Source organism: Paenibacillus hodogayensis, assembly GCF_039536325.1.
Taxonomy (GTDB): domain Bacteria; phylum Bacillota; class Bacilli; order Paenibacillales; family NBRC-103111; genus Paenibacillus_AB; species Paenibacillus_AB hodogayensis.
This window is the reverse complement of sequence record NZ_BAAAYO010000010.1, coordinates 57,672-173,014: the sequence shown is the minus strand read 5'-3', so window position 1 is coordinate 173,014 and position 115,343 is coordinate 57,672. Positions and strand designations below refer to the sequence as shown.

Genomic DNA, 115,343 nt, shown 5'->3' with positions numbered 1-115,343 from the left:
AGGTTCCGCCACGGGTTGAATATTCGCTGACCGAATACGGCTACAGTCTGCAGCCGACGCTCCAGTCCCTCCAAGAATGGGGGAGCAACCACGCGGAGCATATGCGGTCGAAGCGCGAGCGCCAGTCATCGACGAAGTTTCCCGACGATCAGCCTGCTGTATCGGTGGAATGAAGCGGATAAACGAGGCGAACCGGAGAAGCGGCGACTTGTTGCCACACGCAAACTAACTTTATTGGGGCGGATCCATGTTTGAGGTTCAAAAGCGGGGAAACAGCTTGGGAATTCGAATCCCGAAGTCCCTTGCCGTGAAGGTCGGTCTTGAGGTAGGCTCTGAGGTCGATCTCGACGTGGAAGATGGTCACTTTGTAATAAAGCCAAAATCGGCAAATCTGGATGAACTCCTTTCCAGGGTAACGCCGGAAAATCTTCATAGGAAGGTATTTTGGTTTATTCCATCATTCTTGAAAATTAGCGATAACCACAAAAAAATCGCCGAAACCCAGACAGGAGAAGGCCTCTGGACTTTGCGGTAACCAGAGATAGGATAGGTCGACTACTGCTTAATCAAAACTCACGTCACATAGACATGAGTTTTTTCTTTGCTCCAAAATCTCCCTCTTGAAAACCCTTTCATTTAAAGGTTTCGTAAACCTGCACCCGATACTGAAAGATGTTGGAAATGTGGTTTGACACGCGAATTCACCTCGGATAATCTGAGGTAAAATGAGCATTATTGTGCATGAATAAGCAAGTAGCTTGATCACTACAAACATGTGGCGGGTTTGTCGCATGTTTTTATTGCATTTTACCAGCTTTCAGGAGGGATGCCCGTGAGAAGCCTGCTTCAGCCGTTGTCCATCAAGAAAAATTTACTCATTTTCTTTGTCGTGCTGTTCATTGTCCCGTTCCTGGCCGTTTGTCTGATTTGGTACGCTAAATCGGCGGAGATGATCGAGGAGAGCGGGATTTACTACAATGAGCAAATGGTGCAGCGGGTCAAGTTGCAGCTGGACGAATATTTCGCGGGCATCCGGGTGGATACGATGGCGCTTCCAGGCCATCCGCTCATCCAGGAATTTATCAAGGCCGATCCCGGCAATTCCTATGAGATGTTCCGCCTGAAAGGGAGGTTCCCCTCCGAGCTGGAATCGAATCTACGTAAAGACATAACCGGCTTCACCATCCTGACCGCCAAAGGCGGCGCCTACGGCAGCCCGATCAAGTTGCCGGACACGTTCGAACCCTTCGGCTCGCGCCCGCCGGAGGACAGCTTCCAAATTGTCGGGATGTCGGTGAAAGACGGTACACCGCTTCTCGCGTTGTTCCGCAAGGTGATCGACAATGTAACATATGAACATGCCGGAACGCTCATCATGGCGCTCTCCATCGATCAATTGGTCAAGATCGCGGATATTAAGCCTTACGGCCCGAACGGAACCTTCGCCATCGCCGAAGAGAATGGTCGCATCCTTTACCATACGGATCGTCAAAAATGGGGAACACTCCTGCCTGATTTCGACCAAATGAACGAGGACAGCGGACGGCTCGAGCAGGATGGTCCGGACGGCAAAAAAATGATGGTGTATCAGATTTCCAAACAAACGAAGTTCAGGATCGTCTCCGAAACATACAAATACGAGCTGCTCGGCGGCCTGATCCGGCTTCAGCTGTTGACTTTGTTGGTCGGGGCTTTCATTCTCGTACTGGCGTTCATCGTTTTCTCGCGGATGTTCTGGGAGATTAAGAAACTGTTGGGCGAGATCCACATGAACCGGCTGTGGGAAAAGGAGCTGGAGCTGAAGCACCGGGATTCTTTGCTTTCGGCGCTGCAATCCCGCATCAATCCGCATTTTTTGTACAATGCCTTGGAAATCATCAACGCGTACGCGATTGTGACCGAAGTGAGACCGATCAGCCGCATGACGCTGCATTTGTCGAATTTGTTCCGATACAGCGTGAGCAATCCCGATCAGGTGGTCAGTCTTCGCGAGGAGTTGAACCATCTCCAAAACTATATGCAAATCCAGGAGCAGCGCTACGAGAGCTTGCAATTCGAGATGAACGTAGATTCCGAACTGCTGGACAACGTGTATATGTTCCGCCTCATCGTCCAACCGCTGGTCGAGAATGCATTCCAGCACGCCTACGAGCAGCATGGCATCACGCCAAGCCAGATTGCGATCACCGGCGTGGAGGAGCAGAACTCGTTCTCGCTCTATATCGAGGACAAAGGCAAAGGAATGCCCCCTGAGCTGGTAAACAAGTATAATGATGCTTTCGAGAAGATTACGGAGAGCCAGATGCTGCAATCGGGCTTCAACCCTTTCCGGCGAATCGGCCTCTGGAACGTTCATACCCGGCTCCGGCTTGCCTTTGGAGCGCCGTTCGGAATCCAAATCCACCGGTCTAACGGGGAAGGCACGGTTGTTCGCGTCATCCTCCCCTACTTGACCGGCGTACTCAAAGACCGGAATACCGGAAGGAGCGCATAACAATGACGATGCATAAGATACTGCTTGCCGACGATGAGCGGATGGTCCGGCTCAGCCTGAGAACGATGATCGAGCGGGACTCCGCCGGATTCACGGTCGTGGGCGAGGCCCATGACGGGGAGCAGGCGCTGGAGCTGGCCTCCGAGCTGAAGCCGGATCTGCTCATAACGGATATCCGGATGCCGGGATTGGATGGACTGGAGCTCATTCGCAGCCTGTCGGACGGCGGCGCTTCGACGGAAGTCATCGTCGTCTCCGGCTTCGGCGACTTCGAGTACGCCCAGAGCGCGCTCCGTTATGGCGTCGCCGACTATTTGCTCAAGCCGATCGATCCGGATTATTTGATGTCCGCTCTCCGCAAGATGGGGAGCAGGATTGAACGGAAAAGCGGGAATTCGACCTCCAAGCAATGGATGTGGACATGGAAGCTGGATGCGGAGCGTATGGCGAAGTGGGTGTGGCAGCTCGATGATCATGAAATCCGGGTGGAACTGGAGCGCCTACGCTCATTGCTGCTGACGTCCGACGGTCCCGCCTCCGCGCAGCTTCACGAGAAGCTGGCGTATTACGCGGTAGTCCTGAACGGAGAGCTGGAGCAGATGGCCCGAGGGTCGGCTGCCCTCCCCGCTATAGAAATGCCTGCGAGTCCACGCGGCAATGCAGTTCTGTTTGCAGTTCTGTTTGAGGCGTTTATTGCCAGTATCACGGGCGTGATCGATCATATTCGGAATTCCCGGAATTGGTGGAGCTATAACCGCATGCTCAAAAACGTATCGGCCTACATCGAAGAAAATTACATGAAATCCGAATTGACCGTGAAGGAGGTCGCTGCGCATTTTGAGATTTCGTCGAATTATTTTGGGATCCTGTTCAAACGGGAGGCCGGCATGTCCTTAAATCAGTATGTAACCCGTCTTCGAATCGAGAAAGCGATGGAGTATTTGAAGAATCCGACTGTCAAAGTATACGAAGCGGGAGAACGGGTAGGCTTCGAGGATTATGCTTATTTTTCCAAAATGTTCAAAAAATATACAGGAGTCTCGCCCTCGGAATACCGCAAATACGATTATGCGGCAAGCATCCGAGTCGATGCGGATATGTACTAGTTTTCGTTGATTATTCCATAGTGCCTCGGACAACCGATCTTCTATAATCAAATCGTGAACTACAACATGCCTTATCACAAAGATTATCGGAGGGATTACCGTGTCGTCCAAAGTTAACAAATCCGTTCTTGCAGGAGCCACAGCGGTCCTGCTGGCCACCACGGTACTGACCGCCTGTAGCGGCAGCCCGGACAAAGCGGCAGCCGTGGACAGCGAGCCGACCGCCAAGCCGTTGAAGAAGGACATCAAGGTGCTGTTGTCGCACAACAATTCGGGTTTCGCCTCGAAGGGACCGGAGGACAAAAAGGCCAAGTATTACGCCGAGCTAAGTCGTCTATCCGGTTACAACCTCAGCTATGAATTCCTCGGACACGACATCGATTACCGCTAGCAGCTGGCCCTACGCTTCACCTCTGGGGAACTCGCAGACCTCGTCCGGACGAGCAGCATTGACTGGGAGGTGCATCAGGGAGCCGTGGACCGCGGCGTTTTCATGGAGCTCGGTCCTCTCATCGATAAGTACGCCCCGAACCTGAAGAAGAAAATTCCAGAGGTCGCCTGGAAGAGCCCGAAGGTGTCGAAGAACGGCAAAATCTATGGCATCCCCGTATTGGACGGAGCGGTGGCCGATCGGGTCATCTTCTATCGTCAGGATTACCTGGACAAGCTGAACATGTCCGTTCCGAAGACGCTGGACGAGTTCCTGAAGTTTGCCGAAGGGGTTAAGAATAACGATATGAACGGCGACGGCAACCCGAACAACGAATGGGTCATTTCGCTCACCGACAACATGTCCTGGAACGATATTTTCACCGGCTCGTTCGGGGTCAGACCGGGTACGTGGCATGTGAGAAACGGCAACCTGGAGCCGGACATTATCCAGCCTCAGATGAAGGAAGCAATTGCGTTCTACAAGAAGCTGTATGACAACGGCTATATTGAGAAAGATTTTATTACGAAGAAGCAGGGCGACCGGGGGGCAGATATCAACAAAGGGCTCGTGGCCGCTTGGGGCGCCGCTACTTACCAATATGCCGCCGTCGCCGCACAAGAATACCCTGACCAGCCGAAAGCCGCGATTACGATGGCCGTTCCTCCCAAAGGACCGCGTGGGGAAAACTTCTTCCAGGCCGGGTCGGATCAAGTTTACTTCGTCTGGACCATTCCGAGCGGAACAAAAAATCCGGAAGAAATTATTAAGTTTCTGGAGTGGGCCTGGACGTCGCCGGAAGCCGACAAATTTTTCGCCTACGGTATCAAGGATTCCAATTACACGGAAGAAAACGGCCAGATCAAATACGATCCGAAGGGGCCGAGCAACTCCGAGCTGAATGAGAAGGAATTTTACCAGCTCTCCATCAACGTTCGCGAGAATGGTCTGAACAACCCGTTGGCGCTCAAAGTGCAGCCCAACAGCGATAAAATTCTGAAGGGGTATGATGACGCCAAATCCGTCGTGATGGCCAACGATGCCGTGTACATGTCGCAGCTCAAGGCGATGGACGGACGTCCCGAACTGAACCCGGGCTTCGTAGCCGGCAGCCTGTTCTACGATTGGTTCGTGAAGCTCGTCGTCGGCAAGGAAGACTTGGACAAGGGCTTCGACACCTTCGTCTCCGAGTGGAAAAAGCGCGGCGGAGACGCGGCCATCAAGGAAGCGACCGACTGGTACAACGCCTACATGAAGAAGTAGCGCTACAACCAAAATGCAGGAAAGGCCCTCTGGAGCTAGTAACTGGAGGGCCCTTTCCTTGGAAGGGAGATGATTCAATTGTTTCGAAAAGCCAAGTCGATCGACGCTTTGGCGTTGACGCTTCTAGCGCTGCCGGCCCTGGCCCATTTTGTGATATTCAAGTACATTCCGCTCTTCGGCAACGTGATTGCCTTCCAGGACTACAACATTTTCTCCGGGATGTTTCATAGCAAGTGGGTCGGGTTCAAGCATTTCGCGTTCATGTTCCAGTATGCGGAATTCATGATGGTGCTCCGCAACTCGCTGAAGTTCGGCCTCTACTCGATCCTCTTCGGATTCCCGGCTCCCTTGCTGCTCGCTCTGTTCTTGAACGAGATCCGGCTCAGCTGGTTCAAGCGGACGGTCCAGACGCTGCTCTACCTCCCTCACTTCCTGTCCTGGGTCATCGTGGGCGGCATTTTCACGGAGCTGCTGGCCCGCACGGGGCTGATCAATCAAGCGCTCGCGAGCTTCGGATTCGAGCCCGTCTCCTTCCTGACCGAACCCCGTCACTTCATGGGCATCGTCATCAGCCTCGGGGTCTGGAAGGAGGTCGGCTGGTCGATGATCATCTATTTGGCGGCCATCTCCGGCATTAACCCGAATTTGTACGAGGCTGCCATGGTCGACGGCGCGGGGCGCTTCCAGCGTGCCTGGCACATCACCCTTCCCTCGCTCATGCCGGCGATCGTCGTCCTCCTGCTGCTTCAGATCGGCCATATTCTGGATGCGAACGTGGAGCAGGTGCTGTTCTTCCTCAATCCGCTCGTGCGTGAAGTCGGCGATGTGTTCGATACGTATGTATACCGAGTCGGCCTGATGGGCGGGCAGTACAGCTATACGACGGCGATCGGGCTGTTCAAGGCGCTTGTAGGCGTCCTGCTCGTCGTCGGATTGAATACGCTGAGCCGCAGGACGACCGGGGAAAGCATCTATTAGGAGGAGTCGTACTATGAAGACGTACCGCACGGAGCAGACGTTTCAGTGGGTGAACGCCATCTTCTTCGTCATCCTATGCTTCACCATGATCTCCCCGATGATCCACCTGCTCGCTGTCTCGCTCAGCGATCCGCTCTATGCGAACAACAAGCTGGTCGTCCTGTGGCCCAAAGGCTTCCAGACGAGCATCTACGAATCCCTTCTGCGCATGAAGGACATGTGGAGAGCCATGGGCGTCAGCGTCTATATTACTCTGATGGGGACGTTCCTTTGCCTGCTGCTCACATCCGCGCTCGCTTATGCGCTCATCCGGCCCGCGATGCCGGGTCGGAAGCTGCTCCTGAAGCTCATCCTCTTAACGTTCATTTTCCCAGTGCCGCTCATCCCGAGTTATCTGATCGTGAAGGAGCTGGGCATGATCAATTCGCTCTGGGCGCTCATCGTTCCCGGAGCGGTCGGCGCGTACAATGTTTTCATCATGAAGACGTTTTTCCAAAGCGTGTCCTCCGAGCTTGTAGATGCGATGAAAATCGATGGAAGCGGAGAATTCGGCGTCTACGCCCGGCTCGTCTTGCCGCTCTCGGGACCCGTGCTCGCCACCATCGCGCTCTTCCACTCGGTCGGCACATGGAACGCTTACTTCGGAGCCATGATTTACATTCGTTCCAAAGATTTGTTCCCGCTCCAGCTGAAGCTCAAAAATATGGTGGCATCCAGTGCGACCGATTCGGGGCTCGACCATATCGCCATCGATTCCGGAGTGCTGTCCAGTCCCGAGACGATTAAAGCAGCTGCGATCCTGTTCACCACGCTGCCGATCCTGATCGTCTATCCGTTTCTGCAGAAGTACTTTGTTAAGGGCGCCATGCTCGGGTCCTTGAAAGAATAAGGAGGGCTTGCTCATGGAAAAGAGTGAGAGCGTGAACTGGAGTGGCCGTGTCATGGTAGAATCGCCTGAATCGCCGCTTACGTTCCTTGTTTCGGCCCCGATGAAGTGGCTCTATAGCTGGGGCCGATTCGATCTTCGGGATGCGCTCGGTAAGCTGGTTTGCTTCACGAACCCGATCTCATCGGGACAGAAGAAGCCCGCTGTCCGAACATGGGGAGAGCTGCTGGATAAGGAGGGCATCAAGCTGGATTAAGCTTGGGGCCAGTACAAAGTCAGACCTTGAACGGTACCCTTGGAAATAGACTGAATGCGGCCGACCAAGGCAACTACGCTCGCTGGATCTGGGCGGTGTATGTGTTCGGCCTATGGCAAGCGACGTACATGCAAGGTGTGGCTGCGCCGGGACTTGGCCTGGAGCGGCGCTTTAAGTCGACCGGGAGTTAGAGAGCTAGAGAAACGGAGAGAGGATGGAGAGGATAACATATGGGACGCTACAAATTGCTTGCGATCGACATGGACGGCACGTTACTGAATGAGGAATCGCTCATCTCCGACGACAACTGCATTTGGATTCACAAAGCGCTGGAGGGGAGTTTCCCTCATCCTGTCGACCGGACGCGGGGTGCACGAAGTATATCCGTATACGGATGAGATCGGCTCAAGACCCCGATCGTTTCCGTGAACGGCAGTGAGGTGTGGAAGGAGCCCCGCGTGCTGCTGACTCGGCATCTGATGAAACCCGAATGGATTCGGCGCTTGCACGAAATGGCGGTTGAGCACGACACCTGGTTCTGGGCTTATTCGGTCGAGGGCGTGTACAACCGGAACAACTGGGTGCAGGAGGAGCTGGAGACGCTCATGAATGTCGAGAAGCACAGCGGAGAGGAAATTGAATATATAATTGTGAGATGTGACGATGGGAGTAAAATCATGGTACGCTGCTTAAATACAACGAACTATTTCATGGTTTATGAAATGACTGAAAAAAGGGTAGTGAGTCGCCATTAACATTCTATTAATATATATAGTAGTAGCTATCCATTTGGAAGAAGTAAGTCCTGCGGTTCGTTTGGAGAATCGCAGGACTTTTTCTTTTTCCCTATACTATTACTCCAGTATAAAGCCTTTAAAATCCAATCTGGCCGCTTCACCCGAATAGGTTTCCAGCTTATAGAGCCCGAATTCCAGCTGCCCGAGTACCGTTTCAGCTTCGTTCAGCGTCTGGCGCAACCCGTTTATGCGGACGTAAGTGTCCGAAGGGCCCGTTTTGTAAGCTTTTAACGTCAGCTTCCGGTTGGCGCACACGAATACCCATGCGGACAAGAGCGGCATGTCGGTCCTGTCGGGTTTCTCGTAATCGACCCAAACGTCGAATTCGTCCGACGGCACTTCCGGCATCGTCAGCCAATCCTCGGGCACGCAGTCAAAAACGCGTTGACTGGAGTAGCCGATTTTCATATAGCCGTCCGCTACAATCGTTCTCGGACAAAGCCGGGAGAACAGAAACTCCGCCTCCGCCTTGTGGCCGGCATCGCCGAAATGCAGCCTGTCGGAGATCAGGGTACGCGCTGGGATGGAGGAGTACATGAGCAGCATTTCGGTAAATCGGTTCATGTCGATGAAGGGCAAGCCGTATTGCTGCGCCAACTCCCGCTTCACTTCGTTGGCGACGGAAATATGCTCGCTCGTTCTCATCGGATACGTGCCGGCGTACTCCGTTTGAACGCCGGGTCCGACGATGGCTTGAGTCGTCAACAGGAACGGTTGAATGCCCCTATCCCAGAACCAGCCGGCGATTTGCCGAATCGATTGCTTAAAGCCGTCCCGATAAGCCTTCTCGTTAGGGAAACCGAGCCGGTCGTTAATGCCGAAGCCGATGCCGATCATGCGGACATCGCTGTAGGCGGATGCTTCGCCGAATTCTTGGTCCAGCATCGTAACTCCCCAGCTCGCCGTTTGTCCGCTGAAGCCGGCGTTGTAAATGCGCAGCTCCGCGTTGTTCGCAGCTTGTCGCAACAAGCGCTCCAGCACGGATGAAAATGCGTGGGGCGGCACATGATCCGTTCCCGGCGTATTGCGCGTCCAGTCCGTCGTATTGGCTCCGTCCACCGTGCTGTCGCCGAAGAAGGCGATCGGGAACTTGCTTCCGGCAAGCCACTCGGTCCAGGCATCGTTAAACGTATAGATCGGTTCGCGTAGTCGTATATCGTCCGTATGTATCATTCGCTCCTTGTTCACTAGAGGCACCTCCGCGATGAATCTTGTCTTGTCCAAAGCCAAATGTTACATCATTTTTGCAGGAAAAGCTATAACGAGAAACAAGCCAAAACCAGACTTAGGTCCGGCCGGACCTCCGGACATTCGGACTGCGAGAATTATGTTCATTTTTGCTAAAGTAGGGAAGGAAAGCCGATCGGATGCTCCAGCAACGATGGCCACTATTTGGTCAGGAGGGAACGTATCATGCTGGACATACGGCATGTCAGCAAGAAATACAGCCAACACTTAGGGACTGCAAGAGATCGATCTGCGCATCGAGCGGGGCATTCTCGGGCTACTTGGCCCAAACGGGCGCGGGAAAATCGACGCTGATGCGCCTATTGGCCACCCTCTCGACGCCGACGAACGGAACGATTTACTGGACGGCGTCGATATCGTCAAGCACCCTGAACAGCTCCGCAGCGTACTCGGCTATTTGCCGCAAGATTTCGGCGTGTATCTAGCGTTTGGCGACCTCTTTTATGAAGCGGCATACTTTTTCCGGCGTACAGGCACTTGTGGGCGGATACCTACATAAACTGTGAGTATCTCTTCATAAGGGGTGACACATGTGCTCGGAATCGTCTCGAGTATCGGGTTATTCATTAAGCAATTGCTGCTTCTCGTCTCATACGTCAAGAACAACGCCTTCCCCCAGCCTCTTACGGAAGAGGAAGAAATGAAGCATCTGAAGCTGATGGCCGGAGGGAGCGAGGTATCCCGGAACATCCTGATCGAACATAACTTGCGACTTGTGGCACATATCGTCAAAAAGTTCGACAACACGGGAGAGGACCTCGAGGATTTGATCTCCATCGGCACGATCGGTCTAATCAAGGCGATCGAATCGTTTTCGCCCGATAAAGGGACGAAGCTCGCTACGTTCGCGGCGAGATGTATCGAGAACGAAATTTTGATGCACTTGCGTTCCTTGAAGAAAACCCGCAAGGACGTTTCCCTCCACGATCCGATCGGAACGGATAAAGAGGGCAACGAAATTACGCTGATCGACATTTTGGGTACGGAAGCCGACGATGTCGTGGATAAAGTGCAGCTGAAAATCGAGAAATCGAAAATTTACAAAAACCTGGACATTCTCGACGACCGCGAAAAGGAAGTGGTGGTCGGCCGCTTCGGCCTGGAGCATGGCGGAGAAGAGCGCACGCAGCGGGAAATCGCCAAAGAGCTCGGCATCAGCCGCTCGTATGTGTCGCGGATCGAGAAGCGGGCGCTCATGAAGCTTTATCATGAGTTTTATAAGGCGAAGCGGTGATTAACTAAAAAAGCATGATCGATTAGTACATTCAGATCGATCATGCTTTTTAGTATGTGTCAGCAAGAAGTCGCGTAGGAATCCTTGTAGATCCTTCGATAGTTTGGGCTGGGACAAGAATTCAGACGGTAAAAGTAGGCTTTTAACACAGCAGGGATGGGGTCATCTGACTCCATCTTTTTTTTGTTGCAAGGTTTTGGGGAGCGAAACATTTATAAGTTGATTACAAAATGAATGTTAAGAAAGTACATTTTATTATTTTTTTGCAAAAGTATAATTATTGGCATAGGAGGTCTTAAAAGATTGGCAGCCAAAAATGCTGAAGAGGGATGATAAAAGTGAAAGCGGTTTTAGACAACGTTGGCGGCAACTACAAAATAAAGAAAAAGGGCAGTTTCGTGCGCAGCATAAAAAGAGATGTTCTGTTATATGTACTCTTACTTCTGCCAATAGCTTACATCGCCATCTTTAAATATGCTCCAATTTACGGCGTATTAATGGCTTTCCAAGATTATAACATGTTCCAGGGAATCAGCGGGAGCGAGTGGGTTGGGCTCGACGTCTTCAACTTCATTTTTCATCAAAATAGTTTTTATCGCGCTCTTGCCAATACGCTCGTTTTAAACTTTCTGGATTTGGTAGCGGGTTTCCCGGCCCCGATTATACTGGCCATTTTATTGAATGAACTCCGGCATGTAAGATTCAAAAAAGTGACTCAAACGATCTTGTATTTACCGCACTTTTTATCTTGGGTCATTATTGGAGGTATGGTATACCTGATGTTTTCTTCAGGCGGCATGGCGAACAGCGTCTTGTCCAGCCTGGGCTTCGGCAAGATTGAGTTTCTTTCTCAAAAAACGAACTGGCTGATCATGTATATAGCTGTCGGGGTATGGCAAAGTGTAGGCTGGGGGACAATCCTCTATTTAGCATCCATCGTCGGGATCAATAAGGAGCTGTATGAGGCTTCCGATATCGACGGGTGCAGCAGGCTTCGTAAAATATGGCATATTACTTTGCCTGGAATGAAGTCTACGATTATGGTTTTGCTTATTTTGCAAATCGGCAGGATGGTCTCGATCGGATTCGATCGTCCGTTTGTTATGGGGAATTCCTTGGTCAGCGAATACTCCGATGTGATCAGCACCTATGTGTACAGAATCGGCATCGGGTCTGGAGACTTCTCGCAGGCCACGGCAGTTGGATTATTTCAATCCGTTGCAGGGTTACTATTTTTAGTGTCAGCAAATTTCGTTGCCAAAAAAATTGGCGAGCAGGGCATTTGGTAAGGAGTGTGGCTTCGATGAACAGCAGAAAAAGAATGAATTGGGCCGATCTAGTCATCATCCTATTTATAACTGGGGTAGCGCTTACTTGCCTTGTTCCGTTTTTGTATATGATTGCGCTTTCTTTGAGCTCCAATAACGCGATTATTTCGCAGAAGGTATCTCTTTGGCCGGTAGGGTTCACCTTTGAAACGTACAAAACGATCTTAAGCGATGTTGAAATGATTTATACGCTCGGGTATACGATTGTACTTACGATTGTATATACCGTTTTGTGCATGTTTTTGACCGTATGTGCTGCGTATCCGTTGACAAAGAAAAGATTAAAGGGAAGAAACTTTTTATTAACGGTTATGGTCATCACGATGTATTTTAGCGGAGGTTTGATACCAAACTATCTTTTGGTAAAAAACCTGGATTTGATGAATACGGCCTGGAGCTTGGTTTTGCCCGGCGCTATGAGCGTTTTCAATGTCATCATCCTAAAAACCTTTTTTGCATCGCTTCCGGAAAGCTTGGAAGAATCGGCCTCAATAGATGGTTGTAGCGACCTAGGAATCCTTGTACGGATTGTACTGCCGCTATCGTTGCCTTCTATTGCGACGTTAAGCCTCTTTTATGCGGTTGACAGATGGAACGGTTTTCAGGACGCCCTCTTTTATATCACGAATAAAAACTTGTATCCGATGCAATTGAAACTGTATCAAATCATCACGGCCAATCAACAATTGGATGTCCAGCAAGGTGAAGGCAGCGTCGGCGCCTATATCGTTCCCGAGTCATTGAAAGCTGCGAGCGTGATGTTTGCGACCGTTCCTATTTTAGTCGTCTACCCCAAGCTTCAAAAATATTTTGTCGACGGTGTAATGACGGGGGCCATAAAGGGATGATACATGAGGCTTGAAGGAGGTGGTGATGGTATCGATCGGGCGGAGTGGCATGATAGGCAGCGGGTATAAGGCTTCGTAATGACTATTGGTAAAGGTGGGGTTAACATGAAAATGCAAAAAATGGCGGTTTTATTGCCGGTCTTGACGCTATTAACAAGCGCTTTGGCAGGGTGCAGCAGCAGCGATAAGCCAAAAGAAAGCCAGCCAACATCCAAAGAAGCTGCAGCGCCTTCAGGTCAGCCGGTTACTTTAACGGTCGAAGTATTTGACAGAGGCGTACAGGGACAGCCGGATTTGAACAATAATACGTGGACCAGGTATATCAACGATAACTTTGGAAAGCAGAACAATGCCATTGTAAAATTTGTTCCGGTGCCCCGGTCACAAGAAATCGATAAGCTCAATGTGTTGATGGCGGCAGGCGAGGCGCCTGATATATCCTTTACTTACGACAGTGCAACCGTATCGAGATACTCGAAAATAAACGGGATTATGCAATTGAATGATCTATTGGCCAAGGATGGGAAGGAATTAACGAAATATCTGGGAAAAACGGTTCTTACCTATGGGCAGTTTGATGGGAAGCAAATGGCGATTCCGGCGAAACGAACTTCGCTGGCATGGAACGGCATGTTTATTCGCAAAGATTGGCTGGACAAATTGGGCTTGCCGCTTCCAACGACCCGAGATGAATTATATAAAACCTTGGTTGCGTTCCGGGATAAAAATCCGGGTGGCGTAGACGGTGTGATTCCGTGGGGATTGGCAGCAACCGGCATGAATTATTCGTATGGCAATTTAGGCGAGTCCTTCTGGGGGAAACAGTCGGAAGAAGAATTCGTTACAACTCCGAACTGGCTAAAACCCGGAAACAAGGATGCGCTCAAGTTCCTCAACAAGCTGTATAATGAAAAATTAATCAGCCCCGATTTCGCCTTGGACAAAACCGTAAAGCAGGCGAACGCTGACTTGACAAACGGGAAAATCGGATTTTTCATTGCTAACTGGGATTATCCGTTACGGCAAAATATTAGTGAGCCTTTGAAAGCAAATGTGCCTACCGCCAACTTTGTGCCCATTGACACGTTCAAGAACGATGAAGGAAAATACAAAAAAATTGCTTACAATGAAAACGGCGTAAATGTCATTATCCCGAAGAGCAGTAAAAATGCAGAGCTGGCCATTAAATACTTGAACTGGATGTCCGACCCCAAAGTACTATTTTTCCTGCAATTCGGGCAGGAAGGGGTCAATCACAAGATGGTGAATGGTCTTCCACAGGTTATCAATCAAACCGGCGACAATATGCAAACCAGTTATCTGAATCTGGATTATACGTTGGTTGTAAATGGCGTGGAACTTGGCGACCAGCAGAAGAATATTAAGGCTCTGGCTGCATCGGCTCCGGGATACGAGGCGCTTGCAGAACAATCGTACAAAATCAATACGACGGACACGTACACAGCCTTCTTTTTCGATACGCCCAATGAGTCCAATATTAAGTTCGGTAAAACACTTGGGGATATGAATAATCAAATGACGGATAAGCTGATCGTCAGTAAGCCTGCGGAATTCGACAGCTTGTACGATAAGCTGGTTGCGGAATATATGGCAGCAGGCGGGAAGGCCGTTATGGATGAAAACGTGAAAATCTATAAGGCCATGCAAGCGAATAAAAAGTAAACATAAACAGGAACGTTGTTGCGTAAAAAAGCCTATGGACATGCGGCGTTATATCCATAGGCTTTTGTCATAGAACGACTGAGCGTCTTGTTATCTTCTTGGCTGAGAGTTAAACTTTTAACCAATAGGGCAGAATCCTCTATGAAGGAGGTACTTATGTATAGCGTTATTATTATAGATGATGAACCGTGGGCGATAAAAGGAATACGGAATGCATTTAACTGGCATAAATACGGATTCGAAATAACGGGCCAATTTACAAGCGTCCATAAGGCATTGGAGTTTATAAGTGAGGAATGTCCGGATCTTGTTTTTACAGATATAAGAATGCCTGATATTTCCGGCCTTGACCTGATCAAGATCATCAAAGAAAAGGGATTGGATATTGAAGTTGTTATTGTAAGCGGTTTCGCGGAGTTTGCTTATGCGCAGGAGGCATTGAGGTACGGGGCGCTGGATTATTGCTTAAAGCCCCTCGATATAGAGATGGCCGATCCATTAATAGAAAAGCTCGCCTTGCATTTTTCCAAAAAGAGAAGCATGAAAAATAACTTGATCCTGGAGGCGCTAACGTCAGCCGATAAAACGGAATTGAATCGTTTAACGCCATTTTTTGATCATGCATCGGCCTCCTTTTTTCGTGTGCTTATCCTGTATTCAAACAGCGAGCACAAGGAGGATAAAGACTTCACGTTTTTCGACCGCAAACAAATATTGGAAGTGAAATGGGGATCCAAAAAGACGCTGTACATTCTCAAAAGCGACAGGAGATCCGATTTAGAGGATCGACTGGATTATGCAGCTTTCACGGGGTGGGACATAAAAGCGATAGGCATCAGCAGCATTTCCACGAACTATGACCCTATTGCCAAGTTGATCAAGGAAGCGGATCTCGCAGCTTCAAAAATCTTTTTGCATGAAGAAAAAGGCGTATTTGAATACGAGCACAAGCTTGCTGTGGTTAAGCCGTTTATTGATGGAATTTCATCCATGATTCAAGACAGTAAGTTTGAAGACATGCATGACATGCTTGAAAAACTCGTGTATTTCTTCAAGCAAAATCATTTGGGGATGGGAGAGGTGGTTTATTTATGGAATCAAGTGGTCGGCGTGTTAGTGGCTGCCTATTACGAAGAACTGAAAGACCTGGAGCTTGATTTCCTTAATTACTCCGAACTGAAGGAGCGGTTTGAAAACTTCGAGTCCTTATGCAGTTTTTTGTACGACATTTTCCTATACGTCAAGCAGCTGAACAGCCAATCCATCCAGGAAGGCGATATCCTTTCTTATTTTACCCAGATGGTAAAATACATCGACCATCATTATCAGAACAAGCTGTACTTGAAAGATTTATCCGTCCAATTTTTTATTAACCAAGTGTATTGCTGCCAGCTGTTCAAGAAACATTTGGGTAAAACCTTTTCGGAATATGTCACGGAATTAAGGATCAAAAAAGCGTGTGAGCTATTGAAGTATACCGATTTATCCATTGAGGAAGTTGCCACAAAAGTAGGCTATGTCGATTACTATTATTTCAATAAAGTGTTTAAGAAGCAAAGCGGGATAACGCCTTCGAAGTTCAGAAAAAGTTGATGGTTTAGGATCGGAGTGGGGAATGTGCAGATTAGCAGACTGAAACTAAAACATCAGATCCTCCTTATTTTTTTATTTTCGGTCATCATCTTTACATCCATGGAGTTTTATTTTTATTACAGTTTTTATCATTTGACGCATAAAAGAGCTGCCAATTATGGAGATACAATCATTGAACAAACACGCCAAAAGATCGACTCCGTTTTTAAAGATATAAAGGTGAGCACAAGCATAGCCGTGAACAATAAAAAGATACAAGAATTTACGATCGCAGATGATGAATACAAGCGGGATATTGATATCGGCTCTTATGTCATGGATCTAATGGAATATATGAGATCCTTTAATTCTTATGTGAATGGCATTGTTATAAATGACAGGCAAGGAAGACGAATTTACAGTTTGCCTACTGCAAACGGCGATATTTTTTTTGAAAATCAATATGAGGCCTTTATCCATACGTATAAAAACGACAGTCCGTCCGCTGAAAAAGGACAGTTCACCAACCTATTAAAATACGAAAAAACAGGAAGCGACTATTTCTTTTATATAGCGCCTATTATCGAAGCGATTGGCGGGGTTCATTTTTCGCAAAAAACGGGCTATTGTTCCGTTATGGTTGACATGGAAAAGATGCAGGAGCTTGTGGAAAATACGGATTTAACGCCTAACTCCGCTTTGTATATTTTAAACAGCCGAGATGAGGTCATCGCATCCAATCATGCCAATTACCGTGGCATTTTATTCAAGGATATACTGGCAGCAAATCGGAATCATTTTACCAATGGGGTGAAGACCAAAATAGACGGGGAAGACGTCATCGTTCAGGAAAAAGGGTTGGAGCAGGCGGACGGATGGCGGATCGTAAGCATTATTCCGCTGCACGAATTGACGGCGGACATGAACGCGATTAAAAACATCAGTATTATAGCCGGAATCGGCATCGTTCTGAGCATGATGCTTCTCGGTTACTTTTTCTTGAATAATTTGACGCGGCCGGTCATGGGGCTTGTAGCGGATATGAGGAAAATCGGCAATCGGAATATGGGCTTTCGGATCAAGGTGCGCTCGACCAATGAAGTTGGCGTCTTGGCCTATTCGATCAATAACATGATTGACAATATGGAAGAGATGGCAAGCAATATATGGAATACGCAAGCAAGATTATACGAGTCGGAGCTCAGCAAAAAGCAGGCTGAATTTTCGGCTCTGCAAAGTCAAATCAACCCTCATTTCCTTTATAATACATTAAATTGCATCAGCAGTATCGGCTTGGAATACGGCAGCAAGGAAATCGCGCAGATCACTTCATGCATGTCGAAGATCTTTCGATATAGCATTAAAGAAGATGAGCTTGTTTTGATTCACGAAGAAATTCAATGCATTAAAGCCTATCTCCAAATTATTTCCATTCGTTATGAGAACAAATTCTCTATGGAAATCCATGTTGATGAGAAGCTATTGGACATGAAAACGCCTAAAATGATTTTGCAGCCTATCGTGGAAAACTCCGTCTATCACGGGCTTGAAAGTATGGACGCAGGAGGACAGCTTCGTGTGAGCGGTCATATCGATGCTAACGGAGATGTATGCTTTCAAGTAACCGATTCGGGCAAAGGGATCGGCAAAGACGAGCTTGAGAGCTTGAAAGGGAAGCTGGACAAGGACTATTCGGAGATTGCGAAAAACAGTCCGGATGGGAGAAGTATCGGTCTTTTCAATATCAATAACAGGATCAAGCTGCTGTTTGGAGAGGGCTACGGGGTTGAAATCGAAAGTGAGATCGGTTGGGGAACGACCGTAATCGTCAAGATCCCCAACATTTGAACAGCGCGATTCATACCTCTTCATGAATTTCGATCCGTTCTACTCCATGACTTGACTTTTACAGTGAAAATGCTCAATACGACGGACAGGATCACGTAGGTCCAGAAACCGTGAATCTCAAATCCCGGTAAATATCGATCAAGCAGCCATAATTTGATTGGAGTCAGCACAAGAGAAGCCAAGATTAATAAAGGCGTAGTTAAGCAGCCGATGCCCACTACAATGGAAACGAATGAAACGGTAAGCAATAATCCGTAAAGAAAACTGATCACGAACATAAGGATGGTTGCAAGGATCAAGGTTTTGGTATCCGATATGGCTATGTACTCATGAAAGTATTCATTCCCAAGCCAAAAAACAAGAAGTGTAACCAGTAAATGAAGCAGATTTCTCAAGGTTAGCCCCCCTAACTTCATCAATGGGTCAAGATAGGCGGCTTTCATATGAAAGCCCTTGCGCGGCGAGAATACTCTTATCATACAGGTTGAAAAGAAGATTGCCAATACCGCGGCGATCTGTCTTGTTCTATCCATGTAGACGGACACGCTGCCATAATCGCCCTTGTGCCAGTGATCTTCACCCTCTTCTCGACAAAGATATTCTAATACAGTAGAATATAACTATTCATTCTACTATAGTAGAATTCGTGGAGAAATGAGGTGCTTTCCTATGAGTATGAAGCTGTTCGACAGCGAGCTGCATATTATGGAAATTTTGTGGAGAGAGGGTGAAACTACGGCAAAGAGGATTGCAGAAATGACGAAGGAAAAGATAGGGTGGAGCAAGACAACAACCTATACGATCATCAAGAGGTGCCTTGATAAAGGGGCGATTGAACGGCAAGAGCCCAATTTCGTGTGCCGTGCGCTTGTTACGCGGGAGCAGGCGCAGGAACATGAAACAACAGAACTTATCAATAAGATGTATAATGGCGCTCCGGACAGGCTGATGGCTTCGCTTTTGGGAAGGAAGCAGCTGACGACCGAGGAAATTAACCGCTTGAAACAACTGATTGAGAGTTTGGAATGATGTGGGGCATATCATTGCTTGATATGAGTGTATCAGCTTCCCTCTATATTTTTGCGGTCGTATGCTTTCGTTTCCTGCTCTTACATAAGGTTCTGAAAATGACCTTTACCTTTCTTTGGGTTGTTGCGTTACTTCGGCTGCTTGTTCCTGTTTCCGTTCATTCGCCATTTAGTTTTTTTACGGCAGTCAATCATGTAGGCAGGTTGTTTACGGTACAAGAGAGCATAGCCTTAACGCAAAGCTCCCCCATTTCAAATGGCGGTACGGTTACCGTGCCCCCCATAGCAGATAGTATGACACCATTACCCGCAGCACTGGAGCTGACTTCATCGCTATCGCCTTTTGTGCTGGCATGGCTTATTGGTTTTACGTTATGCGCTTTGTTTTTCATCATCCCGCATTTGCGGTGTCGTCCTCATTACAGCATGTCGTTGCCGATTGAAAAGGAGTTCATCCAACAATGGCAGAAGTCGAATCCTTTATGGCGAAAGGTGCAAATCCGGCAGTCGGATACCATTTTGACTCCGCTCACGTATGGTATTTTTCAGCCTGTCGTACTTTTGCCGAAACATATCGATTATACCGATGAAAAACAACTCGAGCTTATCCTCACCCACGAATATATTCACATCAAGCGATTTGACACACTCAAAAAATGGTTGCTTGCCGCTGCCGTGTGTGTCCATTGGTTCAATCCTTTCGTGTGGGTCATGTACATCGTTGCGAACCGGGACATCGAGCTATCCTGTGATGAAAGGGTCATATGGACATTTGGGGAAAGCATGAAGCCTGTTTATGCGATGGCACTTGTTCATTTGGAAGAAAAGAAAAGCGGACTGTCCCCCAGCGTTAGTCATTTTGCCAAAAACTCGGTTGAAGAAAGGATTATATCGATTATGAAAACCAAGAAAATCACAACAGCGAAGATGCTGCTCGGTATTGTGATTGTGGCCGGAACCGTTTCGGTTTTTGCGACTTCTGCGCGGGACGAAACGGAAGCGGCTCCGGGTGTCGAGAAGCTTGCGGCCGAAAGCGGACCCGCCTTATATCAAGGCGAATCCTCGACAGCGTTAATGCCGATAGATTTAACCTTTACCAAAACGGACGTGCCGCAGTTGATGGACCGGCTTACCGCTTCAAAGTACAGGGCGGTTTATGTGGACAACGAGATGGTTCTGCGCGTAACGAATGATAACTCCGTATGGATTAGCAAGGACAACGGGGCCGCTTGGGAAAAATATGATACTGACCGTGTCGACGCCAAAGTGTTTGCCGACTGGCTTCTAAGAAATGATCCGAATCCGGGCTATTCCATGAAAGAAATCCAGAGTCGGTTGGCAAACGGAGCAGAGGTACAACATATCAAGTTTGAGAACGGAAAGGAAATGTATGTTGTCGTAGACGGAAGCGGCTTACAGATTGAGCTTGTTCAGCCTGAAAAAATAGCTTCTGTCCTGATTGACGGACAAAGAATGATGATCACTTCCGAGAGATTCCCCATGCTTATATCCGCGCAGCTGCTGAAGTCATTTTATGACTTGTTAGCTTCCAACAATATATTGACGGAAAAGGAAGCCAAACAAGATTATTCGGAAAGAATAAAGCATTTTAAAGAAAATGATACGTTCTTTACGGTAACGAATTAAATATGATGCAGGTACAGCCAAAACCAGCAAAGACGTTTCTCTGCACGATCGGATCGGAATGGATAAAGAAGGCAACGAAATTACGCTAATCGATATTTTGGGTACGGAATCTACCCTTCGGGCCTAATCTACCTAGCGGCCATATTCCGCTTCCTATGCAAGACGCAATAAATAAGCACAGATAGAGACCCAGGAAGGAACCCAGGGCGATCAGCATCTTATGAACAAGGAGTATTCGGCTCGGTATGAACGAGTAGAAGACTCGGTTCATGCTTGTGGATCGGCCCGCCCTCTACTCGTCGCGAAGCAGCAGCTCCGCAGCCTGAAGCTGCCGGAATTGTCCCGGCGTATGCCCCATGCGCGACTTGAAGAGCTTGCTGAAGTAGCTGACGTTGGAATAGCCGATTTCCCGGCAAATGTCCTCCAGCGAATATTTCGGCTGCAGCAGCAGCTCGCACGCCCGTTTAATCCGCAGGTGGATCAAATAATCGTTGATCGTCGTGCCGGTCGCCTCCTTGAAGATGCGGCTCAAAAACGACGTGCTTCGCTGCACATGCTCGGCTACGGTGTTGATCGTAATGTTGTTGTTGTAGTTCCGGTCCATAAACTCGGTGGCCAGTTGCAGCGTCACATCGTTCAGCTTCAGCCGCTTCTCCCGGTTGTGTTCGACGATCTGCGCACACATCTCCAGCACGCAATGCTCCATATCGCGAAGCGTCTGCGCCCGCGACAGCGGGAACGGCTGGTCGCCGAAGACGGCGGACGGGTCGCCGCCGGTCTGCATCAACGTTTTGACGATCTCCCCGCCAAGCTGGAAGAACAGCTGCTGCACGTTCGCTTTGCCCAGCTTGCGCGTCGCGACCTCCCGCGTAATCTGCCTGACGATCGTCTCGCATTCTTCCTCATTCAACTGCAGCAGCGCTTGCAGCAGCTTCGTCTCAAGCTCGTACGGGTAATAATACGCTTGTTCGTCCTGCTTCCAGCTGCTGACGATCGCATAAGGCACAATTTCGCCTTGGCCGACATACATCTTCAGATTCAACGCCTCGATCGATTCCTCGTAAGCGTTCCGCACCGACGGTATGCCGGAATAAATGCGGCTGATGCCGATCGTTGCGGTCAGGCCGTACCGCTCGCCCAAATCGCGCTGCAGCTTTCCCGCAAGCTCGTACGGAACGTTGTCCGCGCCGACGGGTACCGTCGCCAAAATGACCATCCGCTCATCGTCTCGGACGAAAATTTCCCCGTCCAGCTCCGCTCCGAGTTCCTCCATTAACCCGTACTGAAACAGGTGAAAGTGAAGCTTGTCGTCCGTAGCCCCGAGCAGCTTCGGCTCCTCCAGCTCCAAGGTCAGCACGGCGAAGCGGGCAAAATCCAGCTTCAGCCCGAGCAGCTCCGCCGCGTCGTCGCGCAATCCCGCGGTGCTAGACTCCCGTCCGCTCGTCTTCGGAGCAGCTTCGGCCGCCTCCGTTGTGCGCCGTTCCTGCCCGCGCCTGCTTAAGCCGCCATCGGGCCCCGCCATGTCGTCCAACATTCCGCTGTCCGGCGCGTCCGGCTGCGAAGACGCCGCCGCCAAGCGCCCGGCATCGCCGCTCGGCAGGCCGTCCCCAATGGACGAGGCTTCCGTATGCTTGGCCTCATGCTCGCGCGAGGAAAGCGCTCCCCCCTTGAGCAGATTGCTCAGGTACTTCTCCTTGATCGCCGAGCGATTGTCGCTCAGCAGCGTCTCCACCCGCCGCTTCTCGCTTAGAATCGTCTCTCGGCTGTGGCTCAGCCGCTCGAACGACTGACGGATGAAGCTCGCTTCGTCGGCAGCGGCCAACGGCTCCGTGTGGCCGGGACTGTCCCCGGCGGAGACGGCGGACGCGGCATTGGAGCCGCCAATGTAGGCCATGACAGCTTTGAGCGGACGGTACAGCCTCCGGGAAATATAGAAGGAGAGGCCGATCGCGAGGGCAGCGTAGAAGACGGATACGGCGATCACGATCGTTTTGATCCGGCTCAAGCCTTGCAGCATGGCGGCCTGACTCGTAATGTTGACGAACTTCCAGCCGGTCAGTTCGGACGTCGTATAGGTCACGATTTGCCGGTGGTCGTCGATATAGGAGCCGCTGCCCGCCGCCGAGAAGGCGCCCGTATCCAGCCCGGACACGAGGCTCGATGCCGCTCCGCTCTCGGAGTAGAGCAGCTCGTCGTTCGGTCCGAGCACGAGCGTCGTTCCTTTTTTATGATGGTAATGGCTGAGGAAATCCGTAAACAACAGATCCAGCTTGACATTGACCACGATAGCGCCGTCGAGCTGGCCGATCAGCGGCATTTTCTGCATAAAGCTGGTGGCCCGCGCCCCCTGAGTCAAGCCGTTGGCCCGCCCGGTCAGCCAGACGGTGCGGCTTCCAGCCTCGCGGTCGAACTCCGGCAGCCACGAGCGGTCGGCGAACGTGGACAAGGGAGACATCTTGATGTCCGGGCGGGACGTGATGACGAGATCGAGTTTCTTGTAGACCAAATAAATCGACTCGAGGTACGGACTCAGCTTCTGCTGCTCTTCGAGATGACGGGTCAGGTCGATGAGGGAGCCGACGCTCAGTCTGTTGTCGATCGTGTGGTACAAGTACGTTTGCGTCATCGTCATGCTCGCGGCGATGTTCTTGATGGCGTACAATTCTTTATGGATCAAATCCCGCTGCTGCTGCAAAACCGACTGGTTGTATTCGATCGCGTTCTGCGTGCTCGTATTGGCGGAAATCGTATAGGTGACGGAGGAGATGAGGAGGACGGTGACAATGACGACGGCCGTCATGAACAGCAAGAGCTTCACGAACAACGAACGGTTTCGAATCATCTGACGACCGGACATCGGGATACCTCCTTATTGTGAACGTTTTCAAAACCGTGCGATATGGGATCGCACAACACCGAAATTATAGCACAGATTGCAAAACGATACAGACAAAGCGCGAAAAACATACGAAAAACCAAATAACATAATGGGCGAAAACGGGCCGAAAAGCTTAAAAACATAACGAAAAGCGAATGAAACGATTGTGCGAAAGCCGGCCGCCCGATATTGTAAAGGATGTAACCGTTCCCAAGAACCCGGCCGGGTAAGCGCTTAAAGGGGGCGCCGTTCAAACGAGGGGAGATCGAGTTTGCACATGAAAAGAAAAACGATCGTAATCGCAGTTGCCACCAGTTTGGCTGCAGGCCTGCTGTCCGGATGTGGCGCAGAGAACAACAGCGGCTCCGCCAAGTCGGGGCAGACGGGAGACGCCGCAAAGCCTGTCGAGCTGACATGGGGTATCCACTTCCAAGCGCCGGCAGTCGTGCCCGACACGCAGGTGCAGAAATGGCTGGAACAAAAGTTCAATGTCCGTATCAAACCAATCAAGGTGACCGACGCCAGCATCGCCTCCGGAGAGGTGCCGGACCTGTTCATCCTCGGCGATCCCGCCAACGTTTCCGCTTACCAGGCGCAAGGGGTGCTAATGAGCATCGACCGGAACATGCTGAAGGAGAAAATGCCGGAGTATTACAAGGACGTCGAGAAATCGAGCGAGCTGTTCCAGACGGTCACATTCGGCGACAAGCTGTGGGCGGTTCCGATGTTCATCGATCTGAAGCCTTACGACTTCAATATGCTGTGGCGCAAAGATTGGCTCGATAAGCTCGGGATCGCCAAAATTCCCGAAACGCTCGACGAGTTCGAGCAGGCGGCGTACGCGATTGCCAAAAAAGACCCGGATGGCAACGGCAAGAACGATACGTACGGCTTGACGGGAACCGCCACGTCGACGTGGGGCTCCGGCTTCTATTCGATCTTCGGCGCTTACGGCGTTCAGCCGACGATGTGGCAGCTGAAGGACGGGCAAGTCGTCAACGGCTCCGTCCGTCCCGAAACTAAGGACGCTTTGGCGAAGCTGCGGCAATGGTACGCGGACGGCGTCATCGACCCGGAATTTATTACCGATACGCAGGATTCGTACCGCAAGAAGCTGTATAACGGACGGATCGGCGTCATCGAGGAGCAAATCGGCAGAGGGGCGCTGGAAGACGGCGCGACGATTGTCGGCATGAAGGCGATCAACCCGAACGCGAAGCTCGCCATGGGCAAAAACCCGAAGGGGCCTGGCGGAGACGGAAGCTGGGACTGGGGAATCAAGAGCAATTTCGTCGTCCTCGGCAACAAAGTCAAGGACAATCCGGAGAAGCTGAACAAAATATTCGAAATTTTGCGTGCGGAAAGCAGCGACGAAGAAACGATCAACATCACGAGTCTCGGGGTCAAAGGGACGCAATGGGATTTCGCGGACAGCGGAGCGACTTCGGGCGCGACCAAGTTTCTACCCGGGTTTGAAAAGCAGGAGCAGCGCGATGCGATCGGCGCACGGCTGTTCTCGCTCGGCAACATTACGACGCGCAACTACCGGGACAAATACTCGAATCCGAAGCTGAACGAAGCGGTCCGCGCCTACACGTCCGCACCTCGCTGGACGGACGCGCTTCTGTTCGCGGCACTGCCGTCGGACGGCAAGTATAAGAAAGATTTGACGGCGCTCATGCAAAAGTATTTCGCCCAAATCATCAGCGGAGAAATCCCGCTTTCCGATTTCGATAAATTCGTAACGGAATGGAAGGCGAAGGGCGGCGACGAGCAGACTAAGGAAGCGAACGAGATGTACCAGAAGCAATTCAAAAAATAACCGGCAAAATGACGGGTTCCGCTTCTCGCAAACCATTCGCCATCGGTTCCACCCGGCGGGCGGGAAGCGGGACCTGCTCCAGGGACGTGACTTCTAATGAAAACGATCATCAAGCATCGCGAGCTGTTTGCGCTCTATCTGTTTGCATTCGCCTTTTTCCTCGTATTCAAGTACGGACCGATATACGGCGTCGTCATCGCGTTCAAAGACTTTCGCATCGTCGACGGCATATGGGGCAGTCCGTGGGTCGGATTCAAGCATTTCGAGGCGTTGTTCCAGAACGCCGATTTTTACCGGCTGCTGCAAAATACGCTGCTGCTCAATCTATATTTGCTGTTGTTTGCGTTTCCTGCGCCGATCGTGCTGGCGCTTCTGTTGAACGAAATTCGTTCCCGGCTGTTTCAGCGGTTCGTGCAGATGACGATGTATTTGCCGCACTTTGTATCATGGGTCATCATGTCCGGTCTCGTCATCTACTTTTTGTCGCCGACGACAGGCATCGTGGCCCATATCGTCGAATGGTTTGGCGGGAAGCCGGTTTTCTATATGGGACGCAAAGAATATTTCCGCTCCATCATCGTCGGTTCGGCTATTCTGAAAGACATCGGCTGGGGCTCGATCATTTATTTCGCCGCCTTGTCGGGCATTCATCCGGAGCTGCAGGAATCGGCCACCATCGACGGAGCGAATCGCTGGCAGCGCATATGGCATATCAACATTCCTTCGATCATGCCGACGGTCGCGATTATGTTCATTCTCAGCCTCGGTGGTTTTTTGAGCGCGAACTTCGAACAAATCATCAACCTGCTCAATCCCGTTACGTACGAGACCGGGGATGTGATCGACACCTTCGTGTACCGCGTCGGTCTGCAGCAATTCCAGTACAGCTACACCACGGCGATCGGGTTGTTCAAATCGCTGGTCGGACTGTTGCTCATTCTGGGAGCGAACATGACGGTTCGCAGGCTGAGCCGCGGAGAGAACGGCTTATGGTAGGAGGACGCGCTTCATGAAAAACCAAACTTGGCAAGACAAAATCGGCGTCGGTATCATTTATATCGTACTCGCGGCGCTCGCGATTACGGTTGTATATCCGTTCATTCATGTACTGTCCGTATCGTTGAGCGGACGAGGTGAGGCGCTGCGGACCGGCTTCCATTGGTTTCCGCGCCAGATTACGCTGGAAGCGTACCGCGACGTGGTGAAGTATCCGTTTATCTGGACCGGTTACGGCAACACGCTGTTCCGTATGGCGGTCGGGACTTTTCTGACGCTGCTCGTGACGGTATGCGCGGCGTATCCGCTGTCCCGCACCGAGTTTCCGCTGAAGCGGCTGCTAGTCATGCTGCTTCTGTTTACGATGATTTTCGACGGCGGTATCGTGCCCCATTATTTGCTCCTGAAGGAGCTGCACCTGCTCAACACGCGATGGGTGTATGTGCTGCCGTCTGCGGCGAACGCCTTTCAGGTGCTGGTCATGATCTCGTTCTTCCGCTCAATCCCGGACGCGCTCGTCGAGGCGGCGCGGATCGACGGAGCGCGCGATCTGCGCATTCTCACGCGGATTATGCTTCCGCTGTCAATGCCGGCGCTCGTGACGATCGGCCTTTGGTCGCTCGTCCATCATATCAATGCGTTCATGGACAACCTGCTGTATGTAACCGACCAGAACAAATTTGTGCTGCAGCAGATCGTGCGGCAAATGCTGATCGAGAACCGGCTCGATCCGTTCACGTCGGCGATCAACGAAGTTCCGCCCGCGCCGGAAAGCCTGAAAATGGCGGCGGTTATCGTCTCTGTGCTTCCGGTGTTGGTGGTCTACCCGTTCCTGCTTCGCTACTTCGAGAAGGGGACGATGATTGGCTCGGTGAAAGGGTAGCGGAGCTTCGCTTCGCTGCCTCACCGGCAAGACCGGATACTATCCGTCGAAGGGATGGGGAAGTATGCTTGGTAAAAAAGCGATTCTTCTATTCGTAATCGGGATGCTGTTGAGTTTGGGCGCTATGCCTGCCGCATGGGCCGGGACCGGAATGCCGGGGACGGCCTTCTATGTGGCAACCAATGGAAGCGATTCCAATTCGGGTGCGATCGACGCTCCTTTCCGGACGCTCGAGAAGGCCCGGGATGCCATCCGGCAGCTGAAGGGCAGCGCCACCGGACTGCCGGACGGCGGGGTGACCGTATATCTAAGAGGCGGCACGCACGAAAGGCTGACGAGCTTTCAGCTGGAGGCGCAGGACTCCGGCACCGCGGATAAACCGATCGCCTACAAGGCGTATCCGGGCGAGAGCGTCAAGCTGTCCGGGGGCAAGCCGCTGCAGAAGAGCTGGTTCGCGCCGGTAACGGACACGGCGGTGCTGAACCGGATCATCGATGTTAATGCGCGCAGCAAGGTGCTGCAGGTTAATTTGTCGAGCCACGGCATTACGGATTTCGGCGTCATAAACCGGCACGGCTATTACAAGGCGAACGACGTCAGTCAGGTCCCGCCAATGGAGCTGTACGTGAATGGCCAAGGCATGACGCTGGCGCGCTGGCCCAATGCAGGAACCGTGCAGATGGGCGATATTATCGACCCGGGCCCTACTCGCAAGGACGCCGATTTGCAGGACCGGGGAGGGACGTTCGGCTACACGTACGATCGCCCGCAATATTGGACGCAAGCCGACGATATATGGCTGGACGGCATTTTCGGCTACAGCTGGGAATGGTCGTACAACAAGATCGAATCGATCGATACGCTCAATAAACGGATTACGCTGCGCTACGGCGAGATGAGCGGCCTGTTCAAAAACTGGTACCCGGATTTTCATTTCGCGCAAAATCTGCTCGAGGAAATCGATATGCCCGGCGAATACTACATCGACCGCGCACAGGGCATGCTGTATGTCCTGCCTACGGCCGAGTTTGCGGCAGCCAGTCCCGAACTCGTCGTCACGATGCTGAAGACGCCGATGATTAACGCGGTTAACGCCTCGTACATCACGTTCGAGGATTTGACTATGGAGTACGGGCGCGACTCGGCCGTCGTCATTATGGGCGGCAGCGACGTGCGGATCGTGCATTGCGACATTCGCAACTTCACGAACGGCGGCGTCCTGATCAATACGCCGAGCCGCTGGCTGTACAACGATTTCGCTCCTGCAACGGGCGTGAACCACGGCGTCTCGAGCAGCCGCATTTCCCATGTTGGCGGAACGGCGGTCACCTTGAACGGAGGCAATAAGAGCACGCTTGCGCCGGGCAACAACTTCGTCGAAAACTCCCACCTTCACGACTTCGCTTACTACCATAAAGCATACAATCCGGCGGTCATCTTGACCGGTGTCGGCAACCGGGCGTCGCATAACGAAATTCACGACGCGCCCCATCCCGGTCTGCTCGTATTCGGCAACGATCAGCTCGTGGAATACAACAATATTTACGACGTCTGCAAAATGTTCTCCGATCTCGGCGCCATCTATATGAATTTGGGCGCTACGCCGCAGCAGCGGGGCTCGGTGATCAAGCGCAACTATTTCCACCATATCGGCCAGGGCAAGGCGGGCGTGGAAGGCGTATATCCGGATAACTTCACGATGGGGCTGACGATTGAGGAGAACATCTTCTACAAGATGAGCAACTCCGCGGTCAAAAATAACGGCGGGGCGCATGTGGTCACGCGCAACAATCTGTTCATCGACAGCAAGGTGCCTTACGATTATGCCGATATATATATCGGCGACGGCCCGAACAAGCCGATCACCAATGATTACATGCCGAAGTGGCAGGCGCTGTTCGCGGCGAACAACAACTTTGTCGGCACGCCGTATTTGACGAAATACCCGGAGCTGACCGATTTCTTCACCGAGAACCGGTATTATCCGACGACCAATACGTTCGTAAGCAATGTCGTCTATAACCCGACGGTGACGCGGAGCACCACGACGAACGCCCAGGGGGCATACGACAAATACAATCTGGTGCAGTATGCGAACAACTGGGTGGCGGACCGCGACCCCGGCTTCGTCAACCTGGCTGCCGGCGATCTGAACTTGACAAGCAACGCCGAGGTGTTCCAGCGTATTCCGGGCTTCCAGGCGATTCCGTTCAGCGACATCGGGATTGTCGGGAAGGCGGGGCCGATTTTGGCGCCGGATTCGATTCCGCCTCAAGGCGTCCAGCTATACGAGCGCAACGTTAACGTGGCGATCGGCAAAACGTTCGATTTACAAGCCGCCGTGCTCCCCTGGAACGCAAGCAACCCCCAGGTGCATTACGTCTCCAGCGATCCGAGCGTGGTGCAGGTGGATAGTAAAGGGAAAATTCGCGGGATGAACGTCGGGCAGGCGGTGGTGACGGTAAGCTCGGACGAAAATCCGCTGCTCCGCGACCAGGCGAACATTACCGTGGAGCTGGGCGACGGCATCTATGAATATACCGATTTCGAGACGGGACGGGGCAGCTGGCCGGTAGACCCGAACCGGGCCATCGTCGAGGAGAACGGCAACCGTTGGTACAAAGTGGTGAAAGGGGCGACGGCGCTTTCTCCGTATGACTATCGCGACTATGAGCTGACGTTCAAGATGAAGACGCCGGCCGTCATTCCGAACGTCGCCACCTTGTATATTTTCGACCGGCTTGTAGGGGGCAACGGCGACCGGATCGGCTACCGGAAGACGGCGGAAGGCGTGTCCCAGTGGGTGCTGTACAACAAATCGTGGGCAACGGTTAAGGCGTCCAATCTGACATACGAGGACTTGGCGCCGAATACGGAATACCAGGTCAAGCTGCTCGTCAAGGGCGCGGATATTAGCTTGTACGTGGACGGTGCGCTGAAATTGAAAGCGAACGATCCCGGACACAATTTATCCGGTCAAGTGGGCTTTTACACGGGGGGCTTCGACTACTTGCTGTTCGACGACATCAAGATATCGGTTCCGACTACCCGCGTCGCTGGACTTCTGCTCGATAAGAGCACGTACCGTCTCGGGGCGGACGAAACCGTGCAGCTGCAGGTAACGTTCGATCCTTCCGATTCGGTCAATCGGTCCGTCTACTGGTCGTCGAGCAATCCGGCGGCCGCGATCGTCGATGCGACCGGCCGGGTGACTGCGGTCGGGCCCGGAGAGACGGTCATTACCGTCAGGTCGGACGAAAATCCGCAAGCATCGGCATCGTGCGTCATCGTCGTCTCGAACATCTTGCTCTATACCGACTTCGAGTCGGGCGGGGGAGGGTGGCCGGTCGATCCGAACCGCAGCATCGTCACGGTGGACGGGAACCGCATGTACCGTCTGCTGAACGGAGCGTCCGCGAATTCCCCGCGCACGTTCACCAATTACGAGCTGACGTTCAAGATGAAGACGCCGCCGACCATTCCGAGCTCGGCCACGCTCTATTTGTTCGACCGGATCGTATCGGGCAGCGGCGACCGGATCGGCTATCGGAAGACGACGGACGGCGCCTCCAAATGGGTGCTCTATAACAAGGCATGGGCGACCGTCAAGGAAACCAATCTTGCCTACGAGGATTTGGCGCCGAATACGGTGTATACGGTAAAACTCATAGCCAACCGCGGGGAGATCAAACTGTATGTGGATGGAACGCTGAAGCTGCAAGCGACCGCTCCCGATCATAACCCGTCCGGCACGGTCGGTTTCTATGCGGGCGGCTTCGAGTACTTGCTGTTCGACGATATCGAATTTTCGCAGCTTCGGGTGCCGCCGACGGAGTAACGACCGGAGCAGCGAGCTGATGCATGCCGGCCGGCGCAGGCGTCAGGCCGAATCCCGCGAAGGATAGAACGGCTCTCGTTCGAAAAGACAAAGCCTCCCAACGGCCTATTCGGCGGTTGGGAGGCTTTTATTGGAGGCGAGCGCTTTTCACGGCCGCTTCTTTCTATGCTGCTACGGAAAGTTTAGCTTCGCTAAAGCGGGGCTTTACTTTCCGTTCTTATTTTTTTAGCATATGAAACACTTGCTCTACGTCCTTGTCGCCGCGTCCCGACAAGTTAATGATCAAGATCTGCTCCGGGCTCATCGACGGCGCGATTTTTTTCGCGTGGGCGACCGCATGGGCGCTTTCCAGCGCGGGAATGATGCCTTCGGTACGGGACAGCTCCTGAAACGCGGCGAGCACCTCTTCGTTCGAGACGGTGACATACTCGGCGCGGCCGCTTGTTTTCAGATGGCTGTGCTCCGGCCCGATCCCCGGGTAATCAAGCCCTGCGGCGATCGAATAGGTCGGCTTCGGATTGCCCTCCTCATCAAGCAGGACGAGACAGCGAAAGCCGTGAATGATGCCCGGTACGCCCTCCGTCATTGTGGGCGCAAGCTCCGGCTCGACGCCGATCAAACGAACCGACGGCTCGTCGATGTAGTGGGCGAAGGCGCCGATCGCGTTGCTGCCGCCTCCGACACAGGCGAGAATCGCATCCGGCAGACGGCCCTCCTTCTCCAAAATTTGTTTTTTGGATTCCTTGCTGACGACCGATTGAAAATGCTTGACCATCGTCGGGAACGGGTGAGGTCCGACGGCGGAGCCGAGCAAATAGAACGTGTTCTTATAGTTTTCCACGAGATCGTTCAACGCTTCGTCCACGGCGTCCTTCAGCCGGGCTTGTCCTTTAGTGACCGGCACGACCTTGGCTCCGAGCAGCTCCATCCGGAACACGTTAAGCGCTTGCCGGCGCGTATCCTCCGCGCCCATATAAATGACGCACTCCATATCGAACATGGCGCAAGCCGTGGCTGTGGCGACGCCGTGTTGACCGGCGCCGGTTTCGGCAATGACGCGCTTGGCGCCCATGCGCTTGGCGAGCAAAATTTGCCCGACGACATTGTTGATTTTATGGGCTCCCGTATGGTTCAGGTCTTCGCGCTTCAAATAAATCTTGGCCCCGCCCCAGGAGCGGGTCAACTGCTCGGCATAGGTCAGCGGGTTTTCGCGGCCGACGTATTCCTTCAAATAATAATCCAATTCCCGGTTGAATTCCGGATCGTCCTTGAATGTATAAAACTGCTTGCTCAAATAATCCATGGCTTCCTGCAGCATAGGGGGAATGAAGCTGCCCCCGAATTCGCCGAAATAGCCGTCTCGGGTTTGGTCTGCGCTCATTGCGATCTGCCTCCATAAGAATGGTATGATGTATGATCGGCTCCGGAAGGAGTCCCTAAGGTCATCATATCATACAGGCCGGGCATCGCGCATAAAAACCCCTTTCCCAACGAACGATAATCGAGAAATATTTTTCCAATCTATTCGTGTCGGGAGAGGGCCGCTTGCAGTCGTCCAGAAAAATATCCGTCCTTCAAATGTACATGGTGCTTATGCTGTCGATCGGCATATCCAACCACGTGCTGCTCATTCCGATCCTGCTGGAAGCAGCCAAGCGCGATGCCTGGGTCGGAGCATTGGCCTCGATCGTCCCGGTTGCGCTATGGGGATTCATCTTGTACGTCGTTTCCCGCAAAACGCGCCAGATGGCAATAGCCGATTGGCTGGAAAAGCATTATGGCAAAGTCACGCGCAGGCTGCTGGAGGCGGTCATCGTCATCTATCTGTTCGTCGCGGCGTACGTCTCGCTTAGCGATACGGTCACATGGACAAACGTCTCCTATTTGCCGCGTACACCCAAGCTCGTCATCGTGCTGTTTTTTATTCTTCTTTGCTGCTTTGCCGCTCTTGCGGGCATGAGGGCGATTGCCATAACGGCGGGACTGCTGCTGCCGGCGGTTGTCCTGCTGGGCGATTTTGTCGCCTTGGCGAACACGCAGTACAAAGATTACGCCCTGCTGACGCCTTTGTTCACCCATGGGTACGAGCCGTCCTTGCGAGCGTTGGGGTACGCATGCTGCGGCTTGTTCGAGCTGGTGCTGATCGTACTGATGCAGCACCATGTGTCGTCGCAAATCCGCTTCCGGGGCGTCATGATCATGACGCTTATCCTTGTCGGTTTGACGACCGGTCCGTTGACCGGCTCCATCGCCTTGTTCGGTCCGTTCGAAGCAGCGGAGCAGCGGTACCCCGCATTCGAGCAGTGGCGCATGGTGACGCTTGGCAAATTCATTTCGCATCTTGATTTTCTTTCCATTTATCAATGGATTTCCGGGTCGTTTATCCGGGTTTCGCTAATGCTGTTTCTGATACCCGACGTAACCGGCATAAAGTCGCGAAAGCGGCGCAGCTATACGCTGATCGGACTGTCGGTCGTGCTGCTTGTGCTTGCTTTGCTCCCCTTCAGCGACGCCAAAATGCTCCAGTTTTTATCCGCCTTGTATTTCCCGGGCATCTTCGTCCTGAATGCAGGCTTCGGTTTGCTGCTGTTTGCCTTGACTTTGCTCCCTGCCGCCAAACGCCGGGGAAAGGAGAATGCCGATTGAACGAGATATTACGGAGCGAGCTGAATGAACAACGGCTGAAGGACATGTTCCGGCTGTCCCAGGACGTCCGGATCGAATCGGTACGGCTCGGCCCGGCGGGGCGGGAGCACAAGGTCGTGCTCTTGTACTGCCAAGGGATGGCACAGCACGATCAGATCAACCTGCTGGCGCTGCCGAATCTGCAGGCTATGCTGCAAAAGGCGGACAAGATCGATCCGGTCCAGCTGGAGACGAATGCGACGCTGCTGCTCAGGAGGGTAAGCGGGGACGATTGGCAGGAACGGTTTACGTATTATTTGTATTCAGGCGAGCTCATGCTGTTCTTCGAATCGGCCGGCCTGCTGTACGCCTTGAACATCGCCAAGCCGCCTAACCGGACTCCGGAGGAATCCAGTACGGAAGTGTCCATTAAAGGACCGCGCGACGCATTTACCGAGGATATGGCTACGAACGTGGCACTCGTGCGAAAAAGACTGCTGACGCAGTCGCTATGCTGCGAGGTGATTCATGTGGGAAGACGGAGCCACACGTCGGTGGCGCTGCTGTACATTGGGGATGTGGCCAACCCGGAGCTTGTGCAGCAAATGCGGAGCAATCTCGGCAAAATCGATGTCGATGGGCTGATCAGCAGCGGACAGCTGGAGGAGAGCTTGGCCGGCTCGGGCTTCTCGCTGCTGCCGCTTCTCGAGTATATCGGGCGTCCGGATTATGTGGCGGACAGTCTGCTGCGCGGCCGGATCAGTCTCATTGTGGACGGCTCTCCGATGGCGTTGATCGCTCCGGCCAGCCTGACGCTCATTCTGAAGTCTCCCGAGGATGTGCATTTTCCGAGCTATTACGTGCTGATCGAACGTATGCTGCGGGCGGTCGGGTTGATCGTAGCGGTATTTTTCCCCGGCTTTTACATTGCCGTCACGGCATTCAATTTCGATCAAATTCCGTTTCCGCTGCTCGCTACGATCGCGTCGGTACGACTCGGGCTGCCGACCTCCGGTCCGATGGATTTTTTCATTATGCTCGGCTTGTTCGAGCTGTTCCGGGAGGCCGGCGTTCGGCTGCCGAAGGCCGTCGGGCAGACGGTTGCTGTCGTGGGGGGGCTTATCGTCGGAGATGCTTCGATCCGCGCCGGCATCACCGGACCGGCCACACTCGTGGCGGTGGCGATCTCGACGATGGCGATGTTTACGCTGGTCAACCAGTCGCTGGCCGGTTCGGTGACCTTGCTGCGCATTATCATCCTCATGATGTCCGCTTTTCTCGGTATGTTCGGTTTTATGATATCGGTCGTAGCGCTGATTCTATATTTGTCTACGCTGGAATCGTTCGGAGTGCCGTACATGATCCCCTTCTCCCCGCCCAAGCTTCGGGATATGTACTATATGTTCAAATACAAATCGATCAAGGTGGCCCGGCACCGTCCGTCCTTCCTGAAGACGACCGACGATACGAGGGAAGGCGGCGAACACTCTTGAGAAGAGCGATTTCCCTGTTGGTTCCGCTGCTGTTCGCGGCTCTGCTAAGCGGCTGCTGGGATATTAAAGTGATTCAGGATACCGATTATATAACCGCCGTCGGCTTCGATTACAAGGATGGGCAATTCGTCATCCATGCCCAGATGGTCGACTTTGCGAACGTGGCGAAGCCGGAAAGCGGCAAAAAAACCGGACCGGTATCGGTATGGGCGGGCAAGTCGCAGGGAGGGACGGTCGTGGAGGCGATGAACCAGCTGTATGCGACCGCCCAGCAGCGGATGTTCTGGGGGCACGTCTCGTCTATCGTATTTTCCGAGCGGGCGCTGCGCCACGGAATCGACGATTTTAAAGACGGGCTGATCCGGTTTCGCGAAGTTCGCTATACGCAATGGGTGTACGCTACAAGGGAGCAAATCGACGACGTTTTCGTGACGCTGCCATTCTTCCATCAGTCGCCGCTCGGCTCGATCTTGTTCCAGCCCGAGGACAGCTACCGCCAGCGTTCGTTCATCCGGCCGCTGCGGCTGCAGAAAGTGGTGGCGAATTACCGCGAACCGGGATCGAGCCTCCTTCTTCCTTGCATAGCGATTGCCAAGGGGGTTTGGAAAGAAGGGGGGAGGGATGATCCGAAGCTGATGGTCGATGGGATGTTCGTCCTGTCGCCGCAAAAACCGGCGGTCTGGATGGGCGATGCCGAGCTGCTTGGCCTGCGCTGGGTCGAGGAGGATACGAAACGAAGCAACGTGATGCTGAAAAGGGAAGGAAAGACGGTCGCATCGGTTTCGGTCGACCGTCCGAAGGTGAAGATTACGCCAATAAACGAAAGGCAGTATGCCTTATCCGTCAAGGGGAAGCTGGTCATTTCGGAGCTGTTGGCCGAGCTGAGCGAAGGCGAGCTGACCCGGCTGGCCGAGAGCGCCGTAGCCGATGAGATCAGACATACGTTCGCGATCGGGCGGAAGCGGGGGCTCGATATTTATCAATTCAATCATACGCTGTATCATGATCGTTTCCGGCTCTGGAGTAGGGCGACGCAGAACGGCGCCAAACCGCTGGACGATTTGGCGCTCGGCTCGATCGACGTCGATCTGCATCTGACTCATTCGGGCATGTACCGGCTCGGAGACAGCCATGACGATTATTAACCGGTAGGACTGCCCCAGTCAGTCTTGGCGGGGCTTGCCGGTCCTCGAGGGACCGGGAGATCAGCGGAAATACAACGTTTCCGTCGCCGGCGCGGTCTCATTCAGATAAAGCGTCGTTCTCCAGCCATCCGGCGACGTTTCCAGCTCGATCATTTGCAGATCGGCCCAGCCTGCGGAACCGCGGTGCGGCGCGTGAGTCAGCACTTGGGTCAGCCGGTCGAGCAGCAGCTCGACAGCAGCTTCCGAATAAGAGTTATCCGGCAAATTGACCGGAATCCAGCGGTTATCGAAAAAAATGCGGACAAGCATGCGTTCAAACTTCCTTTCCCTCGGAACATCATCGAGCGATTCGTTCTTCTTGGGAGCGGGTCGTTTTGTCGTTTTCGGCCCCTTTGAAGGTTCGCTCGCTTGCGTTACGATACGGCAGCTCCAGTATGTGGTGAATCCGTATCGTTTCCTTCGAGTGTATCCATTCAAACTATACGAAACCTATACAACCGGGCCGGCCCCAATCGCGATCATTTCAGGATGTGGAACGTCACCCTCGTCCCTTTGCCCGGTACGCTCGAAATGTCCAGCCCTTTGCCGTAAAGCTGCTTCAGCCTGCGGTCGGTATTGCGCAATCCGATGCCGGAACGATTGTCCGACTTGGGGTCGAGCAGGCTTTTTTGCGTTTCTCCGTCCATACCGATGCCGTCGTCGATGACGGCGATTTCCGCGTAGCTGTCATGATCGCGGATGCGGATGCTCAGCTTGCCCCCTCTGGGGCGGGCAAGAATGCCGTGCTTGACCGCATTCTCCACCAGCGGCTGGATCGACAGCGGCGGCAGACTCAGCGGCAGATGCTCGTCGATCTCCCATTCCACCTCCAGCCGTTCCTCGAACCGTTCCTTCTCGATAAACAAATAGGAGCGGACGAGCCCAAGCTCATGGGATAGTGGCACCAGACGCTCCGAATTCCGAAAGTCGAAGCTCGCCCGCAGGTAATGGCCGAATTTGCCAAGCAGCGCGCGCATCCGGGTCGTGTCGATTTCACTCAGGGCCGCAATCGAGTTGAGCGTATTGAACAGAAAATGCGGCTGAATTTGCGCTTGCAGACAGGCCGCTTCGATTCGCAACTGCTCGCGAACCGATCGCCTCATCTCCGTCAAAGCCCGGACCCGCGCGCGCAGCTCGTGCGCATCCACCGGCTTCGTCACATAGTCGTTGGCTCCGGCCAGGAAACCGGCCTCGACGTCTTCGGGCCTGCTGCGCGCCGTCAGCAGCAGCACCGGCAGCTCCGCGAGCGAGAACCGTTCCCGGATCCGCTTCGTCAAGGCGTAGCCGGACATTTGCGGCATCATGATGTCGGCGACGATCAGATCCCACTCTCCCGTATCGAGCAGCGAGAGCGCCTCGCTTCCGCTCTTTGCCGTTACGACCCGGTACGAACCGGTCGACAGCATGTCGCTCAAAATGCTCAAATTGATCGGATCGTCGTCGACGGCCAAAATGCGCGACTTGTCGGTATCCGTCCAGGCGTTGTCCGCTACCTCGCCGCCGTCGGCCGCTACTTGCGCCGCTGCGTCGACGGATTCCGCTGCCGCCAAAGCGCCAGTCCCCGTATCCTCCGCTTCCGCTGCGCCAGTCCGCCCGCTCGCCTGTGCCTGTATCGCCTCGACCCGCTCCGCAAGAGGTAACGTGAAGGTGAACACGGAGCCTTGACCCGGAACCGAAGCGACAGTGAGCGTCCCTCCATGCAGTTCCACCAGTTGGCTGCAAATGCCGAGCCCGAGCCCGAGTCCCCCGCCTCCGCTGGCCGCAAGACCGGCCTCGGCTTGCTCGTAAGGCTGGAAGACGCGGCGCTGAGTCTCCTCGTCCATGCCGATGCCCGTATCGGCGACCCGGATGACGGCGATGTTCCGCTGCACGGCTGCATCGATCGTAATGCTGCCTTCGTTCGTAAATTTGACCGCATTGTGCAGCAAATTAAACATAATCTGCACAAGCCGGTTTTCATCCGCCAGCACGGGCGGAAACGATTCCGGTATGCGGCTTACGAGCTTGATCGGCTTGCCCTCGGTCATGAAGCGGAGCATGTCGAGCACACCGGAAGCGACGGCTTGCAGATGCACGCCGCCGACATGAAGCCGGATGCCGCTGTCCTGCAGCCGGTTCAGGTCGAGTAGATCGTTCAGCATGAACGACATGCGCCGTCCGATCGAGACGAGCAGCTCGAGGTCGTCGGCCCCTTTTTTCCCAAGTATGATTTTATAGCGCTCTTGAATGGATTGAGCAATATTCATCATCCCGTGCAGCGGATTGCGCAGCTCGTGGGACGTGTTCGCCAGAAAGTCGTCCTTGCGTTTATTGGCCTCCTGCAGCTTGCCGGCAAACAGCTCCGTCTGTCTGGCAGTCCGGAAATACCGTTTGAACCAGAACGCCGCGAATGCGAGGAAGCAAATGAGCAGATCGAACGGGTAGTAGCCGATGTAAGGGAGCCAGAAAGATTTGACAATACCCCAGACGGCACTGTTCGCAACGGCGATCGTACCGAGCGCCAAGTACAGGGCGTCTTCCTCTCCGTGCAGGCTGGCGCGCAGCGTAATCCACGGGGACAGCAAGAAAGGAGTCCACACGAGCAAGACCAGCGCCGGACTGAAGCTTTCCAGCAACCCGAGCGGCACTGTCAGGGCGAACAACAAGGCGGCGGCCAGCAGCGAGATGAGCGAGCGGTACAAGCGCTTGCCTACATATTTGGGCAGCAGCATCCGGAAGAACGTAATCATCAGCATCGGCACCGTTACGATCATGGCGAACAGCAGCCGGACGCTCCAGACGTGGCTGATGGGCAGCCAGACGAGCAGCAGCTTGTCGTCGTCGACAAGCGTCAGGAGAACCGAAGACAGCCCGAGCAGGGCGAAGACCAGCAGCGAGTTCAGCCGTGCGCCCACCCCGTAAAGCAAGGCGGCGTATATGGCGTGCAAGAGCAGCACCATGACCACGATCAACTGCATCAGGTTGGAAAGCTGCTCTTCCCGATAAACCGGCTCGGCGCCGCCGAATTTGATCGAGCTTACGATGCCGCCATGCACGTCATCGAAGTTGGCCATCTCGAGCACGATCTCGATTTCGCTGCCGTCTGCGGAAAAGAGCGTGCTATACGGGACATTTCGCGCCGTATAGTCCGCTTTGTCGGCTGCAGGCTGTCCGGATGCGACACGCAGCTTGCCGTTGACGTAAAGCCTCGAGGAGGCGGGCAAATTCTGCATGCGGATGCCGAAGCCTTGGCCGGGCGCCGGATCGATCGCGATGCGCAGCCGGTACGTGCCGAAGCCGTAAGGAGGCGAAGGTATGGCCGTATTCCAGTTGCCGGGGACGGCAAGGAAAACCTTGCGGTCGGAAAAGTCCGGAGAGGGAGGCATCGTAGACCCGTTAAGAAAAATACCGGGGTAAAATTCCCATTCTCCGTCCAGCGTAATCGGCTTCTGCGTCTGGAACGCCCAGCCGCGAAGATCGAGCGTCCCCCGGGTGGCGGCGGGATGATCCGGGATTTTATGCGCATAGACCCATACGATTCGGATCGCCGTAAGCGATGCGATAAATAGTAGACAGACAGCCAGAAGGTTTCGTTTCGTCATCATAGAGGGGATAGATTCGACAGGAACGGGCATTTTCCTTCTGTGCGGCAAAGACTGCTTTCTCAGCCGGATTGGGCTTTTGGTCCTAAGCCGTATGTATAGTTTTGGTATAGTACATTTTGCTATTTTGTAAAGCGGATGTTCAGGTTTATTTTTACGACAGGGAAGGGAGCAATGCGCAATGGGTCGTCGGCGGTCCTTGACGCCGAAGCGGTGCGAGATCGAGCGTTGTGGCGAAAGGCATTATGCCAAAGGGTTTTGCAGAAAGCATTACCAATATAACAGACGCGTTCAGTCGGTTGCGGAGGAGGCGGTGTCCGGGGAAATGGCGGGCATCGCGAACCCAGCGGATAGGTTGGCGGAGCCTGTTCCGCTTTACAAGAGCACGTAAAATAGAGGATTTCGACCCGAGTCCGTCTGCCGGGCGGCTTTTCCCCGGCGTGGAGGCGAGAGAAGCAGCCGCGCCGGACGGGCAATCGCCCCTCAGGACCGTATATGTTTTGTATAGGCGGGGTTGCTATACTCGGGTTTGGAATAATGGGAGTTGATTTTTACGGAATTTGTCATTTTCAAGGGGAGGGGGCGTGCCGGTGAAGTGCTGAAGATCGGAAAGGAATTGATTAAAAAGAAAAACGGTTGAGAAAGATCGATATGGGTACAGGAGGATGAAACAATGGCATTGCAAGGCATGGCGAGCGGTTGGAAAAAACGACTTTCGTCGCTGCTGGTCGGCACGATGGCGATCGGCCTTGTCTCCAACGCCGTGACGCCGATACCGGCTTCGGCTGCTCCCGGGGGTGGAGCCGTATGGGCTGGCGACGCCGAATTTTGGCTGAAGGCGGACGCCGGGGTGACCACCGCGACGTACGACGCCGGTCTGGGCTTGGAGAAATGGGAAAATCAGGCGGGGACGGTTCGTTTCGACGTATACGGCGGTCCGGGCTACAACGTGTCCGGGCTGAATTTCAATCCGGTCGTGACGTTTGCCAATACAGGCAACAATACGGCAGGCTTGAAGCAATATTTGCGCGGTGACGGATCGGTTACCTATGCGGACGCTTATGCGGTAGTGAAGAACAGCAATGGAGCTTTGATCGGATCGACGACGATCGGAGGCACCGGTAACAGCTACGGGGCAGCGTTGTTTGCCACCCACAATACCAGTATATACGTAGGCGATAACGATGGGGGCGGCGTATACAAAGGCGTTCCGTACAGTGCCGACGACCGCTCGCGCTTCCGGCTTGTCTCGTTCGATATCGGTCAAAATCCAGATAAAGCTTTCGTGAACGGAAGCGAGAAGACGACGTTTTCGGGCAGCAATTACCCGCCGTTCTCGTTTCAACCGATGATCGGTGGAACGGTGGCCGGATCAGGGGCCAACTGGAACAACTTCCAGGGTGAGCTGGCGGAGGTGATCGTCTTTTCCTCCAGCAAGGAAGTTTACCGCGAACGGATTCAATCGTATTTGGCGCTGAAATACGGCCTTACGCTGAATGCGGGCCAGTCGGACTACCTGGACAGCGCAGGCAGCGTCATCTGGTCGAAGACGGCCAATGCAGGCTTCGCCAACCGCATTACCGGCATCGGCAAAGATTCCGGCAGCGACCTCGAGCAGAAGCAGTCCAAGTCCCAGGAAGCGGGGGCGCAGGTCACGGTGGCCGTCGGCGGCGCGATTGCAGCGTCGAATCAAGCGGTCGCCCAGCCGATTCCGAATGACCGTTCGTTCTTGGCGTTCAGCGACAACGGCGGAACTGTAACGTATGACGTATCCGCAGCCAATGGGTGGAAGCGGATGAACCGGGTGTTCAAAGTAACGAAAACGAACTGGGCGGATCAGTCGATCACCATTCAACTGGACGGGGCGACGGCCAAAACCAATCTGCTGGTAGGCAGCGACCCAGCATTCGCGGGAACCGTGAACCATGTCGCGCTTACCGGGGGCAAGGTCACACTGAACAGCGCCGATCTGGCCGACGGCAGCTACTTCACGTTTGCCGAGGAAGATGAAGTGAAGGGACCGGGCGGCATAACGAACGGACTCCAGCTATGGCTTCATCCGAGTGAAGGGATCGCTGTCGGGAACAATCAGCCAGTGAACGAATGGAAGGACCAAAGTCCAAGCGGCAATCATGCGATTGTGTCGGGAACCGGCAAAAAGCCGATGTATGAAGACAACACGGTGAACAACGTGAACTTCAACCCGGTTGTCGAATTTGACGGTGCAACCTATCTGGATTTGCAAGTAGCAAAACTTCCGACAGGCACAGGGCCTAGGACGATTATAGGCATCGGGCAGCCTAACGACATAGCAGGCAATCGTTATATCGTTTCATGGGGTTCCGCAGGGGACGGTACCGGGATGGGCATTGCCAACTTATCCGGAATAGGCGCGTTTGTCGGATGGAACGGCAACGACCTGTATACGAATAACAACAATTTCTGGAAAGTGGGAATACCGGACGAGATTTTTGTCACCTACGATGCGGCCCACAAGGCAGCCTTGTACAGCAAGATGACAAAAATACAAGGGCCCGAAACCAAAAACTGGAATACAGGCACTACGGCTGCGAAGCTCGGCAGCAGTTTGGCGGGCGGGGAGTTCTGGGAAGGCGCAATCGGAGATGTTATTGTGTATAATCGCGCACTTACCGATGAAGAGCGTCTGAATGTCAGCACCTACTTGGCTATCAAGTACGGTTATTCGTTAGACAGCAATTATGTGAATTCGGCGAATGACGTCGTTTGGACCAAAGACACGGCGTATGCCCATAATATCGCCGGCGTTGCCTACGATAAGAAAGGCTTGCTGACTCAAAAGCAGAGCCAAAGCCGCAGCAAAAACGACGGCAAACAGATTACGGTAGGGTTGGGCGCCATTCAGGAAACCAACTCTCTCAATACGACGTCGTTCACAAACGCCGACAGCCAGTATCTGATCTGGGGCGACAACGGTAAGGAATTGACGACATTCGGCTCCCCGGTCGCAATCGCCGACAGCACGACCTGGAAGCCGGCAGAGCGAGTCTGGAAAGTACAGAACACCAATAATGTCGGCACGGTAGAACTGAGTATCCCGAAAAGCGCCTTTGCAGCCGGTACCAAGGCGAGCGATATCAAGCTGCTCGTTGGCAACGACGCGAGTTTTGCAGGCGCTGCGTCATTCGGAGTTCAAGAAAACGGTAATGTGTTCAGGGTTCAAAACCTGGCATTGCCAACCGGCTACTTTACGTTCGCTATACAAGAACAAGCGCCTGCGAAAGCCCCAGGCGGCGTAAGCGGAGCAACTCTGTGGCTGAAAGCCGATAAAGACGCTGCGTCAAACGCTGCAGGACAGCTTTCCGGCTGGACGGATCAAACGGGTACGAATCAATTTACGGTTAACGGTACTCCTGGCTTTAAGGCCGATGCTGCCAATTTCAATCCGGCTGTAGCGTTCGAGAATACGACAAAACCGACTCAAAATCCGAACCAGTACCTTATGGGCGACAAGCCGATTACGTATCAGGACGGATATGCCGTATTCAAGCAGAAAGACGGAACGATCATCGGCTCGGCCGTCCCGCGTGCGGGCGGTTACGGAGTCGGCATCTTTTCAAAGTGGGGCAAATTGTATGTGGGCAACGGCGCGAACAGCACGTATCGCGGCTTCTCCTTCAACGATGCTTCCCGCTATTATTTGGCTAGCTTCGATGCCGGAGCTTCGTTGGACGCTCAAGGCCGATTGAACGGAACGCCTCAAACGGTTACGGGAAACAATTCCTTTACCAAAATTGACTTTACTCCGGTCATTGGAGGCACTTTTGGCGGAGGGAACTCCAACAATTGGTCTCATTACAAAGGCGAGCTTGCCGAAGTGATTCTTTATCCGGCGAGTCATACCCCGCTTGAAAAACAGCGGATTGAAAGTTATTTGGCTTTGAAATACGGGGTGACCCTGAACGGCGGCAAAACGGATTATGTAGCCAGCAACGGCATCGAGAAGATGTGGACGGCAAGCGACAATGACGGCTACGGGCAACGGATTACCGGCGTCGGCCGGGATGACGGCAGCGATTTGCTGCAGAAGCAGTCCAAGTCGCAGGAAGCCGGCGCGCTCGTCACGATCGCCGCAGGAACCATCGAAGCGAGCAATGCGGCCAACGCCACCGCGATCGGCAACCTGTCCTTCTTCACCTTCAGCGATGACGGCGCCGCCGCCCGTTTTACCGGCAGTACGCCAGAAACGGCCGGTCACGATCTGAAGCTGCTGGAGCGCAAGTTCAAGGTGCAAAGAACGAATTGGCCGGAAGAAGCGGCGATTACGCTGCAGCTGGACGCGGCAGACCCGTCTGCGCTTCATTACCTCGTCGTATTCGGTCAAAACGGGGAAGCGAAGATCAGCAAGCTGAATAACGGCAAAGTTACGGTTGCTGCAAGCGAGCTGCCGAACGGCGCGGTATTTACGTTTGCCAAGGTACACAAGGAAGAGCTGCAAGCCAAAATCAGCGGCGCGAAAGCGTTGAAAGCCGGCAGCTACACGTCGGCAAGCTGGAATGCGCTGCAGGACAAAATCGCCGCCGCAGAAGCGGTTCTGAACAACCCGAACGCGTCCCAGCTTGAAGTGGACAATGCGTTGTCCGCACTCCAAGCGGCGCTGGAAGGACTGAGCAGCCAAGCGGAGCAGGTGAGGGCCGCCGTTCAACAGACGGAAACCGAGCTCTCGGACATTCCGGCGGGCAAATATACGGCAGGCAGCATCGGGGCGCTCCAAACGGCGCTGGCTGAGGCCAAAACGCTGCTGAACGCAGGCAGCACAACGCCGCAGCAGCTTGGACAAGCCTTGACCAAGATTGAACTGGCCAAAGCGGCATTGGTCGATATCGGGCCGCTGCAGGCAGCCAAAAACGGCATCGACGCCGAACAACTGGTCGCGGGCAATTACACGGTGGAAAGCTGGCAAGCGCTGCAAACCACCCTCGTCAACGCAGTGGCTGTGCTTGGCAACCCGAATGCGACCCAGGCCGAGGTGGACGCGGCCAAGACGGCTTTGGAAGCGGCAAGAGCGGCGCTCGTGCCGGTCAACAAAACGCCGCTGCAGCAGGAAGCCGCAGAGGCGGAAGCTCTGACTCAAGCCAATTACACCCGGGCAAGCTGGGATGCACTGCAGAACGCACTGGAAAACGCCAAAAACGTTCTGGCCAACCCGAATGCCACGCAGGCGGAAATCGATACGGCGCTTGCAGCGCTGAAAGCAGCCCGAGCGAATCTGGTTGCGGAAGGACCTGTGCTTACGGCTTTGGAAGCATCGCCGGAGCTGGGCTTGACGCCGGAATTTGATGGCAGCCGCAATTTGAATTACGAAGGTGTCGTCGCCAATGCGGTTCATACGGTCCGTCTGCAGCCGCTCGCCGACGCCTCCAACGAAGTGAAGCTTTTCCTGAACGGCAAGGAAGTCGCCAACCAGGCGGATTGGGCAAGCCTGCCGCTGGCCGAAGGCATCAACGAAGTTCGTGTTGAGGTCAAAGGACCGGATGGCAAAGTCAATCCGTATACCGTTCGGATCGTCCGGGCAACCGGCAAGCTTTCATCGCTGACGCCGTCGGCCGGAGCGCTCGTTCCGGCGTTCGATCCGGAGCAGAAAGCTTACTCGACGCGCGTGTCGAATGATATAAACGTCCAAAGCTGGACGCCGGTCGCGCTCGATCCGGAAGCAACGATCGAAATCAAAGTCAATAACGGTCCGTTCAGCCGGGTGCCAAACGGGCAACCGAGTGCGAACTTGCCGCTTGTAGTCGGGGAGAACAAGATTGTGGTACGGGTTACCGACCGTAAAGGCGAAGTAACCGAATATATCATGACCGTCTACCGCGATGATGAAGAGAGCGGTACGGGCGGCGGAACCGGAGGTACTGGGGGCACAGGAGGTACGGGCGGAAATTCCGGAGCTCCGGGAGGCACGGGCACTCCTTCTGCATCGGACGGCCTTAACACGACCGTGAACGGCGCGAAGCAGCCGTTTGCCACCGGAACGACAACCCAAGAAGGCGATCGTACGCAAACAGCCGTACAGATCGACAAAGACAAGCTGAACGGCGTTCTGGCAGGAGGCAACGGTCAGAAGCTCGCGGTTACCGTGCCGGACCGGAGCGACGTATCGGTTAACGGCTTGACGGCGGAGACGTTGAAACGGATCGCGGATGCGGGCTCCACGCTCGACATCGGCAGCGGGCTGGCGATCTATCCGGTTCCGGGCAAGCAGTTGGACTTCGCGGCCATTGCGAAAAGCTTGGATGACACCGGTCTTGGCGATATCGATGTGCGTGTGGGCATCAAGCGCGCGCCTGAATCGCAAGTCGGGGCTGCCCGCAGCAAAGCGGCGGCTGGCGGTTACGAGCTGCTGGTCGATCCGGTCGAGCTGCAACTGAGCTTCAACCATGGGGGACGGGCGATCGATGCAGGTCAATTGAACAGCTATGCGGCCAAATATATCGCCCTTCCCGAAGGAATCGACCCTAACCGCATTACGACAGGGGTAATCGTCAACCCGGACGGTACGGTATTCCACGTCCCTACGGTCGTTACGAAAATCAATGACCGCTATTATGCGCTGATCAACGACTTGCGCGGCAGCGGCACTTACTCCGTCATCTGGAATCCGCAAGATTTCGACGATGTGAAGAAGCATTGGGCTCGCGCGGACGTGAACGATATCGCAGCCCGGTTGAGTTTGCAAGGAACGGGGAACAACACGTTCTCGCCTGACCGGGAGATCAACCGTTCGGAATTTGCCGCAATCGTTGCGTCCGGCATGGGGCTGCTTCGTCAGAACGTACCGGCCAGTCCTTTCGCCGATGTCACGAAGACGAATTGGTATCACGATTCGGTCACGATCGCGAACGAGTTCGCCATCGTGCTTGGCTTCGATGACGGCTTGTTCCACGGCAGTCTGAACATTACGCGGGAGCAAGGCATCGCGATGATCGCCCGCGCCTTCAGTCTGATCGATCCGAAAGGACTGCTCGGAGCGGCGGAGGTAGACTCGACGCTGCATAATTACGGCGACGGGGAAACGGTCTCGGGCTGGGCTCGGGAAACGGTTGGCCGGATGATTGCCGCGGGGATCGTAGAAGGCAAGGACGGTCACCTGTTGAAGCCGCAGGACAACATGACGCGCGCGGAAGCGGCGGCGTTGATGAGAAGATTGCTGCAAAAAACCGGCTTGATCGATTAATAGGCAAAACTTTAGTTTAGCGTTTCGTAGAGAGAAGGGCGGGAGCCACTGCCGGCAGCTTGATGCCGGCGGTGGCTGTTTGCTTCGATACCGGCCTTACAGGGCATCGGAACATTCCGGCAAAGCAGCGCTGCTTCGAGGTGTACACTCCATTTTTGCAGGATATGTCCGCCGCCTGACAAGGTACCCGCGTCCGGCGTCGATACGATAAAGACCCGACCGGTGCGGAGGCATGGTATAATGTTCGCGGTGGCGACCAAGCGAGGGAGGCGCGCCGCGCTAAGGTGGAGATCATGACAATGCGTGCCATATTGGTGGATGACGAACGTCTTGCATTAAAGCAATTGAAACACATACTGGAGCAGCATGCCGGCGACGTCGAAATTGTAGGCATGTTTTCCGATCCGACGGAGGTGATGTCTGCGGTAAAGGAGCTGGAGCCGGACATTGCATTTCTGGATATCCATATGCCGGCGTTGAACGGTTTGCAATTGGGAGAGCGGCTGCAGGAAAGCATGCCGTCCGTGGAGCTCATATTCGTGACCGGATACGATCAATATGCGGTCCATGCGTTCGAGCTGTATGCCCTTGATTACATCATGAAGCCGGTGCAGCCAGACCGGCTGATCAAAACCGTACAGCGAATAAGGACAAGAACAGAGAGGAGAATCAATCTTACGGGACAGAACGAACGGCAGCCTTCGTCCCCAGGACCGGCCGTGCTTAAGCCTCCGGCTACGGAGGAAGGTTCCGGGACGCTGGTCCTCTCCGCGACGGAGACCGCGACAGAAGCGGCAATCATCGCTTCATCGGATCGGCCCGACGCAAGCGGGCTACCATTAATCTGCTGCTTCAGCCAGCTTCGTTACCGGCTGCCGGGCTCGGACCCGCAACCGTTCAAGTGGCGGACGAGCAAAGCGCAGGAGTTGTTCGCGTATTTGCTGCACCACCGCGACCGGATGATTGACCGCGACACGCTGATTGACCTCCTGTGGCCCGATTTCGAACTGGCCCGGGCCGCCCAGCAGCTCTATACGACGGTGTACCACGTTCGTCAAACGTTGAAAAGCAGCGGGTTCGGCATGATATCGATCACAAGCGGGAATCTGGAAGCGGGCTACCGGTTGGTGACCGGAGGGGTGCGGATCGACAGCGAGGAATGGGAGCAGCGGGTTAAAGGTTTAAGCGTCCCGGACAGCGAACGGATTGGGGAGCATGAACAGGTGCTAGAGCAGTACGAGGGCAATTATTTTGCCGATTTCGAATATTTGTGGGCCGAGCACGAGCGCGAGCGGCTGCGTCGCTTATGGCTGCATCATGCGAAAACGTTGAGCGCCTTCCACGTGGAACAAGGACATAGGTCGGCGTCGTTCCGCCTGTACCGGCGCATCCAGCAGCTTTTTCCGTACGAAGAGGACAGCTATTTCGGTTTAATGAAGCTTCATGCCTCGGCCGGCGATACCGCCGGCGTGGAGGAGCAGTATTGGCTGCTGACGTCCAAGATCGGCCAGGAGCTGGAGTCGGCGTTGAGCGAGACGATTACTGACTGGTACGCGGCGTGGAGAGCAGGGCAATAGAGAGACAAGATCGAGCAGCAATAAAAAGACGCAAAAAGCCTTCATTTCCACAATTTGATGGATGCAAGGCTTTTTGCCGTCCGCACGGAAAGAGCGGAAACCCATCCGAACGCCACCAATCCGGCGCACCCCATAATAACGCCGATCCAACTATTCATGCTCATGCCCACGGCGATAAGCAAAGGAGAAATGACGCCTGTCGCTATGCAATAGGTCATCCAGCTGCGATCGCCCAGCGCGGCAAACAGGCGGGCAAAGACAAAACATGCCGCAACCAGGCAGATGAACGCCGTAAAGAAAGCTAAAGAATGGATAGCCGCAGAGCTGCTCATCGACGTCGGCACGCCCTCAGGGGCGCCGGGAGGAAAGCTGAGGCCAGGATCCGGACGGAACAGTCCGGCGGCTATCATGCCGATCCCGTAAATCCCGATGAGCAATGGTCCCCATGCACCTCCCTTGCAGCCCCGCAGCAAACTGCGAATTCCTATGGCCGCCAACACCGCGAGAAAGCCGGTGACGATAAAATCGGCACTCTGAATCCAGCCCAAATCGCCAAGCGTTAAGGTGCTGATGGCATGATGCCTAATATCGAATCCCGTACGCGTGAATGCTTGGACGATGGCTACGGTAAAAAACAACGGTGCGGAAACCGCCCCCCCGATGAGTAGCAGCTTATTCAAATTTAGATTGCTCTTTTGGGTCGTTGCATTTTGCATTGTGTTCTTCCTCTCCTATTTATTATCCCATAAAAAATGTCGCAAGCTCCGATGAGATGATCTTCGCATCAAGCTTCTTCGTGTGGCCGAGTCCCTTCTTGCTTTTCAGCTGCGAACGGGGGAGCGCCTTGACTAGCGCCTGAGCGGCACGACGCATCGAAGCTGGGCTCTCCGTGCCCTCGAGCACCAGCGTCGGCATTTGGACTGCGCTCCACGTATGTGCGGGTAAAGGCTTTCCGCCCCTAAATCCTTCGAGCAAAGCCGCATCATAAGGAAGCGTGTGCGCCACTGCCGTCAGGTTAGACCATACCCCCGGCATCAAGCGCATGATCCAGACAACGAAAGAAGGCGCGCCCATCCCTTTGGTCATGAAATATTTGATGGCTTCGGCACGGCGATTGTCCGCAATCAGCTCCGTCACTTGCTTGAAAAAATCTTTTGGCGGCTGGCGATCCTCAGCATCCACTATGAACGGAGGCTCATGCAGCGCCAATTTCGTAATATTGGCCCCGCTCGCAGCTGCCTGCAGGGCAAGAACCGCGCCGGACGAAAGTCCCCATACATAAGCCGAGCCGCCCGCCTCATCGATCAAAGCTTGAAGATCTTCGATCTCTCGTTCGATCGCATAGGGCTGCTTGTCTCCGCTTTCTCCGCGACCGCGGCGGTCATAATTGTAGACCGTGAAGCGCTCCGATAACAGGGAGGCCAACTTCACCGTTCCCGGGAATTTGCGGTAGCTGAACGCTCCTCCGACTAAGATAAGCGCTGGGCCTTGACCGGATTGGTCATAGGCAATCTGGGTGCCGTCTTTCGATGTTACCATGTACATGTAAATTCCCCTTTGCCGTTTATTTATCCGGGTCTCTATTAAAGCGACGAACCATCGCCCGAGGAATCGACACATCAGAAAAAAAATTTTTTTTAGATGAAAATAGGCCCGATTGGAGGGAGTCTGAAAAAAGAAACCGCCCAATGATGGGCGGCGTTCGTGTTATAGCGTACTGGAGGCTTGTTTTACCAAATCGGTTAGCATTGCGCCATCAATCTCTTGGCCGTTACGGAACTTGATCGTCTTCCGTTCCTGAGGGCCTTCGAACACCCCTTCGGGCAGCTCCAGCTCCGTCACGTTGAAGATCGTAAAGCTTACCGCGTCCTTCGAATTGGAGATCGCCGCAGCATATTTTTTGTTTTTTAGAAAATGAGGCTTGTTGTATTGGATGCGCTCCTGTACGTCTGGAATCGCGTTATGGACGACTTGGCGCAAATCATGGCACAGTCGGGCTTGCCACGGTTCTTTAACTTTCTCGATAAACTCGGTAACCTCTTGGCTCATTTGAATTTCTCCTATCGTATCCTTCTCTTATTCTGCGGCGCAATCGGAAGCGCGCCTCAAGAGCAACTCCCGTTCCTTTTCATTGCGCGACAGGGTTGCAGCACGTTTGAATTCCGAACACGCTTCTCGCTTGCGGCCCAGCTTCATGAGAAAGTCCCCTCGAACGCTGGGCAAAAGATGGTAGTTTTTCAAGGACGGTTCTTGCATTAACGCATCGACGACTTCTAGACCCACTTCCGGGCCGAACGCCATCGATAGCGCGACAGCACGATTTAGCTCGACGACGGGAGACGGTGCGACTTGGGAGAGAGCGTCGTAAAGCGCCGAGATCCGGACCCAGTCCGTCTCCGAAGCCGTGCGGGCACGGGCATGGTACGCCGCGATCGACGCTTGAATCAAGTAGGGACCGAACGCTATGCCGAGACGCTCGGCCCGTTCGATCGCGGCCAGCCCCCGGCGGATGAGCAGGTGATCCCATAATGCTCGGTTCTGATCCATGAGCAGAATCGGCTCTCCACTCGGGCTGATCCGCGCCCTGAATCTGGACGATTGAATTTCCATCAGTGCCACGAGTCCATGAACTTCCGGTTCGTCGGGCGCGATCTCAGCCAATATCCGTCCAAGCCGCAGCGCCTCACCGCAGAGCATAGGCCGAATCCAGCTTCCGCCAGAAGACGCGGCGTACCCCTCGTTGAACATGAGGTAGATGACTTCGAGCACAGACGACAACCGGGCCGGCAGCTCGGTCTTCGGCGGCAATTCGAAGGGGATGCGCGCAGCCGCGAGCGTGCGCTTCGCTCGAACGATCCGCTGTGCGACGGTCGGTTCCGGAACGAGGAACGCGCTTGCGATTTCTTCGGTCGTCAATCCCCCGAGCAGCCGGAGCGTGAGCGCCACCCGAGCATCAGCAGATAGAACAGGATGGCACGTTGTGAAGATGAGACGTAGGAGATCGTCGCCAACGGGATCATCGAGCGCCGCATCCCAATCCTGCTCTTGCTGCTGGTCGTTCTCCCAGCCTAGCTCCTCGTACTTGCGGTCGCGCAACTTGTTCCTGCGCAGGTGATCGATTGCCCGACGTTTCGCGGTTGTCATGAGCCAGGCTCCCGGTTTGTCGGGTATGCCCGTCTCCGGCCACCGTTCAAGCGCGATGATAAGCGCATCTTGCGCCATATCCTCGGCAAGCCCCACATCGCGTACCATACGAGCCAGACCGGCAATAATTCGGGCCGACTCGATTCTCCAGATTCCCTCGATAGTACGGTGGACGGCGGACTCCTTCACGACCTCGGTTTCCTCGTGACCTGTGCCCGCATTTCCATTTCCTTGGATAACGCTTCCGGGTCCTGAGTCAGTTCCGGCGCCTCGAATACTTGGCGCAGCTCGATCTCGCCTTCGCCGAAGCCGTGCGGATCGGGCATCCGCATCGCCCACTGGATCGCCTCTTCCCTCGATTTCACCTCGATCAACGTGAAGCCGGCGATCAGCTCCTTCGCTTCCGTGAAAGGTCCGTCCAACACCTTTGGCTTTCCGCCCGGTTCGGGATAAGAGATGCGAATGGCGCTCGAGCTTGGGTGGAGTCCTTCGGCGGCAACCAGCACGCCTGCCCTCGCCAGCTCCTCGTTGTACCTTGCCATGGCGTCAAAAAGCTCATGACTTGGCATTACGCCGGCCTCGGAATCTTTTGTTGCTTTGACAATCATCATGAATCTCATCGTGAATTTCCTCCTTGTTTATGATTACCTTCTATATTGGCAACGAACGGGAGACTCCGGAATCGACGGTTCGAAAAAAATTTCTAAATCTTTTTTCAACGCGTGACAAGGATTTCCCTTCCAGACCTGGTCCAAAGTGATAGCCATCTATGGCGGCTGCAGACCCGATCTGCTGCAAACGGTTATCCGCTTTGGCGAGCTGCTTAATCAAATCGTCCATTAAATTGGAGGGAGTGCGGAAAGCAAGGCTGGGAAGGAAATTCTGAGGGACCGGATTATAGGAAGGAGGGCTATAGGAGAAAGCTATAAACTTTATATGTATTATATATTTCATTAATGGCATTCCCCGTCCTACAATAAGACGAAACAGCACGATGATTGGAGAGAATGGACATGAATGCCTATTTGTCCCTGTTCGGAACGGTCAGCATGCCGATTGTAGTCGCCTGTCTGCTCGGGTACGTGTATCAAGCCTGGAAGTCGCCGGATGCGCGGGTGCTCGCCGATCTAAGTCTGTACGTGCTCGCACCGTGTCTGATCGTTAGCGCCTTGTCGTCGAGCCATCTGGAGGGGGGATCGTTCGCCCGTATCGCCATGTTCACGCTGATCCAGACCGCGCTATGCTGGGCGGCCTCGGTCGCCGTCGCCAAGGCGATGCGCTTCGATACCGCTTCCTCCCGGGCGATGGAGCTGACGACGATATTCGCCAATTCCAACAATTACGGACTGCCTTTGCTGCTGCTGGCTTTTGGAGCGCAGGGGTTTACGCTGGGGGTGACGAACGTCGTGCTGCATATCGTGCTGGTGAATACGCTCGGCTTGTATATCGCCTCGCGTTCTTCGTTCTCGCCCCGCCAAGCGCTGAAGAAGCTGGCGGCGACTCCGCTCGTCTATGCCGCCGTCTTGGGCGTGCTGCTGTACAGCCTGCACATTCCGCTACCGGCCAGCCTGCACGGCAGCCTGGAGCTGATCGGCGGCGCCTACGCGGCGATTGTGCTGCTGATGCTCGGCATGCAGCTGAGAAAAACGAACTGGCGCATCACCATGAGGCGAGAGCTGTGGATATCCGTGGCGATGCGAATCGTCATCGTCCCCCTTTTATCCTGGGTCACCATCCGTCTGCTCGGCTTGGAGGGGCTGGAAGCGTCCGTCCTGTTCGTGCAGTCCAGCATGCCGTCGGCGATCAATTCCTTGGTGCTTATGGAGAGATACGGGGGCGACAAAGAAATGGTCGCCGTGAACGTCGCCGTCACCACGGTGGCCAGTTTTCTTTATTTGCCGCTGATTATTCATTGGTCCGGCGGGCTGTGAGGCCGGTTACCGTCCAGCCTCCGCGTTTGTTTGACCCGCGCTATTACGGAGCATCCCCGCCCAGCAAGCCTTGCATTTTGCCAAGCAGCCGGTTCCAGTCGACCGGCTTGGTGTCGAAGTCGTCACAGCCGGCGTTCAGCGCCTTCTCCCGGTCGCTGGACATCGCATGAGCGGTCAGCGCGATAACGGGGATATGGCCCGTCACCGGGGATTCCTTGATCTGCCGCGTGGCTTCCCAGCCGTCGATCTCCGGCAAGCTCATATCCATCAGAATAAGATCGGGCAGCGTGTGCGCCGCCATGTCTACGCCCTGCCGCCCGTTCACCGCCTCCAGCACCTCGTAGCCTTTGCGACCGAGCCGGCGGCTCAGCATATCGCGGTTCATTTCATTGTCTTCGACAAGCAATATTTTAGGCATAAGCTTCCCTCGTTCGTTTATTTGCAGGCGCAGCCGGAAATGAGGGAGCCCACTTCCTGCAGCAGTTCCTGCTTGTTGAAAGATCCTTTTTGGATGATGGTCGTGACGTAGCCGTTCAGCCGCCTCCGGTCTTCCTCGGTAATGTGTTTGGCAGTCACGACGATTACTGGTATCGAGGACCATTGCTCATGGCTGCGCAGCCTTGCCACGAACTCGAAGCCGTCCATCTCGGGCATCATCAGATCAAGCAAAATAAGCTGGGGGACGATCGTTTCCATCAGCTCCAGGGCGATCCGCCCGTTGCCGGCGCTGTGGGACGTAAACCCTTCGCGGTCCAGCAGCTTCTTCATCATCTCGCCGGTCGTTTCATCGTCTTCGATCACGAGAATCGAGCCGTACTGCGGGTCGGGCACGTATTTACTCAATACCGGCAGGAGCCTTTCGCGCTGAATAGGCTTGGTCAAAAATTCGGAAGCGCCCAGCGCGTAGCCGAGGTTCTTGTCGTTCGTCATCGACAGCATCATGACTGGAATGTCCGCCAGCTCCGGATCGTTCTTGAGCGCGGTCAGCACCGACCAGCCGTCCATGCCCGGCATCAGCACATCGAGCGTAATCAGATGCGGGCGCAGCTCCTTGGCGAGCCGCAAGCCCTCCCGTCCGCCGGAAGCGACAGTCACGTGCCAGCGTTCTTTCCCGGCATATCGTTTCATCAAGTCCTGAACGGCAGGGTCGTCGTCGATGACCAGCAGGCGGCACGGCGAGTCACTTGGCACGGAGACGGTAGTTTCCGAAATCGGCATCCTGACGTCCTCCGCCGAATCGGTCTGCTTCGGAAACCAGACGGAGAAGGTGCTGCCTTTGCCGTACACGCTCTCTACCGTAATTTTGCCGCCCATCATCCGGCAAAACCGCTGGCTGATCGCCAAGCCGAGTCCGGTACCGCCGTATTTCCGCGTGGTCGAATTGTCTCCCTGCGTAAAAGCTTGGAACAACTGGTCGATCTGCTCCGAGGTCATGCCGATGCCGGTATCGCTGACGGAGATTAGAAAGCCTCGGCGGCCATCCTGCATATGACGGGCCACGTGGACATGAATCGTCCCTTCGGTCGTAAATTTGCTGGCGTTGCTTAGCAGGTTCAGCATAATTTGCCGCAGCTTGGTGACGTCGGTGTGCGCGACGATATCCGGGATGGCGTCAAACTCCAGCCGGTTTTTATTTTTGACGATCAGCGGATGAACGGTGGTCAGCACGTCCTGGATGACGCTCGACAAGTCGCACGGCTCAAGAAACATTTCCATCTTGCCGGCCTCGATTTTGGACAAGTCGAGAATATCGTTAATCAAGGCGAGCAGATGCTTGCCGGCCCCGTTGATTTTCTCCAGGTCGCCGGCGGTACGGCTGTCGCCTGCATCGGTGGCGTCTTCGATGAGCATTTCGCTGTAGCCGATGATCGCATTAAGCGGCGTGCGCAGCTCGTGGCTCATATTGGCCAGAAACTGGCTTTTGATGAGGCTGGCTTCGACCGCTTCATCGCGCGCTTTGGCCAGCTCCGACGTGCGTTCCCGGACAAGCTCCTCCAAAGAATCGTTGAATTTGCGCAGCTCCTCGTTCGCCAGGAATATTTCCCGCGTCTTCTGCTCGGCAATCTGCTCCGCTTCCTTGCGCGCGCGCGTCTCGCGTTCCAGCTTTCGCTTCAACACCTCGATGTCGGTCAATTCCGATTAATCCTCCTTCGTCAACGTGAATTTGGCGGCCGTGCCCCCGTCTGTTAAATCTTCACGCTCCATACGAATGTTTTCGCCGTAATGTCTGGCGCAGCCGATCAGCAGCCCTTCGGCCAGGTCGGCGAACGGACGCGAGGAGCGGTAAGTCAGGATCAAGGTGCCGGGGAGGGGCATTTCGTACTCGAAGCCGGGCAGCTCGGCGTCCGCATACAGCTTGCGGACCTCGACGTGAATATATTTGTCGACCGACTTCAGCATGTCGAATACGGTGGGAGCGGTTTTCAAAAACTCGGGATGCATCTCGACGAGCTGGCCGAACAAATACTCGCCGAACGTACGGACGAGGTCGGATACCGGGATGCCGGATTTCTCGCTGAGCCGGACGACAAGCTGGATAAGCTCGCCGTGACCGTACGTGCCTACCGTCGTATAGCTTCCGCCGGAGGGCAGGTCGCTTGTCTCGATCATGTAATCCACCATGCGCACGGAAAACTTCTCTTCCACCATCTCAAGGAACGTCGTAAAAACCATGCCTTTCATGAACAAGACACCTGCCTATGTATAATTTTGAGGAATGCGTCGACCACCTGCGGATCGAAATGGGAAGCCCGCTGCTTGCGGATTTCTTCCAGCGTCTCCGCCTCCGTCCAAGCTTTTTTGTAGGGCCGTTCGTGAGTCAGCGCGTCGTAAAAATCGGCGAGGGCCACAATCCGGCCCGCAAGCGGAATGTCCTCGCCGCATAAGCCGTACGGGTATCCGCTGCCATCCCAACGCTCATGGTGGGTCAGCGCGATCGTGCGGGCGACTTGCAGCACGGGGAACAGGCTGCCTTCGAGGATGTTGGCGCCTATGCCGGTATGCGTCTTCATCTGGTCGAATTCTTCCTCGGTGAACCGGCCGGGCTTTAGCAAGATGTGATCGGGAATGCCGATCTTGCCGATATCGTGCAGCGGGGCGGCGAGCCGGATCAGTTCGGCTTCGCTCTCCGGCACGCCCAGCTCCATGGCAATCTGGCCGGCCATTTGCCCGACGCGGCGCGTATGCTGCTCCGTCACGTCGTCGCGGTATTCCGAGGTTCGCCCGAGCAGCTCCAGAATTTCAAGCTGGGCGTGCTCCAACTCACGGGTCCGTTCTTTGACCCGGTTTTCCAGATCGGCATTATGGTTTTGCAGCTGCAAATGCAAATAACGGGTTTTCAATAGATTGGTGATGCGCAGAATGACCTCGGTCCGATCGAAGGGCTTGGTCAAAAAGTCGTTGGCGCCATCCAGCAGCGCCCGCTGCTTCGCTTCGTTCGATACGTCGGCGGTGAGGACGAGAATAGGCAAGTAGTGCTGGTCAGTAATTTTGCCGCGCAGCATCTTGAGCGCCGCGAAGCCGTCCATGACCGGCATATGCAGATCAAGCAGAACGATGTCCGGTTGAAGCTCGTTGTAGAGAGACTCCAGCCGAAGCGGGTCGTTCGTCGAGTGAAAACGGGTGAAGCCGGACCGCTGCAAAATGCGCTCCAGCAAGCTTACGTTGTATTCCTGATCGTCTACAATAAGAAATTGGGCGTTTCGAATCCAAGTGTCGTCCATACAGGTTGTACTCCTTACGCTCCGGCCCGCTTACCGTGCGGTCGTTCCGGGAAAATGAGATCGGTCATCATGCCAATGATGTCGGGAACGGTGTCGGATTGGGCCGAAAGGCTGTAAGACCCCTATCCTACTTTATCATCAACCATGTTATCCCATGGCAAATAAAGGAGTCAACCGGCGTGGGCGCTAGCGCACAGCGTCCTGCAACCGCCTAGCTTTTTGTGACGTGGTCAGGCTCTTTCGCTTGAAGGGTTTGAAAAAAACAGGAAGTTCGTCGCATTGTCGAAATGTGGCGGCGGGCAGGCGAGAGGGGGGCGTTGTACCTTTCCTACAGGCTGTACGTCGTTTTTGACTAACTTCCATGATCTCGGTTTTCATTCATGAAGTCGATTTGCTTTTCCAAAAGGAATTGAGCGTCAGCAAGTACCTTCCTTTGTTTGATAATTTCCTTCCGTTTTGTTTGATAGAGTTGCAATAATTCCTCGCAATATTCGCTTTTTTTGTCCATTCCAGGATTATCGGGATATTTGCAATACAATATGTCTTTTATCTGATCCGTTGTTAGCCCCAAACCAATATATAATTGAATCGTATGAATCAAGTCGACAACGGAATCATCAAACTCGCGATAATTATTGGCAAGACGAGAAACCTTTATGAGTCCTTTTTTCTCATAATGGCGTATGGATCGGATGCTTACACCGGTTATTTGGGCTAATTGACTAATCTTCAATGAAAATGTCTCCTTTGCGCTTGATCATTCGAGCTTTTACTAGAGTATGACATAAGCTTTAAGAGCACTACAATCAAAAGCACCCTCAACGTTAAAGAGTGCTTTTGATTTGATTCCGTTAGCTAAAGTCTTGAATATGAGCTGTAACCCATTGTGCGAAGGTTCGTGCTTGTTGACCGGTAACCTCCTTAACGGTTGGAACCACCGTGTAGGCTTCTGCAGGAAGATTCTCATGCCAATGGAGAACATACTCAATCACGTCTTCGGGAAGGTTCATTGTTTTCATTCGTTCGTGAGCTTGATCTTTCGAAAGTTCACTAAATCGAATATTCCGACCAAGCGCTTCTCCGATCATTCGTGCTTTATCGCGTGGTGTGAGGGCTTCAGGCCCCGTTAACACATAGGTTTTTCCGGCATGTCCGTCCTGCGTCAATACGGTTGCCGCTACCGCTGCGACATCAGCCTCGTGGATGACGGCATTGGGCGTGTCTCCGAATGGCTCCCGAACGACTCTTTCCGTACGAATGGATTCGGTCCACGCAAGCGTATTGGACATGAACTCGCAATAAGGATGAATATGGGTCCATTCAAGGTCGCTAGCCTCCGTTGCCCGTTCTACTGTTCCCTTCTCACCATTCCACAACATAACGATTCGACGAACCCCCGCCTTCACGGCAAGTTCAATAATTTCGCTTCCGGTCTGTAGCGGGGAACCGCCAGCACTACTCGTCAATAGGAAAATGCCCTCGATCCCTTTTAACACGGGCACGAGAGTTTCTGGCATAGTAAGGTCGCCGTATACAACTTCTACTTCTTCAGGCAGAATTGCTGCTTTCGGATTTCGCGACAACGCACGTACAGATCGTCCAGATTGAAAGAGTGTATGGACTACATGGCGGCCTACGTTCCCGGTTGCTCCTGTTACCAAAATGGTCATCGTTTGATTCCTCCATTAAATTGGTTTCAGCGTTAGTGTAAACGATGACATTAGTGATATAGTCAACCCGCAGGAGTATAACTCTCCATGACTCAAACCCCATTGTTTCGCTTCGAGCAGGCTCAGGAGTTCCCGAGTTAACTGCATTTTTGAATAATCGATTTACATTCGAGATTAATTAAAGAAAATAATTCCTCCCCTTGTATAAAAAATTTAAGTTAATATCAGTTTTGAGAAGGTGTACTAATGAATGGGGGATTCCATGACAGGGGTATTTAAAATAGGCTCCGAAGAAGATATAAAGAAAACAATCGTGCAGTTAAAGGGCGCGGCCTTGCGAGCATTACAAAACTATGACTTGGATTGGGAACAAATTCGGTTTAATCAACTATCTGATACTTGTACATTTATCATACGAACAAGTATAGAAGGGTCTTTTTTACTCCGTATCCATTCAGGAATGAATAACGATGAGATTACTTCCGAAATCGTTTGGCTGGATGCTTTAAATGAAAGAGTGAATACTCCTCTTCCTCGGGGAGTTTTGGATCGAAACGGATTCAGAACCGTAAGAATTGATCAAGAGAACGGTTCCCACGTTTACGCCTCACTGATGCGTTGGGTGGAGGGCGTTCACGAAAGTGAAGGATTTTCTGAAGACCAAATTTATAAAGAGGGAATCCTCTTGGCAAATCTCCATCAAGCCTCACAGCAATTCGAAATACCCTCTAACTTCACGCGCCCCGTTTGGGGGGAGCAAAGCTTTAGACAAGCGCTGGAGCGTCTGGCGCAACACTATGATAAATTTTTGACAGACGCAGAATATGCTTTATACGAATCAGCGGCTGAGAGGATCCTTCAGAGGATTATCAAACTGTGTAAGGATAGCGCGAGCTACGGATTAATTCACGGTGATCTGCACCAAGGCAACATTGTATTTTACAATGGCGAGCCTTGCCCGATCGATTTTGGAAGATGTGGATTTGGATATTTTCTTTATGATATTGCACATACCATCTTGAGGCTTTATCCCGCTCAAAGGGAGCTGGTCATTAAGGGCTACCAGAGCATTAGGAGACTGGGAGACGGCTGGCTTCCTGAATTGGAGACCTTTGCAGTGATGGTTATGATCGAAAATTACTGTCACCATGCTCCCGATTCACGAGAAACAGAAGGACTTATAGAAGAACAGCCCTATGCACAAGCCATAATAAAAAATTATTTAAGCGGAGCACCGTTTTTATTTCATGCAATAGAGATTTAAAAGATAGTCAGGAAGGAACTTTGGTCAGTTTCAAGAATATTTAAAAAATCCATAATTTCAAATAAATGGAGGTCCAATAGTAATGGTAACCACAAGAAATGGAAAAGAAATTAGTATTGATCCTACTTTCTTAGAGTCACTGTTACAGCGAATTGTACCATCTAAAATTTTTCAGTTGATATCATGGAACTGTAGTCCACTTGGAAAAAACAAGGAAGAAAGCTCAGTCTATAGAGTATCTTGTACAGTTTTAATAAAAGACGATGAAAGTCAAAATTATACTTTGATTATCAAAGTATTGAAGCCTGATTTTATGCGAAATCAAGTTAATCACTACTATTACTGGAAACGAGAAGCTTTGGTTTACGATTCTGGAATACTGAATCAGTTACCGCAAGATATACGTGCTCCCATATGTCATGCAGTAGAAGAGCATTCTGATGGATCGGTCTGGATCTGGCTTGATGATATAGCCATTGAACCTATCCAGAATGACTGGTCCTTAACGCATATGTGTAAAATATCCTACTTACTCGGAAAATATAATGGCGCCTACCTAACAGGAACTCCTCTCCCAACGGAGTCTTTCTTATGCCGTTCCTGGATGCGTTCGTGGGTAGAGGTCTGTACTGCTTATGCTAAACCTATTGAGGAGCAAAAAGCTATTTGGGAATCTTATTTGAAAGAGTTTGATGATAAGAATTATATGTGGGAGCTTTATATAAACAATAGGGTTCGTGTAAACAGTTTGCTGAAGACATTAGAACTACTGCCTCGTGTATTTGCCCATCAAGACGTACATTGGGATAACATTTTTTTAGAGAAATTGAATGACAGGGATTCATTAATAGCGATTGATTGGCAGTTTGCAAGCATCTCAGGTGTAGGAGAAGAGCTTGGTCGAATATTTGGATATGCATTATTAAAGAAGAAGATTTCAATTGACAAAGCATCAGACTACAAGGAAGAGTTATTTCTAAATTATCTCCAAGGACTTAGAGAGGTAGGTTGGGATGGAAATGCTAAGCTTGCTCGTTTTGGTTTTACTACTACTGCATCGCTTAGGTTTATCATGGTTATTGATAAGCTGCTTAGTAACTTGGAGCAGGACAATAGAAATAATGAGAAAGACAGATCGAGTCATCTGTTTTCAGTAGTTCGGGAACTTCTTAACATGGCAGAAGAGTCTTGGGATTTAAGTAGTGAAATCACATAGTACATACAAATCGGCCTTGTTATCGTTCCTTTAACGGAAATGCACAGGCGGTGATTCCAACTATGCCGACGACCGATCCCTTTGATCTTTGCTCCGGAATAGCGGAATCATGATTAGGAATGCTGCAAAAAAACAGAATCCGGCGACTTCTGCTCGAACAAAGCCATTCCGCAGCAGTCGAATGGATTCTGACATTTACGTTTGCCCCTTTCGTCATCTATTCGAATGTCATCTTAGGGCCTCCTGCAGGAGGAGAGTCAATACATATTCCGAAAAAGTGAGCGATATAGGCGATAGAGTATAGCTTTTTGGAGGAGGTTTGGAGGTGGAATTAATTTACGAAGATGATACGTTGGCAATAGCTGTTGTTAAAGCGATTCACTCTGGCGATATTCCATCGTTGAAGCGATTGCTCGTCGAGAATCCGGGGCTGGCAACGGCAAGGATGATTGGAAGGGACAATACCAACGAAGGTGAAAGGAGTAGGATATCTAGAACGCTTCTGCATGTGGTAACCGACTGGCCCGGTCACTTCCCAAACGGATCGGCCGCCGTGGGCGTATTAGTCGAGTGCGGCGCGGACGTGAACGCCCGTTACACGGGTCCGCACGCCGAGACACCGCTTCATTGGGCTGCGAGCTCCGATGATATTCAGGTGCTTGACGCGCTTCTTGATGCTGGCGCCGACATTGAAGCGCCAGGTGCGGTGATCGCCGGCGGCACGCCGCTGGACGATGCCGTAGCGTTCGCCCAATGGCGCGCCGCCCATAGATTGGTTGAACGCGGGGCGATGATGGCACTCTGGCATGCGGCTGCGCTTGGGCAGATGGACGAAATAAAGGCGTATTTCACCGGGAAAAAGCTTTCTGAGCGATATCCTTGGGGAGCGAATAGCTCATCTCCTCCGGGCGAGGTTACCGTCGCCTTCTGGTGCGCATGCCACGGAGGGCAGCTCCAACCTGCAGAATACCTTTTCGAACAAGGGGCCGAACTGAACTGGATTTCCGTTTGGGATGGACTCACTCCACTGGACGCAGCAAAACGCAGTTCCGCTGCCGAACTCGTTCAGTGGCTTGCCAGTCGAGGAGCTAAATCCGGAAGCGGACGGGGATGATACGTGCGAACAAGGCTTTTATCAAGGCTTTTGTACCACCACACAAACCATCGGCTAGGAGGCAGCCCCTATGAACGAGGAGCTAATGGAACGATTAAAGGCGTTCCTATTTCGCGAGGATAACTCTACTTTAGTTGGCAGTCCGGCAAGCCAAGAAGAAATCATTCAGGCGCAGGAACGGTTGAATGTACGTTTTCATGCAGACTACGTTCATTTTATACAGACATTTGGGGGAGCTTATGCAGGGGTGGAGGTCAAGGGGTTCTCTAACGGTTCCAGTCTCGGAAAAGAAACGGTGGTCAGTTTGACGCTGGGGTTTCGAGAGCAAGTAGAGGAGGGGGAGCCGGCTGAAGAGATTCTGCGCAGCAGCTACGTAATATCGATAGATGGCGCCGGCGATCCTATTATGATTAATCCCGAAGGTCAGGTGCTGATGTATTACCACGATACGGGAGAGCTTGAGACGTTGGCGGACTCCTTCGAGGCGTTGATTGAGGATTGTTTTTCCGAATGGTAGAAAGGGAATGGAAGCAAGCCGTTCTTCAAGGGGACGGGCTTGCCTCAGCGGCGCCGGCTGCGCAGAGAGCAGGCGGCATGGCCGCCCGCTGCCCAGCGCAGCTCGGGCTCGGAGAGCAAGTACAAAGTCAGACCTTGAACGGTATCCTTGGAATGGACCGAGTCCCTTGCACCTCAAGGGATCGATCCTTCCGGAATACACAGGAATAGCTCTGACTTTGTACTAAAGGCTGCGGAAATTCGCTATCTTGTGATAGGTCAAATAGTTGGCGTTGTGGAAATTGTACGCTCCGTTGATCGCCGTCCGGGAGGCGAAGAGGATATCGTCCCCGTCGCTGATCCAGTCGATATACTGAAAGCCGACTTTCTTGAAGTCCTCGGGCCAGCCGTTGTCCTCGTAGTTGAGGACGTCCTGCACGATCTCCCAATGCTCCAGATCGGCCGAGCGGACGAGAGCGAGAATGTTGCGCTGCCCGGTTTTGTCCGGCTTCACCCGGCTGACGAGCGACCAGTAGCAAGCCGAGTCCAGATCGTAATAAACCGTGAATTTGGACAAATTGCCGTAAAAGGGAATGACCTTGTAAAAGGTAAGCGGTTGCTCCGGCCGATCCGGATCCGCTTGCAGCATAATCGCCCGGCCGTGGTCCGGGTTGCCGCCGTTCGTCTGGTAGCGGAGCAGGTTCACCAGCTTGCCGTCCGGCGTCACGACCGCATTGCCTTCCAGCAAGCCGGCGCGGTTCGTTCCGCCGACCGTTCCCGGCCATTCCAGATCGTAAGGAAGGAACGGCATAACCGTCCACTGGGACGAGTCGAGCAGATCCGCGTCAGCCGGGACGGAGACGAGCCCGGACGCGTGGGAACCGAGCGTCCACGAGCCGTAGTCGATGCCGGTCCATAACCGGCCGTTGTGCTCGATGACCGGCATCGGCGCCTTATGCGGGCCTCCGGCCTTCTGGCTGCCTGCGGCAATAATCTCAGTAGGAGCGCTCCACGTTTCTCCGCCGTCATCGGAACGGCCGATCAAGAGCGCCCCGTATTCCGTGCTTGTCGCCAGCATATATAGCCGGCCGCGGTGCAAGAACAGTTTGCCCCAGAAGCATGGGTACAAAAATTGCACGAACGACCATGTTGCGCCGTCGTCGCGGGAACGGAACAGCATCGACGTGTTTTGCCCTTCATTGCCCCAAAAAATATCGTGCGAAGCAAGCAGCGAGCCGTCCGGCAGGCGGACGATCGAAGGGCTGGCGACCGAGCGGCCGGAAAAACCGTACGTGTAATCCTCGGGGTGAATGTAATTGATAACTGTTCCAGGCACGTGACCGGGACGGAACAGTCTCCATGGACTGCGCTCCGGTTCGGGAGAACCCGCTTGCTCCGCCAGGATGCACAGCTCGTAGTCCGTACCGTCGGTCAGCCCGGTTATCGTCGCGGCGCCGCTTCCCCGGCCGCGGCCAAGCGGGATGACCGTCGCATCCGTTCCGCCTCTCGTCCGGTATTCAAGCGAATATTCCCGATGGGGGACGGCGTCCTCGGCGAAATCGATCCAATCCGCCGTAAGGGAGCCTTCTCCCGGAGCGAGGCGCATGAGGTGCAGGGTGGTCCCGTAAGAAGCACTGTCGGATACGGCTGCCTTGTACAGTTGTTCGGGGTTGGCGATATTCCAGCCTGTAGCGGTCGTTTGACTCATAACGGCTTTGTCTCCTCTTTGAACGTTTTAATGTTCTTCATTAAAGAACATCGTTCATTTTTTATTCGGAATGATTCAAGAATAAAACATCGCGCACCGGTTATCAACCCTTTTTTAAAGCGATTTCAAATTTTCTTTTTTTTGACCCGGCACCACCTCCAACGAGGTTTTGCGAGCAAATGAGAAGTTGTCAAACCGGCCCGGTTCCATTAAGATGAAATCAATGGAAAGACTACTAAATTGAACAGATAAGAGGCTGGTCCGATGGCGGAAGAGATTAAAGTGAAGTCTTTATATAAAGCGTTGCGTATTTTGGACTGCTTCACGGTCGACAATCCGGAGCGCGGCATTACCGAGCTGAGCGAGCAGCTCGGGCTGTACAAGAGCAATGTTCATAATATCGTCGATACGTTCGTCAAAGCCGGTTATTTGGAGCAAAACGCGGAAAATGAAAAATATCGGCTCGGCTTTAAAGTTTTGGAGCTTGGCAACGTCATCTCCGCCAATATGAACATCCGCAAAATGACGCTGCCGTATATGCAGGAAATGGCCGATTTCGCCAATGAAACCGTCTATTTGGGCATGCCGAACGACACCGAAGTCATCTACCTCGAATCGTGCTCCCCTAAAAACAAGCTGTCTACCCGCTCCATGCTCGGCGTCAAGGCTCCGTTGTACTGTACGGGCATCGGCAAAGCGATGCTGGCCTTTCTCCCTGCCGAAACGGTGGAATCGATTTGCGCCAAAGGACTCCGTAAGTACACCGACCAAACGATCGCGGAACGGGAGGCGCTGCTTGCGGAGCTGAAGGCGATCAGGGCGCGGGGCTATTCCATCGACAACATGGAGCACGAATACGGCATCAAATGCGTAGGCATGCCAATCTTGAACAAAAAAAGACAGGTCGTCGCCGGCATTAGCGTATCCGGACCGTCGCTTCGTTTCGAGGACAATACGATCGGCGCCTATGCGTCCAAGCTAGGCGAGCTGGTCCGCCAGATCGAGGAGAAGCTGTAAGCTGCGTTCCCCGTGCGCAAAAAACGATTGTAAAGGACACGGGGCTGTACTAAAATAAAGAAGAATTAAAAAAACGAACCTCGTTCTCGATGGCGGAACAAACCGCTTTTTATTTTTATAATATTATCGGAACGTTGTTCTTTATTTTAGAACAAAAAAGAAATGAGGAACCGAAAATGAAACAATCGATAGCCGACGGGATATGGCCTACGATGGTTACGCCCTTCACGGCTGCGGGCGAGGTGGACTACGCTGCGCTGGAGGCGATGGTAGAATGGTATATCGCGCAAGAAGTTCATGGCTTGTTCGCGGTGTGCCAGTCCAGCGAGATGTTCCGTCTGTCTTTGCCGGAGCGGGTCGGGCTGGCGCGGTTCGTCAAGGAGAAGGCGGCGGGCCGGGTTCAAGTCATTGCCTCCGGTCATATCGCGGACTCGATCGAGGAGCAGATTGCCGAGCTGGGGGCCATCGGCGCTACGGGCGTGGATGCGGTCGTGCTGGTCAGCAACCGGCTCGCGGCCGAGCACGAGGACGAAGAGAAGTGGAAGGCTAACGCCCGCTTGCTGCTGGACGCTTTGCCGGAGCTATCGTTCGGTATTTACGAATGCCCTTATCCTTACAAAAGGCTGCTGTCTCCGGAACTGCTCCGTTGGTGCGCGGAAACCGGCCGTTTCTTGTTCCTGAAGGACACGAGCTGCGATATCGGACAGATCGAGGCAAAGCTCGCAGCCGTTGCCGGAAGTCCGCTCAAGCTGTTCAACGCCAATACGACCACGCTGCTCGATTCGCTCAGGCTGGGCGCTGCCGGCTTCAGCGGGGTGATGGCCAATTTCCACCCGGACCTGTACGTGCGTCTGGTCGGTCTGCGCGGCGAAGAAGACCAAACGGCGGCGGAGCTGCTGCAAAGCTTCCTGTCGGTCGGCTCGCTGATCGAGCTGCAATACTACCCCGTCAACGCCAAATACCATCTGCAGAGCATCGGTCTGCCGCTGACGACCGCATGCCGGACGAGGGACGAAGCCGGTCTGCAGCCGAATCACCGTATCGAGGTAAACAATCTGGAACGGCTTGCGGCGACGCTGCGTTCGATACTGCCCTTGGCGGGAGCTCAATAAAATCATATGCCTCAAACGGACTGGAAGCATCGCTTCCGGTTCTTTTTTTGTCCGGAAAATCATTAAAGCTTTGTTATCGATGTTTAGTATTAGTTATATATTGAGAAAATAAGTTCGGGTAATCTGGATAAGAGACAACTATTCCAAAAACGGGGGGTCAACATGAAACATACAGCGAAACGATTAACCGGAACCGGCATTGCCGTTTTGTTGACGACGGCCATGGTTGCAGGCTGCGCCGGCGGGACCAAGAACAACGCGGGAGAAGGGGCTACCCAAGGAGGAGGCGCGGGCGCGAAGCCGTTCGAGGGCAAAAGCATTACGCTCGTGACGGCGAACCATCCGTGGGGCGACGCGATCAAGCCGCTGCTGCCGGAGTTCGAATCGAAGACCGGGATGAAGGTGAACGTGCAAAGCTTTTTCGAAGACCAGCTCACTCAGAAGCTGACCGTGCAGTTTACGGCAGGCTCGGCGACTCCGGACGTGTTCATGTACCGTCCGCTCCAAGAAGGCAAGCTATTCTACAAAAACGGCTGGGTGCAGCCGCTCGACGAGTATTCGCAGAAGGACGCCGCTTACGACTTCGGGGATTTCTCCAAATCGGCGATCGGTTCCGTTACGGTTGACGGCAAGCTGGCCGGCATTCCGATCATTACGGAGCAGGAAATATTGTACTACCGCAAAGACTTGCTGAAAAACGCCGGCATTGAAGTGCCGAAGACGATGGACGAGCTTGTCGCCGCGGTCAAGAAGCTGCACGACCCGTCCAAGGAAATGTACGGCTTCGTCGCCCGGGGGCAGCGCTCGCCGCTCGTTACGCAAGTATCCTCGTTCCTGTATTCCGAAGGCGCGGACTTTATGAACGGCGACAAGGCGACGATCAACACGCCGGAGGCGGTTAAGGCGTTTACGACATACGGCACGCTGCTGCGCGACTTCGGTCCTCCCGGGGTGCTGAACATGTCCTGGCCGCAAGCGTTCGGGATTTTTGCCCAAGGCAAGGTCGCCTTCCTGACCGACGCCAACTCGCTGTATAAAAACGTCACCGATCCGGAAAAATCGAAGTTTGCCGATCAGGTCGGATTCGCCGTATTCCCGGGGGGCAAAGCGGGCTCCAAGCCGTACAGCATCACCTCGTGGGGGCTTTCCATCAATTCCAAGGCGGCCAACAAAGACGCCGCATGGGAGTTTATCAAGTGGGCGTCGAGCAAGGAAATCGTGCTGAAGACACAGCAGATCGGCAATCCGGGCGCGCGCACCTCGGTGTGGGACAAGGCCGAAGGAACGACCGGCTTCCCGGCGGAGCTGGTGCCGATTATCAAGCAAAGCGCATCGACCGGCGTCGACCACGACCGTCCTGTCGTCATCAGCGTAGGCGAGGCCCGCGACGCGGTCGGCGAGATCGTCCAGCAGGTGATGGCCGGCTCCACGAACATTCAGGACGTGGCCAACAAAGCGAACGCCGCGCTGCAAGCGATCGTGGACAAAGACAAAACGAAATAAAGCCCGCTTAACGCAACGTTCCGATTTGATGTGAAGAAAAGGGTCACGCGGTGGCCCTTTTTCTGGCTTTCCTATTCCGCTGTCCAACAAGAGGGGTGATACTTCCGTGCAATACAGCTGGTTTGATCGCAATTTGAAATGGATTTACACGCTTCCCGCCGTGCTGTTCGTTCTCGTCATGATGCTGTTCCCGATTATTTATACGGTGCGCATCAGTTTCTTCGAGTGGAGCATGTCGGCTACTACGCCGCCTCAATGGGTCGGGCTGAGCAACTACATCGAGCTGATGAAGGACGGGCGGTTCTGGCATTCCGTCGGCGCGACGTTTTACTTCACCATCGTGGCGCTTGTCGCCGAAGTCGTGCTCGGCGTAGCGATCGCCGTCCTGCTGGCCCGGCAGTTCCGCGGCAAAAATGTGGTGAAAACGATCTTCCTGCTGCCGATGGTGGCCACGCCGGTAGCCATGGGTCTTGTCTGGATGCTGATCTACGAGCCGACGATCGGGGTAGCCAACATGATGCTGAAGTCGCTCGGCTTCCAGCCGTTGCTGTGGCTCGCGTCGACTAGTCAGGTCATTCCGTCGCTCATTATTGTGGACGTGTGGGAATGGACGCCGATGATCTCGCTGATCGTTATGGCGGGCATTGCCACGCTGCCGAGCGACCCGTACGAGGCCGCCGACGTCGACGGGGCGAACGGCTGGCAGAAGTTTACTTCGATTACGCTTCCGCTGCTCCGTCCGACGATTCTCGTGGCGGCGATGCTTCGGTTGATCGACGTCCTGAAGACGTTCGATATCATTTACGCGACGACGCAGGGCGGTCCGAACTTCGCATCGGAGACGCTGAACCTGTACGGCTACGTGCTCGGCTTCCAATACTTTAAGCTGGGGATGGCTTCGTCGCTGCTTGTCCTGTTCTTCCTGCTCGTCATGGGCTTGACGCTGTTCATGATCTGGATGCGCAAACGATTGGAGGCGGCTTGATGAAAAACAAACGCGGCATCAATGCGCTTTACTCGCTGCTGACTTTGCTCGTCGTAATCGTCTTCGCCTTTCCGTTCATCTGGATGCTGATCGCGTCCTTCAAGACGCAGGCGCAGATCATGTCGTCGGAAAACTTTTTCTGGTTCAAACCGACGGCCAAAAACTATACGAGCGTGTTCCGCGAATACGACTTTCTGAAATTTATATGGAACAGCCTGATCGTGGCGGTAGGCTCGACGCTGCTCTCGCTTATTCTCGGGCTGCCCGCCGCCTACGCCATCGCCCGTCACCATCTGCAGAAGCTCGGGCTGGTCATTCTCGTGGCACGGATCATACCGGGCATTACGTTTCTGATCCCGTGGTTCATTCTGTTCTCCAAGATCAATCTGGTCGACACGTATACGGCGTTGATTCTGAGCCATATGCTCGTCGGTTTGCCGTTTATTATCTGGATTATGATTTCGTTTTTCGAAGGATTGCCGACCGAGATCGAGGAAGCCGGCTTGATCGACGGCTGCAATCACCATCAAGTGTTTTTGCGCATCATCATGCCGATCTCCGGACCGGGGGTCATCACGTCTTCGCTGCTGTCGTTCATTTTTTCCTGGAACAATTTCATGTTCTCGATTATACTTGCCGGGGACAAGACGAAGACGCTGCCGATCGCGGTGTTCAACTTCATGTCGTATTCGGAAATCAACTGGGGCGCGCTCATGGCGGCCGCCTGCATCATTACGCTGCCGGTGCTGATCATCGCCCTGCTGGCGCAGCGCTATATCGTTAGCGGATTGGCGGCAGGCGCGGTAAAAGGATAACGGCAGCGAGAGAGAATCGGTCGGAGGGGGAGAGGACATGCCGGGGAAGGTCAACATATTCGGGAGAATATTGATCCTGGTCGTCTTGCTCCTGATTCCGATCCTGGTGCTCTACAGCTTCTCCAACCGGACCGCCAACCAGGTGGTGCGGGAGCAAATCCAATCGTCGGGGCTGAATCAGCTCCGATTTTTTCTGAACCAGCTCGATTCGACGATCGACAACCTGGCGATGTTCCCGGTCATTCTCGGGCAAGACCCCCATATCCGCGATTACCTCGACAAGCCGGGCGGGGCGCTTCCGGAAATGCTCGCCAAGCAAGCGAGGATCACCGAGAAGTTAGGGCTGCAAAGCGTATCGAGCCCCTTCTCCAACGATCTGTCGATTGTGCAGCCGCAGGAAAAGACGGTCTTGTCGTCCAATATTTATGTCAACGGCACCTCGAATTGGACGTGGGGCGGAGATGTGCACAGCGTATGGACGTATGCGCAGGACAAGACGCGCGGGTTTCCGACAGCCGCGTTCATCCGCGAAATCGTCGAGCCGGCCAATGCCAAGCAGGTCGAGGCGGCGGCGACGCTGTATCACGTCAGCTTCCCAGTGCGAAACATTAGCGAGCTGCTCGATATGTACAAGAAGGACAAGCAGAGCGATCCGTTTCTGTACAAGCCCGGCGAGGAGCCGATCGGTTCGAGCACCCCGGACAAAGAGACGGTCCAGCCGGTTATCGCACTGCTGAACGACGGGGCGCTGAACGAGTCCGGACAGCTGCAGTTCCGGATTGAAGACCGCCAGCTGCTGGTCAGTTACGTCCGATCCAGCCAGCTGCCGGGCTGGTATATGGTCGACTATGAGCCCGTCGAGCGGGTGCTCGCTCCGATCGCCAAAACGCGCAACCTGTTCTACGTGTCGGTCGGGCTGCTGCTTATGCTGAGCATGCTTGCCTCCTTCCTGCTGTACCGGAACGTGCAGCGGCCGATTCTCAATCTGATCCGCAGCATGCAGAGGCTGAAGCGGGGCGATCTGTCGACGCGGATCGAATACCGCTCCAAAAACGAATTCGATTATTTGATCGTGCGCTTCAATGAAATGGCCGAGCAGATCCAGGTATTGGTCGAAGACGTCTATGCCGAGAAAATCCGTTCGCGCGAAGCGACGCTCAAACAGCTGCAATCGCAAATCAATCCGCATTTTTTGTACAATTCGTTGTTTTTCATTATCAATTCCGCGGCAATGGACGACCGCGATTCCGTCGTGGCCATGTCGCAGCATTTGGCGGAATATTTCCGCTACACGACCCGGGTCGACGACCAGACGGTGACGCTGAAGGACGAGCTCGACCTGATCCGGCACTATTTGGAAATCCAGAGCATGCGCATGCACCGATTGCAGTACGATATCGCCGTTCCGGAGGAGATGCTGGACGAGACGATGCCACGGCTGCTCATCCAGCCGCTCGTGGAGAACGCCATCGTGCACGGCATCGAGGGCAGGCCCGAGGGCGGACGCATCGCGATAACCGGACAACGGGACGACGGCTACAACCGGATCGTGGTGGCCGACAGCGGGGCGGGCTTGACCGGCGGGGAGCTGGAACGGCTGCTCGCCAGCCTGGAGACGCCGATGACCGACCGTATCGGACGCGGTACCTGGAACGTGCATCAGCGGCTTTATTATCAATTCGGCGAAGGCTCCGGGCTGACCTTCGAGGCTATCCCGGAAGGCGGCCTCAAGGCGGTGCTGACATGGAACCGAGCCGGAAGATTGGTGGCGCCGGGGTCCGGCGGGAAAGGAGCGGGACACCATCGTTCAACTATTGATCGTGGATGACGAGGTCCATGTCGTGGAGCGCTTCTCGACGACGATCGACTGGCCGTCCGTCGGCATCGGGCAGGTGCACGGGGTGCATTCGGGCGAGAAGGCGCTGGCGCTGCTCGAACGGTTCTCGATCGACATCGTCATCACCGATATCCGCATGCCCGGCATGACCGGACTGCAGCTGATCGCCGAAATTCAGCGGCGCTGGCCGAAGACGAGATGCATCCTGCTCTCCGGCCATTCGGATTTTCATTACGCCAAGGAAGCGATTCTGTACCGGACGGAAGATTATCTACTCAAGCCGGTGACGGAGAACGACCTTGTCGCGACCGTGAAGCGCGTCATGGACAAGCTGGCCCGGGAGTGGGAGGAAGTCGTCTCGCGGCAGCGGCTCGATTACACGCTGAAGGAGCATATGCCAGCGCTGCGGAGCATCCTGCTCGGCGATTTGCTGCAGGGACGCAAGCTGTCCGCCTCGATGCTCAAGGACAAGATGCAGATGCTCGGACTCGGCGATTCAGGCGGCAAGCCTTTCGCGGTGATGATGATCCGGCTCGAGGAATACTTCTTGCGGTATGACGCCCACAGCTTGTCGCTGATGGAATACGCAATCGGCAATATGGTGGAGGAACTGTTCGGCGCCAGGATGGACAGCTGGTACACGAAAGATCCGCACGATTATCTGGTGTTCGCGATGACGGCCAGAAGCCCGTCCGATAATACGCCGGAGGCGTCGAGCTGGCTGGAGCGCACGGCTTCGCAGCTGCAAACGGCCGTCAGCAGCTACCTGAAAGGGAAAATCTCGGTGCTGGTCAGCGGCTGGGGCACGTTCCCGTCCGAGCTGTCGGAGCTGTACAACCAGTCGCTGGCTGCGTTCCGCCGCACGATCGGCAGCGAGCAGGAGCTGTTCCTGCGGCTGAGCGACGAGCCGGGGCGGGCCGATGTGACACCGCTGCCGGGACTGTACGAGCCGCCGACGCTGATCCATCTGCTGGAAGCGGCGCGCTGGGACGCGATCCGCGAGAAGCTCGAAGCGCTGTTTCAAGAGCTGGAGAAGCGTGGCGCGGAGTCCCAGGAGCTGCTGCTCGAAGTGTACTTCAGCATGGCGTCGGCGTTCGCCTATATCGTCCATAAAAGCAGCCGCAGCCTGCCCGTGCTGATCGGCGAAGAGTACGACAAGATGATCCGTGGCATCCCGTTCCGCTCCGTCCTTCAGCTGAAGGAATGGGCGTACCGGATGCTGGACCGGATTCGCGACGATATGAACCGCGAGACGAAAAACTCGCGCGCGCTGCTGATCAACCAGATCCGCGCCTTCGTCGAGGAGCGCATTTCCGAGGATGTGTCGCTGCAGTCGATCGCGGACCATGTCCACCTGCATCCGGTGTACGTATCGAAAATATACAAGCTGGAGACCGGGGACAATTTGAGCGACTACATGCAGCGCGTGCGAATGGACCGGGCGGAATATTTGCTCAAGCACGGCCATGACAAAATATACGAAATATCGGCCATGCTCGGCTATCAGAGGCCCCATTCGTTCAATCACGCCTTCAAAAAGCAATTCGGCATGACGCCCCAGGAGTACCGGGACCGCTATTCCTGAGCTGTGCCTGTTCGATTCACCGAAAACGATCCTTAGGAGGCAAGTCGGATGAAGATAACGAAGCTGGAGCTGTTCAAGGTACCGCCCAGATGGCTGTTCCTGAAAATCGAAACGGACGAGGGCATCTCGGGATGGGGAGAGCCTGTCGTCGAGGGCAAGGCGGATACGGTGCATGCGGCCGTAACGGAGATGAGCGATTACTTGATCGGCAAAGACCCGATGCGCATCGAGGATATATTCCAGGTGCTGTACCGCGGCGGCTTCTACCGCGGCGGGCCGATTTTGTCCAGCGCGATATCGGGCATCGAGCAGGCGCTGTGGGATATCAAGGGCAAGTTCTACAACGCGCCGGTATACGACCTGCTTGGAGGCGCTTGCCGCGACCGGACGCGGGTGTACTGCTGGATCGGCGGCGACCGCCCGAGCGATGTGGGGGAAGCGGCCAAGCGTCAGGTGGAAGCCGGCTTTACGGCGGTTAAGATGAACGCCACCGAGGAGATGCACTATATCGATTCGCACGTCAAAGTGGAGGCGGCCATCGCCCGTATTGCCGCGATCCGCGAAGCGGTCGGCCAAGATATCGGCATCGGCATCGATTTTCACGGCCGGGTTCATAAGTCGATGGCCAAAATATTGGTCAAAGAGCTGGAGCCGTACCGTCCGATGTTTATCGAGGAGCCGGTGCTCCCGGAAAATAACGAGGCTTTGAGGGAGATTGCCCGCTATACGTCGTGTCCGATCGCTACCGGCGAGCGGATGTACACCCGCTGGGGGTTCAAAGAGCTGCTTGCCCAGGGCATCGTCGATATTATCCAGCCGGATTTGTCGCATGCCGGCGGCATTCTGGAGACGCGCAAAATCGCCGCCATGGCGGAAGCCTACGATGTCGCGGTCGCGCCGCATTGCCCGCTCGGGCCCATCGCCCTCGCCTCGTGCTTGCAGTTGGACACATGCTCGCCGAACGCCTTTATCCAGGAGCAAAGCCTGGGCATCCACTACAACCAGGGCTCGGATCTGCTCGATTATTTGAAGGATCCTTCCGTGTTCGCTTACAAGGACGGCTTCGTGGCGAATTTGACCGGTCCGGGTCTCGGCATCGAAGTGAACGAGGAAAAAGTACGCGAGATGGCGGCGATCGGGCATTCGTGGAAAAACCCGGTATGGCGTCAGGAAGACGGTACGGTAGCGGAATGGTAAGCGGCGGAATGCTTGGCGCAACGGAAGCGCAAGCAGAATAGCGCCAAAAGAATAGCGCCAACAGAGAACAGCGGCTGCGCGAGCAGCCGCTTTTGTTTGGTTTGCAGTCGCTGCGAAAGCAGTCCCTTCTTCCTGCTGCCGGTCCGCCTAATCAGGGTCCTTTCACATCAACAGCGTACAAAAAAATGACGGCTTTTACTAAATCATCCGTTACCGATCCTTTATATAATGGGAGATGTCAACAGGGCCGGCGTTTCATGACGGCGCTTACATAACGGACTGGACGGATGTGGATGACCAAGGGGGATGTCGCGTGATGGTTGAATCGGCGGACGTCCGATGCGGAAACGGATCGTCCCGCTTGCCGGGCAACGAGGTCGTATCCAGCAATGGCAGGAGGAGAGCGAGCATGACGATGACGGCATGGAATGGAAAAGCGGCGAGGGTCGCGCTGCTGGCCGCCGCAATAGCAATGACGGCAGGCTGCAGCAAGGGGAGTACGAAAGCCGAGCCCGGAACGGATCCGGGCAAAGCGCCGGAAGCGGGCAAGGAATCGGTTACCTTGAAAATCATGTGGTTCAATACACTGGTGGCCAAGGAGGCGGTCGAGCAGTTTATCGCCGCTCCCGTCAAGCAGAAGTACCCGAACATCGCGATCGAGTTCGTGGAGGTGAAGCCGGGAGCTTCTTTGCCGGATTTGATCACCTCCGGTCAGGGCGTGCCCGATCTAGTCATTACCGATTATCCGAATCTGTCCACCGCGATCGATCTGAAATATCCGGTTGACCTGAACGAGCCGTTGAAGCAGTCGAAGGTCGATCTGAACGGAATGGAAGCCGACCCGCTGGACGGTGTGCGTGCGCTAGGAGCCAAAGGGGAGCTGTACGGCCTGCCCATCTATATGGACAAATATATGATGTTTTACAACAAAGATATTTTCGACCGGTTTGCGATCCCGTATCCGACCGGAGAGATGAGCTATACGGACCTGATGAGCCTGGTAAAAAGGCTGAGCCGCACCGAGGCGGGCGTCCAATATGTTGGCTACAGATGGGGCGACCTATATACGGTCGGCTTCCAGCTCGGCTTGCCCGTCCTCAACGTCAAGACCGGCAAGGCCGACCTGCAGACGGAAGGCTGGAAGCGGGCGCTGTCTCTGGTCAAGGAATGGGTCGATACGGGTGCCGACAACAAAATTACCCATGAGCACTTTTTCAAGGAAAAGCGGCTGGCGATTTATCCGCAGTGGATGGGGGCCGCTTACGGCCTCATTGCGCAGGAGGGAGGCAGCTTGAACTGGGATTTGGCGCCCATGCCGTATTCCTCCGACCAGCCGAAGACGTCCGGTCCGGCCAAGCCCCTTTACCTGCTCGCTTCCGCCGCCGGCAAGCACAAGGAACAGGCAATCGCGGCGCTCTCTTACATCGCGACGTCGCCCGAGGCGCAGCTGCTCCTTTCGCAGAACGGACGGATCAGCGTGTTGAAGGATAAGGCGATCCGGCAGCAATTCGGTACGAAGCTGCCGCTGCTTCAGGGCAAGAACACCGCCGCCGTCTTTCAGTACCCGTTCGGCAAGCTGCCGAATACGACCGCTTACGAATCGCAAGCATGGGACGGCCTGGACACGGCTCCACCCGCCATCATCGGGGGAGCGGACGTCAACACCGCGCTGCGCGCCGCGGAAGAGAAGGCGAACAAAGATATCGACACCTACTTGAGCGGCAGAAAGTAAAAAAGCGATGACCGCCTCGCGTCGGCGTTCGGCGTCTCCACGTGGGTCGCGGTAAGCAAAACGGAAGGCTGGGTGATCTAGTACAAGGTCAGATCTGAAACGGTATGGTATCCATGGAAAGAATCCAACCTTGCACGTAAGGGATGGATTCTTTCTATCCTATTAAACCAAGTAAATAACTATGATTAGTTGACAATGTAAGGGGGCGACCGTACAATTAGGCTACATTACCAAGTTCGGGTTGACACAGGCGGGGCGATGGATGGCGATTCATCAGGATGTTACGGAACAATATCGGTCAAAAAGGAGCGGTGAAATCGAACATGTCGGAGTATAACGATTCGTATCCGAACGGCCACCTGCTGGTCGATGTCGACTGGGTGGAGCGCAATGCGGCGAGAGAGGACATCGTCTTACTGGATGCCCGCAGAGAGGGCTATGCGCAAGGGCATATCCCGGGTTCGATTTCATTCGATCAGGGGCGTCTCAAGGACGACACGGCCCGTGCTGTCGTTGCGGCCGAGACGGCTCGCGATCTGTTGGAGAGCGCGGGCATCGGCGACGATACAACCGTCATCGTACTCGACGACGGGAGAGGTCCCGCAGCGGCCCGGCTTTTTTATGTCATGGAATATTACGGGCTGAAGGATAAAGTGAAGCTGTTGAACGGAGGATACGCGGCATGGGAGGAGGCCGGGAAGCCGAGTACGAATGTCGTGCCGGAACCCGCCAGAGGGCGCCTGACGAATGTGCGCGCGCAAGAAAGCTTGATCGCGACCAAGCGGCACATTCAGTCCGGCATACGGGACAGTCTCTTGCTCGACGTACGATCCGCGGAGGAATATTCCGGGGAAAACAAACGCCACAACCGCCACGGCGGACATATCCGCGGCTCCGTCAACCTGGAGTGGACGGAAGCGCTTGAACGGGACCCGGCAAGCGGGGTAACATTTTTCAAGTCCTACGGGGAGCTGTTGCGGCCGTTTCAGCGGCTGAATGTCGCTTCCGACAAACCGATCGTCCCTTACTGCCAGCTGAATTCGCGCGGAGCCCACACGTATTTCGTGCTGCGGCTGCTCGGTTTTACGGACATCCGGCCTTATGAAGGATCGTGGGAAGAGTGGGGAAATGCGGAAGATACGGAGATCGTCTGAGCGTGAAGACACCTAACTTCGGTGTCTTTTTTGTTTTCATCGCTTTTTATGCTCCGAAATATGGGCCGTATATTGTCAAAATCCCCGTATCGTAACCATTGGCCGTCTCCGGTCATCGTCAGGTCCACTATAAGATATTAAACTGGTGTATATAATATCATTATTTATGATTGTGGTGTACTTAAATGGTGTTGACAGCACTGATGTGATGTCTTATATTGGGGATATGGTAAACGTTTTCAGTGAAATTGATGTTCTTTCATTGCTGGAATAGACATCACGGTGTACGAGGTTCTGAGATAAGGGAACTACGAAAAGAGCGAGGAACAGAACAGGAAGATGGGGTGCGGCGATCATGAAAGCAAAACCGACGAGCGAGCAGTTTCGGCTCGAGCTGGAACGGATGGCGGACGAATTGCGGGCCGATATCGAGAACGGGATATACCCGGCCGGCTCGTATTTGCCGTCCGAGCCGCAGCTGGCGAAGCGTTTCCGGTTAAGCAACAAATCGGTGCGCAAAGGGATGGAGAAGCTGGTGGAAGATGGGCTGATCGAGAAAATACCCCGGGTCGGCAACCGCGTCGCGGCGCAGCGCCCGCGGGTGCGCTTGACGTTGGCCTGCACCTATTCGATCGAACGGGATTTTAGTCTGAGCCGGCTTCTCGACGATTTTCACCGGCAGCATCCATGGGTGCGCGTAGAGGTCATCTCTTACAATGAGCTGTCCTCCTTTTATGACGACGGCGAACGCCGTCAGGCCGATGTGTTCGCCATCGACTCCACCCAATTCCAGGAGCTGAGGGAAGACGGCCGGGCGACGATGCTGGAGCCGCTGGACGGCGCGCCGGAGGCGTTCCCTTTCCTGAACGAGGCTTTCCGGGCAGACGGCGTTCAGTATGTGCTGCCGGCTATCTTTACGCCGATCGTGCTCTGCTACAACCGTTCGCATTTCCGTGAATGCCGGCTTCCGGAGCCTCACGGGGGATGGACGTGGGACGATTTGGCCAGAAACGCCGCCGTCCTGTCGTCAGGCGGCAACCGGCTCGGGTTTTGCTTCCATCTTCTGTCCGAGAACCGGTGGCCGTTGTTCCTCTTGCAAAGCGGCGGGCGCTTCGAATGGGAGGACGGACGGCTGGGCGAGCTGCGCGGCACGGCGCTGCTGGAAGGAATGCGGCTCGGCAAGCGGATTATACGCGACCGCGACATTTTCCCGTTCTATCTGTCCGAGAACAACGACGAGATCAACGCGCTGTTTCTGGAAGGCAAAGTGTCAATGATTTTGACCAGCTACATGGGCATGAACGAGTTCCGGGGCGCCGGGCTCGAGTACGATATATCGCCCGTCCCCAACATGGGCGAGCCGCGTACGCTGGCGATGGCGATCGGGTTCGGCGTGAGTCGCGATTCGGGCCATAAGGAGGCGGCCCGTATCCTTGCTGAGTACTTCGGGACGGAGAGGGCGCAGACGCTTATCCGCACCTATACGTTAAGCGTGCCCGCGCTGCAGCAGATCGGGGAGGCCTCGAACCCGACGTCCATGAACGTCCCCGCCCGGTACGGGCTGTACCGCGAAATCGTGGCTTCTTACCGCCTGCACAGCGAGCTGAACGTTCCGTGGAGAATGAACCGCGTATTGGCCGGACAATTGAAGTCGTATTGGGCGGGACTGCTGGACGATGACGAGCTGTGCGACAAGCTGGCGGAAAAATTATCGGTGCGGGAGCCGGAGACGGCGAAGCGATGACGAACGCCGTCAGTCGCGCGTTGCGCATGCCGATCCGCCTGCTTGCCGAGACGTCCGGACCGGCCGGGGAGGAGGGATACGAATGAGCTTCCAATCGACCAAGGTACTTTCCATTTCCAGATGCAAGTACAAGTTTGAAAGCCATGTCGTCAATCACTGCCATAACTTCCACCACCTGATGTACGTCGTCGGGGGGAGCGGAACGCTAAGCGCGGACGGAGCCGTCTGCGGCATGAACAAGCACGATATGTTCGTCATTCAGCCGGGCGTGTATCACAGCTTCGTCTCGGACGCTTCCCAACCGCTCCGCACCGTCGAGGTGAAGGCGCTTGTCGGCGATTCGCAGCTGGAGGCTTGCCTGGAGGCGATGCCCATCCGCATAGAGGCTCCGCATTCCAAGATCAAGCTGCTTCTGGAAGCGATGCTGGACGAGGCGACTTACTGCCGGCCGCAATTCAAGGAGATCATCACGGCCCATTTCATCGAGTTCATTATGAACATCAGACGGTTGTACGGAGCGGAAGCGGAAGGAGCGGGAGCCGGGCCGGCGGGACACTCGGACGAAGGTGCGGAACGGGAGCCGGCGGCCAAGCGTCTTCCGGTCAAAGCCGAGGCGGGCGACGACCTGGCCGGCCGGGCGATCCGCTATATTCATGCGAACTGCGACCGCAAAATCGTGCTCAAGGAGCTCGCCCGGAAGCTTGCGGTCAGCAGTGCGCACCTGTGCCGCGTCTTCTACGGCAAATATCAGCTGACGCCGATGCAGTATTTGAACAACTGGCGCATTTACGAAACGAAGCAGCTGCTTGCGAATACGGAAATGTCCATTACGGAAATATCCGCCAAGGTCGGTTTCCAGAGCGTTCATTATTTAAGCCGGCGGTTTGCCGCCAGCGAGCAACTGTCCCCGCTGCAATACAGGCAGAGGATGAAGGAGATCGTCGAGCTGCGGATCGAAGACAAGCTGGAAATCGTCGACCAGCAAATCGTCAAAAGCACTTGAAGCCCACGAATAGACCGGTAAGGCGGTGGCGGAGCAAGCAGGCAAATTGGCGGATACTGTACGAAAAACGGAGCGGGCCCGGGGAAGCGTTACTCCCCGGGCTGTTTGCGCGCTCTCGCTTCCGAGGGCGTCAGCCCGTAGAAGCGCCGGAACAGGCGCGTCAAATAATCCGGCTCCATGCCGATATGGGCGGCGATCTGGCGGACGTTCAGGCCCGGCTGCTCCTCAAGCAGCAGCGCGGCGGTCTTCAGGCGGATGCGCTGCAAATATTGCATCGGCGTTACGCCCAGCTCCTGCCGGAACAGCCGGTTCAGATGCTTGGGCGAATAGCCGACGTGGGCGGCGAGCTCCGGCAAGGTCAGTTCGCGGTGCAGATGGTCGTGCAGAAACCGGACGGCGCTGTCCGCGACGGAATCGCGGTAGCGCGGCGGCTTGACGAAGCCGTCAGCGGCTTCCGGCGGAGCGGCGGCCGTTTGCTTTTTGCATTCGAGGCAAAAGGCGAACAGCAGCTCGGCCGAATGCCAGGCATCGTAGTCGGGGCCGGAATGCGACCAGATTCGCTCCGTCAGCGCCAGCAGCCTGTCCGTATCCCCCAGGCGATGCCGGTAAGGCGTCTTCCCGAAACCCCAGCCGGCCAACGCCCCCACATGCTCCTGGATAAACGTGACGTAGCCGACATGCCAAGGCTCGGCGCTTTGCGGCACGTATTCGTGCGGAAATCCGGCCGGGATATACAGCAGCGTGTTCGGCTCGATCATGTCCCAATTGTCCTGACCGAGCGGGCGGAATATGCCGGTTCCGCTGAACGTCACATGCAGCTGATCCGCGGAAAAGCCTTTCATGCGCGTAATCGCGGTCTGCCGCTCCGTTCCGACGGTATAGACGCCGAACGGGATGTCCGATTCGGCCGGGCGGTGCAAGTTCGTCCGCAGCGGGAGGATGGGGATATGCGGATCGGTCATAACGATCATGTCCTTTTTGTGCGGGATATTGTCCGTTTTGGATGTATGTCAATCAGTATAGCACAACTATAATGGGGGCATGCGATGATTTCAGAGAGCCGCCTAGCGCGGGAATCGCGGACAAGGAGCGATAAGATGAACCGGATCGACAACTATTGGGAAAATCCCGGCCTGCTGCAGGTGAACCGGGAAGCGCCGAGAGCGCATTATATTCCATACGCGGATAAAGCTTCGGCTAAGGCGGGCAAGAGGGGCCGCTCTCCGTTCTACCAGACGCTGAACGGGACCTGGAAATTCCGTTACCATCCCGGCGTCAGGCAGGTCGACCCGGCGTTCCGGGACGAACGCTTCGACGCCGGAGCGTGGGACGAGCTGATCGTACCGTCCTGCTGGCAGACGAACGGATACGACCAATTGCATTATACGAACATCAACTACCCGATTCCTTTCGACCCGCCGTATGTGCCGGACGCCAACCCGGCCGGTGTGTATATCCGCGATTTCCGCATCGGCGAGCAGTGGGCGGACAAAGACAAGTTCGTCGTCTTCGAGGGCGTGAACTCCTGCTTCTACCTGTGGGTGAACGGCGCTTTCGTCGGCTACAGCCAGGGCAGCCGGGTGCCGGCGGAATTCGACCTGTCCGCCCACGTGCGCCCCGGACTCAACCGGATGGCCGTGCTCGTCTTGAAATGGTGCGACGGGACTTATTTGGAGGACCAGGACTTGTGGAGGTACTCCGGCATTTTCCGCGACGTCTACCTGCTGGCCCGGGAGCGGGCGCATATCCGCGACGCGTTCAACCGCCAGGAGCTGTCGGACGGCTTCGGCGAGGCGGTGTTGCGCACGGAAGTCGAGACGACCGGCCTGGTGCGTGTAACCGCCGAATTGAGGGATGCGGACGGCAACCCGGTCGCGAGGGCCGAAGCCGAGATCGACGGCAAGGGAGAACTCGCGCTTCCGGTCACGAAGCCGATCCTGTGGAATGCCGAACAGCCTTACTTGTACGAGCTGTACCTGTATGGGGGCGGCGAAGTGCTGCGGTTTCGCGTCGGCTTCCGCGAGGTCACCATTCGTGATGGAGTCTTTACGATCAGCGGGAAAGCGGTAAAGCTGAAGGGCGTCAACCGGCACGATTCGCACCCCTCGCTCGGGCAGACGATTCCGGTCTCCCATATGATCCGCGACCTGGACTTGATGAAGCGGCACAACATCAATACGATCCGCACCTCCCATTACCCGAACGATCCGCGGTTTCTCGATTTATGCGACGAATACGGGTTTTATGTGATCGACGAAGCCGATCTGGAATGTCACGGCGTCGGCTCGGCTTTCGGCTGGGCGGAGGGCGCTTTCCATAAGCTGTCCGCCGATCCGGACTGGAAGGAAGCATTCGTGGAGCGCGCGGTGCGTATGGTGGAGAGGGACAAAAACCACGCCTCCGTCATCATTTGGTCGATGGGCAACGAGTCCGGCTATGCCGCCAATCATATCGCCATGGCAGAATGGACGAAAGGACGAGACCACTCCAGGCCGGTTCATTACGAAGGGGCGGCGCCGCATTACAAGGGCTCGGAGGACACCGCCTGTCTCGATATGGAAAGCCGTATGTACGCGTCCGTGCAGGCGATCGAGGAGTACGCCGCGAACGGAGACCATACGAAACCTCTGTTCCTGTGCGAGTACAGCCATGCGATGGGCAACGGTCCCGGCGACTTGAAGGATTACTGGGACGTCATCTACATATATCCGCTGCTGATGGGCGGCTGCGTATGGGAATGGTGCGACCACGGGATCGCGACCGCGACGCCGGACGGCATTCCGTTCTTCGCTTATGGCGGCGATTTCGGCGATAAGCCGAACGACGGCAACTTCTGCATCGACGGGCTCGTCTCGCCGGATAGGAAGCCGCATGTCGGACTGCTCGAGCTGAAGGCGGTCATTGCCCCGATTCGTGTCGAGGCGGACGATTTGGCGGCAGGCCGTGTACGGGTTGCGAATTTGTACGATTTTGCCGATCTGTCGCATATCGGCTTGCATTGGACGGTCGAGATCGGCGGAGAGGTGACGAGTCAAGGGGACGTCTGGCAGCTGGATGCCGGCCCGCACGAGTCGCAAACGGTCGCGCTGCCGTATACGCTGCCCGAATCGGCTTCGCCTGCGCCGGTTTTGACGCTCTCCTTCCGGCTGAAGGAGCGGACGCGGTGGGCGGAGTTCGGGTACGAGATCGCCTTCGCCCAGTTGGAGCTGCCGGTCGCGGTTGCCGCGACGGACGTTACGGCATGCGGGGGAGGGGCCATCGAAACTTCGTTGGACGGCGACTTGCTCGTCATCGAAGGGTTCGACTTCCGGCACGTGTTCGATCTGGAGTCCGGAATGGTCTCGCAGCTTTCCAGGCACGGCGTCCGCATGCTGACGGAGCCGGCGCAGTTCGCTATCTGGCGCGCTCCGACCGACAACGATATGCGCGTGAAGAGCGGCTGGAGCGGCGAAGGGATCGACCGGGCCGTCGCGAAAGTGTACGATTGCAGCTGGAGCAAGTCCGGCGATACGGCGGTCGAGGTCGTCGTCCGGTTTTCGCTCGGCGGGTATTCGAAGCCCCCGCTGCTTCACGGGGTTGCCACCTGGCGGTTCGACGGAACGGGAGAGGCCGCGCTGCATACGAGCGTAACGGTCCGGGACGGCCTTGGCTTCCTGCCGCGGTTCGGCCTGCAACTGACGATGCCGAAAGGAAACGAAGAAGTGGACTATTACGGTTTCGGCCCGCACGAGAGCTATATCGACAAGCGGCAAAGCGTGCGCAAGGGCCGTTATGCGACGACCGTCGACGGCATGTCCCAGCCATATATCAAGCCGCAGGAGACGGGATCGCGCTACGGCACGGAATGGGCGATCGTCTCGAGCGCGCTGGGCATGGGGCTGCAATTCGCATCCCCCGGAGGTTTCTCGTTCAACGCTTCGCATTATACGCCCGCGGATCTTGCGGCGGCGGCCCATGCCTACGAGCTGAAGCGGAGGGACGAGACGATCGTGCACCTCGATTACAAAATGAGCGGCGTCGGATCGAACTCCTGCGGCCCGCAGCTGCTGCCGCAATACGGGCTGAACGAGAAGCAGTTCGCGTTCGAGCTGACGATAAAGCCTATTTTCAAGGAAGACGAATAACGGCGGCAGACCGGACCGACTAGGCGTGCTATTCCCTGCGAAAGCCGCATGCAAGGCAAGGCGAGGCGAACAGGCCCGCCTTGTTTTGTTTTCCGGGAAGGACGCCCGTTTTGACCGAATCCCCTCTCCATGCTCAAAATAATAAGCATTTTGAAGCAGAAGGGGGAAAATGTATTCCATATGAACCGTCCTGTCGCCATAAGGCGGCTCCCCCCCTCCCAGCAATCTTCACAAGTCGGTGCGGGTCCATTAAAATGAGTAGGAAAAAGATGGATGGAGGCAGGAAAACATTCGCCGGTCTGGAACTGTATAGGTTGACAACGACATTATACGTAACCAGGGAGGAACACAGATGAAAGTATTGCGCTTTGGCGTTCTCGGAACCGGCAATATCGTGGGAAAAGGGGGACCTGCCTTAAGCCAAGCGGCAAACGGCGAATGGCTCGGCGTAGCCGGCCGGACGATAGAGAATAGCCGCAAGGCAGCCGAATTGTACGGCGTGCCGAGAGCCTATGCAGGCTATCGGGAGCTGCTGGACGACCCGGACATCGACGCCGTCTATATCGCTCTGCTCAACCATGTGCACAAGGAATGGGCGATCGAGGCAATTAAGGCGGGCAAGCATGTGCTGCTGGAGAAGCCGTTCGCGCTGAACGCCGAAGACGCCACGGAGATCGTGGAGCTGGCTTGTAAGCACGGCGTGCGGGCGGAAGAAGCGTTCATCTGGCGGACGATGGAAGGGCATCTGTATGCGCGGCAGGCGATACTTGACGGCAAAATCGGCGAGCCTGCGGTGTTTACCGGCAATTTCTCGTTCCAGGCCTCTGCCCAGAGCACCCGCATGAACGCCGATTGGGGCGGTGGAGCGCTGTACGACGTAGGCTGCTATCTCGTCTCCTGGAGTCGCTTTCACTTCGGCGAGGAGCCGGAATACGTCGATTCGCAGATGATGCGCAGCAGCGCTGACGGCGTCGATGTGCGTTTTGCCGGCACGCTGCTGTTTCCGGGCGGCGGAGTGGCCCATATGACGGGCGCCCTCGACCTGCCTTACGGCTGCGGCTATCGCATCCGGGGTACGGCCGGGGAACTGGAAGTCAAACAGTACGCCGACGCGCGGACGATTACGCTGGAAGTAACTGTAAATGGAGACACGACATCGTTCACGACAAGCCGGGTAGAGCCGTTCCGCCTGCAAGCGGAAAACTTCGCCGCTCTGGTGCTAGCCGGACGCGCGATGGAAGATCGCGGCCTGCCCATCCTTACGCAAGCGCGGGCAATGGACGCGCTATTCGAATCGGATAAGCGCGCCTCCCGTATCAAGCTCTGACCCTGTCCGCCAGCAAGCGGGACCATGGGCCGCACAAGGGGGAACACAAGCGTGGAAAACGCGGGTGACTTCAAGAAGACGCTCGATCCGGCCAACAAGAGACTGGTCCGCCGGTATTTGCAATTCGTCAAGCCGTACAGGTACTACCTGTTGGCGATCGTCATTCTGGGCCTGCTGCAGTTCATCGTTCCGCTCACCGGACCGTGGCTGATGAAGATCATGATCGACGACGTGCTCGGCCAGGCCGATTCCGGCTGGTCGCTCGGACAGATCGTGACGATTTTCGCCTCGCTGTATGTGATGAGCGTCATCGTGACATTCATACGCAACAACGTCATGTCGCGGCTCGGCAGCCGCATGGTAGCCGGCATCCGGCGCCAGCTGTACGAGCATATCCAGAAGATGTCGCAGCGCTTTTACGACAGCAGACAAGTCGGAAGCATTTTATCCAGGGTGATCAATGACGTCAACGGGGCGCAAAATCTGGTCGGCTCGAACGTCATCAACGTCGCCTTCGACCTGATTATGGTCGTCTTCGCCGCTTTCTTCCTGTTCTCGTTAAGCTGGAAGCTCGCGCTGCTCTCATTATGGATATTGCCGATTTACTACCTGAGCTTCACGAACCTGAACGTGCGTATCCGCTTTGCGTCCCGCTCCGTCAACCGCCAGATGGAGCGCATCTCAGGGGTGCTGGTGGAACGCATATCGGGGATGAAGATCGTCCAGTCGTTCAACCGCGAGCAAACCGAACTGGAGAGGTTCGACAAGCAGTCCGACCAGCACGTCAACCATTCGATGTCCACCCAGATCCTGTCCAATACGTTGGGGCGCATCTCCCAGACGGTAGGCTACTCCGGGACGCTGATCACGTGGTCGGTAGGCGGCGCGCTCGTCCTGAAGGGAGAGCTGTCGATCGGCTCGCTGATCGCCTTCAACGGCTTTCTCGGCCAGCTCTACGGGCCGATCCAGCGATTCGCCGAGGTCAACGTGACGATTCAGAACGCCATGACGAACATCGAGCGCATATTCGAGGTGCTGGACATCGAGCCCGATGTGAAAAATGCCGACAATCCGCTGCCGCTTCCGGTATGCCGCGGCGATATCCGCTTCGATAACGTCTCGTTTACGTACGAGACGGAGCTTCCTGTGTCCAAAAACGGCAAAAGCTTCGATCCGGACATTGTCGAACGGCAAAAGCCGCCGAAATCGTTCTATTGGATTCCGCCGAAAACGAAGCCGGACCCGCTGCCGACGACGACCGAGTCGCGGATAGCGCTGGAAAACATCAGCTTCCACGCCAAGCCCGGCCAGGTGATCGCCCTTGTCGGACCGAGCGGCGCGGGCAAGTCGACGCTGATCAACTTCATCCCGCGCTTTTACGACGTGGACGAGGGCGCCGTTTATTTGGACGGGCGAAACATTAAGGATTACGACATGCACGACCTGCGCAAGCAAATTGCGGTCGTTTTGCAGGATAACATTTTGTTCTCGGGCACCGTTTACGAGAACATCGCCTATGGACGTCCGGACGCTCCCGTGCAGGACGTGTACGAGGCGGCGAAGGCGGCGAACGCCCACGAGTTTATCAGCAAGTGGGAGAAGGGCTACGACACGGTGATGGGCGAGCGCGGGGTGCGCCTGTCCGGCGGTCAGAAGCAGCGGCTCGCCATCGCCCGCGCCCTGCTGAAGGACCCGCGCATCCTGATTCTCGACGAGGCCACGTCGGCGCTCGACGCCGAGTCCGAGGAGCTGGTCACCGAGGCGCTCAACCGTTTGATGAAAAACCGCACGACCTTCGTCATTGCCCATCGCCTGGCGACCGTCGTGCGTGCGGATCAGATCATCGCCATGGACAACGGGCGGATCGCCGAAACCGGCACGCACGAGCAGCTGCTGCGCAAGGGCGGCTTGTACAAGGAGCTGTACGAGAAGCAGTTGAAGGCCATGCGGCCAACCGAAATCAAGCAAATGCTGCTCTCGTAGGAGCGGGAAGGAAGATAAGGTGTGAGCGGACCCGGTCTGACATGGAAACGAAATTTGCTGGAGAGGAAGCCCGTTACCGTAGTCGCTTACGGCGACAGTTGGACTTACGGCAGCGTCGCCGAAGGCTGGCACGAGGCGAGAGAGAACGGCCTGAACCCGGATCTGATCCACGGTTCATGGGTATCGCAGCTAAGAAGACATTTGCAACAGATGAACGAGCGTGCTACGGTGCACAATTCGGGAAAAGGCGGCTGGACGAGCGCGCAAGGGCTGGACGGGTTCGACAAAGGAGTTGGCGAGCTGAAGCCGGATTTGCTCATTTTGAATTTCGGCATTAACGACTGGAGGAAGCCGATATCGGTTGAAGCATACCGGGCAAACATCGAGCTCATGCTGGAAAAGGCGGAAGCGATCGGGTGCGCCAGCCTGCTGTGGACGAGCGGACCGGTATCGGCCGTATCGGGCGAAACGTACGGCTGGAAACAGCCTTTGGAGGACACGGCCTATCCGGAGCCGTTCGCCCGGTACAACGATACGCTGCGGTCGATCGCAGCCGAGCGGGGCTTGCTTCTGGCGGATGCGGAGAAGGATATCCAATCGGTATGGCGATCGGGAACCGACATTTCCGGCTGGTTTTACGATTCCTTCCACTTTACTCAGAACGGTCATGACCATCTGTTCCGCTCCATACGGAGCAAGCTGGACGAAGTTGTGATCGACGAAATTTAAACCGAAACCTTCGCCGTATGCCGTCCAAGGACGTTGCGGCGAAGGTTTTTAATATTTGACAATGATAATCATTATCACATAAACTGATAGCAGGATAACGATTCCGCCGCAAGGAAATAATGGAGCATACACGATACACGGGAGGGACTATAGCGATGGAATACAGAATCGAGAAAGATACGCTGGGCGAAGTGAAGGTTCCCGCGGACAAGCTATGGGCGGCGCAAACCCAGCGCAGCTTCGAAAACTTCAAGATCGGCGGGGAGTTGATGCCGATCGAGCTGATCCGCGTCTTCGCTCTGCTGAAGAAAAGCGCCGCGCTGGCCAACCGCAAGCTAGGCAAGCTCGGCGAAGAGAAGGCAGCGGCGATCGTGGCGGCTGCGGACGAAATAACCGGCGGGCGCTGGGACGACCAGTTTCCGCTCGTCGTCTGGCAGACCGGAAGCGGCACGCAGTCCAATATGAACGTCAACGAAGTGATCGCCAACCGCGGCAATCAGCTGCTGGCGGAACAGGGCAGCGAGCAGCGCATTCACCCGAACGACGACGTGAATAAGTCGCAAAGCTCCAACGACACGTTCCCGACGGCGATGCACGTCGCGGCCCTGCTGGCGGTGGAGAACAACGTGCTGCCGGCGATCGCCAAGCTGAAGGAGACGCTGCGCGGCAAGAGCGAGGCGTTCCGCGATCTGATCAAGATCGGCCGGACTCATCTGCAGGACGCGACCCCGCTGACGCTCGGCCAAGAGATCAGCGGCTGGCAGCGGATGCTGGAGAAGACCGAAGGGATGGTCCGTCAAAGCGCCGAGGCGCTGCGGGAATTGGCCATCGGCGGCACGGCCGTAGGAACCGGCATCAACGCGCACCCCCGTTTCGGCGCCCTTGTGGCCGAGGAGCTGGGCGCATTGACCGGGACGGCGTTCTCCTCGGCGGACAACAAGTTCCACGCTTTGACGAGCCACGACGAGCTGGTCTACGTGCACGGCGCACTCAAGGCTCTCGCCGCGGATCTGATGAAGATCGCCAACGACGTGCGTTGGCTGGCCAGCGGCCCGCGCAGCGGTCTTGGCGAGATCTCCATTCCTGAGAACGAGCCGGGCAGCTCGATTATGCCGGGCAAGGTGAACCCGACGCAAAGCGAAGCGCTGACGATGGTCGTCTGCCAGGTGATGGGCAACGATGCGGCGATCGGCTTCGCCGCGAGCCAGGGCAATTTCGAGCTGAACGTGTTCAAGCCGGTCATCATTTACAATTTCCTGCAATCCGCCAGACTGCTGGCCGACGCGATGCATTCGTTCAACGATCATTGCGCCGTAGGCATCGAGCCGAACGAGACGGTCATTCGCCATCATATGGAGCAATCGCTTATGCTTGTCACCGCGCTGAACCCGCATATCGGCTACGAGAAGGCCGCCCAGGTGGCGAAGAAGGCGCATAAGGAAGGGCTGACGCTGCGGGAAGCGGCGATCGCAAGCGGTCTCCTCTCCGGCGAGCAGTTCGACCAGGTCGTTCGTCCCGAACAGATGATCGGCCCGAAGGAGGAGTGAGCTTATCATGTGGAACGCCCTTCCCATTACCGGGGATTTGTACGGCTTTCAGCTGGAGCATAGCTATGCCAAGCCATGGACGGCCACAGTCGCCGTCCGGCAGTCGGAGGACGATCTGGAGCTGTCTGCGGACGTTTTTCTGTTCGATCTAAAGGATAAGGAGCCGTACGAGGAGCTGATCGAAGCGATACGGCGCTTCTCGATGAAGCTCAAGCGGGATACGGGCAAGCATACATGCCGCTTGACCGTCCGCTGCAAAGGACTCGCCGATGAAAGCGGCGATCTGCCGCTGCTCGTCTCGAGTTCCCCCGACGGCTCCCTGCTGATCGACGTCGAATTTTCCGAGGCGCTGTAATTCACCGTCGTTTCCGCCGCATGGATATGAAATCCACTTCCAAGATGGTACAATGAAGGGGGATTGCCAGCATGATGGGGAGGGAACGGTAGTGGATTCTGCGGATCATGCAACCGTGCTGATCGTCGAGGATGACAACGAAATCCGCGAGCTGCTCAGGCTCTACTTAAGTAAAAACGGCTTTGTGACCGTCGAAGCGGTGGACGGGCTGTCCGCATTGCGCGAATTCGAGGAAACGCAGCCCAGTCTGGTCCTGCTCGACATTCAACTGCCGGGGATGAGCGGTCTGGAAGTCTGCGAACAAATACGCAGCGTCTCCAACGTTCCGATCGTGTTCGTCAGCGCGCGCGGCGAATCGGAGGATATCGTCCACGGGCTGAATCTGGGGGCGGACGACTATATTCCGAAGCCATTCGATCCGGCGGTGGTGGTTGCCCGGGTGAAGGCGAACATGCGCCGTGCGCCCATCTATCGCCGTTACCAGAATTCGGCGGTCGGCACAAGAATGGCCGAGCAGACCATACCGGTCGAAGGAATTTATATCGATTCCAAAAAAATGACCGTCCATGCGGACGGCGAGGAAGTGCGGCTTTCGGCGAAGGAGTTTCAGCTTCTTGCGTACATGGCCAACCGTCCGGGCGAAGTATTCTCCGCCTCCGAACTGTACGAGCAAGTATGGGGGAGGGACAGCAACGACGATCCGCGTACGGTGATGGTGCACATTTACAATATGCGCAAGAAGCTGGAGCATAACCCTGCCGAGCCGCGCTATATCGTCAGCGTACGGGGTATGGGCTACCGGTACGAAGGAGCTAGTCCCCGCTGACCGCGCCCCGCTCGTGAAAGCCAGTCGGATCATCCACGGGAACGCCCTCCCAAGGTCCGGCACGGCGTTTGTCCCGATCGGGGCTATGGCGAATCGGTCCGATAAGGCGACCGGAAGCCGAATACGGTAATATCGTCGCGCTGCGGCTCCGCCCCCCGATACTCCGCCAGCACCTCCTCCAGCAGAAGCTTCTGCCGCTCCGGCGGTAAATGGGCGTTGGCCTCCAGCCAGCGCTTCAGCCGGGTTTTCCCGAACGAATAATCTTTCTCTCCTCCGTTCTGATCCGTCAGGCCGTCCGTAGCGATATATAGTCTATCGTCCGGGGCCGTTTCGACGTGCGCGGCGATGAACGCGTAATCGTCGGGCGTCTTCCGGTAGCCGGGCGATTTGCGGTTCCCCTCGATCTCCACCAGTCCTTCAGCCTTCCTGATATAAAGCGAACATCCCGCCCCTGCATACGTTACGCCCCGCTCCGTCAACAGACATAGCCCGATATCGAGACCGTCGTCGGTCAAGCCTTCCTTGCCTATCTGATTCAGCGTCCGCTTGATCGAACGGTTCAGCTGCGACAGCACGTCGGCCGGCTCGCACGTACCGCCGCCCTTGACGATCTGGTCCAGCATGGACACCGTCATAATGGACATGAACGCGCCCGGCACGCCATGTCCCGTGCAATCCCCGACGGCTACGAGCACGCCTTCCCGCACTTGCCGGACCCAGTAAAAATCGCCGCCTACGACGTCTCGCGGTTTCCATAGCACGAAATGATCGGGAAGCGCCGCGGCAAGCTCGGCGGCCGACGGAAGCACGGCTTGCTGGATGCGGCTGGCATAATCGATGCTGTCGAGCATCTTTTCGTTTTGTTCGGCCAGCTCCTTCGTCCTCAGCGCGATTTGCCGTTCCAGCTCCACATTGAGGGTGACGGCCCGCTTGTACGGGTCGGCAAGCCGGCGCGACGTGTAGCTGAAGAAGAAGAGCACGGAGAATACGGCGATTCCTACGGCGGCTGCCGTCTGCCCCTGAATCGTTTTGAGATACGAAATCGCCTCGTTCCGGTCCACGGAGACGACCAAGGTCCAACCGGTGGAAGGAACCGGCAGCAGGATCAGATCGTTCATCCGGCCGTTCTCGCCCTTGTAGTCCAACACGCTCTGCTCTTGGTCCAGCTTGGCGATCACTTCCCGCGCCGTGTCGGAAGGCAGAAAGTCGGCGATATTTTTGCCGTTCTGATCGAGCTCTTCCGACAAATAAATCCTGCCGGTGGAATCGGTCAGCCACAGACTGCCGTATTCGCCGTATTTGTAATCGGCGAACTTGGCGGACATATCGCGCAGGCTGAAGCCGACTCCGACGATGGCAATCGGCTTGCCTTCGGCTTGCATCAAAGCGTTGACGAATACGGACGTATCCTGCCGCTCTGCATTGTAATCGATCGAAAGGTCGAGCGTCTTGCCGGTTTTCAAATAGTCGTAATACCATTTGTCGTCAGGGTCTTCAGGGGACATGATGTCGATGAGCTTGCCGTTCTCCGCGTAATAATGGCCGGCTGGAGCGGTCACGATAAAGCTGTTGTCGTATTGAAGCTCCTTGTTCAGCGCGCTCAGCTTGTCCATGACGGCCCGCTCGCTGCCGTCCTGCTTCTCCCCGCCGACAATCCATTGCTTCACTTCATGGTCGTTCGCCATAAGACGCGACGTCTCCAGCGCCCGCTCGATCGTGCCGCTGATTTTGGCCGAGATCGAGCTGCCGATATAGACGAGATCGTTTTCTTTCAGCTTTTTGACCGATTGCCCTCTCGTAATGGCGTAGGATATCGCGCCGATCAAAATAATCGAGACGACGAGCAGAACGGCTGCGAACGCCGACACTTTGGCGACGCTGGAATCGTATAACGGATGATGGCGGAAGGCCGAACGACTGGAGGGTCCGGTTTCCTTCATGCTACTCGACCTCTTGGGCGGTAATGACAAAGGGCAGGCTCAAATCTTCCTTCAGCTCTTCTGCGCATTCGAATTCGCTTTCGTTGTCGGGGTTGCATATCCATCTGACGCGAATCGAGTGCCCGTCCGCGTAAGCGGTATCCAGCTTGTCCAGCACCATCATGAGGCATTTCGTGCTGCTCGTGTTCATGTACGGAATCTGGAACTCGGCGACCGTCTCCGTCTCCCGGGGCAGCTCGGCCAAATAAGCGGAAAGCCATTCCAGTATAGGCTCGTAAAATTTGAACGCGTTTTCCGGATAAGATTGCCCGCTGACGAATAATCGGTTGGCGATCGGATCGAAATCGACGGCAGGGGAGCTTTTCGTTCCTTCAATACGATATGGTAGCATCTGCATCACTCCTATACGATCGCTTTCAATGTGAAAAACGATAAATGACCGTCCAGCTCGGTTACGGTATATTCCAGCGGCTCGCGCGATTTGCGGGCGATGTCGATGAGTCCGACTCCCGCGCCGGTGCAGCCGGTGGGCGGGTCCTCGCGCAGCTTTTCCTTGTATAGCCGCCGCAGAGCCGTCTTATCCAGCGGAACGAGGGCGTCGATGCGGGAGACAAGCGTGCCCAGCTCGGTATTGTCCACGACATTGCCGGAGCAGACGTAATAGCCGCCGGCCGTCTTCCCGATCGTGACGATGCACGAATTTGCGATCGTGTCGGAGAAGGGGCTTTGCTCCTTGACGGAGCAGTAGTTTTTAATGTTCTGCGTCTGCTCGATAAAAATCGAGAAAATATCGAAAATTTCGTTGCGCGGACGCTGCTCCGTCTCTAGATAAGATTTGACGGCCGTCCCGTATTCTTCAATCAAGCCTTGGGACAGGCGACCGGCAAAACTGATCAGGATGCCGTTGTCGCGCAGCACGTTCTGGATGTGAAGTAACGTATGGATCATGCGGCGTTCCTCCTTGGACTCATTTAGATGCAAGCTTGTCTGATCACCGGCGCGGGTCGTCCTCCAGAAACCCGCATATATCGTAAGCCGGCAGCGAAAAATGAAAGCGGCTGCCGTGTCCCGGTTCGCTATCCGCGCCGATCTGCCCGCCGTGCCGGCCGATAATTTCCTTCGAGATGGCAAGCCCGAGGCCGGCCCCGCTGTCTTCCGCTTCGCCTTGCGGCCGCCGGGCGCGGAAGAAGCGTTCGAATAAATAAGGCATGTCTTCGGGATCGATTCCTTCGCCAGTGTCATCCACGGTCAACGTAAACCAGAAACGGTCCGCATCCCGGTCGATATCGGGGAGGAACAACGTTGCCGCCTTCGGAGCGACGCGCGAAAGACGGCCGGCTATGCGGATCGTGCCGCCCGCCGGCGTAAATTTCAAGGCATTGTCCAGCAAGTTCGTCACCACCTGCTCGATCCGGATTGCATCGATATGGACGACGATCTCGTCCGGGTGCAAGTGGCCCCTCGCTTCCACATGCAGCTCCGGCTCGACGATCAGCTCGACGCCCTGCCGGCTCGCTTCCAGCGCGTGCTTGCCCTGCAGGGAAGCGTACCATTGCCGCAAGGGAACGTCTTTATAATGAAGCGGAAGCCGGTTCGCCTTCAAGGTTGATAGCTGGAACAGATCGGCGATAAGCTGATTGATCGTCAGCAGCTTCTGGTAGATCATCGTCAAATAGGCGGCATCGGGCTGAATGACGTCGTCCAGAAAAGCTTTGACATACCCTTGCACGGACGTAATCGGGGTACGCAGTTCATGCGAGATATCCGAGATCAGCTGCCTGCGCAGCTGCTCCAGGTTGTCCAGCTCCGCCTTGGCCAGCTTCACCTCCTGCTCGCGCTCCTTCAAGGTTCGGCCTTGAATGTCGCTGATGCGAGATAGCTTCATCGTCGTTTTCAGCAGCTTTTCGTAATCTTTGACAAGCTGCTCCATTTGGGGCCTTTCCGGAGGCTTGCCAGCCGCCAATTCCGATTTGGCGGCGTCCAGGATGCGAAGCTCCTCGGAAAACACGTCCTGCTCGGATAGTGCGCCGAAGTCCACCGTACGTCCCTCCCGTAATCCGAATGTGACAATTATAGCATAGCGTTAAGAAAACATTTAGAAATTCCGGGCATAAAACTTAAACTTCGGTCTGTATACTTTGTAAAAGGGACGTACAGGCCGTTTCGGCGGAGACCGGGACGCGAACTGGACCTAGGTACGGGAACGAATACGCCGACGGTCTGTATCGAAGAGCGGCCCGGAGGCGTTATGATGAAGCCATAAGCTATTGAATGGGGCGTGTGAAGAAGATGAATGGAAAAATATTGTTGTTGTCCGGGCCCTTTGGCGAAGGCCATAAACAAGCGGCGCAGGCACTGCTGGAAACATGCGAATTGACCCGACCGGATACGGAGCCGGTTATCGTCGATTTTATCGAATGGACGCTTCCGCGGCTGCACGGCATCAGCAAGACCGTCTTTCATCAAGGCGTGCAGAAATTTCCTTCCGTCTACGGTTACTTGTTCCGTCATACCCGCAAAGGGACGGCATTGTCCTCGATGAGCAGCCGGCTGCGCTGGTACGGCCTGAAGCGCATCGTCAAGCTGCTGGAGGAAGTCCGCCCGACAGTCGTCGTCAGCACCTTCCCGCTTGCCGCCGCCGCCATGTCGGCGCTGAAGCTCGCCGGGATGACGGACATTCCGACGGTAACCGTCATCACCGACCATACCGACCACAGCTATTGGGTTCAACCGGGAACGGATTTATATATTGTCGGCTCGGAAAAGGTACGCCGCGGACTGCTCAAGTCCGGCGTGCCGGACAGCCGCATCGAAGTGACGGGCATTCCGGTCCGCCCGCCGTTCAGCACAGGCGCGATAGCTGCAGATCGCCCGGCACTGCGCGCCGGGCTCGGTCTTGAGGTCGACAGGCCCGTGCTGCTGCTGATGGGCGGCGGGTACGGCATGATGAACGAAGGGATCGTCCGCCTCATGATCGAATCGGCCAAAAACCGCGCGCTGCAGGTCGTTGTCGTCTGCGGGCACAACGAGAAGCTGAAGCATAAGCTGGAGGAGCGGCTGCAAGCCGAAGTGCCGGGCCATGATGTGAAAATTACCGGATTCGTCCGTAATATGGAGCAGTATATGGGGGCGTCCGATCTGATCGTGACCAAGCCGGGAGGGCTTACGACGTCGGAGGCCATCGCCATGCGGCTGCCGATGGTGCTGTATCGGCCGCTGCCCGGGCAGGAAGAAGATAATGCCGAATTTTTGACCGGCTCCGGGGTCGCCTTGCGCGCGGAAGACGAAAGCCAACTGCTGAGCCTGGTGGCGAGCCTGCTGCGGCACAAGGGGCGGCTTGAGGAAATGCGTGGCTTTATGGACGCGATGCATACGGAAACGGCTTCCTACCGGGCGTTGGAGGCCATTGTGATGGCTCGGCATATGCCGGTTGCGTCTTGGAAGAACGCAGTGTTCCGCATGGGCGTCTGACGAGTTTCCGAAGGTGTCGCGAGAAGACGGTAGCCCCTATAGGCCGATGTCCCGGCACGACTGCCGGCTCCCGACATACAATGGAGGAGAAGTCCGACGATGATGGGAGCTTGATTTCATGCCCTGGAGCGTGTTGGTGCTTGTCCTGTTCATTTTGCTGGTGATCGTGCTCATGGTTTGCGTATAAAGCGAATAAAGAACAGCGGCAAACAGCCGCCAGAACCCCGAAGCGGGATGACTGGCGGCTGTTTGCGATGCTTGGAGTGCGGATTAGAAGCCTTTGTATTGAGGCTCTTCGTTTTCCAATTGCGAGACGCGGGAGCTGATTTGGTCGACGACTTGCTGCGTCGTTTGAGCGCAAGACGTAAATACGTTTTTGGCGTCCTGATTTTGCGTGCTGAGAGCGAATTGCTCCAAGCTCGCTTGCGCGCTTTTCAAAGAAGCGAGACAAGTTTTGACTTGAGCTGCTACTGTCATGTTCCATTCACCTCCCTTTCCAACACATACTATTCCCATTTTTTCAGCTCTCATATCTGTAAAAAATTTACACGTAAAGCAACCGTTTCTTTTACTAATAATAAGGGTGTCGAACAACAACGATCACATATCTAATACAGAAAGAACCGGTGAGAACGATGATGCCGCATTGGATTCACATTGTATGGAGGTCCGCCGCCGCCCTTGCGGTGATGTTCCTGATGACCCGGCTGCTGGGCAAAAAGCAGCTCTCCCAGTTAAATTTTTTTCACTATATCGTAGGAATTACACTCGGTGAAGTGGCGGGCTTTATTTCCCTGGAGGTCGAAAGCCATTTTATGCTGGGCGTCGCGGCTATTCTCGTCTGGACGCTGATCCCGCTCGGGATGGAAAAGCTGTCTCTCAAAAGCAAGCTCGTTCGCGACTGGTTCGACGGGAAAGGGACGGTGCTGATCAAGGACGGCAAAGTATTGGAGGACAATCTGAAAAAGTCGATGTTCACGTCGGACGAGCTGCTTGAGGAGTTGCGCAAAAAGAACGCGTTCCGCGTCGCCGACGTCGAATTCGCCGTGCTTGAGACGGACGGCAACGTCAGCGTCATGATGACCAAGGAAAACCAGCCGCTAACGCCCAAGAGTTTGGGAATTCGCGTTCCCAACGAGCAGGAGCCGCAAACGGTCATCATGGACGGCGAGATGATGGACGAGCCGTTGGCAACGGCCGGTTTCAGCCGCGGATGGCTGGGCACCGAACTGGAGAAACTAGGCGTTGCGATCGAAAACGTCTATCTGGCTCAGGTCGACGGCTACGGACAACTGACCGTGGATCTGTACGACGACCAGATCAAGGTGCCCGAGCCGAGCCAGCGCGAAGTATTGTGGGCGACGCTGCGCAAGTGCGAGGCCGACCTCGAATTGTTCGCGCTGGCGACGGATCAGAACAAGCCGAGAAAGCTCTATGAGAGCTGCGTCAAAAGAATGCAGGGCGTGATCGAGGAAATCGAGCCCTATTTGAAGCGTTAAAAAAGGCAAGCGATATCGAAGTAAAAAGGAGCAATGCGCATGGCATCGATGGCCGCCCAAAAAAAGAAGAAGTTTACCCCGGTTCAGCAGGAATACCAGGCGCTCGCCAAAAAGAAGGAGCCTCCGCGGCCGGTCGTAAAAAACTGCCTGAGAGCGTTCGTCGCCGGCGGAGCGATCTGTCTGATCGGGCAGTTGCTGATGGAAATGTTCATTCATTATTTCGGCTTTACCGAGAAAACGGCGGGCAGCCCGACGGTGGCCGTGCTTATTTTTATATCGGTCGTGCTGACGTCTTTCGGCTTATACGACAAAATGGCCCAATGGGCAGGAGCGGGAACCGCCGTGCCGGTTACCGGCTTTGCCAACTCGATGTGCTCGGCGGCGATCGAGCACCGCAGCGAAGGGCTCGTTCTCGGCACGGGCGGCAACATGTTCAAGCTGGCCGGTTCGGTCATCGTATTCGGTACGGTGGCGGCCTTTGTCATCGGCATTATCCATATGCTGCTCGGTCTGGAGGGAGGCTGACCATGCTGACAGGACACCAGACATGGAAATTTGCCAGACCCCCCGTCGTCTTGTCGACCGCTACCGTTGTCGGCCCGGACGAAGGCGAAGGTCCGCTCGTCGACGATTTCGATATCGTTCACGGCGATCTGATGCTTGGGCAGGACAGCTGGGAGAAGGCGGAGCGGAAACTGCTCGAAGAATCGACCAAGCTTGCGGTGGAAAATGCCGGCCTGCAAAACGGAGACATCCAGTGCTTCGTGGCGGGAGATCTGATGAACCAGATTATATCGGCCACGTTTGCGGCCCGTACGCTGACCATGCCGTACCTGGGCGTATTCGGAGCCTGCTCGACCTCGATGGAAAGCTTGGCCGTGGCATCACTGCTCGTCAGCACGGGCTGCGCGAAGCATGCCATGGCCGCTACGGCAAGCCACAACTGCACGGTCGAGAAACAGTTCCGGTACCCGACCGAATACGGCTCCCAGAAACCGCCGACCGCCCAGTATACCGTTACCGGCTCGGGAGCGGCGGTACTCGGACTTGACGGGCACGGGCCGCGCATCACGTCCGCCACGATCGGCCGGGTCGTCGACATGGGCATCAAGGACCCGTTCAACATGGGGGCGGCGATGGCTCCGGCAGCGGTCGATACGATCCAGGCCCATCTGCGCGATCTCGCTATCGAGCCTGGGCACTATGACATGATCGTGACCGGTGATTTGGCGTCCGTCGGCTATTCCATCGCCTGCGAGCTGTTCGAGAAGCATCGCGTGCCGATCAAGCAGACGAACTATACCGATTGCGGCTTGCTCGTCTACGACGTGGAGAAGCAGTCGGTGCAGGCAGGGGGAAGCGGCTGCGCCTGCTCGGCGGTCGTTACGTACGGACATCTGCTGAAAAAGCTGCAAAGCGGGGAGCTGAACCGTCTGCTCGTCGTTGCCACCGGGGCTTTATTGTCCCCGCTTAGCTTCCAGCAAGGGGAAAGCATTCCGTGTATCGCGCACGCCGTTGCATTCGAGAGCGAAAGGAGCCGTTAAGATGGATCATTTTATGCAGTTCGTATGGGCTTTCATCATCGGCGGGGCAATCTGCGTCGTCGGCCAGCTGCTTATGGATGTCGCCAAGCTGACGCCGGCGCATACGATGAGCACGCTGGTCGTAGTCGGAGCGGTCGTGGACGGCATCGTGATCGGCGGCAAAAGCCTGTACGACCGTTTTATCGAATTTGCCGGCGCGGGCGCGACCGTGCCGATTACCAGCTTCGGCAATTCGCTCGTGCACGGCGCGCTTCAGGAGTACAAGCTGCACGGTTGGATCGGCATCATTACGGGGATGTTCGAGGTGACGAGCGCGGGCATATCCGCGGCGATAATCTTCTCCTTTATCGCCGCCACCTTCGTCAAGCCGAAGGGATGAAGGGGGGCGGGCATTTACCGCCCTTTTTTCGTGCTTAAGGCCGACGAAGCCGAACCCGGCGGGCTTTCCGACTTTGTTAGGGCGCCCTTTGGGCGCCCATGCCGGCCGCGCGCCGGGAGCAGGAAAAAGATTGGTCCGGCTGCCACAAATATAGTTTTGTAAGCGCGTTTACGGACGTGATATAATGACATCAATTGTTAACGAATCCGCGAACGGGTGCCGCGAAAGATTGGGAGAATGCATATGGGGAACTGGTGGAGCGTCGCCAAGGATTATTTAAAGCGGCGGTACGTGATGATCGTCCTGTCCGGCTGGCTCGTGCTGTTCATGGAGGCGCTGAGCCGCGACAAAGTTTGGGGGGCGATGGAATGGTCCGTGCTGCATATCCCTGCGCTGTTGCTGAACGGCCTATTTATTTTCGGGGCCTGGCTCGTCTTGACGGCTGCGACCGGCAAGCTCAGGCTTTCCTATTGGATCGTTTCGGCGATCGGCTTCGTTCTGGCGCTCATTACGGGAATCAAATCCAAAATGCTCGGGGTGCCGCTTTTGCCCTGGGATTTTGTGTTGACCGGCGAAGCGAGCGACATGGTCGAATATTTAAAAAATATTTTTACGTTTCAGCTGTTCGCCGATCTGATCGTATTTGCAGGAGTCGGCTGGCTTCTGTTGTACAAAACGGGCCATATCGTCAAAGTCTTTCATTGGAAAGAACGCGTTGCGCTTGCTACGGTCGCCGTCGCGTTGGTGCTGGTGGCCTATTCGGACAAGCCGCTGCCGGTCAAGAGCGCTTTTGGCATCAGCGCGATCAATTACGATCAGTCCGCCAACGTCGATACGAACGGCTGGCTGCTGGCTACGGTTATGAATCTCGAATATATGAGCATCAGCAAGCTGGAAAACTACGATATCCAAGCGGTTCATGCGATCGTCTCCAAATCCGGGACGCCGGTCGGCGGAGGGGCGGGCCTTACGGAGGAGATCAAGCCGAATATTATTGTCGTCTTGAGCGAATCGCTGTGGGACCCGACTCAATTGAAGGACGTGACGTTCAGCCGCGACCCGATGCCCTTCTACCACTCGTTAATGGAGACGTCTACGAACGGTACGCTGCTTTCGCCGCAGTTCGGCGGAGGGACGGCCAACGTGGAGTTCGAGGTGTTGACCGGCAATTCGATGCGGCTGCTGCCACAGGGGACAATCCCCTACAATCAGCATATTACCCACGAAGTCGACTCGCTGGCGAGCATCTTGGCGCGCCAAGGTTATTATTCCACGGCGATCAGTCCGTTTCACCGCTGGTATTTTAATAGCGACAAGGTTTACGAGAATTTCGGCTTCGCGCAATATATTCCGCTCGAGTTTTTCGATCCGGTCTACGAAGGTCCTTATATCGCCGACAACGAAGTGGCCAAGCTGATTATCAGGCAGACGGGCAAATCCAAGCAGCCCCAATTCGTCTTCGCCAATACGATGGAAAATCATTTTCACTATTACCCGGGCAAATTCGCCGAGAATACGATTCAGGTGGAAGGCGACTTTTCCTCCGATACCCGCGGCATGCTGGAAACGTACGCGCAAGGTGCCCAGGACGCGGACAATATGCTTCGAACGCTGGTTGAACATTACCGGGAACAGAGCGAGCCGACGATGATCGTCTTTTTCGGAGACCATCTGCCTTACTTGGGGGACGACTACAAGGCTTACCGGGACGCGAAATGGATTACGGGCGACAACGATCCGAATTTTCTGGATAAAATGTACCGGACCCCGGTCGTCGTGTGGAACAACTATTTGTCGGAGCCGAAAGAGAAGCTCGATATGAGCCCGGCGTTCCTCGGCCCTTATGTGCTGAATAAAGCCAACATTCCGGGCACGTATTATACGCAATTTTTGAGCGATCTGTATAAGCGCTCGCCGGTTATTCCGCCGAAAAATTATTACGCCCGGATGAAAGTGTCGGAGATGGACATGAAGCAGTACGAGATGCTGCAGTACGACATCTTGTTCGGCGACCGCTACGCCTACGGGGATCTGAAGAACAAAATCGTCAACCCGGACTATTTTCTCGGCCTGGGTCCGATCGAGATCGACCGGGTTACGCCGGATGCGCTCAAGAAAGGGTCGGAGACGGAAATTACCGTGACCGGCCAGAACATTCCGGCGCTCGCCAAGGTGTTCGCCGCGGGCAAGGCGCTGGAGACGAGGAGCAATCCGGAGGGAACGCTGAGCGCCAAAGTGCCGCCGGAAGCGCTCAAGGGCGGGAAAAGCGTCATTCAGGTGAAGGTGCTCGATTCCAAAAATATCGTCGTAGGCCAATCGAACACAGTAACGCTGCAAGTATATAAATAATAGGGACATTCGTTTCGAAGCCGGCTTCCCGTTTGGGAGGCCGGTTTTATTTTCGGGATTTATATTGAAACTTTTTACCGGTGCAAACGTATACACGTATATTCGCGTTTTTCGGCCTAAAGTTACTTTTTTCTAATGCTGAGGGGCTATACGAGGTTTTTTTATTCTTGTAGAATAGAAGATATACACCCAGAACCCCGTAAGCGATAACGATTTTCGCGAACGGCACAGACAAACTTTCCAACGGAACGGCACAACGGATCATAGAGAGGAGCAGGACGAGATGGATGCACTAATTATGGAAGATATGTCCATTTTAAAACAACTGAAAGCCAATTTGGAATCCTGCATTCTGGGGAAAGCCGCTGAAGTCGAATTGCTCTTGACCGCTGCGCTTGCCGGCGGGCACGTTCTGCTCGAAGACGTACCGGGAACCGGCAAAACGGTTCTGATTAAAGCGTTGGCCCGATCCGTGCAGGGTCAGTTCCGCCGCATCCAATGCAACCCCGACCTGCTTCCGACCGATATTACCGGTGTAGCGATATACCATCCGAAGCAGGAGACGTTTCTATTCCGGCCGGGCCCGGTCATGACCCATATTTTGCTGGCCGACGAAATCAACCGGGCCACGACCAAGACGCAGTCGGCGCTGCTCGAGGCGATGGAGGAGCATCACGTCACCGTAGACGGCGACTGTCATCCGCTTCCGACGCCGTTTCTGCTGCTGGCGACGCAAAACCCGATCGACTTCGAGGGCACGTACGTGCTGCCGGAAGCGCAGCTGGACCGGTTCATGCTGAAGTTCAGTCTCGGCTATCCCGATCACGAAACCGAGAAGAAGATGCTTTATGCCCAGGCGGGCGGCCATCCGGTCGAGCGGCTGGAACCGGTTGCAGACGTGAGCCGGATCGCCGATATGCAGCGGCGCGTGCGCGACGTGCACGTCGACGAAGCGGTGGCGGATTACGTCGTCACGGTTACCCGCAAAACCCGCGAGCATTCCTCCGTCTTTCTTGGCGCCAGCCCGCGCGCGACCATCGCGCTGCTTCAGGCCGCCAAGGCGCTTGCCTATTTGCGCGAACGCGATTACGTGATCCCCGACGATATTAAATATTTGGCGCCCTTCGTCCTCGGGCACCGGATGATTCTGCATTCCGAAGCAAGAATAGAAGGTTTGACCATCGATTCGGTATTCCACACCATCTTCCAACAAGTGCGTGTTCCGGTCCGTCTCGAAAAATAACGGGAGGGACACGGAAACGGGGTGAACATAGCGTATGGGCATATTCGCCAAATATTCGGCCCGCTTCTGGGGCATTGCATCATTATTCGCGTTCAGCTTCCTGTTCCTGTTGTTTCAGGGCGGCAAGCTCGCCTTTATGGTTTTTATCATCGTAGCCGTTTTGTGCCTGTATTTGGCTTTAAGCCGCTGGAGCGGCATCTCCAAGACGACGGGCGGACGGACGCTGCTCAATGCCGAGCATGAGGCGGTCGTAGAGGCCGGAACGTCGCTGGCCGTTCAAGTTCAAGTGCAAATTCCCGGCTTCTGGCCCGTGCCGTACGTCTCCGTCAAAGATCGACTTGTCCGCAGGGGCGGGGAAGAGCATGTGTTCGAGACGTTTCTCATTCCGGACTGGAAGAGACGAGGGGAAGTGTCGTACCGGACCCCGCCGCTGCGCAGAGGTTTTTACGAATTCGGGAATACGGATTGTGCAACGGAAGACATATTCGGGCTGTTCCGGCACAGAGGACGGCTCGAGCTGCCGTACACGTTCGGCGTGCTGCCGCAAAAGGTTCACATCCGCGATTGGAAGCAGCTGCACCAGCTGTTCCGCGGCATGCACCACCACTCCGCGACGACCCGTTCGCACCGGGAGACGACGCAGATCAACGGAGTACGCGAGTACATTTACGGAGATCGCTTGTCCCGTATTCACTGGAACGCCACCGCCAAGACCGGCACATGGAAGTCAAAGGAATTCGAGCGGGAATCGCTGCCGAAGACGGTTATTTTGCTCGATCGCAATATGCGCTCCTACAAAAACAAGGAGCATTTCGAGCTGGCCGTGTCGATTGCGGCTTCGCTCATCGATTACGCAAGCAGTCGCGATCTGGCGCTGGGACTTTTGTCGGTAGGCAAGGATTCGACTTATTTCGAGCCGCGGCTTAGCGCCAGCCATCAGAAGCTGATCGTCAATCATCTGATCGATGTGGAGCCCGACGGGCCGTATGCGCTGCTTGACGTGCTGAAGGACCGTTCACGCCTCTTTATGCCAGGCGTCTTCTTCACCGTCATCTCGCCCCAGCACGGGGAAGCGATGGCTCCGGCGCTTGGCTGGATCGAGCAGCGGCAGATGAACCCTTGTCACATCTGGGTGTGCAGCGACGTTCCCGCTGCCGAGCAGGATCGCTGGAAGCTGCACATGAAAGCTACGGGAACTATGGGCTATGCGATTGCCTCGCTTGACGATTTGGCGCTTTCGTTAGGAGGGCGATCATAAGATGAAGGAGCGTTTGTGGAGACGTTGGCTGCTGCAAGATTGGCCCGAACAGCTGACCGCGATTTTTACCGGCCTGTTCTTGCTACAGTTCGTGCAGTGGATTGCAAAGGAAGATCAGGTGTGGCTGGCGGAGACGGTAACGATCGTCAAGCTCACGCTGCTCGTCGTCTTCGTCGTGGAGCTTTTCCCCCGGCTGCATTGGGTCTGGAGACGGCTTCTGCAGGCCGCGGGCGTGCTGTTTGTGCTAGGGGCGATGCTGGATTATGCGCCGGTCGGTCGTTCCTTCCATTCGATTCGCGAATGGGGCGCTTTTTGGAATGATGTCGGAGGGCTGTTTCGCGACAATTTTATACAGCTCGCACCGTTTGTCTGGTTTTCCTTGACGGCTTGGCTGGTATCGCTTTTCGCCTTGTGGGCGATGAAGGTCAAATGGCGGATTATGGTCATTTTGGTCGTATCGGTAGGGGCGCTCGCCTTCCGCGATTCGTTCAGCTTTGTCGTCTTGTGGCTGCAGGTGGCGATGCTGATTTTCTGCGGGCTGTTCCTGCTCGTTATCCGCCATTTCGCCGGGCTGAAGAAACGAAACCCGGTCGGCTGGTCGAATTTATCCGACTACCCGTTGAACATTTCTTTGCCGATCGTGTTTCTGGTGTCGCTTGTCGTCTTTCTCGGGACGCTCGCTCCCGACGTAAGAGCGCTCGTTACCGATCCGTATACGTTGTGGAAAAATATCCGCGGCGAACAAATAACGTTTTTCAATAAAGGCTTCGGCACGACCTCCGTGCTGAGCGGCGACTCCTCGTCCGGTTACAGCCGGAACGACTCGTCGCTCGGCGGCGAATTCTCGTTCGACTATACCCCGGTCATGTCGGTCTCTACCTCGCACCGCAGTTATTGGAGGGGCGAGACGCGGTCGCTCTACACGGGCAAAGGCTGGATTATGAGCGACGTGGAGAGAAAGACGCCGCTGGTCGGGGTTGCCGCCGACACGCCGCTGCCGCAGGACCCTCGTCTTGCTCCGTCTTTGGGCAAGACGGTCGAGGTGACGCAGACGGTCACGGTGCTTGGCGAGACGGTTCCGGATTACCCGGTATTGTTCGGCGCGTATCCGGTCAGCAAGGTGCAGAGCATCTCGATCGGCGGAGCGGCCGCAAGCCTGGCCCCGCTGCAATGGTCGTCCCGGCTCGGCGAGCTGCGGTGGACGGGAACCGGACGTCAGGCTTATCCGCAATCGTACACGCTTACCTCCGAAGTGCCGGTCGTGGATGAGGCGGAGCTGCGCAAAGTGCCGTCGGAGCTGCCGACGCGCGCGGGACTGGAAGATTATTTGTTCCTTCCCGAGACGCTTCCGAATCGCGTCAAGGAGCTTGCCGTACAGGTGACGGCTTCCGGCACGAATATGTACGACAAGGTGAAGCTGCTGGAGCGTTATATGAGCACCACGTTTTCGTATACGAATACGCCGGATTTGAGCAAGGGTAAAAGCCGCGACTTCGTCGACCGCTTCTTGTTCGAGATCAAAGAAGGCTATTGCGACTACTATTCGACGTCGATGGCCGTTATGGCGCGCTCGCTTGGCATCCCCGCCCGCTGGGTGAAGGGCTATACGCCGGGAGCAAGCGCGATGATGGAAGAAATGATGAATTTCCCCGAAGAGATGCTCAACCCGGACGGCTCTGGAGACTACACCGTGCGCAATTCCGACGCGCATTCGTGGGTGGAAATTTACTTCCCCGGCTACGGCTGGATTCCGTTCGAGCCGACCGCCGGCTTTGCGCTGCCGACGTTCGTTCCTCAAGAGGAATTGAATGTGGAGCCGCTGCCTGCGACGACCGACGAGTCGACCGTGCCTGCAGAGGATACGGGCGTAGCGGTACCGAAAGCCGTAGGATGGGGAGCGGGGGCGGTTGCCGCCGCCATCGCTGGCATGTTCCTTTGGGTGAACCGCCGCAGCCTTCGCGGACTGCGTATGCTCGTTCCGGTCGGCCGGCAACTCGATGCCAACCAGAAGGCGGTGCTCGAATTCGAGCGGCTGCTGCGCTTTGCCAAGCGCAAAGGCTATGCTCGCTCGGAGCACGAGACTGCGCGCGAGACCGCCCAGCGCTGGATGAGCAAGGACAAGTGGCTGCAAAAGGATCTCGAATCGCTGCTGTTCTTGTTCGAGAAGGCCAAATACAGCGACGCGCGCATTACCGAAGACGAATTGTCGTCGATCGCGCGCACCGTCAGCAAGCTGCGTGAAGAGATGTAACGTCTCGGGTTGCAATGTAATGATGACGGAAGAGACGTTTTCAGGCCCGTTCGGACGGGTTTGGAAGCGTCTCTGGTCGTTGTATGAAAGCAGGATCACGGCTATACGATATAGAGGAGGAATGGCGATGACGTATGATTTTAACAGAGACTGGTTGATCCGTAAGTTTGAAGAATTGCAAAGGCGGACCCTTCAAGCTTTGCAACAGCTTGATGACGAACAAGTCAATTGGCGCCCCGATCCGGAGAGTCTGAGCATCTCTACCTTAATCAGGCATATCGAAGGAAACCTGAAGGAGAGAATTCTGAAAGGCATTCTTCATGAAGAAATAAGTAGAGATCGCGAAGAAGAACTGAAACAGTCGTTCGTCCCGAAAGCCGAGCTGGAAACCATTGTTCAAACCAGATTTCAGCAGGTCATCGATATTCTCTCTCGCATTACGGATGAGGTACTGGAGCAAAAACAGAAGGTCAGAAGCCACGAAAAAACGAATTTGGACACGCTGCATCAATGCGCGGCACACTATTCGGAACATATGGGACAAATCTTTTACATCGCCAAGCAGCTTCTAAAAGAGAACTACAAGTCCACATCGATCTAGACAAGCGCGAATAAGAAGCGGAGGGAATTGCGCCTTTGGCGGCACAAGCCCTCTGCTTCTCTTTTACCTGATAGGGTTTCCATGACAAGATTATTGCTCGTCTTGTTCTTGTTGTTCTTGATCCGGCGCTTCCGGGAAGTTTTGTTCCTCTACCCGGCTGGATGCATAAGCTTGCTTATTTTCAACAGCCTCAATTGCGATTTTACTTTCCGCCAATTGCTGAAGCTTTGCTATTTGTTGGCCTTTGTTCAACAGGATCGCCTCCATTTCTTCCTTAAGGTATCCAGATTGGAATTAAATCATGCAGCTCTCTGGAAGCCAAACATCCGCATCGGACATTGCGCGGGAAATAATGCGGGCTAATCGCGCTCGACTCGTCCACGCCGCGAAGCGATGGCCTTGGAATCTCTTTTGCAGGGTATGAGCATCTATGGTATAGTTTGTCGTATATATAAGGATGCAAAGGAGCATGAATGGCGTTTGCTGAAAAAATTGATTCCGCAAAAAAACGTCCGCTCGATTTATGAAATCGACGTTCAGGCATTATGGAGCGCAGGGGTTCGGGGCATCATTACAGATCTGGACAACACGCTTGTCGGAGCGAAGCATCCGGAAGCGACGCCGGAGCTGCTCGTCTGGCTGGAAGCGTTGAAAACGATGGGCTTCAAAGTCGTCATCGTCTCCAACAACAACAGGCTGCGCGTGTCCCGGTTCTCCGACCCGCTCTCGATTCCTTACATATTCCGGGCGAAGAAGCCCGGGAACACGGCATTCCGCCGGGCGCTCGGCATCATGGAGCTGGCCCCCGAACAGACAGTCGTCATCGGCGACCAGATGCTGACGGACGTCCTGGGCGGCAATCGTCTCGGCTTGTACACGATCCTGGTTACGCCGATCGCTCCCGCCGACGAAGGCTTTTTTACAAAAGTCAACCGGCGGGTCGAGAAGGCGGCTATTTCCTGGATGAAACGCAAAGGTTTGATGCAAGGGGAGGACTCGCAGCATGACAAACGTTAACGATCTTCGTTGCTCCGGATGCGGCGTGGCGATTCAGACGGAATCGCCCGAGAAGCTGGGCTATGCTCCCGCGGCGGCGTTGAACAAAGATCCGCTGCTGTGCCAGCGCTGCTTCCGGATCAAGAATTACAATGAAATATCCAGCGTCACTCCGAATCAGGACGATTTTCTCAAAATTTTGAGCGGAATCGGCGGCAAGGAAGCGCTTGTCGTCCATATCGTCGACCTGTTCGATTTTGAAGGCAGCCTGATTGCCGGGCTGCATCGGTTTGTGGGGCAAAATCCGGTCCTGCTGGTCGTCAACAAAGTCGATCTGCTGCCAAAGGCGATCAATGTCAACCGCATCCTGAACTGGGTGCAGAAGCAAGCGAAGGATCACGGGGTGCGCACCTCCGAGGTCGTGCTGTGCAGCGCCAAAAAAAATATCGGCTTCGACCGCGTCGTCGAAGCGATCGCCCGCCATCGCGGCAAGAAGGATGTCTATGTGGTCGGCGCGACGAATGTCGGCAAGTCGACGCTCATCAACCGGCTCATTCGCGACTACAGCGATCTGGAGGCGGAATTGACGACGTCGCCTTTTCCGGGCACGACGCTCGATCTCGTGCAAATACCGCTTGACGACGGACGCGACATTATCGACACGCCGGGAATCGTCTACACGCACCGGCTGACCGAGCTGGTCAACAAGCGCGATCTGCAAACCGTGCTGCCGGACAAGCCGATCAAACCGTCGGTGTTTCAATTGAACGAGGAGCAGTCGCTGTTTTTTGGCGCCATGGTCCGGTTCGATTTTGTGCAGGGGGCTCGCCAGTCGTTCACGTGCTACGTGTCCAATGCGATGCCGATTCACCGGACGAAGCTGGAGCGCGCGGACGAGCTGTACGAGGAGCATAAGGGAGTCATGCTCGCGCCGCCTTCCAAGGAAAATCTGGATAACCTCCCGCCGCTCGTCAAGCATTCGTTCCGCATCCGCAAAGGTGCCCAGAGTGACGTGCTGATCTCCGGCCTCGGCTGGATTGCGGTCAACAGCGACGCCGGCGCGCAAATCGTCATCCACGCGCCGAAGGGCGTCAAGGTGGCCGTGCGGGATTCATTGATATGACCGGCAACGCATAACGGGAACGGGGAGAGCAAGCGGTATGAAGCAATGGCAGATGGATACGGGAACGGTCATGCATGGCGTATTCGGCGACCCGATCAAACATTCCAAGTCGCCGGTCATGCACAATCGGGCTTTTCGCGAGCTGGGACTGAACGCGGCTTATGCCGCCTTTCATATTAAGCCGGGGCAGTTGAAGGATGCGGTGGCGGGCATTCGCGCCATGCAGTTTCGCGGGGTGAACGTGACGATTCCGCACAAGCTGGAAGTGATGGATTATTTGGACGATATCCACGAGGACGCCCGGGCGATCGGCGCGGTCAATACGATCGTGAACGATGACGGCAAGCTAACCGGCTTCAACACCGACGGCATCGGCTACGTGCGCTCTTTAAAGGAAGAAGCCGGTTTTGCCGTAGCCGGCAAAAAGGTGCTGATGCTCGGAGCGGGGGGAGCCGCGCGCGGCGTCGCCTATGCGCTGGCCAAGGAAGGGGCTGCGTCGGTTCGCATCGCCAATCGGACCGTATCCAAGGCCGAGGAGCTGGCCGAAGCAATCCGGCCCTTTGCCCCCGCCGAAGGCATGAGCTATGAAGCGATAGCGGACGTGCGGGACGAGATCGATCTGATCGTGCACAACACGGAGGTCGGGATGCACCCGAAAGTGGACGAGGTACTGATCGACACGTCCTGGTTTCACGAAGGGCTGACGGTTAGCGATATTGTATACAACCCGCTCGTCACGCGGCTGCTGCGGGAGGCGGAAGCAAAAGGCGCGAAGACGCACGGAGGCTTGGGCATGTTCGTGTACCAGGGCGCTTACGCCTTCGAATATTGGACCGGTCGCGAGGCGCCCATCGCCGCGATGCGGGAAGCGGTTCTTGAAGCGTTTTGAAGCATAGAGGGAGATTGATCATAACATGTTGACAGGTAAACAAAAACGCTATTTGCGGTCGCAGGCGCATCACCTGAACCCGATTTTCCAAGTCGGCAAAGGCGGCGTCAACGATCATCTGATCCGGCATATCGAGGAAGCGCTGGAAGTGCGCGAGCTGATCAAAGTATCGGTGCTTAACAATTGTTTGGAGGACAGCGACGAAGTCGCGGCGCAATTGTCCGGGCAGTCCGGGGCGGAGCTCGTACAGCGGATCGGCAAGACGGTCGTGCTGTACAAGCAGTCGAAGGAGAACAAGAAGATCGAGCTCCCTTAAAGGGGTGACCGTGATGAAGGTAGGCATTATGGGAGGGACGTTCGACCCGATCCACCAAGGGCACCTGCTGGCGGCGGAGAGGGCGAGGGAGGAAGCGGGACTGGACGAGGTATGGTTTATGCCGACCAATACGCCGCCCCATAAGCCCAACGCCCCCAAGGCGACGGCCGCTCAGCGGCTCGACATGGTGAAGGCGGCGATCGCCCGCGACCCGCATTTCCGCGAGGAAACGACGGAAATTCGCCGGGGAGGCACGTCCTATACGGTAGATACGGTCCGCGAGCTGAAGGAACGGCATCCGGACATCGATTTTTATTACATTATCGGCGCGGATATGGTGCAATATTTGCCCAACTGGACGCGGATCGACGAGCTGGTGAAGATGATTACGTTCGTCGGGCTCGCCCGTCCGGGCTACTCGGCGGACGCGGGGCAGCTTCCTGCCGCCATCCGGGCCAGCGTTCTAACTGTGGCGATGCCGCAAATCGGCATTTCGTCCACGGCGATCCGGGATATGCGCAGGTCCGGCAAGTCGGTCCGGTATTTGGTGCCGGAGCCGGTATTCGCCTATATCGAGGAGAATCGGTTGTATGAATCTTGAGCGGTTGAGAGAAGACACGCAGGCGCAGATGCCTGCATTGCGCTGGCAGCATACGCTGGGCGTCATCGATTCCGCCGTCGAACTGGCGCAGCGTTTCGGAGGCGACGTGCAGAAAGCGGAGCTTGCCGCCTTGCTGCACGATTACTGCAAGTATTGGCCGATAGCCGAGCAGCGGAGCGAATACGCGGCGGCCGGGCTGGACCCGGATCTGCTGCGCTACGATCCGCAGCTGCTGCACGGGCCGTTGGCGGCGGAGATCGTCCGTAGCCGTTACGGCATCGAGGATGCCGAGGTGCTGGATGCGATCCGCTACCATACGTCCGGCCGCGAGAAGATGACCCTTCTCGATAAGATCATCTGTCTGGCCGATTATATCGAGCCGGGCCGGGATTTTCCCGGCGTGCATAATATTCGCGAAAGTGCCGAACATAGCCTGGAGGGTGCTCTGGTGGCCGGGTTCGATTCGACGATACAATTTTTGCTGTCCAAAGGAAAAAAAATATATCCGCAAGCGGTTGTCGCGCGAAATGCGCTGATCGAAGAAAATCGCAGCGGAAAGGGGAATGCAGATGAAACAAACGCCTGAGCAAGTCATGAACGAGGTCGTCAAAGCGATAGAGGACAAGAAGGCGCATAACCTCGTGGTGCTTAATCTGAAAGGAATTTCGCTCGTGGCCGACTATTTCGTCATCTGTCACGGCAATTCGGATACGCAGGTGCAAGCGATCGCCCAGGAGGTGCGCAAGGTGGCCGGGGATTTGGGCATGACGCTGCGCAGCATGGAAGGGTTCGATGCGGCGCGCTGGGTGCTGGTCGATTTGGGCGACGTTATCGTGCACGTGTTCCACCGCGACGAGCGGGAATATTACAACATCGAGCGACTGTGGTCCGATGCGAAAGTGGTTGAGCTCGTATGAAGCCGTTAGAGGACCGCTTGGAATCCGGGACCGTCGTCAGGCTGAAGGTGGCGCGCGAAGTGCCGCCCAACGGCTTCTTTCTGACGAACGGAACTCGCGACGTGCTGCTGCATTACAGCGAAGTGGTCGGCTCGGTCGCGCCCGGTGACGAAGCCGAAGTATTTTTGTTCCACGACACGGAGGACCGCTTGTCGGCGACGATGCGAAAACCGTTGATCCGGCTCGGCGAGGTCGGCTTGCTGGAAGTCGCGGATATTCATCCCCGGTTCGGCTGCTTTCTGGAGATGGGACTCGGGCGTCAGCTTCTGCTGCCAGCCTCCGAGCTGCCGGAGATGAAGGAGCTGCATCCGAAGCCGGGCGACCGCGTTTACGTGCTGCTGAACCATGACCGGCAAGGCAGGATGACCGCCAAGCTGGCCGGGGAGAGGGAACTGTCCGCCTTATCTTTTCGGGCTCCCGAATCGTGGAAAAATACCGCAACGGAAGCGATCGTATACAAGCCTTTGCAAATGGGCACCTTCGTCGTATGCGAAGGAGGCGTGCTCGGCTTTGGGGCGATCGGCATGATTCACGAGAAGGAGCGTACGCGCCCCCTCCGCTTAGGCGAGCGGGTCAGCGTGCGTGTCGTCTTCGTCCGGGAGGACGGCCGCGTCAACCTGTCGATGCGGCAGCCGAAGCAAGTCGGCCGGATGGAGGATGCGGATCGCATCCTGTCTTTGCTCAAGGAGCGCCCGAACGGAGCCATGCCGTATTCCGACGAAACGCCGGCGGATGTGATCGCCTCCAAGTTCGGCATCAGCAAAGCGGCCTTCAAACGGGCGCTCGGCAAATTGATGAAGGACGGGTTGATCGTTCAGCAAGGCAGTTGGACGCATCTGAAAGAGCGGCAGGACCAAAGCGCCGAGTAACCCGGCAAGGGCCGTTCCCGGGAGGACGGCCGGATCGAAAGCGGGGAGAGGGGATGCCCGCTCCGTTTGACAGGGGGAGTTCATACTAATGCGCTATGGTCAATTCGCATACATTTACGACAGACTGATGGAGGATATGCCGTATCCCCAGTGGCTGCGCTTCATCCGTCAATGCTGGGAGGAATTCGGCAAGCCGGCATCGATCGTCGATCTGGGCTGCGGCACCGGCAATTTGTCCATCCCTTTGGCCCAATCCGGCCTTCGGGTATACGGGATCGACTTATCCGATGATATGCTCGCGGTCGCCCAGGACAAAACGGAACGGCAGCAGAGAACGTTTCCGTTTGCGCAGGGCGGTTCGGTAACCTGGCTCCAGCAGGATATGACGGAATGGGAACTGGCCGAGCCGGTCGACTCGGTTATTTCCTGCTGCGACTGCATCAACTATTTGACCGAGGAAGACGATCTTCGCGACGCTTTCCGGCAAACGTTCGCCGGATTGAAGGATGGCGGGGTATTCATATTCGATGTTCATACCGAAGGACAGCTGCGGTCTTACGCCGAGATGCAGCCTTTCACGCTGCGCGACGACGACGTCTCGTATATTTGGACAAGCGAGCTGGACGAGGAACGCTGCGAGATCGAGCACGACCTGGCTATATTCATCCGCGAATCGGAATGGCTGGCGGCGGATGCGCCAGAACGGAAAGCTGCGGAAGCGGATGATTCCCGCTATGTGCGTATCGACGAACGGCACGTGCAGCGCGCTTACCCGCTGGACCGCATCGCTCATTGGCTGAAGGAGGCCGGGTTTGCGGAAATTCGATCGTATGCCGATTTTACGCACAAAACGCCGACGCCCGAGACGGAGCGCGCTTTTTTCGTATGCGTGAAAAAGGGATAGCGAGCCGGGGAAGATTCGAAAGAAAACGAAACAAAGGCAAGGGCGGGGGTTGAGATCGACAGGAAGGCTGAAGCCATACTGAGCCGCGCCGCGCAATACGCCCGCTCCGTCCATGAAGGGGATTCGTCCGGACACGACTGGCCGCATATCGACCGGGTTGTCCGGATGACCCGGCGGTTGGCTGCGTCCGAAGGCGCCGATCCGTTCGTTTGCGAATTGGCCGCGCTTCTGCACGATGTGGCGGACGAGAAGCTGAACGCATCCAAGGAAAGCGGAATGGACCTTGTGAAGAATTGGCTGAATGGAGAGCGGATCGACACGGAGGCCCGGGATCATGTGCTGGACATTATCGCGACCTTGTCGTTCGGCACTGGCACCGGGCCGATGCGAACGCGGGAAGGCAGCGTCGTCCGGGACGCCGACAGACTCGATGCGATCGGGGCGATCGGCATTGCCCGCACGTTTGCTTACGCGGGGTGGAAAGGACATCCGCTGCATGAACCGCAGCTGCCGCCGCGCGAAACAATGACGAAGGAGCAGTATCGCAACGGGCGGTCTACAGCGATCAATCATTTTCAG

The 115,343-nt window shown here is 55.3% G+C and carries 98 protein-coding genes and 2 pseudogenes (2 of these 100 cut by a window edge); 75 read left to right on the top strand and 25 right to left on the bottom strand.

The features are described 5' to 3' along the window. The 11 genes from ABD796_RS19940 to ABD796_RS19890 all read left to right on the top strand — a co-directional run. On the top strand, positions 1-173 hold the 3' end of the coding sequence (locus ABD796_RS19940) for a winged helix-turn-helix transcriptional regulator (RefSeq protein ID WP_344910918.1). 211 nt of this gene lie to the left of the window's left edge; the window shows 173 of its 384 coding nt (coding positions 212-384); its start codon lies off the left edge, out of view; the stop codon is at positions 171-173. 74 nt (positions 174-247) lie between these two features. Beyond that, positions 248-535, top strand: coding sequence for an AbrB/MazE/SpoVT family DNA-binding domain-containing protein (locus ABD796_RS19935; protein ID WP_344910917.1), 288 nt, complete (start codon positions 248-250; stop codon positions 533-535). A 297-nt stretch (positions 536-832) separates the two neighbouring features. Continuing rightward, positions 833-2,494 carry a cache domain-containing sensor histidine kinase gene (locus ABD796_RS19930; protein WP_344910916.1) on the top strand — a complete coding sequence of 554 codons (1,662 nt, stop codon included), beginning with the start codon at positions 833-835 and terminating at the stop codon, positions 2,492-2,494. A gap of 2 nt (positions 2,495-2,496) precedes the next feature. After that, positions 2,497-3,600 (top strand): response regulator transcription factor, encoded by a 1,104-nt coding sequence (locus ABD796_RS19925; RefSeq protein WP_344910914.1) that lies wholly within the window; start codon positions 2,497-2,499, stop codon positions 3,598-3,600. A gap of 100 nt (positions 3,601-3,700) precedes the next feature. Next, entirely contained in the window at positions 3,701-3,991 is a 291-nt protein-coding gene (locus ABD796_RS19920; RefSeq protein ID WP_344910912.1) for a hypothetical protein, read from the top strand. A gap of 84 nt (positions 3,992-4,075) precedes the next feature. Beyond that, the gene (locus ABD796_RS19915; RefSeq protein ID WP_344910910.1) at positions 4,076-5,293 is read left to right on the top strand and encodes an extracellular solute-binding protein; all 1,218 of its coding nucleotides are present in this window, start codon (positions 4,076-4,078) and stop codon (positions 5,291-5,293) included. Between the two features lie 69 nt (positions 5,294-5,362). Next, entirely contained in the window at positions 5,363-6,271 is a 909-nt protein-coding gene (locus tag ABD796_RS19910) for an ABC transporter permease (RefSeq protein ID WP_344910908.1), read from the top strand. 13 nt (positions 6,272-6,284) lie between these two features. After that, on the top strand, positions 6,285-7,160 hold the full coding sequence (locus ABD796_RS19905) for a carbohydrate ABC transporter permease (RefSeq protein ID WP_344910907.1): 876 nt from the start codon (positions 6,285-6,287) through the stop codon (positions 7,158-7,160). Between the two features lie 13 nt (positions 7,161-7,173). Beyond that, entirely contained in the window at positions 7,174-7,413 is a 240-nt protein-coding gene (locus ABD796_RS19900) for a hypothetical protein (RefSeq protein WP_344910905.1), read from the top strand. Positions 7,414-7,643: 230 nt separating this feature from the next. Then, positions 7,644-7,811, top strand: coding sequence for a hypothetical protein (locus ABD796_RS19895; RefSeq protein ID WP_344910904.1), 168 nt, complete (start codon positions 7,644-7,646; stop codon positions 7,809-7,811). A gap of 18 nt (positions 7,812-7,829) precedes the next feature. Next, positions 7,830-8,168: a hypothetical protein gene (locus ABD796_RS19890; RefSeq protein WP_344912896.1), complete on the top strand. Its 339-nt coding sequence runs from the start codon at positions 7,830-7,832 to the stop codon at positions 8,166-8,168. 99 nt (positions 8,169-8,267) lie between these two features. Here ABD796_RS19890 and ABD796_RS19885 read toward each other — a convergent pair whose 3' ends face one another. Then, positions 8,268-9,398 (bottom strand): SGNH/GDSL hydrolase family protein, encoded by a 1,131-nt coding sequence (locus ABD796_RS19885; protein ID WP_344910902.1) that lies wholly within the window; start codon positions 9,396-9,398, stop codon positions 8,268-8,270. A 222-nt stretch (positions 9,399-9,620) separates the two neighbouring features. Between ABD796_RS19885 and ABD796_RS19880 the strand changes: the two are divergent. The 7 genes and pseudogenes from ABD796_RS19880 to ABD796_RS19850 all read left to right on the top strand — a co-directional run. After that, positions 9,621-9,879, top strand: a pseudogene (locus ABD796_RS19880) (ATP-binding cassette domain-containing protein); the annotation flags it as partial. A 111-nt stretch (positions 9,880-9,990) separates the two neighbouring features. After that, positions 9,991-10,692 carry an RNA polymerase sporulation sigma factor SigK gene (sigK, locus tag ABD796_RS19875; RefSeq protein WP_344910900.1) on the top strand — a complete coding sequence of 234 codons (702 nt, stop codon included), beginning with the start codon at positions 9,991-9,993 and terminating at the stop codon, positions 10,690-10,692. A gap of 338 nt (positions 10,693-11,030) precedes the next feature. Further along, complete coding sequence (locus tag ABD796_RS19870) at positions 11,031-11,981, top strand: ABC transporter permease (protein ID WP_344910899.1); 951 nt, start codon at positions 11,031-11,033, stop codon at positions 11,979-11,981. Between the two features lie 14 nt (positions 11,982-11,995). Then, the gene (locus ABD796_RS19865; protein ID WP_344910897.1) at positions 11,996-12,868 is read left to right on the top strand and encodes a carbohydrate ABC transporter permease; all 873 of its coding nucleotides are present in this window, start codon (positions 11,996-11,998) and stop codon (positions 12,866-12,868) included. A 105-nt stretch (positions 12,869-12,973) separates the two neighbouring features. Beyond that, entirely contained in the window at positions 12,974-14,551 is a 1,578-nt protein-coding gene (locus ABD796_RS19860) for an extracellular solute-binding protein (RefSeq protein WP_344910896.1), read from the top strand. 156 nt (positions 14,552-14,707) lie between these two features. Continuing rightward, positions 14,708-16,144, top strand: a complete 1,437-nt coding sequence (locus ABD796_RS19855) for a response regulator transcription factor (RefSeq protein ID WP_344910894.1) — start codon at positions 14,708-14,710, stop codon at positions 16,142-16,144. A gap of 24 nt (positions 16,145-16,168) precedes the next feature. Further along, positions 16,169-17,971, top strand: coding sequence for a sensor histidine kinase (locus ABD796_RS19850; protein WP_344910892.1), 1,803 nt, complete (start codon positions 16,169-16,171; stop codon positions 17,969-17,971). Between the two features lie 20 nt (positions 17,972-17,991). Here the strand turns inward: ABD796_RS19850 and ABD796_RS35685 are convergent, their stop codons facing one another. Beyond that, entirely contained in the window at positions 17,992-18,387 is a 396-nt protein-coding gene (locus tag ABD796_RS35685) for a phage holin family protein (protein WP_379117670.1), read from the bottom strand. A 253-nt stretch (positions 18,388-18,640) separates the two neighbouring features. Here ABD796_RS35685 and ABD796_RS19845 point away from each other — a divergent pair, with 253 nt between their 5' ends. The 3 genes and pseudogenes from ABD796_RS19845 to ABD796_RS19835 form a co-directional block, all read left to right on the top strand. Then, positions 18,641-19,000 carry a BlaI/MecI/CopY family transcriptional regulator gene (locus tag ABD796_RS19845; RefSeq protein WP_344910890.1) on the top strand — a complete coding sequence of 120 codons (360 nt, stop codon included), beginning with the start codon at positions 18,641-18,643 and terminating at the stop codon, positions 18,998-19,000. After that, positions 18,997-20,646: a M56 family metallopeptidase gene (locus tag ABD796_RS19840; RefSeq protein WP_344910888.1), complete on the top strand. Its 1,650-nt coding sequence runs from the start codon at positions 18,997-18,999 to the stop codon at positions 20,644-20,646. The genes ABD796_RS19845 and ABD796_RS19840 overlap by 4 nt, the downstream gene beginning before the upstream one ends. A 19-nt stretch (positions 20,647-20,665) precedes the next feature. Then, a pseudogene (locus tag ABD796_RS19835) lies at positions 20,666-20,758 on the top strand (RNA polymerase subunit sigma-70); the annotation flags it as partial. 180 nt (positions 20,759-20,938) lie between these two features. On the opposite strand, the gene ABD796_RS19830 reads toward ABD796_RS19835, so the two are convergent. Next, positions 20,939-23,503, bottom strand: coding sequence for a helix-turn-helix domain-containing protein (locus ABD796_RS19830; protein WP_344910885.1), 2,565 nt, complete (start codon positions 23,501-23,503; stop codon positions 20,939-20,941). Positions 23,504-23,801: 298 nt separating this feature from the next. On the opposite strand from ABD796_RS19830, the gene ABD796_RS19825 reads away from it, so the two are divergent. The 4 genes from ABD796_RS19825 (at position 23,802) to ABD796_RS19810 (ending at position 31,063) form a co-directional block, all read left to right on the top strand. Then, positions 23,802-25,346, top strand: coding sequence for an extracellular solute-binding protein (locus tag ABD796_RS19825; protein ID WP_344910883.1), 1,545 nt, complete (start codon positions 23,802-23,804; stop codon positions 25,344-25,346). Between the two features lie 96 nt (positions 25,347-25,442). Further along, positions 25,443-26,342 (top strand): ABC transporter permease, encoded by a 900-nt coding sequence (locus tag ABD796_RS19820; RefSeq protein WP_344910881.1) that lies wholly within the window; start codon positions 25,443-25,445, stop codon positions 26,340-26,342. Between the two features lie 13 nt (positions 26,343-26,355). Next, positions 26,356-27,225: a carbohydrate ABC transporter permease gene (locus tag ABD796_RS19815; RefSeq protein WP_344910880.1), complete on the top strand. Its 870-nt coding sequence runs from the start codon at positions 26,356-26,358 to the stop codon at positions 27,223-27,225. A 64-nt stretch (positions 27,226-27,289) separates the two neighbouring features. Next, a complete protein-coding gene (locus ABD796_RS19810; RefSeq protein ID WP_344910877.1) occupies positions 27,290-31,063 on the top strand; it encodes an Ig-like domain-containing protein in 3,774 nt (1,257 codons plus the stop codon). A 217-nt stretch (positions 31,064-31,280) separates the two neighbouring features. Here ABD796_RS19810 and trpB read toward each other — a convergent pair whose 3' ends face one another. Next, on the bottom strand, positions 31,281-32,444 hold the full coding sequence (gene trpB / locus ABD796_RS19805) for a tryptophan synthase subunit beta (RefSeq protein ID WP_344910874.1): 1,164 nt from the start codon (positions 32,442-32,444) through the stop codon (positions 31,281-31,283). A 164-nt stretch (positions 32,445-32,608) separates the two neighbouring features. Here trpB and ABD796_RS19800 point away from each other — a divergent pair, with 164 nt between their 5' ends. The 3 genes from ABD796_RS19800 to ABD796_RS19790 are packed head-to-tail and all read left to right on the top strand — an operon-like array spanning position 32,609 to position 36,326. Next, positions 32,609-33,709 (top strand): endospore germination permease, encoded by a 1,101-nt coding sequence (locus ABD796_RS19800; RefSeq protein ID WP_344910871.1) that lies wholly within the window; start codon positions 32,609-32,611, stop codon positions 33,707-33,709. Further along, complete coding sequence (locus tag ABD796_RS19795) at positions 33,706-35,181, top strand: spore germination protein (RefSeq protein WP_344910870.1); 1,476 nt, start codon at positions 33,706-33,708, stop codon at positions 35,179-35,181. Before ABD796_RS19800 ends, ABD796_RS19795 begins: the two co-directional genes overlap by 4 nt. Next, positions 35,178-36,326 carry a Ger(x)C family spore germination protein gene (locus ABD796_RS19790; RefSeq protein ID WP_344910868.1) on the top strand — a complete coding sequence of 383 codons (1,149 nt, stop codon included), beginning with the start codon at positions 35,178-35,180 and terminating at the stop codon, positions 36,324-36,326. Before ABD796_RS19795 ends, ABD796_RS19790 begins: the two co-directional genes overlap by 4 nt. A gap of 60 nt (positions 36,327-36,386) precedes the next feature. On the opposite strand, the gene ABD796_RS19785 is transcribed toward ABD796_RS19790, so the two are convergent. Continuing rightward, positions 36,387-36,635, bottom strand: coding sequence for an SDR family oxidoreductase (locus ABD796_RS19785; protein ID WP_344910866.1), 249 nt, complete (start codon positions 36,633-36,635; stop codon positions 36,387-36,389). A 209-nt stretch (positions 36,636-36,844) separates the two neighbouring features. Further along, positions 36,845-39,949, bottom strand: a complete 3,105-nt coding sequence (locus ABD796_RS19780) for a hybrid sensor histidine kinase/response regulator (RefSeq protein ID WP_344910864.1) — start codon at positions 39,947-39,949, stop codon at positions 36,845-36,847. A 178-nt stretch (positions 39,950-40,127) separates the two neighbouring features. Here ABD796_RS19780 and ABD796_RS19775 point away from each other — a divergent pair, with 178 nt between their 5' ends. The 3 genes from ABD796_RS19775 to ABD796_RS19765 all read left to right on the top strand — a co-directional run bounded on the left by ABD796_RS19775 (position 40,128) and on the right by ABD796_RS19765 (position 48,736). After that, positions 40,128-40,337: a hypothetical protein gene (locus ABD796_RS19775; RefSeq protein WP_344910862.1), complete on the top strand. Its 210-nt coding sequence runs from the start codon at positions 40,128-40,130 to the stop codon at positions 40,335-40,337. A gap of 282 nt (positions 40,338-40,619) precedes the next feature. Beyond that, positions 40,620-47,159 carry a DUF8202 domain-containing protein gene (locus ABD796_RS19770; RefSeq protein WP_344910860.1) on the top strand — a complete coding sequence of 2,180 codons (6,540 nt, stop codon included), beginning with the start codon at positions 40,620-40,622 and terminating at the stop codon, positions 47,157-47,159. A 299-nt stretch (positions 47,160-47,458) separates the two neighbouring features. After that, positions 47,459-48,736 (top strand): response regulator, encoded by a 1,278-nt coding sequence (locus ABD796_RS19765; RefSeq protein ID WP_344910859.1) that lies wholly within the window; start codon positions 47,459-47,461, stop codon positions 48,734-48,736. A 41-nt stretch (positions 48,737-48,777) separates the two neighbouring features. Here ABD796_RS19765 and ABD796_RS19760 read toward each other — a convergent pair whose 3' ends face one another. The 5 genes from ABD796_RS19760 to ABD796_RS19740 form a co-directional block, all read right to left on the bottom strand. Further along, positions 48,778-49,416 carry a DUF998 domain-containing protein gene (locus ABD796_RS19760; protein ID WP_344910857.1) on the bottom strand — a complete coding sequence of 213 codons (639 nt, stop codon included), beginning with the start codon at positions 49,414-49,416 and terminating at the stop codon, positions 48,778-48,780. Between the two features lie 58 nt (positions 49,417-49,474). Continuing rightward, a complete protein-coding gene (locus ABD796_RS19755; RefSeq protein WP_379117370.1) occupies positions 49,475-50,281 on the bottom strand; it encodes an alpha/beta fold hydrolase in 807 nt (268 codons plus the stop codon). 162 nt (positions 50,282-50,443) lie between these two features. Then, positions 50,444-50,785, bottom strand: a complete 342-nt coding sequence (locus ABD796_RS19750) for a DUF1801 domain-containing protein (RefSeq protein ID WP_344910853.1) — start codon at positions 50,783-50,785, stop codon at positions 50,444-50,446. A gap of 27 nt (positions 50,786-50,812) precedes the next feature. Then, on the bottom strand, positions 50,813-52,069 hold the full coding sequence (locus ABD796_RS19745; protein ID WP_344910851.1) for an RNA polymerase sigma factor: 1,257 nt from the start codon (positions 52,067-52,069) through the stop codon (positions 50,813-50,815). Then, positions 52,066-52,500, bottom strand: coding sequence for a YciI family protein (locus ABD796_RS19740; protein WP_344910849.1), 435 nt, complete (start codon positions 52,498-52,500; stop codon positions 52,066-52,068). Before ABD796_RS19740 ends, ABD796_RS19745 begins: the two co-directional genes overlap by 4 nt. Before the next feature lie 393 nt (positions 52,501-52,893). Between ABD796_RS19740 and ABD796_RS19735 the strand changes: the two genes are divergently transcribed. Next, positions 52,894-53,811, top strand: coding sequence for an AEC family transporter (locus ABD796_RS19735; protein WP_344910847.1), 918 nt, complete (start codon positions 52,894-52,896; stop codon positions 53,809-53,811). Positions 53,812-53,854: 43 nt separating this feature from the next. Here ABD796_RS19735 and ABD796_RS19730 read toward each other — a convergent pair whose 3' ends face one another. The 6 genes from ABD796_RS19730 to ABD796_RS19705 all read right to left on the bottom strand — a co-directional run bounded on the left by ABD796_RS19730 (position 53,855) and on the right by ABD796_RS19705 (position 59,203). Further along, positions 53,855-54,229, bottom strand: a complete 375-nt coding sequence (locus ABD796_RS19730) for a response regulator (RefSeq protein WP_344910845.1) — start codon at positions 54,227-54,229, stop codon at positions 53,855-53,857. A gap of 17 nt (positions 54,230-54,246) precedes the next feature. Further along, a complete protein-coding gene (locus ABD796_RS19725; RefSeq protein ID WP_344910843.1) occupies positions 54,247-55,944 on the bottom strand; it encodes an ATP-binding response regulator in 1,698 nt (565 codons plus the stop codon). Positions 55,945-55,950: 6 nt separating this feature from the next. Continuing rightward, the gene (locus tag ABD796_RS19720) at positions 55,951-56,493 is read right to left on the bottom strand and encodes a heme NO-binding domain-containing protein (RefSeq protein ID WP_344910839.1); all 543 of its coding nucleotides are present in this window, start codon (positions 56,491-56,493) and stop codon (positions 55,951-55,953) included. Continuing rightward, on the bottom strand, positions 56,490-57,533 hold the full coding sequence (locus tag ABD796_RS19715; protein WP_344910837.1) for an HD domain-containing phosphohydrolase: 1,044 nt from the start codon (positions 57,531-57,533) through the stop codon (positions 56,490-56,492). The genes ABD796_RS19720 and ABD796_RS19715 overlap by 4 nt, the downstream gene beginning before the upstream one ends. A 352-nt stretch (positions 57,534-57,885) precedes the next feature. Beyond that, complete coding sequence (locus tag ABD796_RS19710) at positions 57,886-58,266, bottom strand: MerR family transcriptional regulator (RefSeq protein ID WP_344910834.1); 381 nt, start codon at positions 58,264-58,266, stop codon at positions 57,886-57,888. Positions 58,267-58,384: 118 nt separating this feature from the next. Beyond that, entirely contained in the window at positions 58,385-59,203 is an 819-nt protein-coding gene (locus ABD796_RS19705) for an NmrA family NAD(P)-binding protein (protein WP_344910831.1), read from the bottom strand. 250 nt (positions 59,204-59,453) lie between these two features. Between ABD796_RS19705 and ABD796_RS19700 the strand changes: the two genes are divergently transcribed. The 4 genes from ABD796_RS19700 to ABD796_RS19685 all read left to right on the top strand — a co-directional run bounded on the left by ABD796_RS19700 (position 59,454) and on the right by ABD796_RS19685 (position 63,314). After that, complete coding sequence (locus tag ABD796_RS19700) at positions 59,454-60,467, top strand: phosphotransferase enzyme family protein (RefSeq protein WP_344910828.1); 1,014 nt, start codon at positions 59,454-59,456, stop codon at positions 60,465-60,467. Between the two features lie 82 nt (positions 60,468-60,549). Next, positions 60,550-61,683 carry a hypothetical protein gene (locus ABD796_RS19695; RefSeq protein ID WP_344910825.1) on the top strand — a complete coding sequence of 378 codons (1,134 nt, stop codon included), beginning with the start codon at positions 60,550-60,552 and terminating at the stop codon, positions 61,681-61,683. A gap of 325 nt (positions 61,684-62,008) precedes the next feature. Further along, on the top strand, positions 62,009-62,797 hold the full coding sequence (locus ABD796_RS19690) for an ankyrin repeat domain-containing protein (protein ID WP_344910823.1): 789 nt from the start codon (positions 62,009-62,011) through the stop codon (positions 62,795-62,797). A 70-nt stretch (positions 62,798-62,867) separates the two neighbouring features. Next, on the top strand, positions 62,868-63,314 hold the full coding sequence (locus tag ABD796_RS19685) for an SMI1/KNR4 family protein (protein ID WP_344910820.1): 447 nt from the start codon (positions 62,868-62,870) through the stop codon (positions 63,312-63,314). A 222-nt stretch (positions 63,315-63,536) separates the two neighbouring features. Here the strand turns inward: ABD796_RS19685 and ABD796_RS19680 are convergent, their stop codons facing one another. Then, on the bottom strand, positions 63,537-65,000 hold the full coding sequence (locus ABD796_RS19680) for a hypothetical protein (protein WP_344910817.1): 1,464 nt from the start codon (positions 64,998-65,000) through the stop codon (positions 63,537-63,539). A 264-nt stretch (positions 65,001-65,264) separates the two neighbouring features. Between ABD796_RS19680 and ABD796_RS19675 the strand changes: the two genes are divergently transcribed. From ABD796_RS19675 to ABD796_RS19620, 12 genes are all read left to right on the top strand, one after another. Further along, positions 65,265-66,017 carry an IclR family transcriptional regulator gene (locus ABD796_RS19675; protein ID WP_344910814.1) on the top strand — a complete coding sequence of 251 codons (753 nt, stop codon included), beginning with the start codon at positions 65,265-65,267 and terminating at the stop codon, positions 66,015-66,017. A gap of 176 nt (positions 66,018-66,193) precedes the next feature. Beyond that, positions 66,194-67,129: a dihydrodipicolinate synthase family protein gene (locus ABD796_RS19670; RefSeq protein ID WP_344910811.1), complete on the top strand. Its 936-nt coding sequence runs from the start codon at positions 66,194-66,196 to the stop codon at positions 67,127-67,129. Positions 67,130-67,291: 162 nt separating this feature from the next. Beyond that, positions 67,292-68,632, top strand: a complete 1,341-nt coding sequence (locus tag ABD796_RS19665; protein WP_344910808.1) for an ABC transporter substrate-binding protein — start codon at positions 67,292-67,294, stop codon at positions 68,630-68,632. 106 nt (positions 68,633-68,738) lie between these two features. After that, positions 68,739-69,617 carry a carbohydrate ABC transporter permease gene (locus tag ABD796_RS19660; RefSeq protein WP_344910806.1) on the top strand — a complete coding sequence of 293 codons (879 nt, stop codon included), beginning with the start codon at positions 68,739-68,741 and terminating at the stop codon, positions 69,615-69,617. Then, positions 69,617-70,432 (top strand): carbohydrate ABC transporter permease, encoded by an 816-nt coding sequence (locus ABD796_RS19655; protein WP_344910804.1) that lies wholly within the window; start codon positions 69,617-69,619, stop codon positions 70,430-70,432. The genes ABD796_RS19660 and ABD796_RS19655 overlap by 1 nt, the downstream gene beginning before the upstream one ends. Positions 70,433-70,469: 37 nt before the next feature. Further along, positions 70,470-72,260 (top strand): sensor histidine kinase, encoded by a 1,791-nt coding sequence (locus ABD796_RS19650; protein ID WP_344910802.1) that lies wholly within the window; start codon positions 70,470-70,472, stop codon positions 72,258-72,260. 13 nt (positions 72,261-72,273) lie between these two features. Continuing rightward, positions 72,274-73,854 (top strand): response regulator, encoded by a 1,581-nt coding sequence (locus ABD796_RS19645; RefSeq protein ID WP_344910800.1) that lies wholly within the window; start codon positions 72,274-72,276, stop codon positions 73,852-73,854. 48 nt (positions 73,855-73,902) lie between these two features. After that, the gene (gene dgoD, locus ABD796_RS19640; protein WP_344910796.1) at positions 73,903-75,051 is read left to right on the top strand and encodes a galactonate dehydratase; all 1,149 of its coding nucleotides are present in this window, start codon (positions 73,903-73,905) and stop codon (positions 75,049-75,051) included. 316 nt (positions 75,052-75,367) lie between these two features. Then, a complete protein-coding gene (locus ABD796_RS19635; RefSeq protein WP_344912895.1) occupies positions 75,368-76,783 on the top strand; it encodes an ABC transporter substrate-binding protein in 1,416 nt (471 codons plus the stop codon). A 278-nt stretch (positions 76,784-77,061) separates the two neighbouring features. Further along, positions 77,062-77,937: a sulfurtransferase gene (locus ABD796_RS19630; RefSeq protein ID WP_344910792.1), complete on the top strand. Its 876-nt coding sequence runs from the start codon at positions 77,062-77,064 to the stop codon at positions 77,935-77,937. A 355-nt stretch (positions 77,938-78,292) separates the two neighbouring features. Further along, complete coding sequence (locus tag ABD796_RS19625; RefSeq protein ID WP_344910789.1) at positions 78,293-79,681, top strand: extracellular solute-binding protein; 1,389 nt, start codon at positions 78,293-78,295, stop codon at positions 79,679-79,681. 82 nt (positions 79,682-79,763) lie between these two features. Beyond that, the gene (locus ABD796_RS19620; protein ID WP_344910785.1) at positions 79,764-80,684 is read left to right on the top strand and encodes an AraC family transcriptional regulator; all 921 of its coding nucleotides are present in this window, start codon (positions 79,764-79,766) and stop codon (positions 80,682-80,684) included. 89 nt (positions 80,685-80,773) lie between these two features. Here ABD796_RS19620 and ABD796_RS19615 read toward each other — a convergent pair whose 3' ends face one another. Further along, on the bottom strand, positions 80,774-81,646 hold the full coding sequence (locus ABD796_RS19615; RefSeq protein WP_344910782.1) for an AraC family transcriptional regulator: 873 nt from the start codon (positions 81,644-81,646) through the stop codon (positions 80,774-80,776). A gap of 135 nt (positions 81,647-81,781) precedes the next feature. Between ABD796_RS19615 and ABD796_RS19610 the strand changes: the two genes are divergently transcribed. From ABD796_RS19610 to ABD796_RS19580, 7 genes are all read left to right on the top strand, one after another. Continuing rightward, the gene (locus ABD796_RS19610) at positions 81,782-84,808 is read left to right on the top strand and encodes a glycoside hydrolase family 2 TIM barrel-domain containing protein (RefSeq protein ID WP_344910779.1); all 3,027 of its coding nucleotides are present in this window, start codon (positions 81,782-81,784) and stop codon (positions 84,806-84,808) included. A gap of 352 nt (positions 84,809-85,160) precedes the next feature. Continuing rightward, positions 85,161-86,135 (top strand): Gfo/Idh/MocA family protein, encoded by a 975-nt coding sequence (locus ABD796_RS19605; protein ID WP_344910777.1) that lies wholly within the window; start codon positions 85,161-85,163, stop codon positions 86,133-86,135. Between the two features lie 51 nt (positions 86,136-86,186). Continuing rightward, complete coding sequence (locus ABD796_RS19600; protein WP_344910775.1) at positions 86,187-88,118, top strand: ABC transporter ATP-binding protein; 1,932 nt, start codon at positions 86,187-86,189, stop codon at positions 88,116-88,118. A gap of 21 nt (positions 88,119-88,139) precedes the next feature. Next, the gene (locus tag ABD796_RS19595; protein ID WP_344910772.1) at positions 88,140-88,847 is read left to right on the top strand and encodes an SGNH/GDSL hydrolase family protein; all 708 of its coding nucleotides are present in this window, start codon (positions 88,140-88,142) and stop codon (positions 88,845-88,847) included. A gap of 155 nt (positions 88,848-89,002) precedes the next feature. Continuing rightward, the gene (fumC, locus tag ABD796_RS19590; protein ID WP_344910770.1) at positions 89,003-90,394 is read left to right on the top strand and encodes a class II fumarate hydratase; all 1,392 of its coding nucleotides are present in this window, start codon (positions 89,003-89,005) and stop codon (positions 90,392-90,394) included. 7 nt (positions 90,395-90,401) lie between these two features. After that, positions 90,402-90,749: a hypothetical protein gene (locus tag ABD796_RS19585; RefSeq protein WP_344910768.1), complete on the top strand. Its 348-nt coding sequence runs from the start codon at positions 90,402-90,404 to the stop codon at positions 90,747-90,749. A gap of 91 nt (positions 90,750-90,840) precedes the next feature. Continuing rightward, positions 90,841-91,575 carry a response regulator gene (locus tag ABD796_RS19580; protein ID WP_344910765.1) on the top strand — a complete coding sequence of 245 codons (735 nt, stop codon included), beginning with the start codon at positions 90,841-90,843 and terminating at the stop codon, positions 91,573-91,575. A gap of 83 nt (positions 91,576-91,658) precedes the next feature. Here ABD796_RS19580 and ABD796_RS19575 read toward each other — a convergent pair whose 3' ends face one another. From ABD796_RS19575 to ABD796_RS19560, 4 genes are read right to left on the bottom strand one after another with little or no spacing between them, the layout of a single operon-like run. Further along, positions 91,659-93,515: a SpoIIE family protein phosphatase gene (locus tag ABD796_RS19575; RefSeq protein WP_344910762.1), complete on the bottom strand. Its 1,857-nt coding sequence runs from the start codon at positions 93,513-93,515 to the stop codon at positions 91,659-91,661. A 1-nt stretch (position 93,516) separates the two neighbouring features. After that, positions 93,517-93,906 (bottom strand): DUF1987 domain-containing protein, encoded by a 390-nt coding sequence (locus ABD796_RS19570; RefSeq protein ID WP_344910759.1) that lies wholly within the window; start codon positions 93,904-93,906, stop codon positions 93,517-93,519. Positions 93,907-93,917: 11 nt separating this feature from the next. Continuing rightward, positions 93,918-94,463 carry a SiaB family protein kinase gene (locus ABD796_RS19565; protein ID WP_344910757.1) on the bottom strand — a complete coding sequence of 182 codons (546 nt, stop codon included), beginning with the start codon at positions 94,461-94,463 and terminating at the stop codon, positions 93,918-93,920. A 43-nt stretch (positions 94,464-94,506) separates the two neighbouring features. After that, on the bottom strand, positions 94,507-95,553 hold the full coding sequence (locus ABD796_RS19560; protein ID WP_344910756.1) for a sensor histidine kinase: 1,047 nt from the start codon (positions 95,551-95,553) through the stop codon (positions 94,507-94,509). A 251-nt stretch (positions 95,554-95,804) separates the two neighbouring features. On the opposite strand from ABD796_RS19560, the gene ABD796_RS19555 reads away from it, so the two are divergent. Continuing rightward, the gene (locus tag ABD796_RS19555) at positions 95,805-96,986 is read left to right on the top strand and encodes an MGDG synthase family glycosyltransferase (protein ID WP_344910753.1); all 1,182 of its coding nucleotides are present in this window, start codon (positions 95,805-95,807) and stop codon (positions 96,984-96,986) included. 270 nt (positions 96,987-97,256) lie between these two features. Here ABD796_RS19555 and ABD796_RS19550 read toward each other — a convergent pair whose 3' ends face one another. After that, positions 97,257-97,463, bottom strand: coding sequence for a DUF1657 domain-containing protein (locus ABD796_RS19550; RefSeq protein WP_344910751.1), 207 nt, complete (start codon positions 97,461-97,463; stop codon positions 97,257-97,259). A gap of 161 nt (positions 97,464-97,624) precedes the next feature. Here ABD796_RS19550 and ABD796_RS19545 point away from each other — a divergent pair, with 161 nt between their 5' ends. The 9 genes from ABD796_RS19545 (at position 97,625) to ABD796_RS19505 (ending at position 108,110) form a co-directional block, all read left to right on the top strand. Beyond that, the gene (locus ABD796_RS19545) at positions 97,625-98,485 is read left to right on the top strand and encodes a DUF421 domain-containing protein (protein ID WP_344912893.1); all 861 of its coding nucleotides are present in this window, start codon (positions 97,625-97,627) and stop codon (positions 98,483-98,485) included. A 48-nt stretch (positions 98,486-98,533) separates the two neighbouring features. After that, positions 98,534-99,010, top strand: coding sequence for a stage V sporulation protein AC (spoVAC, locus tag ABD796_RS19540; RefSeq protein ID WP_344912891.1), 477 nt, complete (start codon positions 98,534-98,536; stop codon positions 99,008-99,010). Positions 99,011-99,012: 2 nt separating this feature from the next. Continuing rightward, positions 99,013-100,029, top strand: coding sequence for a stage V sporulation protein AD (gene spoVAD / locus ABD796_RS19535; RefSeq protein WP_344910748.1), 1,017 nt, complete (start codon positions 99,013-99,015; stop codon positions 100,027-100,029). Positions 100,030-100,042: 13 nt separating this feature from the next. Next, positions 100,043-100,408, top strand: a complete 366-nt coding sequence (gene spoVAE, locus ABD796_RS19530) for a stage V sporulation protein AE (RefSeq protein WP_344912889.1) — start codon at positions 100,043-100,045, stop codon at positions 100,406-100,408. A 243-nt stretch (positions 100,409-100,651) separates the two neighbouring features. Continuing rightward, complete coding sequence (locus ABD796_RS19525) at positions 100,652-102,757, top strand: LTA synthase family protein (protein WP_344910746.1); 2,106 nt, start codon at positions 100,652-100,654, stop codon at positions 102,755-102,757. 283 nt (positions 102,758-103,040) lie between these two features. Beyond that, complete coding sequence (locus ABD796_RS19520) at positions 103,041-104,000, top strand: AAA family ATPase (protein ID WP_344910744.1); 960 nt, start codon at positions 103,041-103,043, stop codon at positions 103,998-104,000. Between the two features lie 34 nt (positions 104,001-104,034). Next, positions 104,035-105,258, top strand: coding sequence for a DUF58 domain-containing protein (locus ABD796_RS19515; protein WP_344910742.1), 1,224 nt, complete (start codon positions 104,035-104,037; stop codon positions 105,256-105,258). A 1-nt stretch (position 105,259) separates the two neighbouring features. Then, a complete protein-coding gene (locus tag ABD796_RS19510) occupies positions 105,260-107,509 on the top strand; it encodes a transglutaminase TgpA family protein (protein WP_344910741.1) in 2,250 nt (749 codons plus the stop codon). 127 nt (positions 107,510-107,636) lie between these two features. Further along, positions 107,637-108,110: a DinB family protein gene (locus ABD796_RS19505; protein WP_344910739.1), complete on the top strand. Its 474-nt coding sequence runs from the start codon at positions 107,637-107,639 to the stop codon at positions 108,108-108,110. 90 nt (positions 108,111-108,200) lie between these two features. Here the strand turns inward: ABD796_RS19505 and ABD796_RS19500 are convergent, their stop codons facing one another. Then, a complete protein-coding gene (locus tag ABD796_RS19500; RefSeq protein ID WP_344910737.1) occupies positions 108,201-108,362 on the bottom strand; it encodes a hypothetical protein in 162 nt (53 codons plus the stop codon). 228 nt (positions 108,363-108,590) lie between these two features. Here ABD796_RS19500 and ABD796_RS19495 point away from each other — a divergent pair, with 228 nt between their 5' ends. The 10 genes from ABD796_RS19495 to ABD796_RS19450 all read left to right on the top strand — a co-directional run. Continuing rightward, positions 108,591-109,127, top strand: a complete 537-nt coding sequence (locus tag ABD796_RS19495) for a YqeG family HAD IIIA-type phosphatase (RefSeq protein ID WP_344910735.1) — start codon at positions 108,591-108,593, stop codon at positions 109,125-109,127. Then, positions 109,114-110,229 carry a ribosome biogenesis GTPase YqeH gene (gene yqeH, locus ABD796_RS19490; protein ID WP_344910733.1) on the top strand — a complete coding sequence of 372 codons (1,116 nt, stop codon included), beginning with the start codon at positions 109,114-109,116 and terminating at the stop codon, positions 110,227-110,229. Before ABD796_RS19495 ends, yqeH begins: the two co-directional genes overlap by 14 nt. Positions 110,230-110,266: 37 nt before the next feature. Continuing rightward, entirely contained in the window at positions 110,267-111,118 is an 852-nt protein-coding gene (aroE, locus tag ABD796_RS19485) for a shikimate dehydrogenase (protein ID WP_344910732.1), read from the top strand. Between the two features lie 25 nt (positions 111,119-111,143). Continuing rightward, positions 111,144-111,434, top strand: coding sequence for a ribosome assembly RNA-binding protein YhbY (yhbY, locus tag ABD796_RS19480; RefSeq protein ID WP_344910730.1), 291 nt, complete (start codon positions 111,144-111,146; stop codon positions 111,432-111,434). Positions 111,435-111,447: 13 nt separating this feature from the next. Then, positions 111,448-112,035, top strand: coding sequence for a nicotinate-nucleotide adenylyltransferase (locus ABD796_RS19475; RefSeq protein ID WP_344910729.1), 588 nt, complete (start codon positions 111,448-111,450; stop codon positions 112,033-112,035). Next, positions 112,025-112,621 carry a bis(5'-nucleosyl)-tetraphosphatase (symmetrical) YqeK gene (yqeK, locus tag ABD796_RS19470; RefSeq protein ID WP_344910727.1) on the top strand — a complete coding sequence of 199 codons (597 nt, stop codon included), beginning with the start codon at positions 112,025-112,027 and terminating at the stop codon, positions 112,619-112,621. Before ABD796_RS19475 ends, yqeK begins: the two co-directional genes overlap by 11 nt. Beyond that, positions 112,605-112,952: a ribosome silencing factor gene (gene rsfS, locus ABD796_RS19465; RefSeq protein ID WP_344910724.1), complete on the top strand. Its 348-nt coding sequence runs from the start codon at positions 112,605-112,607 to the stop codon at positions 112,950-112,952. Before yqeK ends, rsfS begins: the two co-directional genes overlap by 17 nt. Then, on the top strand, positions 112,949-113,860 hold the full coding sequence (locus ABD796_RS19460) for a CvfB family protein (protein WP_344910721.1): 912 nt from the start codon (positions 112,949-112,951) through the stop codon (positions 113,858-113,860). The genes rsfS and ABD796_RS19460 overlap by 4 nt, the downstream gene beginning before the upstream one ends. 88 nt (positions 113,861-113,948) lie before the next feature. Continuing rightward, the gene (locus tag ABD796_RS19455) at positions 113,949-114,764 is read left to right on the top strand and encodes a class I SAM-dependent DNA methyltransferase (RefSeq protein WP_344910718.1); all 816 of its coding nucleotides are present in this window, start codon (positions 113,949-113,951) and stop codon (positions 114,762-114,764) included. A 54-nt stretch (positions 114,765-114,818) separates the two neighbouring features. Further along, positions 114,819-115,343: the 5' portion of an HD domain-containing protein gene (locus ABD796_RS19450; RefSeq protein WP_379117665.1), read on the top strand. Its footprint extends 126 nt past the window's final position; only the first 525 of its 651 coding nucleotides appear in the window; it begins with the start codon at positions 114,819-114,821; its stop codon lies beyond the right edge, outside the window.

Bases quoted from the DNA above. Each gene is read 5' to 3' on its own strand.
- ABD796_RS19700 (WP_344910828.1), top strand. From the start codon at position 59,454: ATGGGGGATTCCATGACAGGGGTATTTAAAATAGGCTCCGAAGAAGAT.
- ABD796_RS19830 (WP_344910885.1), bottom strand. From the start codon at position 23,503: ATGTCCGGTCGTCAGATGATTCGAAACCGTTCGTTGTTCGTGAAGCTC.
- ABD796_RS19620 (WP_344910785.1), top strand. From the start codon at position 79,764: ATGAGCTTCCAATCGACCAAGGTACTTTCCATTTCCAGATGCAAGTAC.
- ABD796_RS19925 (WP_344910914.1), top strand. From the start codon at position 2,497: ATGACGATGCATAAGATACTGCTTGCCGACGATGAGCGGATGGTCCGG.
- ABD796_RS19585 (WP_344910768.1), top strand. From the start codon at position 90,402: ATGTGGAACGCCCTTCCCATTACCGGGGATTTGTACGGCTTTCAGCTG.
- ABD796_RS19895 (WP_344910904.1), top strand. From the start codon at position 7,644: ATGGGACGCTACAAATTGCTTGCGATCGACATGGACGGCACGTTACTG.
- ABD796_RS19705 (WP_344910831.1), bottom strand. From the start codon at position 59,203: ATGACCATTTTGGTAACAGGAGCAACCGGGAACGTAGGCCGCCATGTA.
- ABD796_RS19570 (WP_344910759.1), bottom strand. From the start codon at position 93,906: ATGCTACCATATCGTATTGAAGGAACGAAAAGCTCCCCTGCCGTCGAT.
- ABD796_RS19650 (WP_344910802.1), top strand. From the start codon at position 70,470: ATGCCGGGGAAGGTCAACATATTCGGGAGAATATTGATCCTGGTCGTC.
- ABD796_RS19455 (WP_344910718.1), top strand. From the start codon at position 113,949: ATGCGCTATGGTCAATTCGCATACATTTACGACAGACTGATGGAGGAT.
- ABD796_RS19670 (WP_344910811.1), top strand. From the start codon at position 66,194: ATGAAACAATCGATAGCCGACGGGATATGGCCTACGATGGTTACGCCC.
- ABD796_RS19755 (WP_379117370.1), bottom strand. From the start codon at position 50,281: ATGTACATGGTAACATCGAAAGACGGCACCCAGATTGCCTATGACCAA.
- ABD796_RS19780 (WP_344910864.1), bottom strand. From the start codon at position 39,949: ATGATGACGAAACGAAACCTTCTGGCTGTCTGTCTACTATTTATCGCA.
- ABD796_RS19900 (WP_344910905.1), top strand. From the start codon at position 7,174: ATGGAAAAGAGTGAGAGCGTGAACTGGAGTGGCCGTGTCATGGTAGAA.
- ABD796_RS19905 (WP_344910907.1), top strand. From the start codon at position 6,285: ATGAAGACGTACCGCACGGAGCAGACGTTTCAGTGGGTGAACGCCATC.
- spoVAD (WP_344910748.1), top strand. From the start codon at position 99,013: ATGCTGACAGGACACCAGACATGGAAATTTGCCAGACCCCCCGTCGTC.
- ABD796_RS19840 (WP_344910888.1), top strand. From the start codon at position 18,997: ATGATGTGGGGCATATCATTGCTTGATATGAGTGTATCAGCTTCCCTC.
- ABD796_RS19855 (WP_344910894.1), top strand. From the start codon at position 14,708: ATGTATAGCGTTATTATTATAGATGATGAACCGTGGGCGATAAAAGGA.
- ABD796_RS19735 (WP_344910847.1), top strand. From the start codon at position 52,894: ATGAATGCCTATTTGTCCCTGTTCGGAACGGTCAGCATGCCGATTGTA.
- ABD796_RS19820 (WP_344910881.1), top strand. From the start codon at position 25,443: ATGAAAACGATCATCAAGCATCGCGAGCTGTTTGCGCTCTATCTGTTT.
- ABD796_RS19520 (WP_344910744.1), top strand. From the start codon at position 103,041: ATGGATGCACTAATTATGGAAGATATGTCCATTTTAAAACAACTGAAA.
- ABD796_RS19910 (WP_344910908.1), top strand. From the start codon at position 5,363: ATGATTCAATTGTTTCGAAAAGCCAAGTCGATCGACGCTTTGGCGTTG.
- ABD796_RS19730 (WP_344910845.1), bottom strand. From the start codon at position 54,229: ATGCCTAAAATATTGCTTGTCGAAGACAATGAAATGAACCGCGATATG.
- ABD796_RS19825 (WP_344910883.1), top strand. From the start codon at position 23,802: ATGAAAAGAAAAACGATCGTAATCGCAGTTGCCACCAGTTTGGCTGCA.
- ABD796_RS19665 (WP_344910808.1), top strand. From the start codon at position 67,292: ATGAAACATACAGCGAAACGATTAACCGGAACCGGCATTGCCGTTTTG.
- dgoD (WP_344910796.1), top strand. From the start codon at position 73,903: ATGAAGATAACGAAGCTGGAGCTGTTCAAGGTACCGCCCAGATGGCTG.
- yhbY (WP_344910730.1), top strand. From the start codon at position 111,144: ATGTTGACAGGTAAACAAAAACGCTATTTGCGGTCGCAGGCGCATCAC.
- ABD796_RS19770 (WP_344910860.1), top strand. From the start codon at position 40,620: ATGGCATTGCAAGGCATGGCGAGCGGTTGGAAAAAACGACTTTCGTCG.
- ABD796_RS19565 (WP_344910757.1), bottom strand. From the start codon at position 94,463: ATGATCCATACGTTACTTCACATCCAGAACGTGCTGCGCGACAACGGC.
- ABD796_RS19815 (WP_344910880.1), top strand. From the start codon at position 26,356: ATGAAAAACCAAACTTGGCAAGACAAAATCGGCGTCGGTATCATTTAT.
- ABD796_RS19630 (WP_344910792.1), top strand. From the start codon at position 77,062: ATGTTACGGAACAATATCGGTCAAAAAGGAGCGGTGAAATCGAACATG.
- ABD796_RS19785 (WP_344910866.1), bottom strand. From the start codon at position 36,635: ATGCTTGTCCGCATTTTTTTCGATAACCGCTGGATTCCGGTCAATTTG.
- ABD796_RS19845 (WP_344910890.1), top strand. From the start codon at position 18,641: ATGAGTATGAAGCTGTTCGACAGCGAGCTGCATATTATGGAAATTTTG.
- ABD796_RS19715 (WP_344910837.1), bottom strand. From the start codon at position 57,533: ATGGACGACACTTGGATTCGAAACGCCCAATTTCTTATTGTAGACGAT.
- ABD796_RS35685 (WP_379117670.1), bottom strand. From the start codon at position 18,387: ATGAAGTTAGGGGGGCTAACCTTGAGAAATCTGCTTCATTTACTGGTT.
- ABD796_RS19625 (WP_344910789.1), top strand. From the start codon at position 78,293: ATGAAAGCAAAACCGACGAGCGAGCAGTTTCGGCTCGAGCTGGAACGG.
- ABD796_RS19635 (WP_344912895.1), top strand. From the start codon at position 75,368: ATGGTTGAATCGGCGGACGTCCGATGCGGAAACGGATCGTCCCGCTTG.
- ABD796_RS19610 (WP_344910779.1), top strand. From the start codon at position 81,782: ATGAACCGGATCGACAACTATTGGGAAAATCCCGGCCTGCTGCAGGTG.
- ABD796_RS19775 (WP_344910862.1), top strand. From the start codon at position 40,128: ATGGGTCGTCGGCGGTCCTTGACGCCGAAGCGGTGCGAGATCGAGCGT.
- ABD796_RS19525 (WP_344910746.1), top strand. From the start codon at position 100,652: ATGGGGAACTGGTGGAGCGTCGCCAAGGATTATTTAAAGCGGCGGTAC.
- ABD796_RS19510 (WP_344910741.1), top strand. From the start codon at position 105,260: ATGAAGGAGCGTTTGTGGAGACGTTGGCTGCTGCAAGATTGGCCCGAA.
- yqeH (WP_344910733.1), top strand. From the start codon at position 109,114: ATGACAAACGTTAACGATCTTCGTTGCTCCGGATGCGGCGTGGCGATT.
- ABD796_RS19860 (WP_344910896.1), top strand. From the start codon at position 12,974: ATGAAAATGCAAAAAATGGCGGTTTTATTGCCGGTCTTGACGCTATTA.
- ABD796_RS19935 (WP_344910917.1), top strand. From the start codon at position 248: ATGTTTGAGGTTCAAAAGCGGGGAAACAGCTTGGGAATTCGAATCCCG.
- ABD796_RS19765 (WP_344910859.1), top strand. From the start codon at position 47,459: ATGCGTGCCATATTGGTGGATGACGAACGTCTTGCATTAAAGCAATTG.
- ABD796_RS19675 (WP_344910814.1), top strand. From the start codon at position 65,265: ATGGCGGAAGAGATTAAAGTGAAGTCTTTATATAAAGCGTTGCGTATT.
- ABD796_RS19515 (WP_344910742.1), top strand. From the start codon at position 104,035: ATGGGCATATTCGCCAAATATTCGGCCCGCTTCTGGGGCATTGCATCA.
- ABD796_RS19720 (WP_344910839.1), bottom strand. From the start codon at position 56,493: ATGAAAGGCATGGTTTTTACGACGTTCCTTGAGATGGTGGAAGAGAAG.
- rsfS (WP_344910724.1), top strand. From the start codon at position 112,605: ATGAAACAAACGCCTGAGCAAGTCATGAACGAGGTCGTCAAAGCGATA.
- ABD796_RS19655 (WP_344910804.1), top strand. From the start codon at position 69,617: ATGAAAAACAAACGCGGCATCAATGCGCTTTACTCGCTGCTGACTTTG.
- ABD796_RS19810 (WP_344910877.1), top strand. From the start codon at position 27,290: ATGCTTGGTAAAAAAGCGATTCTTCTATTCGTAATCGGGATGCTGTTG.
- yqeK (WP_344910727.1), top strand. From the start codon at position 112,025: ATGAATCTTGAGCGGTTGAGAGAAGACACGCAGGCGCAGATGCCTGCA.
- fumC (WP_344910770.1), top strand. From the start codon at position 89,003: ATGGAATACAGAATCGAGAAAGATACGCTGGGCGAAGTGAAGGTTCCC.
- ABD796_RS19505 (WP_344910739.1), top strand. From the start codon at position 107,637: ATGACGTATGATTTTAACAGAGACTGGTTGATCCGTAAGTTTGAAGAA.
- ABD796_RS19615 (WP_344910782.1), bottom strand. From the start codon at position 81,646: ATGACCGATCCGCATATCCCCATCCTCCCGCTGCGGACGAACTTGCAC.
- spoVAC (WP_344912891.1), top strand. From the start codon at position 98,534: ATGGCCGCCCAAAAAAAGAAGAAGTTTACCCCGGTTCAGCAGGAATAC.
- ABD796_RS19695 (WP_344910825.1), top strand. From the start codon at position 60,550: ATGGTAACCACAAGAAATGGAAAAGAAATTAGTATTGATCCTACTTTC.
- ABD796_RS19740 (WP_344910849.1), bottom strand. From the start codon at position 52,500: ATGAGATTCATGATGATTGTCAAAGCAACAAAAGATTCCGAGGCCGGC.
- ABD796_RS19750 (WP_344910853.1), bottom strand. From the start codon at position 50,785: ATGAGCCAAGAGGTTACCGAGTTTATCGAGAAAGTTAAAGAACCGTGG.
- ABD796_RS19545 (WP_344912893.1), top strand. From the start codon at position 97,625: ATGCCGCATTGGATTCACATTGTATGGAGGTCCGCCGCCGCCCTTGCG.
- ABD796_RS19685 (WP_344910820.1), top strand. From the start codon at position 62,868: ATGAACGAGGAGCTAATGGAACGATTAAAGGCGTTCCTATTTCGCGAG.
- aroE (WP_344910732.1), top strand. From the start codon at position 110,267: ATGAAGCAATGGCAGATGGATACGGGAACGGTCATGCATGGCGTATTC.
- ABD796_RS19460 (WP_344910721.1), top strand. From the start codon at position 112,949: ATGAAGCCGTTAGAGGACCGCTTGGAATCCGGGACCGTCGTCAGGCTG.
- spoVAE (WP_344912889.1), top strand. From the start codon at position 100,043: ATGCAGTTCGTATGGGCTTTCATCATCGGCGGGGCAATCTGCGTCGTC.
- ABD796_RS19605 (WP_344910777.1), top strand. From the start codon at position 85,161: ATGAAAGTATTGCGCTTTGGCGTTCTCGGAACCGGCAATATCGTGGGA.
- ABD796_RS19680 (WP_344910817.1), bottom strand. From the start codon at position 65,000: ATGAGTCAAACGACCGCTACAGGCTGGAATATCGCCAACCCCGAACAA.
- ABD796_RS19475 (WP_344910729.1), top strand. From the start codon at position 111,448: ATGAAGGTAGGCATTATGGGAGGGACGTTCGACCCGATCCACCAAGGG.
- ABD796_RS19550 (WP_344910751.1), bottom strand. From the start codon at position 97,463: ATGACAGTAGCAGCTCAAGTCAAAACTTGTCTCGCTTCTTTGAAAAGC.
- ABD796_RS19865 (WP_344910897.1), top strand. From the start codon at position 11,996: ATGAACAGCAGAAAAAGAATGAATTGGGCCGATCTAGTCATCATCCTA.
- ABD796_RS19555 (WP_344910753.1), top strand. From the start codon at position 95,805: ATGAATGGAAAAATATTGTTGTTGTCCGGGCCCTTTGGCGAAGGCCAT.
- trpB (WP_344910874.1), bottom strand. From the start codon at position 32,444: ATGAGCGCAGACCAAACCCGAGACGGCTATTTCGGCGAATTCGGGGGC.
- ABD796_RS19575 (WP_344910762.1), bottom strand. From the start codon at position 93,515: ATGAAGGAAACCGGACCCTCCAGTCGTTCGGCCTTCCGCCATCATCCG.